The organism is Salsuginibacillus kocurii DSM 18087 (assembly GCF_000377705.1).
In the GTDB taxonomy this organism is placed as follows: domain Bacteria; phylum Bacillota; class Bacilli; order Bacillales; family Marinococcaceae; genus Salsuginibacillus; species Salsuginibacillus kocurii.
Genome location: NZ_KB898624.1, coordinates 289,530 through 404,872 on the forward strand (window position 1 = coordinate 289,530; position 115,343 = coordinate 404,872).

The following is a 115,343-nucleotide window of genomic DNA, read 5'->3' on the forward strand; positions in this document are numbered from 1 at the left end:
GAGCATATTTGCATAAATAGTAGCAACTGTAGTTTTTCCTGTGCCAGGCTCCCCAACAAATAGCGTATTCAACGTAAGAGGGGCAGCTTCCAACCCCTGCCGCCTCCGTTCATTTTGTACGCGGACAAAAGCCTCTAATTTTTTCATATCTTCTTTAACTGGATGCAGTCCAATCAATTGCTCTAATGAAACCTGAGACGAGGATGAAGAAGCAATCTGCTCTTCACCTTTTAGATCCTCTTCGGTTATAAGTGCATAATCATCCATATCTTCTGCCAGCTCTCCGCCAACTCTAGCACCTTTTTGAAAAATGGCTTCTTGAATGATATTTTTCACCGTTCTTGCGTTACCGAACGTATCATCGACTTGAGCTTGTTCTAACCGTTTCCTCAACATCTTTAACGCATTATCGGTCAAGTAAAAATCGTTATCAGCCGCTATCTTTTCACCAATCTCCAGCATCTCTGCCATTGAATAATCAGGCAGATGAAAAATATTGCTTTCTGGGATGCGGCTGCGAAGACCAGGGTTTGCATCAAGCATTTGTCGCATTTCATCAGGATAACCAGCTAATAATAAAGCAAACTTTCCAGCATAGTCTTCACTAGTCATCGCAGATACGAGCGTATCAATTGCTGTTTGTCCATAATCATTTCCGCTAGCTCCTGCTCGTTTCAAGCTGTAGGCCTCATCAATAAATAAAATTCCGCCGACTGCTTCTTGAATTTTATTCATCGTTTTTTCTTCCGTTTGGCCAAGGTAAGCGCCTACCAGCTGAGAACGGTCTGCCTCTACGACATGCGCATTAGGCAAGAGACCAATTTCATGATAAAGGTCAGCTAACAGACGGGCCATCATCGTCTTCCCGGTTCCTGGTCTGCCCATTAAAATCATATCCAATGGCAACGCTTCTTCAAATGAAAACCCTTGTGCTTCTCTTGTTTTTTCATACATTAAGTAAGAATGAAATTTGTGCACTCGCTGCTTCACTTCTTTTAAGCCAATCAGTCGATCCAACTTTTGTAACGGCTTCTGTATTTCGCTTTCTTCATGGTGGCCTAACACTTCAAACATGCGCGGCAGCAATTCATTCAAACGCTCAACTTCTGTTTGCAGCTGCCTCAATTGTTCACGGGAATAAAAATCACCCGTTATCGAAGCCAAAAATCCATCAGCAGCTTCTTCTGCTGCAGGTATGGCTTCCAACAGTTCCCCACAAAGAGTTAATCCCTGTGATATGACTTGCTGATGAAATGAATCGAGCTGGTCTTTGCCATGCTCAATTTCCTGAAGTTTCGTTTGCAAAGATTCTATGGAAGCTGTGGTAGCAGCAGCTAGCTGTCCAATTTCTTTAGCTTTGTTTTTACGAGCACTTTTTTGATCTGATTCTCGGACGACTGGAAAATGAGCCGGGATCTGCATATGATGCATCTCAGCAATAATTTCCTCTACTCTTAAATATAATAGATCTGGATGAAGCGGAGCAACTGATAGCCCCTGTTCTATCCATTCCTTAATTAATGGATCAATTCGTTTCAAATGGTGCCATCGTTTTAATCCAAGTAGTGCATAGAGGTCTGGCAAAAATTCATGTTCCTCAGAAGCATCAGCTTGAAGCTGATGTACATATTGCCTTGCTCGTTCCGGGTCAAACAACTCAGGTTCTGCCTTCCAAGTAGTAACATCGCGCTCAATCTCTTTGAATGGAAATGAATTGGCTTCCATTTGACATCCTCCTATGAAGCAAGTGACTTTCTCCACCTTGTTAATTTAGCGGGCAATGAAGCTCCAGTTCCCAACAAAACTCCACTGATTACGAGAACTGCCCCCAAAAAATAAGCCAGATAAAACGGTTCTCCTAATAGTACGACAGCCAACACCGTAGCAGATACGGGCATAATATTAATAAACAATCCTGCCTTTGCTGCTCCGATTTGACGGATGCCTTCATAATATAAAACAAAGCTTACAACTGTCACTAGCACACTCATATGTAGTAAAAGCAACCATGCTGAACCAGGGATCTCAAACCATGTAGCTGGTGACTGTTCCCACATCGCAATAGGAAATAAAAAAATGGACCCATAAATAACGGCAAAGGCAGTGACAACGATAGGCGAATGCTTTTGCAGCACCACTTTACCAAGTACACTATACAGAGCCCAAGTAACCACTGCTATACATAAGACCAAATCAATCCATTGCAAGCTGAGAGCAGCAATTGAAAAAATCTGTCCTTCTGTAATAATAAGAAAAGCTCCACTAAAGGCAAGCATCATCCCGACAGCCTGTTTTTTCCCCACTGGTTCTTTCAAGAAGAAAGCTGACAACACCATAATAAGAATGGGATTTGTAGCTATAAAGAGAGAACTTTTCACTACCGGGGCGTAAGACGTAGCCAAAAAAAAGCAAATGTTATACAAACAAATGCCCGTAACCCCTAGCAGCATAAACATGAGATGATCTTTTATCTTGAGCTTTGGTATGCCTTTATTTATATACAACATTAGTGGAATAAGCAGTACAGCCGCTACTGCAAACCGTAAAAAAGCTACTGTTACTGCTCCAAGATAGTCGGTGACATATGCACCTGCCACAAAAGCACTCCCCCATAGAGAGGTGACAAATATAAGCATGATATATACCAACCATTGTTTAGAACGTTGCATCTCATCTGCTCCTCCTTTTTTTAAACGGGAAAAAACAAAGAAGAGCAAATAACGCACCTATCCCTGCCCCCAGACTATTTAAAATTACATCATCAATGTTAGCCACCCGGTACGTAAACAAAAATTGATTTACTTCAATAAAAATGGACAAGAAACAGCCCATACCAATGGAACTGAGCAGGGGATGTTTCCTCATACGTAACAAAGAGAGTAAAAATCCAAACGGAATAAACAAAAGAATGTTTCCAAATAGAATTCGGAGTGGATCCACCCAATCGGGGCTAAAAACCAAGATTCGGTAAATACTTAAAAATGGAACGAGGTTGTAATTTCTTCCCCCGGGCCCTGCCGGCCCAAAAGAAGAGCCGTAATTCCAGGCAAAAAGCGTAACATATAACATTAACCCTATATATAAAAACAGTAGGAGGAACACAATACTTTTCACTACGTGCTTCGACCTTCTTAGCTTGTCATAATTAATCATGAACACGTCCTATCGTTTACAACTATCCACGTTCCATTATCTTCTCAGGACGGTGTTTTGACAAGGACTTTCTTTTTTATGTAGCAAATGAGTAACGAATGGAGGCGTTTTACTAGGCCCCCAAACCGATCCACAGTCATCCTTTATACATAGTAGAATGATACGTTGGTCGCATGCACTACCTAGTATCTTTTCAATCCTTTAGTTACCTATGTATGAAATACGGAAGGGAAGCTGGTTCGTCCGCATATGTAACCAATACGAGAGGATTTTTAAACAACATACAAAAAAATGAATAGGTGAATCTAATTGGCAATTCACCCTATCACTGGCTACCAGCTGCTGCACACTCTGTCCTACAAGCTGCTTTTCTCACCTCGGTCCAAAACATTTTTAAAACGCCGAAGCTACGATTGAGCTCGGCGTTTTTCCCACTTCTCATCTAATTTTTGCAGAAGCTTTTCGTCTTTTAAAATTTCTTTTCTGTTCCATTCAATTAATTCAGCCATTCGTTTTGCCTTTCGCATGAGTGATCACCTTTTTTCTTTGTAGTGTGACCGAAATATAAGTATTTCAAACCATCAATTGGATATTTTTTCACTTACATACCATTCATTTTTTTCATTAACTGTTAACAGAAATATACTTTTTACATTCTGATATCCTTTACGATTTAATTGCTCTAAAAAGTCTTCCACCTTCATTTTTTTCGTTATATTTGCCGTGATTAAATGGCCGTCTTCAATCCATACACTCGGAAACCCTTTATCATCTGCATGCTGTTTTTGATCAGCAAGCGTAACCGGTTCAAAACGAGATTTTTTGATTACACTAATCGAGCCGGCCGGTTCCAAAATGGCATAATCTATTTCATTCAAATCTGAGGCGCCTTGATTTCTTAAGTCCATGAGCAGGGATTCCATCGTCATTTTAGCTTTTCTCATCTCATCATGGAGGATTTGACCTTTTTCAATAATCATAAGAGGCTCATCTTCAACGATCCGTCGAAATCGAGGCATGTGTAACGACAATACAGATAACGACCAGTGTGCAGCACCGATTAATGTAGCAGCAGCCAGAGGGCCCCCTAAAGGTAAATCTCCGCTTGATAATGGTTCACCTACAACATCCCCGATAATAACACCAAAAATAAAATCAAGTGGATCAATAGACCCCATCGATCGCTGTCCTAGAACCTTTACGAGAAAAAAGATATACACATATACGATAATCGCTCTGACCACGTATCCCCAAACAGCTAGCTCCTCAGCTCCTTGCCAAAATTCCACGTGCCCCACCTCATTTTAATTGAGATATGATTTAGTGTTTCTTGTTTTTTTATGATTATGTATAATACGGTGCGTGAAATTTTTTAAACGCATCAAAAAGCAGCTGGACATAAACTATTGTCCAGCTGCCATTCGTACGTATAAAGCTGTTATTTTACGGCAGGGTCTTCTGCAAGCTTATTGCGAAGTACCATTTGTAAAATGCCACCATGGCGGTAGTAGTCAATTTCCACTTCACTATCAAAACGTACAAGTGCTTCGAATTCAGTGACTTTACCATTTTCATCAGTTGCTTTAACTGTGACGTGGTCATGTGGTTTGACGTTATTGTCAATCTGTACATCAAATTCTTCTTTGCCTGTAAGTCCTAAGGAATCTGCGCTTTCACCTTCTTTAAACTGAAGCGGCAACACTCCCATCAAAGCAAGGTTACTGCGGTGGATACGCTCAAAGCTTTGGGCAATAACTGTTTTAATACCTAGTAGGGTGGTACCTTTTGCCGCCCAGTCTCTGGAACTTCCCATACCATAATCATGGCCGGCCATAACTAGAAGACCCGTGTTGTCTTCTTTGTATTTCATAGCCGCGTCATAGATGGACGTTACTTCACCGCTTGGCCAATACGTGGTATAGCCGCCTTCTGTGCCAGGGGCAAGTTCATTTTTGATGCGGATGTTAGCAAATGTACCACGCATCATAACTTCATGGTTACCACGACGTGAGCCGTAAGAGTTAAACTGAGATGGCTTTAACCCTTTTGACATCAAATATTCGCCAGCTGGACTATTTTTCGCAATCGATCCTGCCGGTGAAATGTGGTCAGTAGTGACAGAGTCACCAAATTTACCAATCGCCCGTAATCCATCAAGTTTAGAAATATCCTGTGGATCTTTGGAAAGATTCTCAAAGAACGGAGGATTTTGAATATAGGTGGACTCTTCATCCCAGTCATAAAGAGCTGCGTTTTCTTCAGATTGAAGGCTGTTCCAGCGGTCATTGCTATCAAAGACTTGATCGTATTCTTTCTTAAACAGCTCTGGAGAGACATTCTCTTCCATAAAACGCTGAATTTCAGTAGATGTTGGCCAGAGATCATTGAAGTAAACATCATTTCCGTCCTGATCCTTGCCGAAGGAATCATTTTCCATATCAAAGTTCACCGTGCCTGCTAAAGCATAAGCCACTACAAGCGGAGGTGAAGCAAGATAGTTCGCTTTCACAAGCGGATGAATGCGTCCTTCAAAGTTTCGGTTCCCACTTAGCACAGAAGAAACAAGCATATCATTATCAGAAATAGCTTCTTCTACTTCAATTGGGAGCGGACCGCTGTTACCGATACAAGTAGTACAGCCATAACCAACTAGATTAAAACCAAGCTGGTCAAGGTACGGCATAAGACCGGAATCTTCAAGATAACGAGTAACTACTTTTGATCCTGGCGCCAGCGATGTTTTTACGTACTCTGGTACATCCAAACCTTTTTCAACTGCTTTTTTAGCAATCAAGCCGGCACCCAGCATAACGGATGGGTTTGACGTGTTTGTACAGCTTGTAATGGCCGCGATCGTCACTGCTCCTGTTTTAAGTTCAGAAGTCTCCCCATTTGGATGCTTCACTTGTACTGATTTGTTGATATCATCAGCGGAAAGTCCAAAGCCTTGATTTCCTACCGGTGCAGACAGCGACTTGTTGAATTCATCGTGCAATTCTTTCATCGGAATAAGGTCTTGCGGACGCTTAGGACCAGAAAGTGAAGGTTCCACTTGGGAAAGGTCAAGCTCAATGACTTGCGTGAATTCTGGGTCTTCACTATCAGGAGTATAGAATAAGTTGTTCGCTTTACAATATTCTTCAACAAGTTTGATTTGCTCTTCATCACGGCCGGTTAGGCGCAAGTAGTTAAGCGATTCCTCATCAATTGGGAAAAACCCGCATGTAGCTCCGTATTCAGGAGCCATATTGGAAATCGTAGCCCGGTCTGCAAGCGACATGTCCTGTAAACCAGGGCCAAAGAATTCTACGAATTTGCCAACCACATTTTGTGCACGCAACATCTGCGTTACTTTTAAGGCAAGATCAGTAGCCGTTGCTCCATTTGGCAGTTTGCCGGTGAATTTCATACCTACTACTTCTGGTGCAGGGAAATAAGAAGGCTGCTGCAGCATGCCAGCTTCTGCTTCAATGCCGCCGACACCCCAGCCAAGAACACCAATACCATTAATCATAGTCGTATGAGAGTCTGTGCCGACAAGCGTGTCTGGATAAGCTACTTTTTCTCCATTTTCGTCTGCTTTTGCATGAACAACGTTCGCCAAGTATTCAAGGTTTACTTGGTGAACAATTCCTGTGGCTGGAGGAACCGCACTATAATTTTCAAATGCTTTTGTCGCCCAGCTTAAGAGCTTGTAACGCTCTTCGTTACGCTCAAATTCGAGGTCCATGTTGCGTTTTAATGAATCGCTTGTACCAAAAGCATCTACTTGGACAGAATGGTCCACGACAAGGTCGGCTGGAATCGCCGGGTCAATATTATCCGGGTCTCCCCCCATATCTGCCATCGCTTTTCGGAGTGAAGCCAAGTCAACAACTGCAGGCACCCCAGTGAAATCCTGCAAAATAACGCGCGAAGGTTTAAACGGAACGTCCTGAGAAGCTCCTTCTTTTTTCCCCCACTTTGCTAAACTTTCCACGTGTTCCTTTTTAATCACACGTCCATCAAGCTGTCTGAGAACAGACTCTAATAAAACTTTGATGGAATAAGGCAGCTTGTTTACATTGGCGAGCCCATGCTCTTCTAATGCTTTAAGATCATAATAGTGGTACGTTTCGCCGTTTACTTGAAACGACTTTCGTGCATTAAAAACATCATTTGTAGTCATATGTACTCCCTCCCTTTAAATCTATCATATAACAACTTGGCAAAGTTGTCGAAGGAGACGTCCTACTATGTATGCGCTTTAAGTAGTAACGCGCCCTTCTTAATCACTCCCTAAGAATAGCAAACCTTTTCATAAATATAAATGCTTTTTTAAAGAAAAGCACAGCTTCACGCAAAGATAACTGACTTATCCGACTTCGTTCGTTTTGCTCGTTTCCCGAGATTGCTAGTTTCAGGTTCCGCTAAAAAATTTACTATCAAACCAAGTTTACTAGTACAAGAACCAATTATTCAGCTTGATGGCGCAACTCATTTTCGTACGTTTGAAAACGTAAGATGATTTCTTCAATTTCTTCAACTGTTACAGTACGAAAATCTAAGCTTAACCCTTCTTCGTTCCTGCGTGTAATAATACAAGGCTCTCCCTTTTTTCGAAGCCAGGTAGAGAACTTTTCGATTTTTTGATCAGGAGGTATGACTTGGACAAGTTTGGTAGGAAGGCTTACTTCCGGCATCGTTCCTCCTCCTACTTGAGAAAACCCGTCCAGCAGTTCCATTTTCCACTTAGTTGAGAAATGTTTCATGAAATACGCAGCTTTACGTTCAATATCTTCAACTGAAGCCACGACATCCCTCACTACCGGAAGTTGTTCAATTAGCTCCTTGCTGCCAGCATACATTTTTAAGGTGGCATCGAGTGCTGCTAACGTCATCTTATCGACCCGGAGAACACGTGCCAGCTGGTGTTTTTTTAATTGGTCAATCCATTTTTTCTTGCCAGCTATAATACCAGCCTGCGGTCCTCCCAATAATTTATCACCTGAAAAAGTAACCAGGTCGACACCTGGAGCTAATGCATCAGGAACAGTAGGCTCCTTGCCGATTCCTTCATCGGAAAAATCAAATAAAACCCCACTGCCTAGATCTTCATAAATAATGAGTCCCTCATCCTGCTCCTTTAATGACGCCAGCTCTTGGCTATCCACAGTCGCAGTAAATCCTGAAATTACAAAATTGCTTGTATGAACTTTCATGATCATCTGCGCCCCGTTTTCCACTGCCTGTTTATAATCATAGAGATGCGTCTTATTTGTGGTCCCCACTTCCACTAATGAAGCTCCGCTTTCTTCCATGATGGAGGAAACACGGAACGAACCGCCAATCTCTACAAGTTCTCCTCTAGAAACAGCCACAGCTTTATCCTGAGCCAGCGCTTTCAATACTAAATAAACAGCGGCAGCGTTATTATTTACTACCATTGCAGCCTCAGCACCAGTCACTTCTTTCACTCGTTCTTCAATAATTTGATGGCGGGAACCTCTTTCTCCTGTTTCGATATCATACTCAAGGTCCGTGTAATGTTTGGCTGCTTTCGTTACTGCATGGACAGCTGACTCACTCAAGCGCGCTCTCCCCAGGTTGGTATGGAGCACCGTGCCCGTCGCATTAATCACTTTATGTATATGCGGGCTTAACCAGGCGGCTACCCGCTCTTCTAGTTTCGTTAAGATCACGTCGGTAAAATGAGCCCGGTCCTTTTTAAACGTGTTTGGATGTTCGCGCACTTGCTGACGCAAGCTTTCTAACTCTGCTCGCGTCCACTCGGTTAAACGTGCCGATGTTACATCGCCAGTTTGCAGTGCTTTAAACCGTGAATGGGCTTGAAGGTCATGCACGGGAGGTAACAGCTTAAAGATTTCACTCATAAAATAACCACCTTTACCAGCAGCCCTGCATTTGTCGCTTCCTTTTAGAACTGGCAAAACCTTCTCCCCTTGGCTGCCTGTTTATATATATGCTCTATGTATGAAAGAGCCCGCTGCCAAGAGAAAGCACCTGAGAACATCAGGTGCTTTTTAGTTCGTATGTGTCACCAATTTCTTTAACAAGCTGGTCATAATCAGGAAATTCGCCTTTTTCCAACTTCGAATAAACCTTATTATCATTAACGGAAACTTCAAATGCTCCACCTGAACTGGCTACTAAATTTAAGTTTCTAATTTGGCCTCGGTACGCATCAAATAGCTTGTCCGTGAAACTCACGGCTTTAGGTGCGTAGTTTCACTGCATGCAAAATTCTACTGTGATGTTTACTTCATTCATGGATAAGGCACCTTCCTTTTCATTTATTCTACTCTTATTGTAGAATACGGAAGGGAGAGACGCAAATAATTAATGCTTGTTTTATTACCACCTGGGAGGTGCTTGATAGATGAAAAACCGTGAAGAAGTCAGACTAACAGCCATGTCGTCTAAAGCTGGCTGAGGATGTAAAATCGGTCCCGAGGACCTGGCGCAGGTACTGCGTCATTTACCAGAACGAACACCTGATCCAAATCTGCTCGTCGGCACAGATACATCAGATGATGGCGGGGTATACAAATTGACTGAGGAAATCGCGCTTGTTCAAAGTGTAGATTATTTCACTCCTATTGTAGACGACCCGTATATGTTCGGCCAAATTGCTGCAGCCAACGCATTAAGTGATATATACGCGATGGGAGGCACGCCAAAAACAGCTTTAAATATTGTCGGATTTCCTATTAAAGAGCTGCCGGACGAACTATTAGCCGGCATGATGAAAGGGATGTCAGATAAAGTAGCTGAAGCAGGAGCTACCATTGTAGGGGGCCACTCCATTGATGACAATGAACCAAAACTTGGTCTGGCAGCCACGGGAGTTGTACACCCTGAACGTATTTTCAAAAATGCTGGAGCACGTATCGGCGACAAACTTGTGTTAACAAAACCGATCGGTGCCGGGGTATTAACGACGGCGCTCAAACGGGATAAAACCTCACCCGAAGAAGAGCAGCAAGTTACAGAAATGATGGCTGCCTTAAACAAAACCGCTGCCGAAACACTGGTAGATTATTCACCATCTGCTGTGACTGATGTTACTGGATTTGGCTTATTGGGACATGCTTACGAAATGACAGGTAGTGATGAGATCACACTCTCTTTCCAATCTTCTAAAGTTCCACGTCTGCCTGGTGCAAAAGAACACGCAGAGGCAGGAATGGTCCCTGGCGGTTCTAAAGCGAACGCGCGCTGGCTTGAGTCCTTTATTAGCTGGGAGGAAGACGTAGATGAAGTAAGCAAAACCCTTCTTACCGATGCAATTACATCCGGCGGCTTATTAGTCAGCCTGCCAGCTCAAGAAGCAGAAAGCTATGTGAACGACCTGCACGAAAAAGGCTTAATCGAAGCACGTATCATAGGGGATGTAGTCGAGCGTGAAAGCACTCCGCTCACCGTTTATTAACATTCTCGATTCAATATCATCAAAAAAGCTCGCCTCAACCTTTGAGGACGAGCTTTTTTATTTAACTTATGAACAGTGCAAACGGTTAGCTTCAACACGTAGAAGGACTCCAGAGGGAGAAGGTGCCGCAGGGCGGCTTTCCCAAGGAGGCTCACGGTTCGCCCACAAGAAAGGAAGGTCAAAGACGGAGTGTCAACATTACACCGCTCCATAAGTAGTCTTCTGCAAAAAAACACGAAAATTTTGTTTTTAGCGTAAGGCGGCGACTTCCTCAACAGGAATGCTCCAACGGGATGAGCTCGAGGCGAAACCCCCGCAGGCAGTACATTTTGCTGCCAAGGAGGTTGTAGCCAAACCCGTGGAAAGCGTCCGCCTGAAGCGAAAAAACGAATGAAAACCAATGATTTATATATTGTTCGTTTAAAAAAGCAGGGAGTTGAATTATATGAAATTCCTTCTATGCGTTAACAATTTTTTATTAAAAACGAGTACCTTTTTAAAAACCTAAACCATGGAAACGTGTTCTCCGTAGATCACTTGGTAGTTAGCTTCGTCCAACTCTTGTGGAGTCCCATCAAACACAAGCTCTCCTTCTTTAAGGCCGATAATGCGCGTCGCGTAATTTTTGGCAAGCTGCAAATCATGAACATTAATGATAGTAAGCAGGTTTTGTTTTTCATGCAAGTCCCACAAAATCCGGAACACCTCATCAGAGGTACTAGGGTCAAGGCTTGCTACTGGTTCATCGCCAAGAAAAATCTCCGGCCGCTGCATAAGCGCGCGAGAAATGCCGACCCGCTGTTTTTGTCCTCCACTTAACGCTTCTACCCTTCGGTCCTTTAACTCGTGAATCCCCGTTAACCGAAGCGCTTCTTCAGCACCTTGTTTTTCTCTAGCAGTGAAACGCCCCAGCAGGTTATCAAGTGGAGATTTTTTCCCGAACCGCCCCGTCAACACATTGTGAAATACTGTCATTCGTGGAACGAGCGAAAAATGTTGAAAAATCATGCCTATTTTTGCTCTCACATTCCGTATATCTTCATGATTTAATTGATGAATATTTTGTCCTTCCACAAAAACTTTACCATCACTTACCGGCTGCAGAGCGTTGATTGTACGAATTAAAGTTGATTTCCCTGCCCCGCTCCTACCTAACACACAGACAAACTCGCCGCGGCCGATTTCCAGGTTAAAGTTTGAAAGAGCGGGAGAGTCAGTATGTGGATATTGGACGGTTACATTTTCAAACGTTAACACGTAAACATCTCCTTTACTTGCCTGACCATTAAATAACTCGCTTTCGGATCAATGACCCTAGCAAGTCAACGAGCCAAACGAGTACCATCACGTAAATAATGGCCACAGTCATAGCTGAATAATTGAAGCTTTGCATTTGATTAAACATATACTGGCCGATGCCGCCTCCGCCAATAATTCCTAAAATCAACGAGGTGCGGATGGCCACTTCAAAGCGGTAAAAATAATGGGATAATACGTTAGGCCAAATTTGCGGCAATATCGAAAATAAATTCGATATCCGCCTCGTGGCACCTGTAGCTTTCACCGCTTCTTGCGGCCCCGGGTCAGCTGCTTCAATCAATTCCGATATTAGTTTGCCAAGTACCCCAATATTATGGAGAATGATGGCAATGACTGCTGGAAATGGGCCTAATCCTAATGAGACAACAAGAATCAAGCCGAACACAACGTCTGGCACCGAGCGTAAAAATGTTAGAAACGTACGAACGCTATAAAAGAGAAATGAACTGTTACTCGTGTTTCTGGCTGCAGCAAAACTAAGCGGGACAGCAATCAAAAGCGCAATCAATGTCCCTAAAAAAGCCATACCAAGCGTAACAAGTGACAATTCCAGCATAAGACCAGGCTCACCGAAATCTTCTAAGCCAGGAAGGAGCCGGTCCCAAATGAAAACAAGAGCGTCTGGAAGAGCAGTCAAACCTTGAAAAGTAAATTCTGTTATTCGCATGCTCAATATGATCAAAACAGCTATAAAAAGCGCATAGCCAAGATACCGTTTTCTAAACCAAAACATAAGTCCTCTTGTCACCTTCTAATATTTAGTCTTCAACTACATCCATATCAAGCATATCGAAGTCTCTGGCTGCTTCTAATACATCTTCATATTGGCTGTCATCAGCTTCAACGAAGGAAGAAGCTCCACCGAAAATAGACAGCACTTCTTCATCTTCAATCGAGGTAAAGATCTCTTGAAGCTCTTCAATTTGTTCTTCCTCCATGTCATGAGGAACTACCCATGGATACTGGTACAACTCCTCTGATTCCCAAATGATGCGGAAATTATCTTCGTCAACTTCGCCTGCATTGACGAGTTCATTGAAAATGGCAGAGTCCACCGCCCCTGCATCTACATTTTGACTTTCAATTTGTTGAGCAGAAACATCATGAGAGTCCGTATACTGAACGGAAGCAAATTGGTGGTCATTTTCAGATTCAAATACCCCACGGTCTCTTAGCTCTGTGCCTGGTATAAGCGAGCCTGAAGTAGAAGAAATACTAGCAAAAGCAAAGTCTACTTCTTCCCGGTCTTCAATTAAGTCATCCAGTGACTCCCACGGGTTATCAACATGTGTCATAATGTAGGAATGGTAGTAAGGGTCGCCATCAATATTTTGTGTTAAAATGGCCTCAGCGCCACTTTCTTCATGAGCGATTAAATATGTGAGCGGCCCTAAATAGGCTAAATCGATATGGCTTTGATTAATCGCTTCGACAACTGCGTTATAACTTGGGTAATGCTCAACTTCTACTTCTTGCCCGGTCTCTTCCTCAAGAATTTCTCCCAGCCGGTCAAGCCCTTGTTCCATTTCCCCAATTGATTGAGCAGGGATGACGGCTACTTCTAGTACTTCATCATCTGCTTCACCTTCAGGTTCGGTTTGTCCATTTTCTTCATCTCCACAAGCTGTTAACAAACAAACAGTTGTAAGGGAGAAAATAAAAGTAGATGTTTTTATAGATTTCAAACGAATCTCCTGCCTTTCTTTCGGTCTGCGAAAAATAGTAGTTATAAGGGTTATAACAATATGGAATAGCGCGATCTTAACCTATCATGAGAAATATAGATTGTAAAGAATAAAGCTTGAACAAGGAGGATTCGACATGGATTTTAAACGACTGCGAACATTTGTTACTGTCGTCGAGGTAGGAAGTGTCTCCAAGGCTTCTGACCTTCTTCAAATTACCCAACCTGCAGTCAGCAAACAAATAAAAACGTTAGAACAGACGATTGGCTCTTCTCTTCTAGACCGAACGACTCTTCAACTTACACAAGAAGGAGAACTTGTTTATGAAAAGGCGGTGGAATTACTACGGGAATGGGATGGGCTTTTAAAAGAGGCTGGTAACCAGGAAACGGCTTGGCGGCGACCGTTTCGGTTGGGAGCGAGTTCTATTCCCGGGACCTATGTACTTCCTGGTGTATGTAAATCTTTACATGACCAATTTCCGCATAGCTGGCTCGACCTTCAAGTCGGCAGCTCTAAAGAAATCGACCAAAAACTACTTGCAAATGAAATTGATGCAGCCATGATTGGGACAAAACCTGAAAGTGAAACCGTTCAATCTGTTGAACTCTGGTCAGACCGTATCGCTATCATCGGCCCGCGCTCTACTAAAGAACCAGCAGTGAGCTCTTTCGAAGATTTGCAAGGCCTCCCTTTTATTAAACGGGATGAGCATTCTGGGACCGCAGGGGCAGCAAGTACCGGTTTAGCAGAATGGAACGGTTCCATCAACGATCTGGAAACGATCGCTACGGTCCCTTCAACTTCTGCTGCTATTTCATTAGTAGAAGCGGGAGTTGGCTATACACTTGTCTCTGAAACGGCTGTACTTGCGGACACTAATCGATTGTATTATGTAGCTGGCTGGCTGCCAGCTACGCGTACATTTTATCTTGCTTATCATGCTAAACATCAGTATCACCCAGCAATGGAACATTTATTTGTATTAATTGAACAAGGCGACATTGCCCGGCTCCGGTTTGGTTAATGTTTTACCGATCTACCAAACATTCCAAATATAAGCGTTCGTAGGACCTTGCCTCTTGCATAGGTGCATGACTGCCTGAAATTGTTGCACGTGCGCCACTGATCAATGTTTCTGCCGAGATCTCCCCTTCTAACAAGCTGCGGACACTGTCTTCAAACTGCATCGGTGTGTCAAAAAGAATACCGTTGTATTGATCCACTACAATGCTGTTATTGCCAACAACATTACGGGCAAACACGAGGCGTTCAAGGCTCATCGCTTCGAGCAGCGCCACGGGCTGCCCTTCTGAAGTAGAGGAATTAACCACGGCATCACTCCATTTGTATAAAGAGTGCATAGCTTCAAGCGACACGGGTGGTTTATAGTGCAGCCAGTTTCTCTTCTTCTCTTCTGCTTGTAAGCGTTGAAACACCTCTACTTCGATGACTTCACCAATTACAAGAACGTTCAAATCCGGATAGGTCTTCCACAGTCTGTCAAAGGCAGAAAGGAGATAAAATATATCTTTTACTTCTCTTAAACCGGCCGGAAAAAGAAAGTTTGGATAACCTGCCGGCAGCTCCAGCTTTTCTCTTTCTGCTGCTCGTTCCGGAAGATAAACCCCCTGCGGAATCACCCTCGTATTCTCAGCCATTTCAGGCAGGCGGGCCAAGACCCGCTGTTTGGCCTCCTCGGAAAAAAGCACCAGCGCTTGGGCTTCTTTTAAATACTTTCGTAGTAGCTGTCTTTTACTAGCATCTTCCAGATCAATGTTAATGTCCGTACCGCCCGATGTATAAATGAGAGGGACATTGATTTTAAGATCATGGGTTTCCAGCCATTCTATAAAGCGGCGAACATGCAGTACATGAACAAGGGCAGCTTTATTTAGTATTTCTTTTCCTTTTCCTACAGATTCTTCTTCATAGGCAAATAAATCCACTTCCCAGCCTAGATCCTCCAAAGATGAAGTAATGCGGCGGGCTGTAGTAGAATTTCCCCGATCGGCTTCTATATATGGCGTAAAAAAAGCAATCCGTTTCATATTAGCGCCACACCCGCTGGTTATCTTCTCGTCTTGTGAGCCCTTTTTCATCTAAGGTTTCAAGCAGGGGAACAAGCAGCTTCCTAGTTAAGCCGAGAATGTCTTTTGCCTCTTGAAGCGTAAACGCCGTACCTGTTTGCGCCTTTAGACGTTCCACACTTTCGGTAAACGCCTCTATGCTAAGCAAATGTTTTTCGTCAAGGAGGACAGCTTGATTTGTTTCTACTAAATAATGCCTGAATTCAGGCTGCAATTCTTCCGGAATGCTTTCTTTTTCCATCATTTCAATAAATGGAGGGACCTGTCTGCCTGCATCACGCAATGCGTTTGTCACTCGTTCCATTCTTTTCCCATAGCCGCGCGGGTAGTAAGGCTCAAAAGAAGCAAGGCTTACAAGCGGCCCTTTCTTTTTAAGAAGCGCTTCTTCCTCTGCCCAGTCGACATAAATTTCTGAGAGCTTTCTCGGATAAGCTGGCGTTAATTCTTGCAGGAGCTCATTTTTGTTCATACCTTGGCGAAGTGGACTTTTTTCATGGTAGGAATGCAAAAGCTCCTCGACGCGTTCTTTAAACAACTGGTACGTCTCTCGCAACGTAAACGTCCCGGAAGGAAGCTTGTAAACATCTCCTTGCTCGACTAGTTGATCGATTTCCTCTTCACCTACTTCCTTGGTCACACTGGCCTGTTTGACCCAGTCATGAAATGAAAGAACTTTATCGACTTTTAATTCATGAAGCAAACGGTCAGCTGTGGTCCCTTCCTTTAACTTGGCTAAATAGTCTACCGTTTCCTGGCCGAATCGATATTTGCCAGCAGACGGCTCAATTATCACACCTCCGCCAATGGTCTCCACCGGGGTCGGCCGTCTTAAAATAAAACGGTCCCCTCTTTTGGTTACAACTTCTTCGTCTAACCGAAGCTGGCATAAAACTTCAGCTCCCTGCTCTGTTAATTGATTGCGATCAAAAAATACAATTTTTCCATACACTTCTGCCGTACCGAGATGAAGTTTAATATACCCCCGCTGTTTCAGCGGATGGGTAAGAGCATCAACGGTCGTTAAAGCAATATCAATCACTTTTGTGGTTGTATAATGCTCAGCCGCAACAAGTACATCCCCCCGCTTCAGCTTTTCTTTATCGATGCCTCCCACATTAATGGCAAGACGCTGGCCCGCTTGAGCAGTTTCAACTGCTTGATGGTGAACCTGCAAGGAACGCCCCCTGACCCTCTCTTTGGAGGGCAGTAAAGTTAACGTTTCCCCTTCTTGAATACTTCCCTCATAAACCGTTCCACGCACTACTGTGCCCTGACCATGCACGGTGAAGACCTGGTCAATCGGCAGCCGAAACGCCCCACGCACGTCCCGGGGGGGAACGTGTGCTAAAACGGATTGAATGGAAGCTTTTATATCTTCAATGCCCGTTTTCGAAACACTATCAGCTAACACAACCGGAGCATCCTGAAAGCCTGTCCCGCTTATCGCTTCTTCTACGTCAAGCTGGACAATTTCGAGCAGCTCTTCTTCTACTAGATCAATTTTCGAAATAACAATGAGAGCATGTTCAATCCCTAGCAAATGGAGAATATCCATATGTTCTCTTGTTTGCGGCATCACACCCTCATCTGCTGCAATAACGAGCATTACCATATCAATCCCGGCCACGCCGGCAATCATTTGGCGGATAAAGCGTTCATGCCCTGGAACATCGATGAGAGAGACATGCATCCCTTCAGCAACATCAAGTTTCGCAAACCCCGGTTCAATTGAAATGTTGCGTTCCTTTTCTTCTTTTAATCGGTCGGTCTCCATATTTGTCATCGCTTTAACAAGCGTTGTTTTGCCGTGGTCAATATGCCCGGCTACTCCTACTGTATATGTACGTTCATTTCCCACCTGACTCACCTTCTTCTCTCATAACCTTTTACTTATGCCATCGTACTACATTCTGAAAAAAAGCAACAGAAATCCAATATAATAACTTATTGTTGCAAAGAAGTCTTTTGCTCGTTATAATATGAGTCGTTCCTAACATGGGGCCGGATGCGAAACTGGTGTTCGCCTGAGTCTTCAAAACTCTTGAGAGGCGCGTGCCGTCTCTGGTAGGTTCGATTCCTACACGGTCCCGCCAATTCATTATAGTATAACTCACGTTTCACATATTACATAGCAATGGAGCTGTCCCAAATAGGGGCAGCTCCATGTCGTTTAAACGTTAGCTAACAATTCTTCATACAGAGATAAAAAATCAAAATCTTCGTTTTTATCGTGTTCTGAGAGTAATGTCTTCCCTTCTTGCAATAAAGGCTCCCCACCGAGCAGCTTTAGCCAGAACATTTTTCCTTGAATACGCTCTTGCGTCAAGTCGATGACGCCGACCTTTGAATGATTATCCTTCTCTGCCTCTTTTACATCTCTTTCTAGTTTACGGTATTCCATCAGATCATCAGCTAAATCTCGCATTAAGTCGTTCACATTTACTTCATATGCCATATTCTAACCTCCCCTTCATTCATTCACAGTGGGGTATTCCTCCTCTAAGCAGGGTTCAAACATAGCATCCTTCTGTTCTTCCCCCTCTTAAGAAATAACACCATCAAGCCATGGAAAGAATTTGACAGCGAACATAGTAAAAATTAAGAGAGACAATATTAAACTGTTTCGAAACGAATCAGTTTGTGATTTTTCAACTGCATTGCTGTGTTCAAGGCGGAGTGCTTTGGCTGTAAGTCCTAAAAATGCACTAATCGCGAGCCACAGAATAAAAACAGTAATCATCCACGCTGATAAAAAGGTTTCTGTTATAAACAAGCCAGTAATTAATGATCCAATGACTCCTAAGTGGGCCAAATGAATGATTATTCGGTATGTTTTCAGCAACCAAGTACGGTACACATCAGTTGCTCCTTTTAACAAAAAGGGGAGTGGCAAAAGCAAAAAGAAAAATAATGCCATCAACCAATGCAGCGCATAGCTTATTATGTATAGCCACATTTACTTTTCTCCTTTCGTTGTTTAGAATCTACAATCATATGATACAATAAAATCAATCATTTTTCGTGGAGGGACACTAGATGCCTTCGGATTTATTTATGTGGTTTATGCTACTCTGGTCAGTTCTCATTACTGGCTTTATGTTTATTGGCGGCTTTTTTATGTTTCGTAAATTTTTAAAGCGATTCCCAAAAGAAGATGGCAATTCGATTCTCGATTGGCAGGATTATTATATTCAGGAAACACTTCATTTGTGGGGCGAAGAAGAAAAAAAGCTTTTAAATGAACTGGTCGAGCCTGTGCCTGAATTATTCCGGGATGTGGCAAAAGAAAAAATTGCCGGCAAAATCGGCCAGCTCGCACTTGAAGAAAAAGCGAATGAAATAGACAGAGATTTAATTATCCGCGGCTACATCATCGCTACACCAAAACGCGACCACAAATTTCTTCGCAAGAAACTGAATGAAAAACGTATCGATCTGAACCCATATGAACATTTATTTCAATAAGCTTTGCAAAGATAGGTCTGCTTATAGGCAAGTCGGTATGACCTATCTTTTTTTAGCTGATAGCCCCTCCCTACATACATGGGCCTAACATGAAAAACGTACACTTCATCATCCTAAGAAATGTACGTTTTCTTTGCTAGTAGCTGCCTTTACGTTTGCTCTTGTGACGCAGACTGTTTATCATCCGTCTTTCATGATTGTGGTTAAACTTAACGAGTGCAGCTTACTAGCGTCACAAATGTATCCACAAGAAGAAGTGCTGAGAAACATGCCTTCCTGGTTTCGTTTATTTAGCGGCTGCATCCACTCCCTTTTCGCAGGCGAACCACTTGTCCTCCTCGAACTCGAGGTCAAACGAAGTGAAGACCAAGCCGATGTCGCGCTTGTACCTGTGGTGAAAGCGTCTGCCTGGAGCGAAAAACTGAACCCCTATAAATGTTTACATTACGATCGTAGAACCTATGGATCGTTTTGCAACGCTAAGGAGTGCAGCTCCAGTGTTAAGATGAACCCCCTCAATCCTGCTTGTGAAACCGGATCCGCACTTTTATAACGTCGGCTTCATAATTGGCTTTTCTTTTTTTCGTTCATTTTGAATCCGCTGTTTATCCATGCGTTTAAAACCTATAAGCATCGCAATTCGCCATGGGATTATCATTCCATACGCTAAAATGAAAAACATGCCGCCCAGTTCAGCAATGTGTATGCTGTCGCCGACTATAAGTTTAAACACAATGCGAGCCACCAGTAATCCAATTAATATAAAAGGAAAGGCCTTGGAACGCTGCAAATAAACATGGCCGCCCCGTATTTCAAATTTAGATGTTTTAATTAATATAATTGAAAAAAGCAACCCAACGGCTAAAGCTTCCATTACCTGCCATCCAGTTAATTGAGCAGGTTCATATAAAAACATTAAAAATCCGGTGGACATAAATAACGGAGGCAATATAATCTTTTTCACAGAGGCCGGACGCTTCGTGGCTTTCATACGTATAATGAATGCCACTGTGCCCATGACGATGGCTCCGACCGTTGTTAATATCACCATCGGACTCACTGAACTTCCTCCTCCCTCCCCTTCAACCTCGCGGGAATCCTTTTTGCTCGTCCATTCTATCATATTTCAACCTGTGGTGCGCCATGCTTCTTGCAACAAACTATAAAGTTGTTTCTTGCGCTAATTAAGCTGGAACTGGGGCAGAATTTTCAAGTCGGTGACTCTAGCGAAAAAAGACAGCTGAAGTCTCCTGATTCACGTAACATTCAACATGATTTACATAACATTCACGGCGAACACATAACATTTGCACTCGAATACGTAACATTCCTCTATTCAAAAGGGAACTAAATGAAAACCAATGTTGCACTTGCACCCGTGGTGCACGCGTCTTACCAAAACTCATAAAGAAAACTTGGCAAAGCCAAGCCTACGGCGTAGGCTGAGCTTTAGTTGTTCTTATGCCGTTTCTTTCAACTATGTATATATTCTTACGGTGCAAAAAAGGGCCGGATATGCCCCGGCCCCCTCTCGATCTATTGCTTCACGTCAAACCCGACATCCTCAATTTCTTCTGCTACCTTGGCAAGGTCAACCTTTTGGTCATTAAATGCGATCGTCACTTGATTATTATCGACATCGGCAGTTACTGTCTCTACCCCTTCAAGTTTCCCTACAGCTTCTTCTACCGAGGATTTACAATGACCGCATGTCATTCCCTCTACTGAAATGGTATCTTTTCGCATGGCATATCGCTCCTTTTTATTAATACTGTAGCTGGTTAATTTTTAAACTGTCAACTCGACGAAGAGGATATCATTTGTTGGTTCATTCCCTGTTGCAGCAGGTACATATTGTAATACAAGCCGCCATTAGCCAACAGGTTGTCATGAGTGCCGTCTTCCACAATCTTTCCTTGATGCAGGACGAGAATACGGTTTGCATTTTTAATCGTAGACAGACGGTGAGCAATGGCAACCGTCGTGCGCCCTTCTTTCATTTGTTCAAGCGCGCGTTGAATCACTTCTTCAGTTTCCGTATCAACATTGGCTGTTGCTTCATCCAATACTAAAATATCAGGCTGCATCACCATCGTCCGGGCAAACGCAATTAACTGCCGTTCACCGCTAGAAAACGTACCTCCCCGTTCACCTACCGGGTGGTCGTACCCCCCGGGCAAGTTTTTAATAAAACGGTTTGCATCTACAAATTGAGCAGCTTGATACACTTCTTCGTCTGTAATTTTATCATTATACATGCGAATGTTTGACTTTACATCACCAGAAAACATAAACGGGTCCTGGAGGACGAGGCCTAGCCTCGTTCGTAATTCTTCATCATCAAACTTACCAAGTGGTTCGCCATCAATACGGATTTCTCCCTTGTCTGGTTCATAAAATCTCATTAAAAGGTTAATAATTGAACTTTTCCCACTCCCCGTATGACCGACGAGTGCAAGTGTTTCACCCGGGCTCACCGAAAAGGAAATGTCCGTTAAGACATTGGTTTCCCCGTCATATGAAAAGGTCACGCCGTCAAACTCAACCTGGCCTCGTTCAATGGTGGGGTTACCTGCTAGGCTTTTCGATGGAGCAGGCTCCTCATGGTCGAGCAGTTTAAACACTCTTCCGGCTGATACAATCGCTTGCTGAAAGATCGAAAGCCGCGACATAATTTGGTTGACTGGCTCGAAGAAACGGTCTAAATAATTAACAAATGCATATAAAACACCGATTTCTACTGGACTTGTAAAAGATAAGAGCCCAAAGAACGCCAAAACAAGCATTAAAGCAAGAATGGAAAGGAAATCCACAGCGGGACGTAACAGCAGTCCATCCAACTTCATTCCTTTCATCCAGGCAGAATGATGTTCCTGGTTGAGCTCCGAAAATTCTTTGCGCATGCGCCGCTCTTGTCGAAAAATTTGTATAATTGACATACCTTGTATTGATTCATTTAAACGAGCGTTTAATTCCGACAATTTTCCGCTCATTGTGCCATAATACTTCGCACTGAATTTGCGGTAAACATACATCAAAGCATAGACAAGTGGCAGTAAAAATAAACAGAAAAAAGCGAGCTGAGGATTCAGATAAAACATCGCGATAAAAATCCCGACAAGAAAGACAAGGTCTTGGACAAGCAGGCTAAGCACATTGACATATAATTCTTTTACGCGCTCGGTATCATTTGTTAACCGGGAAATGATACCTCCAGTTGCTGTACGATCAAAGAAAGAGAGCCCTAAGTGTTCAACGTGGCTGAAAACTTGAATCCGCATCCTTCGTACAATTTCTAACGCAATTTTGTGAAACCAATAGCCTTGAAAATAGTTAAAAAAGACCGAACTGACATGTAAAACGATATAAGCTGTAGCTAATGCCGTTAATGCATCCACTGGAAAATTACGTGGCGTTAAAAAATCGTCAATGAAGGTCTGAATTAAGAGAGGTCCAATCAATTCGGCTGCAGTCCCCAACATTAAGAAAAGAAAAGCAACGCTAAGCAGCTTCTTGTGCGGAAGGGCATAACCTAGCAGCCGTTTTAATATAGCGGTCTGCTCTTTTGGAGTGAGCTGTCTATCCTCGTGTTCCATCCATCCCGCCCCCCTTCTCAACGTATGACTCAAGCTGCTGTTGTTTGTACATTTGGCTGTACCAGCCGCGCCGTTTCATTAACGATTGATGGTCACCTTGTTCTGCAATATCTCCGTCAGCCAGAATAAGAATCAAGTCTGCATGCTTGATAGCGCTCAATCGGTGAGCGGTTATGATGGTTGTTTTCCCATCACGCTCCGTGCGAAGTGTCTCCAAAATGCTTTCTTCGGTCTGGGCGTCCACTGCTGAGAGCGAGTCATCAAAAATTAAAATTTCGGGATCAAGCAGCAAGGCTCGCGCAATCGCAATCCGCTGTTTCTGCCCGCCGGACAGGGTTACACCCCGCTCGCCGACCACCGTGTCATAGCCTTCTTTAAACCCGATAATATCGTGATGGACATGAGCCATTTTAGCCACTTTCATAATGTCTGCCATCGAGGCCTCCGGCTTTGGAAATGCAATATTATCAGCAATCGTTGCAGAGAAAAGAAATTGGTCTTGTGGCACGTAACTAATACTTGCGCGCAAGGCATCGAGCGTATATTCCTGCAAGGGTTTGCTATCCATCTTCACATGGCCAGTTACCCCTTCTTCTTCTCGCATTAATAGTTTCATCAACGTTGTTTTACCGCTTCCCGTCCGACCGGCAACTCCCAATGTTTCGCCACGCTTTACTGTAAAGTCAATATTACGCAAGGCCGGTGGGTCGTCTGAATTGTAATGGTACGAATTAATCCAGACATCAATTTCTCCTTGCGGGGGTTCACTTTGTGTAGCTTCTTCATCCGTAATATCTGCTTTTTCGGCTAACAATTCTGAAATCCGGCCGTAAGAAGCGCGCCCGCGTTCCACAATGTTAAACAACCAACCAAACGCTAAGAGTGGCCAAATTAATAGACCTAAGTAAATAGTAAAGCTTGTTAACTCCCCGAGCGTAATCGTCCCATTAATCACATAGCCTGCACCAAAGAAGATAGCGAGAAAGTAAGAAATACCAATAATTAGAGAGATGGTCGGGTCAAACAACGCATCAACACGTGCAACGCGCAAGTTCTTTTTCACCACATCGTCCGACTCTTCCTTAAAAGATTCAATATCTTCTTGTTCCTGCCCAAACGTTTTGGTTACCCGAATGCCTGACACACTTTCTTGTACCTTATCATTTAATGAAGAAAAAGCAGCCTGGGCCTTTCTAAAACGTTTATGAAGGAGCGACCCGTAATAGCTTGTTAAAAGAGCCATAAAAGGCATCGGGATCAAACTGATTAACGTAAGTTCCCAACTGATCGTCACCGCCATTGTAACGATTACGAAACCACCCATGGTAAGAGAATCTACCAGCGTAAGCACACCCGCGCCTGCGGTCTGCTGCACCGCCCGAATGTCGTTCGTCGCATGAGCCATTAAATCGCCTGTTTTATAGCGTTGATAAAAACTAGCAGACATGTTGGTAAAATGCTCATACAACCAATTTCTAAGCAGACGTGCCAACCGAATAGAAGCTCCAAAAATCATAATACGCCAAACATAGCGCAACATGTAGCAGGCAATGCCTATCAGAAACAACAGCCCCAGCCAGCCCATAAGTATCTCGAGCGTAAGGGTTTCTTCAACAATTGCATCAACCACTACCCCAACTACATAGGGCGGAGCCAAAGAAAGGATGGATACTAAAATAAGCATAAGGATGCCAAGAAGATAGCTTCGTTTTTCGCGTTTAAAAAACCACCAGAGATCAATAAATACCCGCATCGAACCAACGCCTTTCTCACCGTCACCCAGCGATCATTCAATTCTTCGATTGTCGAATCATTTATCTATTCTATCAAAGGACATCCCCCACTGACATCTTTTTTTCAAATTATCGTAAACTTTTACCATTTTTTCTATATAAATGCGGCAATCAAACAATTAAAAACTGCTTTCACCTGTTGGGAAAGCAGTCTCATGTTTATTTTTTGTTTTTCTTTGCGCCTTTTTTATTAGAAGTTTCTTGCTGGTTCTGCATCGCTTTCATCATTTGGTTAATTTTCTTCTGTGATGGGTTTTGTCCCATCTGCATCATCATTACCCGAAGCATTTGTTCGTTGATCGGTGGATTCTTCTTCATGTAGTTCATCATCGTTTTTCGAGCAATAAAAAAACCAATAGCCAGTCCGCCAAGCAGGCACAAGAAACCGACTAGTACATACCAGAGCCAATCCATGGAAATAGTTCCTCCTTCATTTGCGCTAGCGTTCAATGTAAGTTGTCACGTCGTTCAACCTTGTACATTATAACGCAATCATTTCACAATGAAAAGAGAAGTTCTTTTCTTCACTGGCTTTACACTTGGACTTTCATCGGTTTCAGCCACCCATATTTCCCAGACTTCTCTTCGTAAGCAAAGAAACACGTGTCAATTTGTTGCAATTGGCTAAAAACATCCCATTCTGCGCCAATGCGAGAGGAGGCTTCTACAATAAGACGCCGCTTATACAAGTGGAGAGCGATTTCTTCATCGAATCGATACGCACATTTATTAGACTTTTCAGTGGGCTTGAGGCGGAGTTCAGATATTAAGCTGGCAATTGGCATTTCTTTTGTTAATGCTTCTTCTTCCGTATGAACAAACCCAGATTCCTTACTTTTTCGTTCACTTTCAAGCAGCATAAAAAACTGATACAGCGTTTCTTCTTGTCTATAATAGGCCTCACGGATTTCAGGCTTCAGTAAATAAATGACATATCGCTTCATGACAACGCTCCTTTCGTCTATCTCTTATAAGTATAGCGAAAAAAAAATGCAAGACATGTCACAATATTGGAGCGGAGTGCGTCAAAGTACGACATGCCCCTTACTCCCTTATTCTCCAGAAACCACTATGTCTCCTGCTCTGTTTTATACAAAAATTCCCTTTTAGCCTACTCTTTTTGACTATATGTTAGTACCGCCCCCTATCCATAGGCCACATGCTTCTATTTTCTTCATGAGCTCGAATTGAGTGATAAGTTAGCACAATAAAAAAGAAAGACTGCCCAGACGGACAGTCTTTCTCTATATTAAAGGTTAAGCATCGCTTTTGCTTTGGCTGTTACGTGATCTACAGTGAAGCCAAATTCTTTCATGATCACATCTCCAGGTGCGCTCGCCCCGAAACGATCAATCGCAAGCACATCTCCTGCACGGCCAATATAGCGGTCCCAGCCGAGTGAAGCACCCATTTCAATAGCTAAACGGGCTTCCACCGTTGAAGGAATAACTTCCTCCTTATATGCATCAGATTGTTGTTCAAAGCGATCCCAACTTGGCATACTCACGACACGGGCATGAATGCCTTCCTTTTCAAGAGCAGCTTGAGCTTCCACAGCCAAGGAGACTTCAGAACCAGTAGCAAGCAAAAGGAGGTCCGGATTTTGTTTAGCTTCGCGAACAACGTATGCTCCTTTTTTCACGCCTTCATATGCATGGTCTGCTGTCCCTTCAAGAGTTGGAAGTCCTTGGCGAGTTAACACAAGAGCTGTTGGCTGATCGCTTGATTCCATTGCAACCCGCCATGCCGCTGACGTTTCATTACCATCTGCTGGACGAATCAACGATAGGTTTGGCATCGCCCGCAGTGAAGCAACCTGCTCAATTGGTTCATGGGTCGGGCCGTCTTCACCTACAGCTATACTGTCATGGGTGAACACGAAGGTGGATGGCACCTTCATCAGGGCTGCCAGACGCACTGCAGGACGAAGGTAATCAGAGAAGACCAGGAAGGTAGCGCCGTACGGACGAACCCCGCCGTGCAAAGCCATTCCGTTTACTGCAGACGCCATCGCAAACTCCCGTACGCCAAACCACACATTTCTACCCGCGTAGTTGTCGCGAGAGAAATCTTCTTCTTCATCCATCATGGTTTTATTAGAAGAAGCCAAGTCAGCTGCGCCTCCAAATAGTTCAGGCAGCGTAGAAGCTACATTTTGAATCGCTTTACCGGAAGCTGCTCGAGTCGCTACTTTATCTTTACCGCTTTCAAAGACAGGCAAGTCTTTGCTCCAATTTTCCGGGAGTTCTCCGCGGAGCGCTCTTGTAAGTGAAGCAGCTGCTTCCGGGTGAGCTTGTTCATAAGCCTTGTATTGTTCAAGCCATTTATTTTCTTGTTCTTCGCCTTCTTTTTTGCGTTCAGCAAAATAAGCACGAACTTCTTCGGGCACATGGAACGGTTCATGCGACCATTCGTAAGCTTCTTTTGCCAGCTGTACTTCGTCTTCTCCTAATGGAGCTCCGTGTGCATCTTTCTTTCCGCCTTTATTTGGCGCACCAAAGCCAATTGTCGTTTTAACTTCGATGAAACTTGGGCGCTCATCTTCTCTAGCCCGCTGGATCGCTGCTTCGATCGCTTCGCAATCGTTTCCATCTTCGATATACTCTGTATGCCAACCGTACGCTTCGTATCTTTTAATGACATCTTCCGAAAACGATTTATTTAAATCGCCATCAAGAGAAATGTCGTTGGAATCATACAGCACGATTAAACGGCCTAGTTTCAAATGCCCTGCTAAAGAAGCAGTTTCTTGAGAAACCCCTTCCATTAAATCGCCATCGCCACATAAGGCATACGTATAATGATCGATGACATTGTGGCCTTCGCGATTATAAATGGCAGCTAAGTGACGTTCAGCCATCGCCATTCCTGTAGCCATCGCTAACCCTTGTCCAAGCGGTCCAGTAGTTGCATCTACCCCTGGAGTCTCTCCAAATTCAGGATGACCTGGTGTTTTACTCTCCAATTGGCGAAAGTTTTTCAAATCTTCAATGGAGACGTCATATCCGCTTAAATGAAGAAGACTATATAAAAGCATAGAACCATGTCCGGCTGAAAGTACAAACCGGTCTCTATCTGCCCATCCAGGACTGCTTGGGTTATGCTTCATAAATTTGGTCCAAAGGGTGAAAGCCATAGGAGCGGCGCCCATCGGCAAACCCGGATGGCCTGAATTTGCTCGTTCAATGCTGTCAATAGACAACGTACGAATGGTATTAATCGCTTGCTGTTCGACCGTAGTCGTGCTTGTCATCGCTTATGTCATCCTTTCTTCCTCATCGTTATGTAGTTCAACATCCATGATATAATCTTTTGCTACTTTTCACAAGCCATATCCCTGATAATCTGCCTATTTAACAAAAAAACAACCCTAACAGATGTAGGATTGTTTGACGTAGCTTTCCTTTATAGAGCGGCTCTTTAGTGGCCTCTGTTATTTTCACCTTTGACTCGCTTCAGCTTTGCTGGTGTGACATCTTGGCCTTCAGGGTCAACAACGCGGACCCCTTCCATTTGGCTTTTAAAAGAAGAACGGAATTTTTGCAAATATTCCTGCCGCAGATTCTGCTGCTCTTCTGCTTCTTCATCACTTAAGCCTTTGGTTTTAGAACGTCTTGAAAGCTCATTAATGCGCTCAATCTTTTCTTGCGAAAGCATGGATAATACAACCTCCTTTAAAGTTGCCATCCGTAGAAGCACGATACTTCACACGTTAACTTTAACCTACTTTATTTACATATACAAATGAGTTGAGGAAGGCTCATTCTCGAAATATCGTGATCGCACTCTATAGGCTTTAATCAGCTACGAGTTGCTTCATAATTTTATTATCTTCAAATCCCTCGCTCTATCTCCTGCATAACTGCTGTATCCTTGGCATTTATAACATGAACATTTTTGTCTGTTAATACTCCAACAAAAACGTAGTAGACCTGTTTCGTATCATCGTATGAAATAAAAAGTAATAAGTTCATAGCTAAAGGCTAGTCGTAATTCGCCATCACGTCAACTTCTGGTGAACGCAGCAGCTAACGTCTAATGTCAGCGAACTTTTCTTCTGATCTTATGAGAACAGGAAACACAATACGGTTACCCGTCAATATGCACTAGTGAACCCTTGTCTTCTTCCAAAATATAGTCTTTCTCTACAGGCTCTTCTTCATACACATGTTCAGGTGAGAAGATATTGACCATTATCATCATCCAAACGATCGCCAATATAAACAATAATAGAAAGCCGGCCTCTTTCCTGGCTTGTTTATTTTTCAGCAATTGCATGTTCATCACCTCAAAATGGGAATGTTTGTTCTTGTTAAAGTCTACTAAGAACTTATGTTCGTGTCAATAAAAATTAGAACGGGTGTTTGCCTCCATATCTTTCCTTTGATATACTGAGAGTAAATCATTAAGAAAACAAAGAGGTGCTGTTATGAAAAAGTTGTCCAAGCGCCAACAACAAATCTTGGAATATATTAAACATGAAGTAAAAGAAAAAGGTTATCCTCCTTCTGTGCGAGAAATCGGCGAAGCCGTCGGACTAGCTTCAAGTTCAACTGTCCATGGACACTTGTCCCGACTCGAAAAAAAAGGACTTATTCGCCGTGATCCCACGAAACCAAGAGCGATGGAAGTGCTAGAACTTGAAGATGAACAAAGTCAAGCAGCACCGACCATTTCTGAAGGCCGGGCGGCTTATGTTCCTGTCATCGGTAAAGTTACTGCCGGCCAGCCTATAACGGCTGTTGAGAATATTGAAGAGTATGTGCCGCTACCTGATCATATGGTTGGCGACGACCAAGTATACATGTTAACTATTGAAGGAGACAGCATGATTGAAGCAGGCATCTTTGACGGGGACCAAGTGATTGTGCGTTACCAGCAAAATGCGGATAATGGAGACATTATTGTGGCAATGACTGAAGAAGAAGAAGCTACTGTTAAGCGTTTCTTTAAAGAAGCAGATCATATTCGCCTCCAGCCAGAGAATTCTTCTCTTGAACCGATCATTTTGGAAACATGTACAGTGCTTGGCAAAGTAACCGGCGTCTTTCGAAACATTCATTAAAATGCCCTCTCTAACTGGAACATGAACAGCGGGTGAAGCACCTGTAACACGCGGTTGCGGCTTTATAGAAGACTGAATCATCGCCTGCAGTCAAGAAGCCATGGCGCGTCAGTCAACGTCATCATAGGAAGCCGATTCGCCCGGGCGCCTGTGCTGAAAGCAAGCATTTCAGACCCTTTTGCCGAAAACGGACTTATGGGACAAACCTTAAAAAGCTCACTCCTTTATCATCAAGGAGTGAGCTTTTTACTGACAGCATCTACGAAAAGCCACGGAACAAAACAGCCTTCTACAATTGTTTATTCGTCCTCAACAATTGTAGCTGCAAACAAGCCGCATAGAAAAAAGAGATGCCACGATTCGTTAGCCAACTCCTCTTTCATTACTTTTATGAGATTTTTTTGGATGATCCCATTTTGGAATAAAATCATTTTCTTCAAGTTTTCTATAGTATTCTTCGTGCTTGTCCGTAATTTTCTCTGCTTTTTCATCAGTGATGACGCCATATTCAACATAAAGGTTCAGGAGCTTTTTCTGAAGCTCCAGGTTTTCTTGATGCATTTTTGCTAATTCTTCGATCTGATGGTCCATCAAGTCTACATCTTGAATGCCGGCCTCTCCGTGGGCCTCTGCTTCATTTGCAAGCGGCACACACACCATAATCAAAACGCCCAGGCTAACTAACGCTTTTCGCATGTTCTCGCCCTCCTTCTTAAGATTTCCTTTTATTGTTAGCGGCACGGAGAGAAATATGCATTGAAAAACCTGAAATCAAACCAATCGTTTGATTCCAGGCCTCCCTTCTTTTTATTCAATTTGTTCTGCAGGTTGGGACGTTAATATAAGTGGACCGTCTTTTGTGATCGCAAGCGTATGTTCATATTGAGCCGACCACTCTCCATCTGTCGTGCGAGCAGTCCAGCCATTTTCATCTAATTTAGCGGACCATTTCCCTTTATTCACCATCGGTTCGATTGTAAGAACCATCCCTTCTTTTAATTTCACCCCTTTTCCCTTCTGCCCAAAATGAGGGATTTGAGGTGGTTCATGAATAGTTGGCCCAATTCCATGCCCGGTGAAATCACGGACCACCGAGAAACCTTCTGCTTCTACATACGATTGAATCGCCCAGCCAATATCCCCGCTGCGCTGTCCTTCCTGCGCTTGCTCTATCCCTTTATACAGAGCCGCTTCAGTCACTTCTAATAACCGTCTCACATCCGGAGTTGCTTTACCTACTGCATACGACCACGCAGAATCGGCGAGACCTCCATTTAAATTAACGACCATATCTATCGTTACAATATCGCCCGTTTGAAGCGGTGTTTTTCTTGGGAAACCGTGACAAATTTCATCATTAATAGAAGCACAAGTGGCATAAGGATAACCCTTGTAGCCTTTTTGTTCCGCTGTCGCCCCATTTTCCTTTAAGAACTGTTCTACAAACTGATCAATTTCAAGCGTTGTTATCCCTGGTACAACCAACTTGGATATCTCCTGATGACAACGAGCTAGCAGTTGACCTGCTTGCTGCATCAAAGCAAGTTCCCGCTTAGATTTTAACGCGACCATCGAATTCCCCTCTCCTTCCAGGCTTGTGTGTTAATCCATCTTAAAAATCAACAAAACATGTAAGAAGTGTATCGTTCAAAAAACCCTTGCCCATTCCCCCCTCTTTAGTTTAAGGCAAACGACTGATTGCATGTTTTACCTGCCTGCGGACAAACTAACGTCTATACTCCCACACATTGAGGTGAGAATATGGCAGGCAAAAATGAAAAATATACTGATTTCGCAAATGTTGAGACGCAGCGCAAATTTTTAACAGCTGAAGAACACCCAGAAGGAGCTTACGGGGCAGCAGAAGGAGCCAACGAGCCTGTAGAGAATAAAGAAACTCCCTGGGAAGAAGGACAGCAATTTTACAGCAATTTTGCATATGAAAACCGAAACCTACATGAAGGCCTGCCCCGCCAATTTCCGGAAGCTCATCCCACCCACGATGAAAAAAGCAAAAAAACAGAGCCACCTTACACAGACGCCGCTAATCACAACGACAGTTAATTGGTATGAATCTCCTCGCTTCACAGACGCCCAAGCTACAGTGCGGGCGTTTTTACATGAAGAGCCTCCTATCCCTTTTCATCCTTCTGATATTCTGCACGAGCATGAACCTGCACTGCCGGCAAGCAGGAAATCCCCATAAACTCTGCTAAGTTAACGACAATGCATACTCCGGTTCTTTGAAAGGCAGTGATCTCTTTATCCGGGAAAAAGCAAGATTCTGCCTTGTCATTTACAACATCCGAACGCAGAACCTCCCCATTTTTAGTCACCGGACAAAGCAGTTCCAGCTGAGCCCAACAGTTATTATCAGCGTGTTGGACACGAAAGACCGGCGACTCCATTCCAGTGAAAAGTGAGTCTCGATGTTTATGTTCAGCTATCCCTTTTCCTATAAATAATCTTCCGTCTTTTCCAAATAACATGAAAGGAACGGTATCTTTATCTACTTGTTGGAATTTATGTCCCATCTTCATTTTTGTCAGCACGTTTTCCCTAGTAAAAGAAGAGGTTCGCTCAGCTATAATTCGTTGACTGTCATCAATGTCTTTAACGATTTGGCAGAGGCAATCTTCACTTCGTGTTTTTTGAACATGATGTTCTGTCCCCATGCTACCTCCATCCTTTCTGGGCAGATTACCATAGTTTATGAAACACCAGCTTTTCTGTTACAGCTACAACAAGCTTTTTTGGAAACCATTACAAAAGAGCGTTCCCCATAACGTTGAGGAACGCCCCTCTCCACAATTATATATATCATTTAATAAATAACAGAAATAACCAAAATAAAAGGGTTTTATACGAACGTACATTCTCATATAATGAACAGAAAGGGGAGATACTAATGTGGATTATGGATAAGGAAACGCATTTACTCATCACCGACTATATTGTCGCCCATTACACCATCCGAACACTAGAGGTAGACCGCGAAGGCTTCCAGCGTTTAAAAATGGGGATGGTGTATGAGGAGGAACTTAACCAGGCCATTTTATCAATCCGCGAACGCCTGCGTATTATCAAACAAGAATTTAAACAACGCGACATTCGCGTGTATAAAAAAGAAAGCGATGAGTATTCCGTATCGTATGAAGCTGTATGCAATCAGTATGTGAGACAGTTTCAGTTCATGAACGAACAACTCCGCATGCTCGTCACTCAAGATATCCAAAAATACCTCTTTCGCCACGGCGAACGAAATCTTCGCGTATAGCTCTTCTATGAATTAAAATAGTTAGTGGCCAATTTTCGGGCGGTATGCCCAGAGGTAATACCGATAAGCGACATGAAAGGGAATCAAATAGGTGAAAAAGGTCTTGTTCAAGTCCCAGCCGTTCCCGTAAACCGCTCGTTTTGCCAGCACAAACATAAATTCGAGTACCGTCGTAAAACAGGTAAACCCCATAATCCAAGAAAAGGGACCAATGTTCCTGCTTTGTTGTACACAATATACTAGCAGGCTTGCAAGCAAAGGAAACAACCCTAGGTTAAAAGGCATCACCGTCAAAAACTGGCCACGCTTTACTTTCGGATAAACGAGCCAATACCTTCTGCAGTCCCCCCAAAAATTCAACACAAAAGAGAGCAACACCCCGAAAGGGACCATTTTACATATGAGCTGCTTGTCTTTTCTTACCAACCAGCTGCCGATTAATAGCCAAGGCAGCAAAAAGCCCGATAGTATATTAAGCTTCATCAGCCATCACCTTTACAAGAAGAGTTAAACTTAGTCTTTGTAAAAGATGCCTGATTATTCACAGAAAAATGAAACAACGCACCACCACTAAGACAGCCAGCGAACCACCCATCTGGATCCCTTCCTGTCAGGCATAAGCCTTTTTTTCTTTTCCTTTTGAAAAATGAAAGCCATTCTCCTGCGCAACAACCCCTTCTCTTCCTCTTGTTAACCAATTCCCCCTGTAGTTCTAAGCCTGTCCGGCCCCCTGCCTTGTTATCCATCTTCTTATTAGCTATTTTTTAACGGCTATTGCTATATACAGGCTCACCTTGATGAGCATAGTTTATAGCAATGAGAGGAGGAATAGACCATGTCCGGACGCAGAAATTTTGATAACTTTGCCTTCGTTGTTGTCCTTTTTATTTTGCTAGTCATTGTTGGCACGGCCTTTGGAGACCGCCGCTGCTAAGTACTACACCTTACGAGCGTGTATACTTACGCGCTCGTACGTTTTCTGTACCAATTAAATTGATTCATCAGCTTCTTCACTAACCTCGTAAGGAATAACCCGACTGCCTCCACGTTGTCACCAAATAAAACCCTCTACATAAGCTCGTTCTTCCATAAGTTAATATTCTATACAAACAGAAATATATGGAATAAGTAAGTTGACCTTTTAAGAGAACATTTGTTTGCATATAATGTTTAGAGGAGGTGTTTTTTTATGAAAGAAAATAAATTAACTCCAGGCACCAATTTACGTTGGGAAAGTATGCGAATGATCTTGCCGGAGCACCGAGAAATGATGTTAAAACGACGAGAGGAAGATAAGAAATCGGCTCCCCCTTCTGTCGATGATCAACAATGGGAGGAATTCGGATGGACGCTCGAGGAAGCACTGGTGGAGACGAAACCCTTAGAAGTTACTTATTGGAATGGTGGGTATTATGTTGACGTTCAAGGTTATTGTCACTATGTTAATTACAACCAAAAAAAGCTGCACGTTGTGACCTTTAAGGATGAAGTTGAATACCTCCACTTCGAGTTCATTTCGGACATAAAAATCATCTAATGAAATCCCTTGAATCAATTTCATACTGCTGTTTTATGAGCAATAAAACGATTAATATCTATTTTTTTATTTACTACACGGAATTTCAAAAGTAACTGAGACGTAAGAAGGCGACTCCCAAAGGATAAAGCGCAGTCTGAAGATCCACTTTTTTGATGGGAATACCATCGGAAAAGTTAGCTGCAGCCAAGCCCTCGGGAAAGCGTCCGTCTGAAGTGAAGGTCACACTCATGATTCGGGTGTTCACATCTTATTTTGAATGATGAAATTGATTCCCCTGTTATTAAAATGCTCTCCCTTACCTTGGGCAAAGAAGCTATATTTATGATGCCTACGATTTGAAATGACCGCCTGTCTGACCAGTTGAAACAGAGGAACCTGCGAGAGCTTCAAAAAATCAAACGATAAGTATAATGGAACCGTCGCCGAAGAAGGATAATAATATGATCCAAGGCCGAGTGGAGAATGCGTATTGAAAAGTTGAACCAAGCGCTGTTACACACGGCCAAACTGTGCTCCAGCGAGCCGACTGTCGTAAAAGTTGGCAAGTGAAGATATGAGCGGTAACGCTGGCAGACACCCACCATGTTCTTTAAAGCAGGCTCAGGGTATGCTAAAGATGTACCAGCTACACACCCTCACCGAAGGAGAGTGACAGCATGGGACGTCGAAATAAGCTTGTTGTACCGGAAGCAGAACGTGCGCTTGATCAAATGAAAGAAGAAATTGCCCAAGAATTCGGGGTTAATCCGGGAGCGGATACCCTTGCCCGCCGAAACGGTTCGATCGGCGGAGAAATGACGAAGCGGTTGGTGGAACAAGCTGAGAACCAGCTAAAGCAGTAGATTGACATGCTCGTTGCACGTATTATGTTTGGCTTAAACGCGCTGGAGCTCATGATTTGTATTGGGATTATCGCCTTTAATGACGCATGAATAGTACCATTCACCAAAAATATCAATACCTGCTCCTGCTACTAAGGGGTTTGAGCCGCAAGAAGTTTCACTAGCTTCTTGCGGTTTTTTCTTTTCCAAATACTTGGTAGCAAGTGGTGCCTTTGTATGTATATTTGATCTACCTGATCGGTAAGCTATAAGCTATATTTTCCCATGATATATCTATTGGCCAGCACAACAGCACTATCATGCTTAATCTACCCCGTTTCTTCAAAACCAAATGAGTGTTTAATATCCAAAAACTGTATATTAGTTTTGTTATGTTCCGAGAGACTAGAGGGAAGCTTTGGTAAACGTCGTGCATCAATTTCCTTCGCACTGGTCTTCCCATCGAAAATTTTTTCAAAAAGTTTGCCCAGGGGATTTACCACCAGACTAATAAACCACGTTGTTAGGAATGGATGATTATATATGAACTCCATGTTCTACCTCCTTCAGACATAAAAAAAACACTACTTGAATTGGTAGTGCTTTAACTTAATTTCCTTTAGTAATGTAATACACTTCACCTATTAGCTCTTCACCTCTGACAGCATTGTTTAAATCAATGTTTTCTTCTTTCACTATTATCACTACATCTTTTCTAAGGGAAGGATCGACATTTTCCTCCTCCTTTGTTCCTCTTGAAATTGTAGCTTTAAACACCTTACGTCCCGAAAAAAAGAAAAGCGGGCAAACACTAATAGCATCAGTTTTCACATAAATACCAATAACAAATATTATTACAATCAATGAAATCGCAAGGTTTATTACAGATGAGTGATCTAGTGAAATCAAAGGTAGCAAAAGCGTTAACAAAAAGAAAGAATAATCGTTTGCGCTTAGCTTTTCTAATCCTCTCAAGTAATAATCTTTTCCGTGTTTACCTGGTTTTAACTTTTCATCATATTTACTTAAATAGTATTGGATAGTGCAATAATAAATCACCACTGTAATAAACAATGTAAACAGAATAAAATAAATCTCCATCGCAACCGGTGTTTTTAAAAAATTACTACCATCGAAAATAGTCTTTTTGAAAGATTCTAATTGAAAAAAATCATTACTAGACACAAACCTGAAAATCATAATGATTACTAAAGGCGAATACGTGCTTGACCATATAATAGCTTGATCTGTTTTATTCCACATTTACCCACCTTTTTCTGTTATTTATTTTACTCATCACCTATGATCTGTTTGCTCAAAAACGTTTCATAAATACGATCTGAAAAGAATTGAAGTAATGGATTAACTGCTTCATCAGTATTAAATCTGATTTTCCTACTCTCAAAATCTATATGTTTAAAAAGTGGCCATATAGAAGAGTACCTTTCAATATAGTCTTCCTGTTCTTTGCCTGCATCGTTAGGCATACCCTCCTTTATTTGCTTTAATTCTTCACATCTATCGGCAAAATTCCGTTCCAGATGATTTAAAGTCTCTTCTTCAATTGCAGCCAACCCTCTTGAAAGAATATACTGACTTGACTTTTCAACAAATGCTTCTGTATTAGAAAAGCTATCAAAAAAACTCATATTAGTTATAGACGTGAGATTTTTATCTCTCATTTTCTTAATGTGATCGTCGTAATCAAATGTAAATTCTAATGTCCTAGGGTTATTAACATAAATGGTATTTTCAATAATAAACATTTCTATACTTCCGCCTAGTTCGATAATTTCGTGATCGTGTGTAGTAAGATGACCCCTGTGCTTGATAGTAGGTCTCTTATTTACGTTTTTCCTTTCAGTAGCTGGCCTTTTTACACTCCGATAATAAACAAAGTTCACTTTAGAATTTCCAATTGAAGCTCTAACAACTTGAAATTTAGATTCTGTATCTTGAAAAAAATTGTTGTTCTGGTTTAAAGCGTTAAGAAGTTTATTTTTCGGCCCTCTCAAATCATGACCATCTTTCAAAAAAAGTTTTGCTATATAGTCATTTTTTGTGAGCCTATAATTATAATCTTGGACCGGGAAATATTTTATTCCATTGGAATCAGTTGTTTTTATTTTGTTGAGTTGGTATCTTATATTCTTCTTTAGCCAATCCCTTAGATCATCTATTAGTTGTTCTTCTTTTGCGTTGTACAAATCATCTGTTTCTTGGGCTTTTTCGACTAAGTAAACATCAATATCAAGCGAGTTAATTGTTTCATCTGACATATTACTTATTCTGTTTACAATATTATCTCTTTCATTTATATCCATTTCATATCAACCTCCTCCCCGACACTTTTCGTCAGAAAGAAGTGAATCCCTGCATAAAATTACAAAAAAATGAAACGAATGTCTAAGTTACCTCGTAATCTACCAGTAAGAAAGGAGGTGCTTGTTTATGGCTAAACAAAACAAACCTGGAAAAGAAACTCGAAAAACTGGTGAACATGAACAAATTGGTCCACGAGGAGGAAAGACCGGAAAAACTGCTGACCTAAAACAAGGTAAACCTTATCCTCCCACGGATAAGTCTGATCGAACTTGGAGAAAGAAATAATAGTAAAGTACCCATCCGAATTAGGAGGGTGCTTTTGATACATTTTAACTTACTAACTTCTTAACACTTTGCAAGTGTCTTGTAACTGAACTTTTTGTGCCGGAAACTCCAGCCAATCTTTTGCTTTCATGCTAATGCAATGCAGATATCACTGATTTTTTCACGAATTCGTTCTTCGGGTCCTTCTCGTAAATCCCAGGGATAGACAATATGGCGGTTTGGATACTGGCGTCTGGGGTTACATGGTCACTTCAGTAAAAAGGTTGAAAAAGGTAATATGAATCTTTATAAAGCTCATATGAAAAATATATTGAAGTGATGTTTTTTGTGGGCGCTTGGTGGGCAGCGGTGGGCAAACACAAAAACCCCCGAACCGTAATGGCTCGGGGTTAATTGTTTTAGTAAGTCTGCATGTACTGCTCGCGCTCCCAAGGGTGAACTTGGGTACGGAACATGTCCCATTCGATTTCTTTTGCTTCGATGAGATGTTGGATTGCGTGTTCGCCGATAGCGTTTACGAGAACTTCGTTTTGCTTTAGGCTGTCGATCGCTTCTTTAAGCGTTGCCGGCAAGGCTTTAATGCCTTCCTCCTGGCGCTCTTCTTCGCTCATTACATAGATGTTACGATCTGTTGCTTCTGGTGCAGCTTTCTTGTTTTTAATCCCGTCAAGACCTGCTGCAAGCATTGCTGCCATTGCAAGGTACGGATTAGCTGCAGGGTCTGGGCTGCGAGCTTCAATACGCGTACTCAAGCCACGGGAGTTTGGAACACGCACTAGTGGGCTGCGGTTTTTAAGGGACCATGCTACATAAACGGGAGCTTCATAGCCTGGAACAAGGCGCTTATAAGAGTTCACAATTGGGTTTGTGATCGCTGTGAACGCGTCCGCGTGCTCAAGAATACCTGCCATAAATTGCATCGCTGTTTCACTCAACTGCGTTTCTGTACTTTCATCGTAAAATGCATTTTGCTTTTCACCTTCGAACAAGGACATGTTGCAGTGCATACCGGAACCGTTAACGCCAAAGAGTGGCTTCGGCATAAAGGTTGCGTGCAATCCGTGCTTACGTGCGATCGTTTTGACCGCTAGCTTAAACGTTTGAATGTTATCACACGCTGTAATAGCATCAGCGTATTCAAAATCGATCTCGTGCTGTCCAGGTGCTACTTCGTGGTGAGAAGCTTCAATTTCAAAGCCCATGTCTTCAAGTTCAAGCACGATATCGCGACGGCAATTTTCACCAAGGTCTGTTGGTGCAAGGTCAAAGTAACCGCCTTTATCGTTTAATTCCAACGTTGGTTCGCCTTTTTCGTCGTTTTTAAAGAGGAAAAATTCTGGTTCAGGACCAATGTTAAAAGCGGTGTACCCCATTTCTTCAGCCTGCTTTAACACTCTTTTCAAGATGCCGCGAGGGTCGCCGGCGAATGGTGTTGGTTCGCCACCTGGCTTTTCGGATGGCTTGTACACGTCACAAATAAGACGCGCCACTTTCCCTTTCTCAGGGGTCCATGGGAAGATAACCCACGTATCCAAATCTGGATATAAGTACATGTCTGATTCTTCGATGCGAACAAACCCTTCAATCGAAGATCCATCAAACATCATTTGATTGTCTAATGCTTTTGTTAGTTGGTCTACTGGAATTTCAACATTTTTGATGATCCCTTGAAGATCTGTGAATTGAAGACGGATAAATTTAACATCTTCTTCATCTGCCAAGCGTAAAATGTCTTCTCTTGAATACTTGCTTGTCATTTAATAGGTCCTCCCCTAGATCTCTAATGGAATATGTGAACTCCAGGCCCTGCTGCATACAGGCAGGCCGGAGTTGGCACCGAATCTACCGATAAAATCTGGATAACTGGCCTTGAATCATCGATGGCTTTCCTTGCTTGGTGCCCATCATTACTTCCTGCCGGAGCAGACGGCGCAGTTCATGATCTGACAAATCCTGTTTTACAGGCTGTTCTGCTGGCACTTGTTCCTTCATATTGAATATTTCTTTAATTCCTGCCATGTTAACCCCATCCTCGATTAATCGCTTAATCTCAAGCAGACGGTCCACATCACGAAATGAAAACAAGCGCTGATTCCCTTCAGTACGAGCTGGTTCGATCAACCCATGCTCTTCGTAATAACGAATTTGTCGAGGTGACAATTCTGTCAGCTTTTTCACAATGCTAATTGGAAATAATGGCATGTTACGACGTTCTGCATCGTTCATAGCCATGCCCTCCTCTATCTATCTTGTAACCTACTTTACAACATGTAAGCTTTTCAGTCAATAGATGTTAACTTTGTTTACATGAATTATTTTTAGTTTTTCGACAAAATGCGTTCAAGCTATAATATAACTCTTTATTACTGCTTTAATTTAGGTCGTTGGAGGCGTTCCCTTATGGAGGTACGTAATAAGGTGATGTTCGTTTCCCCGTACTACTTGCTGCGCGCACACGAAATACCTCGTACACTGAGCCTGCGCAAGTTTGCTTTTCATAGAGAAATCCCACTTCGAGAGTTGCTCTGCAGGGTCTTGCCCTGACTTCATTTTCCCCAGGAACCCTCACTTGTTCCGGTTTCATCAAGTATTTCTGACAATGCAATTAACGGTGAATGGCCTTTTCAGCAGACTTCTCTCGCCTTCCGCTCCATTCAACATTGCCCTTTTACAGCCTCTTTAAATAAAAGGGCCTATTTGGTTGTATTTTCCCCAAGAAGTAAATAAAAAACCGCTAGCAGCTAGCGGCTTTTTATTTGCCAAATGGCATCAAGTGCAGATAATACAGCGATTTTCACATGGCTGTACGTTAATCCGCCCTGTACATAAGCGCTAAATGGTGGGCGCACTGGTCCATCTGCGCTTAATTCAATGCTTGCTCCTTGTATAAATGTTCCTGCTGCCATAATAACCTCGTCTTCATAACCAGGCATGGGCGAAGGAAGTGGTGAAACCGTCGAATCAATCGGGGAGTAGCGCTGAATTTGCTGGCAGAATGTAACCATTTGGTCTTGGCTATGAAAATGTACGGCTTGGATTAAATCTGTGCGTTCGGTCTGCCAATGAGGCGTTGTTTCAAAACCAGCTTCAGAAAGCAAAGCTGCAGTAAAAATAGCTCCCTTCAGCGCTTCCCCCACAACATGTGGAGCCATAAACAATCCTTGATACATTAGCGGTAATTCAGCTAATGTAGCGCCTCCTTCCCGGCCAAGGCCAGGAGCTGCCAATATGTCTGCTGCTTCATCGACCAGCTCTTTATTCCCCGCTATGTACCCGCCTGTCCGGGCCAAACCGCCACCCGGGTTTTTAATCAACGAACCTGCCACAAGATCAGCGCCCACGTGGCCAGGTTCTTTTTCTTCTACAAACTCTCCGTAACAATTATCTACAAACGTAAGTACATCAGGCGCTGCTTGTTTGACAGTCGTTATGACTTGTTCTATCTCTTGAATAGAAAAAGAAGGGCGGCTATCATACCCTCGCGAGCGTTGAATAGCCACTGCTTTCGTTTGCGGGCTGATCACTCTCTCCAGCATTTCTAGGTCGGGATAACCGGTGCTTGTAAGCGGAAGGACAGTTACTTTAACTCCGAGTTTGCGCAGCGACCGTTTTTCTTCCCCGCTTAAGCCAAGCACGGTCTGGAGCGTATCATAAGGCGTGCCTGTTGCACAGATGATCTCATCACCCGGCTGGACTAACGCGTGGAGGGCCGTTGAAATCGCATGAGTGCCAGAAATAAATTGTGAGCGCACGATTGCATCCTCTTGGCCAAAGAGACTGGCATAAATAGCATCAAGTGCTTCACGCCCTATGTCATCATAGCCGTAGCCAGTCGTTCCCTGCAGATGATGTGTCGCTATCTGCTCGTGCCGGAATGCTCGCAGTACAGCAGCTTGATTCGTCTCTACCGTAGCTTGAATACGGGTGAACCGCTCATGCAGTTGCTCATCCACCTTATCTGCGAGCTGTTTAATATCTGTACTATACGTTAGGTCATTGATCCACATAATAGACTCCTTCTACGCCTGCATATACTGTTGAATTTGTCCCCAAAGGGCATGATCAGAATATACGTAGCCTTTCACATCATAAACTTCACGTTCTTCATTAAACTCAAAATCTTCGACAAGCGTTTCATTGCGCAACCGGTAGTACAGCTTGCCTTCCTCTGCCGGCAGCTGCACGTGATAATAAATCATTTCTTCTTTTACGAGCCGTTCCATTTCTTCTTTTAAGCGGACAACGTCCTGTTGATCATAAGCGCTCACAGCAAGAACATGCTCACGTGGCAGGAACGGAGCAGCTTGTTCATCTGTGAGCTGGTCCGTTTTATTTAAAACAGTAAGCGTTGGCAGGTGATCCACTTGTAGTTCTGTGAGTAGCTTTTCTACCGTTTTCATGTGTTCATCCATCCGTTCATCGGTAGCATCAACGACATGAATGAGTACATTTGCGTACGTAAGCTCGTCCAATGTGGCACGAAAAGCTGCGACAAGGGTGGTAGGCAAATCTTGAATAAACCCTACCGTATCACTAAGGAGGGCCTGATAGCCTGAAGGCAGCTGCACACTTCTTGTCAGCGGATCTAATGTAGCAAATAATTGATCTTCAGCATGGGAGTCTGCTTCAGTTAACTGATTTAACAACGTAGATTTTCCGGCGTTTGTATACCCTACTAAGGCAAATTGAGCCAGGTTCTGCTTTTGCCGTTCATCATGGTAGATGGTACGTCGCTTTTTTACATCTTCTAATTGTTTTTTTAACTCTGTCATGCGGCGATGAATATGACGGCGATCCGTCTCTAATTTTGTTTCACCAGGACCGCGGGTTCCGATGCCGCCCCCTAGTCTGGAAAGTGCTTCCCCCTGCCCAATAAGCCGGGGAAGCATATAGTTTAACTGCGCCAGTTCCACTTGAATTTTGCCTTCTTTTGTCCGTGCCCTGCTGGCAAAAATATCAAGAATCACTTGGGTGCGATCGATCACCGGCAGCTTCGTCTGCGATTGAATGCTTTGCACCTGGCCCGGAGAGAGTTCATCGTTAAAAACTAACAGGTCAAGTTCATTGGCTTCTGCTTCCTCTGCAATTTCAGCAATTTTTCCTTTACCGATATAGGTAGAAGGATGAATCTGATCTCGCTCTTGATAACGCACAAACTCTACTGTCCCTCTGGCTGCCTCTGTCAAAGCCCGCAATTCTTCGAGTGATGATTCAAAGGAAGAACGGTTTTCGCCTTTCAAGAAACAGCCCACAATCATAATTCGTTCCACTCTATATCATCCATCCTTTCCCATCTGTTTCTGCATCTGCAACATCTTCTTTTTCAATACGCTTTAACGTGAGTTCATCATATTTTTTTCCCGTTTCAAGTAATCGAATCGCTTGAGAACGTATCATTCGCTCTACAGCGTGGCGAACAAATCGACCATTACTGAATGTGCGGGGGTTTCGGTACCGTTCTTTCTGGATGAGCTTTGTCAGCTGCTCTCTTGCCTGGTCTGTCAAATAAAAATCCCGGCTCCGCAAAATTCCATCAGCAATTTTTAGAAGTTCAGCCACTGAATAAGATGGGAAATCAACAACGATTGGGAACCGGGAAGGCAGACCGGAATTCATTGAAAAAAACCGTTCCATTTCTTCTGGGTATCCTGCCAATACAGCAATAAATTGTTTATGGCGGTCTTCCATAGCTTTCACTATCGTTCTTTTACCCCCTCTGCATGGCAAGGAAACCGAAGCGTAACCATCCACTGCCCTTGGTCTTGCAAACAAACCGTTTCTACAAATTGTTCCACAAGCTCTGCTTTTTGATCTGAAAGGATAACAGCTGGCCATTCAGAGACTGAGACGGAGCTGGGATCTGCTGTTGAACTCTTGCGTTTGCTTTCTTCTAATTCTTTTTCCAAGGTTTGAAAAGAGATGAGCCCTTGTTCGTAAAGCTTTTGTACACGAGCTCGCTCAAGTTTGGCTTGCTGATAAATGGCATCATCAATAAATATGTCGGCAACGGGAGGCAGGTCTTCCAAATATAAGGCATAAAGTTCTCTTTCTACTATTTCCCACAAGGCTTGTTCTACCCGTTCGACCTGTTGGTAAGCCATCTTACAATCCTTTGTTGCTATACGACGCTTACAAATATAGTACAAGCGCCCTTTTCCTTTGTTCACCAAATGAAAAGGAGCCCCGCACTTACAACACAGCAAACCGGCAAACAGCCCCTTTTTTGCAGGCCGGGAAGAGCCTCTTTGTCTTTGTCTCATCAGCTGTTGGACCTGTTCAAACGTCTCTTCATCCACCAAAGCAGGGATCGGAAGCGGAAACTGTTCTTCTTTTGGCCTCGTACGCTTATAACCACTGTGATAATCGCATTTGTATGCCCAATACGTTCCTGTATAAGACGAATTCTGCAAAATCCGTCGAATCGTAGTGTCATACCAGATTAAGCCTCTTGGTGCTGGCAGCTTATGCTCTTCCAATCGTTTGCGGATTGCCTGGATGGAAAGGCCCTTGCTTGCTTCTTGAAATAACCATTGAACCACTGGCGCTGTACGTTTACAGCGCACCAGCCGATCTTCCTTCGTATCAAACCTATAACCATAGATCCGGGGGTCCATGCTTAGTTTGCCCGTTTTTTTTATTTTATCGAGCCGGCCCCGAATCGTGCGTTCGCGGATCTTTTCACGCTCATACTGGGCAAACATGCCGCGAAGCTGGTAATAAAGCATGCCTTCAGGTGAATCTTTCCATTCAAAATGAATGAAAACAAGTTCCACTTGCTGGCTCCGCCATTCATCGGTTAAAAGTAATTGATGAGTTAGATTTCTCGCCAAACGGTCCGGGTCCGTAACGAGAATGTAAGCTGGCTTTTTCCCCTTTACATCATCCCGTAATTTCAAGAGGCCCGGACGTTCGAGGGTGGATCCGCTTTTTTCATCTGTATATACAACGACGTCTGAGCGGCTATAACCAAGCTCAACTGCTTTATTTATTGTTGCTTCTATCTGCCCTTGCAGACTGTAGCCTTTTTGGGCCTGTTCTTCAGTTGAGACGCGGGCGTAAATAAAAGCAGGCCCTTTCATAAGGTCTTTTCCTTATCTTGAATGCCTTGCAGCCATTCTTCAAGCCGGCGTTTAGCTTCCGCTCTTGAAAACATATCGGAGCCTTTTACTTTTATCATCGGTTGCTTATGATCATTTTCCGTTACCTCGGGCACCGATATCCACCTCCTTACAGACACGTATGTAAGGAAGGGATTGTCTCATCACTAATCATCTTTACTCTTCATTTAAAGGTCGCCAAAACCGTTCGATAAAACGATTGGGATATTCTTTTGGCAAAGCACTTACTTGCTCCAACCGTTCCATTTGTTCTTCTGATAAACGCCAGCCGATCGCGCCGATATTTTCATCATACTGTTCGAGCGTTCTACAACCAACGATAGGGGCAGTGACTTCAGGTTTTGCCAACTGCCAATTTAATGCTACTTGGGCAGGCGTTTTTCCAATTTCAGCTGCAATCTCTTCTACAACCGCCAAAATTTCAAAGTTTCGTGCCGAGCCTTTTGCTTCCCAGTTGTATTCACCTGGCTTATCGTTTGCCAACCGGCCTTCCATTGGACGTTCAGCTGCATTATACTTCCCGGTTAAAAAGCCCCCTCCTAATGGTGCCCACGGAATAAAACCTAGTTCTTCCTCTTTTACGAGCGATAATAATTCACGGTCCATTTCCCGGTGAACTAAACTATATTGAGGTTGCACGGAAATGAACGGCACATAATGACGGCGGTCACTAATGGATAATCCCTTCATAATCTGCCAAGCCAAAAAATTGGAACAGCCAACATAACGAACTTTCCCAGAGCGGACGAGATCGTCTAATGTGCGAAGCACTTCTTCCAATGGCGTTAAATGATCCCACACGTGCAGTTGGTATAAATCGATATAATCTGTTTGCAAACGGCGCAAGCTTTGGTCCACACCATCCATTAAACGTTTCCGAGAGTAACCTACGTCGTTAACCCCTTCTCCTGTACGCATGCGCGCTTTTGTGGCCAGCACTACTTGATCACGCTTTTCCTTAATTGCTTTTCCGACAATTTCCTCAGAAGTTCCGTCTACATAAACATCAGCAGTATCAATAAAATTCCCGCCATCAGCTAAGAATCGGTCCATCATATGTATAGCTTCATCCTCTGGTGTAGCTCGTCCAAATGTCATCGTACCTAAACATAGCTCAGAAACAGCAAGTCCTGATTTTCCTAAGGTTGTATAGCGCATGCTTATTCCTCTCCTTTACTATCGATAGTTTAACATCATGCGGTCAATTAAATTTGGCAAAACACAGCAAATTTATCCGTACATATTGTAGCATGTTCCTCTCCTTTCCATCACCTCTTAGGTGGTTTGCAAACGATAGTCTTCACTAAAGTATCAACCGCTTCCTTGCCAAAATCTTGTTCTCCTCCCCGGGACAGAGCATACGCTTCATCAATAAACAGCAGTCCGCCTTCTGCCTTTTTGATAAGGTCCCGGGTTTTTTGCGCTGTTTGTCCAATATACTCCCCAACCAAGTCGGCCCGCTCTGCTTCCACTAAATGCCCTTTTTCTAACACGCCAATTTCTTGAAATAATTCTGCCATTAACCTGGCTGCCGTTGTTTTTCCCGTTCCAGGTTCTCCGGTGAATACCATATGCAATGCATGTTGTTCATGGTTAAGACCTGCTTGACGGCGTTTATCACTAATATAAATCCAGGCATAGACTTCTCGTAAAATACGTTTCCATTCCGTAAGTCCAATTAAGTCAGAGGCTTTTTGTTCTATTTTATATAAGGCAGTATGTTCTTCAGGACGGAATCTCTCTTTCTTTTCAGGTAATGGCTCTGTCATTTGTACCCGAATGCTAGCTTCTCTTACTCGCTCACGATTCACCTTATAATCCCTCCTCGCAACGACTACTTCATCTTACGCAATTGCATGAGAAGGTGTGACAATCGCCTGGATGCCTATGCTATAATGGCGAAAACAGGCGAGATAAGAAAGGGGAGCTGCTATGTATCCGCGTTCTGAGTATTTACCAGCTTCAGCCATCGCTTTTTTAAAACAACTGGAAGCTAACGATAAACAGCCCGGTACGATCCGCAGGTATGCTTATGACCTGGCCGATTTCTATCACTTTCTTGATTCTGCTAGTTATAAAGAAGCAGAAAACTCCCCGAAGCTGCTTGATGGACGAGAAACGGAACATTTTTTCACCCATATAAAAAACGTCCGTTCCTATGAACTTCGGACGTTGAAACGAATTCATACAGTACTGAACCAATACTTCCTTTTTTTGAAAACACGAAATGAACTTTCCACCGACCCGCTCCAAGAAATTGCCTTGGATGAATCGGTCTGGAACACGATAAAAGAAAGCGACCTCCTTACTGACAGAGAGACGAAGCGCTTGTTTGACTCTATTAAAGATGACGCTGGCTTAAATGAACGCCAGCAAGCTGTGCGGCCGCTTTTGGCACCAAGAAATCAGATCATCCTCCGTTTATTTCGTTATTACGGCTTTAGTCTGCAGGAAGTAAGTACATTACAGCGCCAGGACGTGAATCTTGGTCAAAAAACCGTACACCTGCACCGGACCCAGACGCCGGAACGAACCATTCAGCTTAGCAAAACACATAACGCAGAACTAAATGATTACTTAACTCGAATTCCAGAACCAGTACGGCCCCGGCCTGATCGAGAGGACCCTTTATTTGTCGCTTTTGATTTTCAACGCCAGACGTACCGCTGGTCTTATGAAAATGATATGCCGAAACAATTAAGTGAAGTAGCTATTCAAAAGATGATCCGCCAAGAGATGAAACGTGCCACTATCAGAAAGGGGCTTACCGCCAAACATTTAAGACACACTTATATTGTTGAAGCTCTGTTAAAAGGGGAAGACCCTGAACAAGTAAAAGACAATGTTGGTATGACTTCAATGCTTGCGATGGAGCGTTATTTCACCTATTTAGAAGAACACTAAAAGGAGCTTCCCCATTAAGGAGAGCTCCTCGTTTTTTTCTTTACTTTCATCTCAGCAGGCTCTACGTTCGCCAGTATCCCTACTAAGTACTACCCCTTCGTAACAATCCGACCGCATGAATACATCTGCTTTAAAAAGCGATTTTTCTGTTTCCCTTTGTGGTAACGTTATGACTCCTGTTCGCCATCGATCTGAAGTGGCACATTCCGTTGCGGAGAAAACGTAGAAATAGCGTGTTTATACAGCATTTGCTGCTTTCCATCTGTATCAAGCACAACCGTAAAGTTATCAAATGCCTTCACATAACCTCGCAGCTGAAAGCCGTTTAATAAAAAGACTGTAATCGGGATATTTTCTTTGCGGAGAGTGTTCAAATACTGGTCTTGAATGTTAACAGATTGTTTCATGACATGGCCCCCTCATTGATCTACTATATGTTTATATTCGACGATTCTTTGCTGTTTCCCTTCACATAATCAGTGATTTTTTGAAGGGTATTTTCGTAAGTATCATTCGTTCTATCAAACCATTCCACATTTTCTTTATTCCGAAACCAAGTTAATTGGCGCTTCGCAAAGCGTCTGGAATTTTGCTTCAATTGTAAAATGGCATCATCTAGAGATTGTTCTCCGGCAAAGTAAGGGAAGAATTCTTTATAACCGATTGCTTTGGCAGCTTGAGATTGTTCTAAGCGGCTGGTATATAACTGTCTAGCTTCTTCCACCAGTCCTTGCTCTACCATCTGGTCAACCCGCAGGTTTATACGCTCATACAGTTTAGAACGTTCCATAGTCAGACCGATGAGCAGCGTCTGGTATGAAGGCTCTTCTTCAACATCTGCACCAAATTCTGTCAGCGTGCTCCCTGTCGTTTCCACAATTTCGATCGCTCTAATTAGTTTCTTGCCATTGTTCCAATGGATCGACTCAGCACTTTTCGGATCTTGTTGTTTTAAGCGTTGATGCAAGGCCGCTGGACCTTCAGCAGCTAGAATGTCCTCCAATTCAGCGCGAAGTCCTTCATCAGGGTCTGTATCATGAAAGGAAAGGTTTTTCGTCAGACCTTTGATGTAAAGCCCTGTGCCACCTACCACAATCGGCAGGCGTTCGTTTAGAAACAACTGATCAATGAGTTGAAAAGCCTCGCGTTGAAATGAGGAGGCCGAAAACGCCTCTCCTGGAGACAACGTATCTATAAGATGATGAGGCACTCCTTTCCTTTCTTCACTGGTCACTTTGGCTGTACCGATATCAAGCCCTTTATACACTTGCATGGAATCGCCGCTAATAACTTCGCCGCCAAATGTTAAAGCGAGGTCCACCCCAATTGCTGTTTTGCCAACTGCCGTCGGACCTACGATAAATAAAACCGTCTTCATCACTTGTTCATCCTTTTTTTAAATCAATCACTCCATAATGAATGTGGGCGTGTTTGCGGAGGAGGCGGGTGAATCCTAACACCTCAAAGCGGTCACTGCTACGATGATCTTTTAAAACGACTCTTCTCTTCGCTACCCGGCATGCTTCCTCGACTGTAGCAGCACTCACTTCTTCTGTATTGGCAAATGCGCGCAACGGGCCAATTGAGCTTGAACCCTGAACTTCTTTTTGAAACATTGGATCAAAATAAATAACATCCGCGCTGTCTTCCTCCATAGTGACAAGCCACTCATAATGGTCGCCTGCATTCACAGCCACCCGACTCAGCTCATCATGTAAGGTAGCATGGGTTAACGCCAGCTGCTTCATTCCCTCAGCAACAAGATAAGCAACGACTGGATGAGATTCAATGCCATATACCCTCCCCGTTTTTCCGACAACATAACTAGCGACAAGGCTGTCAGAGCCAAGTCCCATTGTAGCATCAATAAACGTATCACCTGCTTGTAAGCTGCAAGCTTCTACCATTCGGTCGTTTTCTCCTCGGGCCAAGGCTTTAATACGCAATTCAGCCATGGAAGGATGAAAAAAGAAAGGATCGTCTTCCTGCCCGGGAAAATGAAGGGTCAGTTTTGTGGTGCCAACGACAAGCACAGGGGCTTCGTACGTTGCTGTTAAGTATGGCAGTGAAGTTTTTTCTCGCTGGATAAAAGAAATGTGAAATTCTTGTGCTAAAGCTTGTGCATGGTTTTGCAGCTTCTCCTGATTTTTTCGGGTTGTTGTCACGATCACACCCATCACCTGCCACTTTCCATTATAGCATAGCCGCTTCATCGAAAAACCAAACCAATACTTGATTTTGCAATAATTCTTGAGCTTTTGACATAAGCAAAAGAAAAACTGAGCCTGTTGGGAGCATTCTCTCCCACAAGCTCAGTTTATTAAACAGCAATCGAAGCGCTCTACCTTGCTGCAATCTACACTTATCGATTATCTGATTGGGATTGTTTGAGAAGGTAAATGGCCATAACCATACTGAGTCCAATCGCAAAGAAAGAAATTCCTAGGATAGATAGAATTTCAAGTCCTGTCATAACTGATCACTCCCCCTGATCCACATTTGTCCATCTATTTTAACATGGTGTACTTTTCCTTTACCTCAACTTAACCGAATTAAATGTGACGATTGCTCGACAATTATGAACGAATTGCTTCCTAGTTCATAATTCGTTTAAACATTTTTTCCATATCTTTCGTTGAGAAATGAATAATAATTGGACGGCCGTGCGGGCAAGTATACGGATCTTCACTTTGCTGCAAACGATAAAGTAGTTGTTCCATTTCGTCTTTTCGCAAATAGCGGTTGGCTTTTATAGCTGCTTTGCATGCCATAAGAATAGCTGAATTTTCCCGCAATGCTTTCAGTTTTATTGAACGCTCATGCAGCACTTCATCGACAATTTCCCGCACCATCTCCTCTTCACTTCCGGCAGGCATCCATTTTGGATAAGAAGTTACTCGGTACGTGGTCGTTCCAAACGGTTCAACCGCAATGCCGAGGTTCTGTAAGTCGTCCAGCCGTTGTTCTAAGAGAATGGCTTCATCGGTTGATACTTCCAAGGTAAATGGGAATAGTAATTCTTGGGCCTGATTACTCTCTTCACCCACTTTTTCCCGGAAATATTCATATTGAAGCCGCTCTTCCGCGGCGTGTTGGTCAATCATATAAAGCCCCTCATCGTTTTGGGCAAAAATATACGTCCCGTGCATTTGACCGATTACTTCCATATCAGGCACGCCTAGAGATGTTTTTTGTTGCGTATGGGTAGCTGCTGCCTTCGTCTCATACGGCGGCAAGCTCTGCTCATAAGCTAGCCCTTCACTCTGTTCCTCCTGAACAGGCGGTGTGCTTGCTAACCGTACTTCTGGCTCTTCTCGTTCTTTTGTTTCTTTGATCAATTCTTGGGAAGAAGCAGCTTCTTGTTGGGCTGGTGACGTCTTCACTGGTTCTTTCGGGAACGAAAATGGCAGCTGTTCACTCGGAGCGGCCGCTTTTTTAGCAGCTTCTTCTCCACCCGTGTTAGGAATTAACGTTTCATTTTGCAAAGTCTGGCGTATAGCCTGGTAAACTGCTTTATTCAGCTCTTCTTCTTTACTTAACCTCACTTCAAGCTTAGCGGGGTGAACATTTACGTCAATTAAAGATGGATGCATCGTAATATGAAGGATGGCAATCGGAAAACGGCCAATCGGAAGCAAGGTATGATATCCTTTTTCAATCGCTTTAAAGATGGGGAAATGCTTAATATATCTTCCATTAATAATCGTCGACGTATACGACCTGGAGGCGCGATTTACTTCCGGCAAACCAACATATCCTTCCACTTTAAAATCCGGCGTTTCCACCTCCACGGCCCGCATCTTTTTGGCTGTCTGCCTTCCGTAAATAGAAGCAGCTACCGCTCTTACGTCGTTATTTCCCGAAGTAAATAGCATGTCCCGTTCATTATGCACGAGCCGGAATGAAATCTCCGGATGAGCCAGCGCCTGGCGATTGACCACATCGGTAATTCTCCCTAATTCTGTACTTACCGTTTTCATATGCTTAAGCCGCGCGGGCGTATTAAAGAACAAATCAGTCACTTCAATATCCGTACCTTGGCGCTGCTTCGTTTGCGATTCGGCAATTAAATGTCCGCCCTGGTAACGCAGCAGGGTTCCCGGACCTTCGCCTGTGCCCGTTTCAATAGAAAGCTGGCTGACAGCAGCAATACTCGGCAGTGCTTCACCTCGAAAACCTAATGTTGCAATCGTGAACAAGTCTTCTTCTGTCTGGATCTTACTGGTGGCATGGCGGGAGAAAGCTCGTTTTGCATCTTCAGCAGTTAGTCCTTCACCATCATCCAACACCCGAATTCGTTCGATGCCACCTTCAGAGACGTCAATCTCAATACGAGTACTATGGGCGTCCACTGCATTTTCAACAAGTTCTTTGACAACAGAAGCTGGCCGCTCTACCACTTCTCCAGCGGCGATCTTGTTTGCTAAATGCGTTTCTAATTGAACGACACGTCCCATGTAGACGCCTCCTTTCTACTTTTTGTTATTCTGCTTTAATTGATGCTGCCAATCATTTATAATTTGCAGCGCTTCAAATGGGGTCATATTGAGAACGTCCATACATTCGACTTCTGCTATAATTTTTTGTTTTTCTGGCGATAGCTCCTCGGCTTCACCACTAGAAGCAGCTGCCTCTTCAGAAATGGTAAACAATGGGAGCTGCTCAGCTTCTTGAGAAGATGAAGGTGCCACGTCTGAACCTTTAGCTGTTTCAAGTTCCTCTAGTACTGTCTGTGCCCGGTATAACACGTCCGTAGGGAGCTGGGCTAATTTAGCGACGTGAATGCCATAACTTTTATCTGCCCGTCCTTCTTGAACTTCATGGAGAAACACAACTTCTTCATTTTCTTCAGAGGCTGCCACATGCACGTTTTGCGCTGCTGGGAGCTCATCAGCAAGGGCGGTCAATTCATGATAATGCGTAGAGAACAAGGTTTTTGCTCCGATCGTATTATGAATATACTCTAAAATGGATTGCGCTAAGGCCATGCCATCATACGTGGAAGTACCTCTTCCAATTTCATCAAGTAAAAGTAAACTGCGGTTCGTAGCATTCATGAGCGCATGTTTCGTTTCCACCATTTCCACCATAAACGTACTCTGTCCTGAAGCTAAATCATCAGCAGCACCAATCCGGGTAAAAATTTGATCAAAGACTGGAAGCTCTGCTTCTTTAGCAGGTACAAAGCAGCCAATTTGAGCCATAATTGCTGTTAACGCGACTTGGCGCATATAGGTACTTTTCCCTGACATATTCGGCCCTGTAATGATCAGCAGTTCACGTTCCTCATCCATATACACGTTATTGGCCACATACTCCCCGGAGCCAAGTGTTTGTTCGACTACCGGGTGCCGGCTTGCTGTCAGTGTTAATGTCCGTCCTGCAGTAAATGTAGGCTTATGATAATCATTTACATCACTTACTTTCGCAAATCCTTGCAAGACGTCGACCTCGCTAATAAGGATCGATAATTCCTGCAGCGTAGAGATTTCTTCTTTTACCCTCTCTCTTAATTCAACAAAAAGTTCATGCTCGAGCGTGCCAATTTCAGTTTCAGCTTCTAAAATCAGTCGTTCTTTTTCTTTAAGTTCAGGCGTCACAAACCGCTCCGCATTCGTAAGCGTCTGTTTTCTTTCATAACGGTCTTGGGGTAACTGTGCAATATTTGGTTTAGTTACTTCAATATAATAGCCAAATACTTTATTGTAACCGACCTTAAGAGACTTAACCCCTGTCACCTGCCGTTCTTCCTGCTCTAAGTTAGAGATCCATGTTTTCCCGTTTTGGCTTGCTTCTCTATATTCATCGAGCTTTGCATGATATCCTGTCCGAATCATTCCGCCCTCTAAAATCGAAACAGGAGGATGACTGACAAGCGCCCGATCAAGCAGCTCTTTTAATTCATCACATGTTTTCATTTGCCTGCTAAGACGATCAGCATGTTCATGGTCCGTCTCTTCCACCAGAGCTTTAATAGCAGGAATACTCTCCAGCGTACTGCGAAGCTGGACAAGGTCGCGGGCATTGACTGTTTGGTAAGCCACCTTCCCAACTAAACGCTCGAGATCATAAACGCCGGTCAATGCTTCACGTAAATCTTCTCGTAAAATCATATCTTGTTTCCACGCTTCAACTAAACCTTGACGGCGTTCGATTTTTGTTTGATCTAATAAGGGCCGCTCCAGCCAGCGCTTTAACAGACGGCCTCCCATCGCCGTAGCTGTTTGATCTACTTCCGCCAGCAACGATCCTTGTCTCGTTTTATCTCGAAGCGTTTCAAGAAGTTCAAGATTTTTCTTAGCGTGAACGTCCAACAACAAAAAGTCTGTGGTCTCTTCGACTTGAATCGCTTGCAGGTGGTCAAGAGAGCGCTTTTGCGTTCGGTGCAAGTAATGAAGCAAACGAACAGCTGCTTGCCGCAACGTTACATTACTGATTTGTACAAGCTTGTCTTCCCAGCCAGCCAATGGTTCAATCTCTTCTTCAACCGATTCAATTAAGCCGTGTTCTTGAATTTGCTGTTTAACTTTCTCATCAATTTCTTCAGCTATAACCACTTCGCGCAAGCCACTAATGGATAATTCTCGTCCAATTGCTAAATCGTCCGGAGAAAGAAGGCTGGCAGAAATTTCACCCGTCGTAAGATCTGCTTTAACCCAGGCCGCCTGTTCTCCTGGTGTGACATCCAAAGCGCCGATATATTGATTATCTTTTGCTTCCAAAGCTTTGCCTTCCATTACTGTCCCCGGCGTAATAATCCGCACCACTTCTCGTTTGACTACGCCTTTTGCTGTTTGCGGGTCTTCCACTTGCTCGCAAATCGCGATTTTATATCCTTGTCCGATCAATTCACTTATGTAACTCTCGGCGCTGTGATACGGAACCCCGCACATCGGAATAGCCTCTTCGCCCGTGCCTCTTTTCGTTAAGGTGATTTCAAGCAGTTTAGCGGCTTTAACAGCATCCTCAAAAAAAAGCTCGTAAAAGTCACCGAGCCTAAAAAAGAGAAATGTCTCTTCATATTGAGCTTTAATTTCTTTATATTGTTTCATCATTGGCGTTTCTTTCGTCACAGTGATACCTCCAACTGCTCTCTTCTCACCGGCCATTATACCATAGAACTTAAAATAAGAGATAGACAGCATACCTGAGATCGTTCTGATTCTCTAGTGGCCATTCCACCTCATAAAAAAGAACCGGGGCCCCGGTTCTTTTACTCATCTGACTCTTCTTCATCCTCAGCTTGAAGGAAATTCGGTTCAATCGATTTCAGTTCATCATCAGCAACTTGTTCATCCCAGTTTACATCTCGATAATTCATATCTTCCTGGTCGGGGTGCATTTGGACGGTCATTTTTGTTTCTCCCACCATTTCACAGGCAAATGAACGTTCGACTTCGACCACAACTTGTTCCTTATCTTCGCTGATCGATGCTTCCAGTGTATTAGGTTGTTTGACTGCTCGAGCAATAACATCGGTTTGTTCAGACATAATTGGTTCATCACTCATCGTAAGCGGCACCGTTTCTTCATAAGAGACAGTCTTTGTAAACACATCGGTTTTCGTGTTGTCTTCGTAAGAATACCAGATGTTAACATCATATTGGCCAAAGACAAGAATGCTGTCTTCTTGTTTAGCCGCATCATACTCATGATTAATAATCCAACAGCCTAAAATACTAGTTGGCTTCTCATTTGGCCGAAATTGATGTGTTACCGTGGATTCTTTTTTTCCTTTTCCGCATACGGCTTTCGTGACAATTTCGCGATAAGATGGATCTGGACTCAAGGTATACCCCTCCTGTCTAATCTCAGTTCAGTCGATCATCGACAACGATGCCGTTATTGTATAAGCCATGACCGTCCTTTTTCGATACTATGCCGTAAGGGACCGTCCCATGCCATCAATTCAAAAAGTCATCAAGAAAGACAGATACTAAAAGGAGGTGTACATACAAGGAGCAGCCCCGTGAAAGGCAGCTTTTGCAAACGTAGTTGTGTACCATACCCACGAAGAAGCAGAAGGTGCGACTCTGGCGGGAAACTAAAGAGAACCCCGGAAAAGCTGCTTATAATTTAAAAGATCGTGTAGTTACAAGTAGAGAATCGTGGCCAAAAACCGTTGATATGCGGGGAAGGCCCGACACTTCTACGGGTCAAGCTAGCCTGGTGAGACCCTGCAAGGCGGCAGCCTGAGGAGGATCGCGGTTCGCCTGCGGAAAGGGAGGCTCTGGACGAAATTTCAATCCCTTTCTTTAACTATCTCTGCCGCTATCGCTTTGTTAAACTGTGGTGAAAACGTTCGTCTCGAGCGCATGCAAAAGCCATGACTATTAGCAAATAGCCAATAAAAAAAGCTCCCTATGTACAAAAATAGTTGCACATGAGGGAGCTTATTTATTAAGACTTGTTACGAATTTCTTGGAACGGATTTCTTCCGGTAGTGCCTTTCAATTTATCGCCGCCCGTATCTTCAATGATCTGATTGGTCACTGACCTTGAGATCGTATTAGAAACAAGCTGTAACAGTTCATTAACTTCAGTTTGGCTCTGCTTAAATTCTTGCACGAGTGGAATTTGGTCAATCTCTTCATGCAATTCATCAATTTCTTTTTCCTTTGCCTTTAACGCTTCACCTTTTTGGTAATGCTGCAAATTCACTGCTTCTTTTTGTTTATCTTTAATTTGCTTTATTAACTGCTGCACTTTCAAATTTTGATTGATTTTTTCTTCAGCTTGTTTAAAAAATGCTACTTCTTCAGTATCAGCCATCATTTGGCCTAGTTTTTTTGCTTCATTTAATACATCTTTTCGGCTATAATTTGCTTCACTCATGTCGTTACCTCCGCATATTCAAGCATTTCACCATCTAAAGACCACGTTTTTGCTTCTGTAATCTTAACATTTACAAGCTCACCAATTGCCTCGTTTGGCCCACGAAAATTAACGAGTCGATTACGGCGTGTTCGGCCAGCCAATACTTCATCATTTTTCTTGCTGGTTCCTTCAACTAGTACTTCAACTACTTGACCTTCATGTTCTTTATTTTTGCGAGCAGAAATACTGTTTACTAGTGCATTTAAACGAGCCAGCCGCTCTTTCTTTACTTCCATTGGTACATTGTCTTCCATCTTGGCTGCAGGTGTACCGTCACGTGGAGAATAAATGTAGGTAAAGGCGCTGTCATAATCCATTTCCTCCACTAATGTCAACATCTCCTGAAACTGTTCTTCCGTTTCATTTGGAAAACCGACGATTAAATCGGTGGTAAACGAAGCATGTGGCATCGCTTCTTTAATCTTGTGGGCAAGCTCAACATATTGCTCACGCGTATATTTTCGAGCCATTAGCTTAAGAATCTGATTGTTGCCATGTTGGACAGGCAAATGGATATGCTCAAGCAGATTCCCGCCTTTTGCCAATACTTCAATTAAGTGATCATCAAAATCACGCGGATGGCTGGTCGTAAATCGAACGCGAGGAATGTCTACTTTACGGATCTCATCCATCAAATCGCCAAGCCCTACACCTTCTTCAAGGTCTTTACCATAAGCGTTTACGTTTTGACCAAGCAGGGTAATTTCTTTATATCCCTGTCTGGCCAAGTCTCGAACCTCCATAATAATATCCTCTGGACGTCGGCTTCTTTCTTTGCCCCGCGTATATGGTACGATGCAATAAGTACAGAACTTATCACAGCCATACATAATATTTACCCATGCTTGGGTTTTACCTTCTCGTTTACGCGGCATGTTTTCTACGACATCGCCTTCTTTCGTCCATACTTCCACGACCATTTCTTTGCCAAGAATTGCGTCGTGCATCAATGAAGGCAAGCGGTGAATATTATGAGTGCCAAAGACAAGGTCAATATGCTGGTGCTTTTCCAAAATGCGGTTAATAACAGATTCTTCCTGCGACATGCAGCCGCAAACGCCGATGACAAGCTCCGGCTTTTCTTTTTTAAGCGGCTTTAAATTTCCAATTTCACCAAACACTTTATTTTCAGCGTTTTCGCGAATCGCACACGTATTCAAAAGAATGGTATCAGCTTCATACACATCATCTGTAGCTTCAAAGCCCATTTCTTCTAAAATCCCAGCCATGTTTTCCGTATCATGAACATTCATTTGACAACCGTAGGTACGGATCAAATATTTCTTCCCGTGGCCGATTCCTTTCATTTGTTCCGGAATCTCAAAATCATAATGAACTTCTACATCTTCTTTCCCACGACGTTTTCCTTTTTTATAATCGGGCTGGTCGTGAATTAAGATTTCACGGCCGCCAATTTTCATAAATGTTTTTCCTTCTTCATTTTCCTGAAATTCAGCTTTAGTAAAATCAAAGTATTTGCTATAATCTTTATCCTTTTTAAGCGACGAATCAGCGTCGGATTTTAAGTCCTGGCTCGAAACGTGCTCTTCATTTTTTCTATACTTATTTTCACTCATTGTTATACTCCTTTCAAACTGCCACGTTCGGTTTCATTATAAATTGTTCCGAGGCAGGTTACAATGACTTGACCCTCTTCTACCTTTAATTTCTTAAAATCGTAAGAAAAAGACTAGTCCCTGACTTAGCTACAGCCCGTTTTCTAGAAGTGCCCTGTTTTGAATAGTATGTAGACACACTACTTCGAAGCAAGGGCTATTAGCAGTGTTCGGCTGCCCAAAAAACCGCCGCATATAAAGCGGCGGTTCATCCTACTATGACTGTTTCATATTTAATGTGCGCATACGATTAATAGCAGCAGCCACTTCATAACGTCGTGGAAGTGCTAAATCACCAGGGTGTTTCCCTTTAAACGGAGAAATAACTTCAAGCCCTTTTTTCTCAACATCAGCCTCATAAGCATCTAACACCTGATTTAACGTGAGAGAACCATCAAAATAGTGCTTAGCTAAATACCGAATTGCTTCAGCTATGGCACGGGTTTGGCTTGGGTCGGTCAACTGTTCGATAAACGAAAGGTCAATATCTGTAGTACCATAGATAATTTTATGTTTACCCTTACTGTCCACTTTTTCTTTCTTCCCTTTCGTAGCATTAAAGCTATCAGGTGTAATGTTTCTAGAAGGAAGGCTTCCGAAAGTAGCGCCTGCTTCTTTTTGCCGCTCTTCGCCAAAGGAGTTCGCAATACGTTTTGCTTCTTCAGTTACATAATAAGGCTGATAGGCATCCATCATAATCACATGGTCAGCTACATCAAAATAATCACCAGCACCACCCACTACTAGCACAGTGGAAACGCCATGTTCATCATAAAGCGCTCTGACCTTATCAATGAAAGGTGTAATCGGCTCTTTATTTTTAGCTACGAGTGCCTGCATTCTTGCATCACGAATCATAAAGTTGGTGGCACTAGTATCTTCATCAATTAACAAGACAGATGAACCCACCTCTAATTGTTCTACAATATTGGCAGCTTGGGACGTACTACCACTTGCATTTTCAGAGGTGAAAGCCTGGGTATCTTTATTGTTTGGCAGATTCGAAATAAACGGAGAAATGTTGACCCCAGTTACACTACGCCCATCTTCTGCTCTTACTTTCGCTGCTGATTCTGCGCTTACTACGAATTCTCTCCCATCTCCGGCAATGTGGTCATATACACTGCGCTCTAATGCTTCTAGAAGTGTACTCTTTCCATGGTAGCCGCCGCCTACGATAATCGTTACCCCGGCTTGAATCAGCATTCCCGTGACCGTTTTTCCGTGAGGTAAGTCTACTGTTTCTTCTAATTCTGTTGGAGCAGTAAAGGTAGTAACGTCTGCATGAGAAAGAGGGCGGTCACTTATCCCGCTCTCACGTGGCAACACAGAGCCGTTAGCGACAAAGCCGATAGCCCCTCGGTCATGTACAAACTGACGCAAAGCTTCCTGCTGGTCTGCGAGTTGTAACTGTTGCTCTCTTTTTTCTGCGCTGTGCTTTAGTAGTCCTTGTTCAATGGCACGCGGGAGATCTTTTGTTAAGCGGTTAGCTGCCTGCCGCCCTAAAATCGTACGTCCACGCGCAGGCAAATGAAGGGACAATCGAACTTCTGTCTTATGTGCATCGACCACGACTGCCGTGCGCTCCAATATTTCCTGCCCCGGCCGGTCAATCATGATTCCCTTCTGAAGGTTTTCGTTGCGCAGGCTTTGATAAATAGAGCGGGCCAAAAAATCTGTTAGAGCCGTACGTCTAGCTGGTGTAGACACCCATTCTTTCTGCAGGCCAAGCTCGTCATTTGATACTTCAATGCGCATGCGAGAAGGACTCGCGTAGGGGTCAGCTTGGATATGATCAATATGTAAAATAAAGTTAGAGGCCTGATAGGTCCCCAACGTGTCTTTGTATGCTTTGTACCCTTTTCCATCGATTCGTGTTAATGTTTGCTGCAATTGTTTCATCGTCTGTTCTCACCTCTGCCTTTCTCGGTCGCTGTCTTCATTTTAATAAACCGTAGTTAACATATAAAGGATGGGATCTATTTCTTTTTCAAACTACCTCAACGTATAAATTGCTCAATGGCCAACGAAATAGGTTTTGAATAAGCTTACATAAAAAAGCTGCCCAAGCAGCGCGTTACATTTACGCTTGCTGGACAGCCTGCTAAGTGAACGTGCCACTTCAAGCTTTGTCTTCACCTACCTGGGTTCTACAATTAATTTAATCGCTGTCCGTTCTTCACCATCGATTTCAATATCTGTAAACGCTGGAATACAAACGAGGTCAATTCCACTTGGAGCTACAAAGCCCCGAGCTATGGCAATCGCTTTAATGGACTGATTGAGAGCTCCGGCACCAATAGCTTGAATTTCCGCTGCGCCTCTTTCACGAATCACACCTGCCAATGCTCCTGCAACTGAATTAGGGGTGGATTTAGCTGATACTTTTAATACTTCCATTCTTAGTACCTCCTTATATGGATGATGCCCTCATCTACTATATTCACTAAGATTATGCATATTCCTGTTAACAGTTGAAATCTTTTTTAAATAAGGCTGAGTAATGTTGATATTTCTTCCATGGTCTAGAGCCTAAACTAAATATAGAATAACTAATCTATGAGGTTCCATCAGCTTTAGCTGATGACCCTTACTCATAAAATGGATGATCTTCATTAATGAGGAGGCGTTCTATTTTTTTTGCTTTTTTTGTTTTCGGATCCAATTCAAGATAGACTCCACTTAATTGTTCCCTTCCTGTGTCAACTTCAAACCTTGCTGGCAAACCTGTTTTAAATTTTTGTATAATGGTCTCTCGTTCCATCCCAAGAATGCCATCATACGGGCCCGTCATCCCCACATCGCTTAGATAAGCTGTCCCGTTAGGTAAAATTCGTTCATCCCCAGTCTGTACATGGGTATGGGTACCGATCACCGCAGAAACCCTGCCATCTAAATACCAGCCCATAGCCTGTTTTTCACTTGTGGCCTCGCCATGAAAATCTACAAAAATACAGTCCGAGCGGTCTTCAATCTCAGCTAGTATCTGATCCACTTTTTGAAACGGACAATCAAGCGGCGGCATGAACGTCCGTCCCATCAAATTAATTAAACCAAGCTTAACCCCATTAATATCAAGGATTTTATAACCATTACCAGGCGTTCCTTCCGGGAAATTCGCCGGGCGGATCAGGTTAGGCGCTTCTTCAATAAATTCAAAGATTTCTTTTTTATCCCAGGCATGATTGCCGAGTGTAATCGCTTGAGCGCCGGCATTTAACAATTGTTTATATATTTTTTCTGTAATTCCTTTCCCATGGGCAGCATTCTCTCCGTTAATAACTACCATGGACGGACGGTACTTTTTCTTCAGTTTTGGTACATACTCTTCTACCATCTTTCGACCTGGAGACCCTACAACATCTCCAATAAACATCAATTTCATTTTTGCATTTTCCTTTCGTTAAAGCACTTTATGGACCTCAATAATGTTAATATTTGCCCTTAAAGATGAGTTGAAAGCTGCTTCATTACCGTTTCTGCTTCTACCCTACACGTTTTTTATCTTTTTTAAAACCCTAACGGGAATAAAGAAATCCGGAGAAAGCTCTAGCTCCTTGAGGCAAATGATCAATCGTTCTTATTTACTGTTGCTTTGGAAATTGCTAGAGATACAACTCCCCTTCATTTCCAGGACTCAAGACATAGAAAAAGCGACACACGAAGTGCCGCTTATTTAGATATTATTTTGCGTATTCAACTGCCCTTGTTTCTCGAATTACGGTTACTCGAATATGGCCTGGATAATCCAGTTCACTTTCGATTTGCTTCGTAATGTTTTGTGCTAATCGATGCGCAAGTGCATCATCAACGACATCTGGTTTTACCATGATGCGTACTTCTCTTCCTGCCTGAATGGCATACGTTTTTTCAACACCCTCAAATGATTCTGCAATCTCCTCCAGCTTTTCTAACCGACGAATATAGGTTTCTAATGTCTCACGACGAGCACCTGGACGGGCTGCGGATAAAGCATCTGCAGCAGCTACGATCGTGGCAATCACCGAAGTTGCTTCGGTGTCTCCATGGTGAGAAGCAACACTGTTAATAACTACTGGATGTTCTTTATACTTCGTCGTAAGTTCGACACCAATTTCTACGTGCGAACCTTCCACTTCATGATCAATTGCTTTCCCGATATCATGCAAAAGCCCAGCCCGGCGAGCAAGTTGTTCATCCTCACCCAGTTCTGCTGCCATAAGACCGGACAAATAAGCAACTTCTGTCGAATGTTTCAGCACATTTTGTCCATAGCTTGTACGGAATCTCAAACGACCAAGAATTTTGATCAGGTCTGGATTTAAAGCATGAATGCCAACTTCAAATGTCGTTTGTTCCCCGTACTCTCGAATCATTTCATCGACTTCGCGTCTTGCTTTATCAACCGTCTCTTCTATTCGTGCCGGATGAATCCGACCATCCTGGACGAGGCGTTCAAGAGCTGTACGTGCGATTTCTCTTCGAATTGGATCAAATCCTGATAAAATGACCGCTTCTGGTGTATCATCAATGATTAGGTCGATTCCAGTCAATGTTTCTAGTGCCCGGATATTTCGACCTTCACGCCCGATAATTCGACCTTTCATTTCATCATTCGGAAGATTGACTACAGAGACTGTTGTCTCAGCTACGTGGTCAGCTGCACAGCGCTGAACGGCGGTCGATAGAACTTCTTTTGCTTTTTTGTTGGCCGTTTCTTTAGCTTCGTCGGTCCGCTCTTTAACCATGATGGCAAGCTCATGTTCCAATTCTTGCTCCGTCTCTTTTCGAATAGTCTGTCTTGCCTCTTCCCGAGACATATTGGAAACACGCTCTAATTCATAATACTGCTTTTCTAACAGCTCCTCCACTTTGCTATTCATCTCATCAATTTGTTGCTGTTTCTCAGCCAAAGTGCTCTCTCTCGTTTCCAATGATTCTTCTTTTTTATCGAGAGTTTCACTTTTTCGGTCTAGAGTTTCTTCTTTATGAAGCAAGCGGTTTTCCTGTTTTTGAATTTCATTTCTTCGTTCGCGAAGATCCTGTTCAGCTTCCGAGCGAATCTGATGTGCTTCATCTTTTGCTTCAAGAATCACTTCTTTATGAGCTGCATCAGCATTTCGTTCAGCTTCTTCCCGAATTTGTTTTGCAGCTTCTTCGGCGCTCGAAATCTTTGCTTCTGCTAAGGATTTGCGTACGATATAACCGATAACCCCGCTTAAAGCAGCAACGACAATCAGCAAAATGGAGATGAGAAAGATGTTGTCCATGTCTTTTCACCTCCCGTTGCTACGTCATCATTCGTTTCAGTCAATTTCAAACATAAATACTAGTAAGATGTTGCTTCCTGCGGGTTTTAAACTTTAACGGAGATAGCAGACATTCCACCGATTACGATCAATCGGTTTTAATTGGTGTTGAATGTTCGTTTTTCAGCAATACTTACATCCATCAAAATTCTTGCAAAAACGTATATTATAGAAAAATATGAATGAAAAGGATGATTCTCATTCTACACAATTGTATCTTTCAATATAGGGAGTGTCAAGATTACGACACATCCTGGATGCAGAAGAAAAAAACACAGCACGTATACTACGTGCTGTGTAACGAAACGTTACGCTTCTTCTGAAGATTCATCAGCAGTCGAAGAGCTTTCAACCTGATTATTATTTAATTGATGATGCTCTCGTATTCTTCCTTCAATATCAGTAGCAACAAGCGGATTTTCAGTTAAATACTGCTTGGCATTTTCCCGGCCCTGCCCCAGGCGTTCTCCTTCAAAGGAATACCAAGCTCCGCTTTTTTGAACAATATCAAGATCACTGGCGAGGTCAAGAATAGAACCTTCACGCGAGATTCCTTCCCCATACATAATATCAACTTCTGCCTGTTTAAAGGGGGGAGCTACTTTGTTCTTCACAACCTTAAGTCGTGTTTTGTTTCCTACCATTTCATTTCCTTGTTTCAATGTTTCAGCCCGACGCACTTCCAGACGCACAGAAGAATAGAATTTTAAGGCTCGTCCGCCCGGGGTAGTCTCAGGGCTTCCAAACATAACTCCTACTTTCTCACGAATTTGGTTAATAAATACGGCAATGGAATTGGTTTTGCTAATCGCTCCGGAAAGCTTACGCAAGGCTTGGGACATTAAGCGAGCCTGCAAACCAACGTGACTATCTCCCATTTCCCCTTCAATCTCTGCCTTAGGAACAAGAGCAGCTACAGAGTCAACGACAATAATATCGACAGCTCCGCTTCGTACAAGTGCCTCAGCAATCTCTAATGCTTGTTCCCCTGTATCAGGCTGAGAAAGAAGCAATTCATCAACATCTACCCCTAAATGCCGGGCGTAGACAGGGTCAAGAGCATGCTCAGCATCAATAAAAGCAGCTTGGCCGCCATTGCGCTGCGTTTCTGCGATGGCATGCAGAGCGACCGTAGTCTTACCAGAGGATTCCGGTCCATATACTTCCACAATTCGTCCTCTTGGGTATCCACCGACGCCTAAAGCAATGTCCAGGGCAAGAGCTCCACTGGAAACAGTAGCAATGCGATCTTCCCCCTGTTCTCCCAATTTCATGATTGAGCCTTTGCCGAATTGCTTTTCAATGTTTCGTAGTGCTTGATCCAAAGCAGCTTTACGATCGCTCATAATCTATACTCTCCTTCTATATCTGGCCATAATCCACACTTGGGGTGGAGACCTTAATAATCAATATCTAATATATATCATACCTTGTTTTGCTTCATTTGCCAACAAAAAAGGGAACATTTATTCGCTTATGTGATAAATCAATTGCAGAATAATGTCAGGGAGAGAGATAAAGAAAAGAAGGGAGTCACCCTAAATAAGGGCAACTCCTAAATTGGTTCGCACAAACAACAAACCTGAAATTTGCTTGTTTTTAAGCACCAGGATTATTTGCGCTTTTTAGGGCGGGGTTTGGCTGGTTCAAGGTTCACTTTCGCTCCATTAACTCTGGAATTACGAAGCCCTTCATAAAGGAAAGGAGCTGTGTCTTGTGGAACTTCGACAAAGGTGAAATTCTCAAAAATATCAATTCGCCCAATTGCTTTTGCAGAGAGACCCACTGTGTTCGAAATTTCTTGGACAAGAATTTTAGGGGTAAGGTTGACGTTTTTACCAACATTAATGAAAAAGCGCACCATGCCCTCGGACGCACCAGTTTCCCCAAAATCATATCCTTCAGAGCTATTTGATGAAGTAGCATCCGATTGAAAATTCATCTTCATTAGTGCTTGGACTAATACTTTTGGTTCATACTTCTCCAAGAGCTCGTCAGAAATGGTATCAAATAGCGAAACATCTACACCATTGTCAATGACAGCAGACACTTGTTGCTTCCAAGTCTCCTGCTGTTTCTCAACAACTTCTTCAATACTTGGTACAGCCTGCGCTGGAATACTAGCTTTAAGCTCACGTTCAATGGAACGAAGGTGTTTCATTTCACGCGGCGTAACCAACGTAAGGGCCTGCCCAGTATTTCCTGCCCGCCCTGTGCGGCCAATACGGTGTACATAACTTTCCGGGTCCTGTGGAATATCATAATTTATAACATGAGTAACGTTATTTACATCCAAGCCACGTGCAGCCACGTCAGTTGCAACTAAAAACTCTACTGCTCCGTCACGGAACTTTTTCATAACTGCATCCCGCTGTGACTGTGTAAGGTCACCATGTAATCCATCAGCCAAATAGCCTCTTGCCTGCAGAGCTTCTGTTAATTCAGCCACTCCTTTTTTGGTGCGGCAGAAAACAATAGCAAGATCTGGGTCGCGGCTGTCAACAACCCGGCAGAGTGAATCTAATTTATTACGTTCAAGCACCTTATAATAAATTTGTTCAATCGATGGCGCTGCCACTTCCCCTTTACTAATCGATACCGTTTTAGGCTCCTGCATATAACGTTTTGAAAGTTTCTGAATCGGAGGGGGCATGGTTGCTGAGAAAAGCAATGTCTGCCGTTCTGTGTTCACTTGCTTCAAAATGGTCTCGATATCTTCAATAAAGCCCATATCAAGCATTTCATCTGCTTCATCAAGCACCATAGTACTCACTTGGTCAAGCTTTAGTGTCTTGCGGCGCAAATGGTCTTGGACCCGGCCTGGTGTTCCAATTACGACATCGACACCTTTTTTTAGTGCTTTAATCTGATGCCCGATCGACTGGCCCCCATATACCGGAAGCGTGCGTACGCCAATATGCTTAGCCAGCTTCTGTAGCTCACCTGAAACTTGAATAGCAAGTTCACGGGTTGGAGTTAATACAAGAGCCTGTACATGCTTTGTCTTTTTTATTTCATTAACGATCGGAATCCCAAAGGCAGCTGTTTTTCCTGTACCAGTTTGAGCCTGTCCGATCAGATCGCTTCCCTCTAATATGACAGGAATTGCTTTATCTTGTATCGGAGATGGCTCTTCAAATCCCATTTCTTTGATTGCTTTTTTTAGTTCGTCTTTAATTTCTGGACTTTCGAATACATTCATTTGTTCATCACCTTTTCTATCATTTCAGTAAGAGGTGAGAAGCATGTTTTTTGGCCATTAAGCGGACTCGCTCACGCGAACCCGGTAAATAAAATGCTTCTGTCACCGTTTGATCTGCTGTAGCTATACCGATTATAAACGTTCCTGGCGGCTGCCCTTCCTGGTCAGCCGGCCCAGCAACACCGGTTAAGCTAACGCCTACATCTGCTTGAAATTTTTGCTTAACTTCTTCTGCCATTACCTGAGCACAGCCCCGACTGATCACGCCTTCTTTATCAATAACTTCATTTGCTGATAACATACTCTCTTTAACAGAGGTCGCGTAAGAAACAACACCGCCCCTTACGACTTGTGAGGAACCGGGCAAAGCTGTAAATTCTTCCATCAGCCCGCCCCCTGTCAGGCTTTCAGCAAAAGCAAGCATTTTTCCTTCTTTTTTGTAGCGTTCTAACACTTTAGAAACGAGCGTATCTTTATCCTTTCCATAAAGATACGACCCGAACCGTTCGCTTATTATTGTTTCCATTTCATCTAATAAGCGGTGACGCTCCGTTTTTGTACCAGCTTTTGCCGTCAAACGGATCATCACTTCCCCTTCCGAGGCAAGTGGGGCAATGGTAGGGTTAGTTTGGCTGGAGATTAAATCTTGTAAGCCGTCAGCTAAATCGGATTCTCCAATACCAAAAAATCGGAGTTCTCTTGATTCAATAGCTTCTAATCCATGAAGTTCCCTTATAAGATAAGGTCTGATTTTTTCATTAAAAACAGCAAAACATTCCCGTGGTGGCCCTGGTATTAAAATAAACAGCGTTTCTTCGGACTGAAAGGTCATACCGCACGCTAACCCAGCAGGATTGAGGAAGGGTTGGCCTCCTTGTAAATATAATGCTTGTTTTTTGTTTGCTTCACTCACTTTTTTTCCGCGCGCAGCCATCCAACTCGTTAACTGCTGCATTGATTCTTCATGCGTGGCAAGGTCGGTCTTTATATAACGGGCGACTGTCTCTCTTGTAAGATCATCTTCTGTCGGCCCAAGTCCTCCCGTCAGCAATACAATATCAGCACGCTTGTCTGCAGCTTCTACTGCTTCGTAGAGGCGAGAGTCATTGTCCCCTACCACCGTGTGGAAAAACACATCAATGCCTAGCTCCGCCAATTCTTGAGAGAGCTTTTGACCATTAGTGTTTGCAATTTGGCCGAGTAACAATTCTGAACCTACTGCAATAATTTCTGCATTCATTAATTTCAGCCCCTGCTTAGACGTCTAGAACATGTCGATTTTTATAGAAATAATCCCAGCCAGAAATAATAGTCAAGATAACCGCCACCCACATGAACAGCATACCCAGAGGAAACCCTTCCAAACCAAATGGGGTATTGTGCAAAAGTAATATGGCGAGTCCTGCCATTTGAAACACTGTTTTCCATTTCCCGAGGGGGCTGGCAGCGATTACTTGCCCATCAGCTGCCGCTAACAAGCGCATACCTGTTACAGCAAATTCTCGACTCAAAATGACCACTGCCATCCAGGCGGGCAGCAAGCCAATTTCGACCAAAGAGACTAAAGCTGCGGTTACTAAAAGTTTATCTGCCAAAGGGTCAAGGAACTTACCCAAGTTAGTTACAAGTCCTTCTTTTCGTGCCAAGTAACCGTCCAGCCAATCTGTGGTGGCAGCAATAATAAAGATAAAAGCAGCAATCAAATGGTGGGTTGGAATCGCACTTGCTCCAAGCTGTACATCGCCCCAATCAAAAGGGACGAGCAGGAAAATCATAAAAATGGGAATTAAAGCAATTCGTATGAGTGTAATTTGATTTGGGAGATTCACGTTAAACCACCTAAAAATAAAGGTTGTAAAAGAAAGGAAGAACCTTTCACTTCCCTCTTCATGAATAAAACCTGAATGAAGCACACGCAAGGAAAATGGAGAGAATGAGCAGTTACATATTTCCCCTTCTTATTATATTTGTAACATAATTAGACTAAGTTAAAAACATAAGGAGAACCGGTACCCAACAAGAGAGTGCCGGCTAAGGCCTATTCAAGAACAAAGGTAATGTTTTGCAAGTCTTGTTGGCCAGGATCAATATCATACTCATATTCCTCGCCATTTAACACAATGGTTAAATTCGGCGAATAACCAGTTCGTACGGTTACTTCACTTTGGTCCGTAAAAGAATGTGTTTCTTCTGATTCTCCGCCATTTTCTGTGCTTGAGATTGTTGCACCAGCTTCATTTCTGAATTCGGTCCACGCCTCACCGTCAAAGAACAGTTCGAATTCTAATTCATCGGCACCGCTGACTTCAACCACCGTTTGTTCGCCTTCAGCTGAAACAGTTTCAAAAGAAATATCTCCTTCTTCGTCTTCTTCATCTTCTTCGGCTTCTGCATTCTCAGCGTCTTCCTCAGCGGCCTCATCTTCCTCATCTTCTTCCTCATCATTCCCGCCATTTTCACTTTCAAACGCAGGCTCCTCATCTGGTGGTAAACCTTCTGTGCTTTCATCGTCGCCCATGCTAAACATCCAGATGGCCACGGAAAGGACGAGAACGAGAGCAAGCATTGTAACTGCAGATATTATAGAAGCCAGCTTCGGTTTTTTCTTTTCTACCCGTGGCTTACTTCTTTCTGCGCGTGATGGAAGTTCCACAGGTTTTTGTTTTGGTTTCGGAAGCTCAGAAGCATACTCTTCAAAGATTTCTTCAGAGTTTAAGCGCAGAGCTTCAGCGTAGCTTTTCACAAAAGCCCTCGCATAAAAAGCTCCCGGCAAAGAGTCATAATCTCCCTCTTCAATAGCGATTAAATATCTGCGCTGGATTTTAGTACGCTCTTGAAGCTCATCCATACTCATGCCTTGTTCTTCTCTTGTTTCTTTTAAATACCGACCCAATTCAGACAATACTTAACACCTACCAACTAACTGATATCAAATGAGGAAAAGCCAGAATCAACCACTTCATATGTTATTTCCTCAGATTCATCATTTCTTAATTCAATAATACAATCAAAATCTTGTAAGGTGTATGGCGTTTCCCTAACAAATATATCAGGGTGTTCCACCACTTTCACAGCTGGAAGTCTAAGAATTTCATCGACAAGGATTTTGTGTTTTTCCGGTGCGCGCATCGTCGTCACGATTCCATCAATGATATAGATGAGGCCTGAACCCATCTCATCATCGGCTAATTGGTTTCGTACCGTCTGCCTTAATAACGTAGACGAAATAAAGGACCAATGTTTATTTGCACAAACGCTAGCGGCAACTACAGATTCCGTTTTACCTACACGAGGCATCCCTCGTATGCCTACTAAGTAATGGCGGTCCGTCTTGAAAAGCTCGGCCATGAAATCAACAAGCAGGCCCAGTTCATCTCGAACGAAACGAAATGTTTTTTTATCATCTGCATCTCGTTCAATATACCTTCCATGCATCACAGCTAACCGATCCCTCAGCTTGGGCTCTCGTAACTTTTTCACTGTAATATTTGAAATGGTTTCAAGGATGGCACGGAATCTTTTAACTTGATCATCACTTGAGCTACGTATAAGCATTCCACGACGTCGGTCTTCTACACCGTTAATCGTGACGATATTTATTGATAGCATGCCTAACAATGACGCAATATCCCCAAGAAGTCCCGGGCGATTTTCATGGATTTGGTACTCAAGATACCATTCTTTCATATCGTTAGCCGGCTCCTTTCATGCCAATAGAAAAAGGATACAGATTAATAAAACCTCCTTCTGGCGGGGGAACGTGTGCATACGGTTGTCATTTTACGCTATATTAGCCAATTTGAACAGTCTTTCCAAGCATATTCTTCCTCAGAGTGAAAAATATGAAGATGGTTGGAGAAGAAAGGCATCATTGCATAGTCATCATTTCTTAAAAGTGATAAAAGAGGGCTACTATAGTTTTCTTGGTGGGGATGAAATTTTTCTATTATAGAAAAAGGAGCCGCATATGCAGCTCCCCCCATTAATGCGTACCTTCATCTTGTACGAGTTTTACCATCATATTTGCAATGGCATGTTGTTCATTTTCATCTGCTACTTCCCACATATCACGGATTACCCGTTCTTGTTCATTTTTGGGTTCTACGTTTTCTGACAAATACTCTCCAACCTGATAGGCTACATCTGACACGACTTCCTGGTTCATTCCTTCATCCTGACCTTGATGAAGGCGGTCGCCCAGAAAATCTTTCCACTGTTCCCATTGATCAAGTACAGACATCTTAATCCTCCTTTGAATGAGAGTCACACGTAGTGTACCCTCGAAATAAGAATCTATCCTTGAACATTGGATAAAATCTGTTAAATCCATGCTCCATTTATATTTAATATATGCCCATTGACATAGCCGGCCTGCTCTGATGCTAAAAAGGAGACTGCTGCCGCTACTTCGTCCGGAGCGGCAAAGCGTCCGGCTGGAATTTCGCTCTTTAAGGCTTCTTTCTCCTCTGTAGAAAATCGTTCCATCATGGGAGTGTCCACAGCCCCAGGAGCTACTCCATTGACGGTAATACCGGTAGGCGCTACTTCTTTGCCAAGAGAGCGCACAAATGAATTCAACCCGCCTTTTACAGACGAATATATCACTTCACACGATGCTCCAATGTCTCCCCAGATCGAAGAAATGACAATAACCCGCCCCGCCTGCTCCCGAATCATAGAAGGCAAAAGCTGCTGGGTAAGCCGCATTGGGCTAATCAAATGAAGCTGTAAGGTCTTTTGGAACTCTTCTGCGGACACGTCCGTAAACAAACCATAAGGGCTTGTACCACCGGTATGTACCACCGTATGGACGTTAACATGTATTTCTTCCAAGAGTTTTTCCAACCCTCTCTCGCTGCTTAAGTCTGCCTGAATCGGTAGAGCTTCCACGCCCATTGCCTTGCATTCATCTAGCAAGAAACGAACTTTCTTCTCATTTTGATTGTAATGGAGCAGTAATGAGTTGCCTTCTTTTGCAAAAGTCCTGGCCACAGCTTGCCCTACCCCGCCACTGGCCCCTGTGACCAAAACCCATTTAACTTTATTGCCCAAGTTTAAGCATCCACTTTCACTTTTGGCTTAATATAGTGAACGGATTGCTGAGTAGGTTCAAAATGTTCGTTTAAAGCTTTGTTTACATCTGTATGAGTTAAGTCTTCCAAAGTTGGAACGACATCAAACAAATCCATTCCGTTTTCTTCATACCGGGTAAATTGGGTCGCAATAAATTCCGGGCTGTTTAACTGTTTCAAAAATGTACCAATTCGCTTTTTGCGGACTCGCTGAAACAACTCATCAGATATTTCATTATTGCGAAAGCTGCTCAACACCTTTTCAATTCTAGCCACCAGTTCTTCAGGGTCTTTGGAATCGCCTCCGATTAGCGAGAAAGCAAAGGTCTTTTCGGCGGTAAAATCTACAGAAAATGAATCGTCTATTAACCCTTCTTCATACATTTCTTCATATGCTTCTGAACCAGGGCCAAACATCGCGTCTAACGCAAGCTGGATCGATAGTTCATATCTTAACAGCTCTTCACCTTGCCTATTTGGATTTTTATCTTTAAACCCCATTAAACATTTCGGTGTGGAAACACTCATTTCCGTTTGCTTTTCCTGGGACTTTGGTTCGGCCGGCTCATCTGGAAAGATTCGTTCGATCTCTTCCGGCGGATCGAATGATTTTTCTGCTTGATTGTTGCGAATTTCTTCAATCATCTTCTCAGGGTCAAACGGGCCGACAATAAAGAGGGTCATATTAACCGGATGATAAAAGGTGTTATAACACGTATATAAATCATCTTTAGTAATTTCTTGAATCGACTCTTCTGTACCGGCGATATCGGTCGCCACTGGATGCTTTTGATACATTTCGCTTAATAAGCCAAAAAGAATTTGAAAGTCGGCATTATCCTTATACATTCTTATTTCTTGTTCGATAATTCCTTTTTCTTTTTCCACACTATCTTCTGTAAAGTAAGGGTGCTGGACAAAGTCCAAAAGAGTATGGACATTTTTTATAACTTGTTCGGTACTAGAAAACAAGTAAGCCGTCCTCGTAAACGTAGTAAAAGCGTTTGCCTGGGCACCGCGCTCGCCAAAGGTTTGAAACACATCCCCTTCTTCATCTTCAAACATTTTATGTTCAAGAAAATGAGCGATCCCATCAGGCACTTTTACTGCTTCTTCACCCTTTAAAGGTACAAAATGATCATCTACAGAACCATAATTCGTCGTAAATGTCGCAAAGGTCTTGTTTAAAGAATCCTTTGGAAGTAGAAAGACCGAAAGGCCGTTGTCTAATTTTTCTTGGTAAAGGGTTTCTTTTAAGGTCGGAAAATCTTTTTTCTCTAACATGTTATGCTTCCTCCCCGTGCAGAAAATAAACAGTGTCCAACCGTACTTTAGCGGCACAATCAATCACATCTTGTTTCGTCACTTGTTCTAACTGTTGGATCCAGTCAGCAATGTTACGCTCCACTCCAGAAACGACGGCATGATATGAAAGTTCAATCAAGCCCCGGGAAGTGTCAGATTGTTCTAGCAGCTGATTCTTCTGCATTCGAATCGTTTGTTGAAGTTCTTCCTCACTAAAGTCACCATTTACAAGTGCTTCTAGCTGCTCCACCATAATCGATCTGGTTTTATCGTACTCTTTCGGATCAATGCCGGCCAGAGCGAGCACCAGTCCTTTATGGCTTTCGTACCGCGAAGCAGCATAGTAAGCCAAGCTTTCTTTTTCTCTAACATTCACAAACAATTTAGAATGAGGAAAACCACCGAACAGACCATTGCAAATTTGCATTGCCGCAAATTCTGCATCAGAAAAACGAACAGGGGTGCGGAAGCCAAGGTGCAGTTTACTCTGTTGGATATCCTCAGTTTCTTCATGAGTACTAACTTCTTCCGGCAGGTTATTTTTAGACTGCGTAGTTGATTCGTTGATGTTAACCTTTCTCTCAGGCAAAGCAGCTAATACATCCTCTTCTGTCATCACCCCAACTGCATATAAGTCGAATTGATCTTCACTTAAAAGCTTGTTATACGCTTCTTTCAAGTCGTCAGCTGTTAGTTGGTCAATCGCTTCAATGCTTCCATAAGGATGAAGGCCGAACGGTTCATTCTTACACATTTCTTCAAGCAAACGTACATTTGCGTAACGGGTTTTGTCATCTTTAATACTAGTTATTCGCTGCTTTAATGCTTGTTTCTCGGTATTAATCACCCGCTCATCAAAGCTCCCTGCTTCAGTCAAGAAAGGATTAAAAATGACTTCAACTAGAAAAGCAAGTGCCTTTTCTGCTAAAGGAACATCTGCTTTTAAATATCGTTCGTTCGCTACTTCCACCCGAATGGCCATCACATGGTGCTCTCCCTTTTTGGTCACTTCTATGCCAAACGTAGCGCCATATAATTCATCCAAATGAGCACGAATATCTTTTCGGCTTGGAAACTGCTCCGTTGCGCTTTTTAGGACGTTGGCCAGCAACGCCCGGGCAGCTACTGTTTCTTTTTCAAGCGGAGCTTTAATCTGTAGCACAAAGGTATTTGTTTTAAATGCGTCACTGGGAAGCAAATGGACATGAAACCCTTTTACATGTTCGGTTTTTTCTTTTATCACGACGTAGATCTCCTTTCATCAGAACGCTCTAAGTAATCGACACTCCCGATTAAGACATCACGGGGTTTCTTCCCTTCATAAGGCCCTACTACACCCCTAGCTTCCATTTCATCAACTAATCTTGCTGCTCGTGTATAACCAATTCGAAAACGGCGTTGAAGCATGGATACTGAAGCTGACTGTTTGTTGACAATAAATTCGACCGCTTCGGGATAAAGCTCGTCTTCCACATCTTTTGTCTCTTCAGGCTCTTCACTTGGGATCATATCTTCTTGATAAACAGCTTTTTGTTGCTCAACGATCGCTTCTACAACTTGCTCTACTTCCTCATCTGAGAGAAATGCCCCTTGAACACGCGTGGACTTATTTGATCCTACCGGCATATACAGCATATCTCCTTTACCCAGCAGTTTTTCCGCACCACCTGCGTCCAGAATAGTGCGCGAATCGGTTTGGCTGGAAACACCGAAGGCAATACGTGAAGGAATATTGGCTTTAATAACCCCGGTAATAACATCTACTGACGGGCGCTGAGTAGCCAGAATCATATGAATCCCGGCAGCCCTTGCCATCTGAGCGAGGCGTGTAATCGCATCTTCCACTTCGCCTGATGCTACCATCATTAAGTCTGCTAATTCATCCACGATCACGACAATATAGGGGAGTTCGGCCTGTTTTTCCTCCTTCGTATCATTGTGCTTCTTTACATAGTCATTATACCCTTCAATATTCCGAGTGCCTGAATGAGAAAATAGGTCATAGCGTCTTTCCATCTCAGCTACCACTTTTTTCAAAGCCTGGGCTGCTTTTTTCGGCTCTGTCACAACAGGCGATAACAGATGCGGCACACCGTTATAAACATTGAGCTCTACCATTTTCGGGTCAATCATCATCAGTTTCACTTCATGTGGTTTAGCTTTTAATAATATACTCGTTACAATCCCATTGATACACACACTTTTTCCGCTTCCGGTCGCCCCGGCAACGAGCAAATGCGGCATTTTGTTCAAAGAAGCCATAATCGGCTTACCGGAAATATCACGCCCTAAAGCGACTGATAAGATGTGGTCTTCACTTTCACTTTCTAACACTTCGCGCAATGTTACCATCGAGACAGCTTGATTAGGTACTTCAATACCGACAGCCGCTTTTCCAGGGATTGGAGCTTCAATCCGAATATCCTTAGCGGCAAGCGCGAGTGCAATATCATCGGCCAAGTTAACAATTTTACTAACCTTTACGCCCGTGCTCGGCTGGATTTCATACTTCGTGACTGCTGGACCGACATGGACTTCAATCACCTTGGCCTGGACCCCAAAGCTTTGCAGGGTGTCTTCTAAGATTTTTGCATTTGAAGAAATTTGGGATCGCTCGTACGTTTGGTTTTCCTTGGCTGGTGTTTGCAGCAAATTCATACTTGGCAGTTCATATGCTTCATTTTCCGTTTCTGCTTGCAACAGCGACACCGGTGGTTGTTCTTCCTCTGCCTCGTTTGCCGGTTTCACAGCTGCCGCTTCCTTTTTCTTTTTTGGTTGGGCTTGATCTGTAAAACTATAAATGACCGGTTCCTCTACTTCGGCGCTATTTGCTGGCTCTGGAGCCGGCTTGTCCTGTTTTTCTTTTGTTTTTGTACTCGCTGGTTCCTGCTTTTGTGCTTTACTTTGTTGTCTCGCTTGCTGTTTGGTTTGAATCTTTTGTTTCAAAGTTAGGTAGATTTTTTTCAGGTTGTGCAGAAACTTTGTCCCTATCTCGTGGAACGAACGGTTCGTAATGAAAAGAAAAGCAATTAAGAAAAACAAAACAGCTACCACTCGTGTTCCTGCAGTATCAAATAAAAAGTGGCTCATAGCAAACAACAAAGCACCTAGCATGCCTCCGCCAATATCAGCAGAACTCATTTGGCCTGTGATCTCCATCCAATAAAGCATCCATGTATTTATGAGTACAGAGCCTTCAGAAAAGGGTCCTGATGCTCCTAACGCTTCAAATAACCTGACATGAGTTAATAATAAAAGGCCACCCATTAAAAAATAAAAACCCATCATTCGTTTTGTCACAAGCGGAGGAAATGAACGTTTAACCATCAAGTACCCTGACAAAAACATAAGAACAATTGTAATAATCATATGCCATTCGCCAACAAATAATCGGAATAATTGAATTAAGGTCCATCCGACTATGCCTAACCCGAATAAAGCAAACAAACTTAAAGCAAAAAGAGCCAAGGCGCCTAATTCATACCCAAACTGAGTTCGCCATGATTGTTTGCTCTGTTTTTTCTTTTTTTTCTTAGCCATCTTTATCCCTCCTCGTAAGGGGCTGAATTCTCGTGTTGCGGTGCTAATCATATGTATTATGTAAACAGAGGCTAGGTTCTTGAAGTTGGGTTCTCAAAGGAGAGGGCCTCATTACCTCCGTTGCATGCAGGGGCCTTACCACATTCATATGTACGCCATCGGCTCCTATTGTTCAATGGCGCCGTAGCCCTAGCTGATTATGGGTAAGTTCATGCAATCAAGGAGCAATTTTCCTCTCTTTGACAAAAAGGAAGCCGCTATAAGCGGCAGACTTCCAGAGTTCTATTGTATCATATTTTCCTTAGTTTCCCTATGGTTCTGAAGCATAGCAAGGGGAATAGAACTCCCCGGCGTTAAGCTTTCATCCAAATAATCTGCTGGATTGGTACTAACAACTCGCTCAACCGTCCAATCTGTCCCCTGCTTAGAAGCAATCATCCACCCATGCTTTAAGGGAATTTCCATGCTTTCTGGCTGTTCCTTATTATCAAAGGCTCCGATTTCTTCCATAGAAAGTGGTGTATAAAGCATCAATGAATCACTCCTTTTTGTTCGCGAATAAGAGCATTGAGCTTAGCAAGTGCGGGGCCGATCCCTCCAGTCTCATCAATTAATCCATGAGCTACCGCGTCTGTACCAACAACATTCGTGCCAATGTCACGCGTAAGATTTCCTTTTTCAAACATCAATTCCTTCATTTTTTCTTCACTTACTTGAGAATGCTGCGTCACAAAGGTAATAACCCGTTCTTGCATTTTATCCAAGTATTCAAACGTTTGCGGCACCCCTAAAATAAGCCCATTCAAACGAATAGGGTGAATCGTCATTGTCGCTGTCTCCGCTATAAAGGAATGATCAGCAGCCACGGCGATAGGAACCCCAATCGAATGGCCTCCACCCAATACGAGCGTTACTGTCGGTTTGCTCATGCTTGCTACCATTTCAGCCATAGCGAGGCCTGCTTCTACATCTCCACCTACAGTGTTCAGCACGAGCAAAAGCCCTTCTATTTTCTGGTTTTGCTCAGCAGCCACTAACTGGGGGATCATGTGTTCATATTTTGTTGTTTTGTTTTGAGGAGGCAACTGCGTATGGCCTTCAATTTGCCCGACGATGGTCATGCAATGAATGTTCGCCGGGTCCAATTCAGGTACTGTAGTTTGCCCCATCCGTTCAATGTTACTGGCCGTTGACGCTTCACGATTTTCTTGTTCTTCTGGTTTTGGTTTCGTTTGCTGATTTTCTTCGCTATTATTCAAAGAAGCACCTCCCAACAGGATCACTCCTAGTATGAGACAGGAGAGGGATGCTTCATTCGCCTAAAAAAGATTCTGTCTAGCCTTTTGATCTTAGTGGACGATAAAAAGCCGTTGAACAAAAGGATTGCTACCAACACCCTTAGCAGTGGGCCGATACGTATCAACTCGTTTGCCGGAGCCAAAAACAAACCCCCTCAGCAACAATCACTGAGGGGAGGAGCGTGTTACACTTCCATAATAATAGGCAAAATCATTGGACGTCGCTTTGTTTTTTCATAGAGAAAACGGCTTAATATGTCACGAATGTTACTTTTCAATGATGACCATTCACTAATGTTTTCGTCCATGCATTTTTTTAAAGTATCATTTACTTTTTGGTTCGCTTCTTCCAATAGCTTTTCCGATTCGCGAACATATACGAATCCACGTGAAATAATGTCTGGGCCTGAAACAATTACGCCGGTCTTTTTTTGTAAGGTGACGACCACAACGAGAATACCATCTTCAGATAGAAGCCTGCGATCTCTTAACACAATGTTTCCTACATCACCAATTCCCAGGCCATCAATCAGGACATTTCCTGAAGGGACTTTCCCACTCCGACTCGCTTGTTGTTTGGAAAATTCGACGACTTCCCCTTTATCAAGCAAAAAGATGTTATCACGGTCTACCCCCGTCCGCTCAGCCAATTCTTGATGGGCGTACTGCATGCGGAATTCACCGTGTACAGGAATGAAATGCTTTGGTTGCAATAAGTTTAACATGAGCATTAATTCTTCTTGGCTTGCGTGCCCAGACACGTGAACACGATCTGAATAAATCACTTCTGCGCCTATTTTGTAAATGTGGTCCATAATCCGGCTGACGGATTTCTCAGAGCCAGGTGTCGGGGTAGCTGCGATCACTACTGTATCACTTGGTTGAATGGAAAGCTCCCGGTCAGCTCCCTTTGCCATTTGTGTTAATCCTGACATCGGTTCACCCTGATTGCCAGAACAAAGCACGGTAAGCTGTTGGTCACTGTACCCATGAATATCTTCGGGTTTTACAAAAATTTGTTTCGGGGTTTTTAAATACCCGAGCCTTCTAGCCATCTGCACGGTTTTATTCATTGATTGACCAAAAATAGTCACTTTGCGTTTCGTTTTCGCTGCTGCGTCAATCACTTGCTGAATACGATGTAAATTTGAAGCGAACGTCGTTACTACGACGCGTCCTTGCGCTTCTTGAAAAACATCATTAATACCTTCAGCGGTAGATTGTTCAGACGGAGTGGTCCCTGGACGCTCCGCGTTGGTGCTGTCTGACAATAGGCAGAGCACACCTTTCTTACCGATGCGCGTGAGCTTATCCATCTCGGTGAATTTTCCATCAACCGGCATTTGATCAAATTTAAAATCACCTGTGTAGACGATTAACCCTTGTTCTGTTTCGATACTTACCCCAATGCAGTCGGGCATACTATGGTTCGTTCGAAAAAAGGAAACAGGAACATTTCCGATTTTTTCTTTAGAATCTGCATGGATAACACGCAAATCAGATTTTTTGTGCATTCCATTTGCTTTTAATTGTTCTTCTAATAAACCAAGAGTCAGTTTCGTACCGTAAACTGGCACATTAATCTTTTGCAGTACGTATGGCAGTGCTCCTGCATGATCTTCATGGCCGTGAGAAACAACAATCCCTTTCACGCGTTCCTTGTTTTGCACGAGATAAGACACATCGGGTATAACAACATCTACACCGAGCATGTCATCTTCTGGAAACATCAAGCCTGCTTCAAGCACAATAATATCTTCATTCACTTCGACAACGAACATGTTTTTGCCCACTTCTCCTATACCGCCCAGGGCATACACACGTATCTTATCTGCATTTGACTTTGACAATGTTTTGTTCCTCCTAAATTATTCAATTCTACTATGTTGTGTATGGCATTAAACCTCAGGTTGTTGATCCACCATTTTTCTATTGCTCTGTCAGCTAATAGCGTATAAGCTGTAATTTTCCGGCGAGAAGGTTGTCCCAGCTAAAAGCCTAGTTACCGTTTTTACTTCAGCTTAAACCAGCCCATCCCCCATATTATCAACATCGTTTCAACAAGCTACCCGAACACTCACTTGCATGTAGTATAACTTACCAGTAAAAGAGAAAACAAGCCTTGCTATTTTTCCTTTGATCTTGTAAGACCTTCTCTTTACCGCAAAGTCCAATCCAAACACGTCCCCAAATCCCTGGAGGAAATAAGGATACGCCTTTTTTGTCTCTATATTATGTTTCGTTTAACCATATAAATTTTCAAGAAAAAATTTCCCTCCGGCCTTACACCGAAGGGAAGATATTATCCAAAGCTTGGGCCTTTTCAATAGGCATGGGTAAAAGCGGAAGTCGAGTTGATGCTTCAATAATCCCTCTAACCTTCATCACACCTTTTACGGCGGATGGGTTAGGCGCAGAAAAGCAAGCCTGCATGGCTGGTAAACATTCGCGGTGGAGCTGAGCTGCTCGTTGCACTTCTCCCTTGAAAAATGAGTCGATCATCTGCTCCATTTTCGTGCCAATTAAATGGGCTGCGACAGAGACAACGCCATCACCGCCAATTGATAACAATGGCAGCGTCATAGAATCGTCGCCGCTGTACACTTTAAAATCTTCTCCAGTATGTGCAATAATGTGCGCGCAGTTTTCAAGGTTTCCACTTGCCTCTTTTACGGAAGTAATATTTTCAATGGAGGCCAGTTCTATAATTGTATCAGGTAATAAATTAACCACACATCTTCCGGGAATATTATAGATCATCACTGGGAGAGACGTGGAGGCTGCAATCGCTTTAAAATGTTCAAACATACCTTCCTGCGAGGGCTTATTATAATACGGGGTGACCGCCATAATACCATCCACACCGGTTTTTTCCAGCTCTTTTGTAGCTGAGACACTGCCTGCAGTTGCATTTGTTCCTGTGCCTGCATAAATGGGCACACGTCCATTTGTATGGCGTACAACTGCCTTTGCCAATTCAATTTTTTCATCTAGTGAGAGAGTTGGAGCTTCCCCAGTGGTCCCTGCAATCACAAATGCTTCGCTGCCGGTTTCTATTAAATGATCGACAAGCTTTGGCAAACGATCAAAATCAATCTCTCCAATTTCTGTAAAAGGCGTTACCATGGCTGTGAAGAGACGCTTTTCATTCATAAGCCTCCCCCTTTTTATCAGGAATTGTTACATATCATTGATATAGTTCAAGCGGGGATACCTCCCCGCCTGACCATTCCCGATATTCTATGCGACTACACCTTTTCCTGTTCTTGGTCCAAGGTAGTAGGTTGATCTAACCCAAAGATTTGATGCAAGGCATTTATGGCTTGCTCCATATGTATACCTTCCACCAATACCCAAATTGTTGTGTGTGAATCCGCAGCTTGCAATATCGGTATTTCTTTTTCCGTTAAAGCGGTAGTGATCTTGGAGGCAACACCTGGAAGTCCAGTCATTCCTGCCCCAACAGCAGAGACCTTTGCACACCCACTTATTACATCAATTTTGTATCCTTTTGCTTCTAGTTTTTCAATGGCTTCGTCTTTTAGTTCATCTGGAACTGTATACACGACTCCGGAAGGGCTAATATTAATAAAATCAACACTAATGCCTGCTTCCGCCATCGTTTTAAAAACAATTGACTGAAGGGAAGGGTCATATGTCTTAGCATGCACATGGATCTGCGTCAATTTTGCCATATGGGCAATCCCTGTCACCATGCGATCCTCCGTATCTCGAACTGTCGAGCCTTCTTCAGCCGAAGAGGTAATTAATGTTCCCGCGGACTCTGAACGAGTGGAACGAATCCGAATCGGAACTTTTGCCTGCATGGCTATTTCAACTGCGCGCGGGTGAATGACTTTTGCTCCTTGATACGCCATATTACAAATTTCATTATAAGTGACTGTTTTTAACGGTCTTGCTTTTTGCACAAAACGGGGATCTGCTGTCATAACCCCTTCTACGTCTGTAAAAATATCTACCCAAGAAGCATCCATAGCAGCTCCTAGGGCTGTTGCAGACGTATCACTGCCTCCTCGCCCCAATGTCGTTATTTCTCCAGTAGGAGATTGACCTTGAAAGCCTGCTACGACGACGACGTCAACTTCTTTTAACTTTTGCTCTACTTTGCCTGTAGACATTTCGGTTATTTTAGCTTCTCCAAACTCTTCATCGGTTTGAAAGCCAGCTTGACTTCCGGTCATAGCAACAGCAGTCAACCCAAGTTCTGCTAGTTTTTCCGAGAAGACGACAGCTGATATAACTTCGCCGCAGGAGGTTAGTAAATCTTTTTCACGTTTTCCTACACGCGATTTGTGATCCCCCACCAACGAAAGAAGTGTATCGGTAGCGTAAGGATCGCCGTTTCGACCCATGGCCGAAACGACCACGACCACTTTGTACCCTTCTTCTACAGCATGTTTAACCCTGGCTGCAGCATAACTTCTCGTTTCCTCATTTCGAACAGAAGTACCTCCGAATTTCTGCACAATGACGTTCATAAGTCACCTCTTCACCTTATTTAAGAATGCCGAGCTTGACCAAGCTTTCTGCAATCTGCACGGAATTGTATGCTGCTCCTTTTACTAGATTATCTGATACAACCCAAAGGTGATAACCGTTTTCTTGGTCAAGGTCTTCACGAATGCGGCCGACAAAAACATCAGGCAAGCCAACACTATCTACCGCCATTGGATACAGTTGTTCACTTGGATCATCTTGTAAAGTAATTCCTTCTCCATCAGCCATGGTTTTTTTGAATTCTTCAAGGCTTGCTGCTTTCTTTTCAGTTTCCACATATACAGACTCGGAATGGCCTGTTTCTACAGGAAGGCGCACACAAGTAGCTGCAACGGCTAATGAAGAATCTTCTAAAATTTTCTTCGTTTCATTAATCATTTTCATTTCTTCAAAAGTATAGCCGTTTTCTTGAAAGACGTCGATTTGCGGCACAGCGTTGTAAGCAATTTGATAATGCTTTTTGTCACTTCCGACTGGCAGCACTTCAGGATTTGCCGGCTTGCCGTCCAAAATGTCGCGCGACTGCTGCCTCATTTCGTCCACCGCTTCTAAGCCAGCTCCTGACACAGCCTGGTACGTGGAAACGATCACTTTTTTCAGTCCGTATCTTTCACGCAGCGGCTGAAGAGCAACTACCATCTGGATTGTAGAACAATTAGGGTTTGCAATAATTCCTTTATGCTCGTGCAGAGCTTCTTCATTTACTTCCGGCACGATAAGAGGCACTTCTTCATCCATGCGAAATGCACTCGTGTTATCCACGACAAGCGCTCCACGTTTTACAGCTTCGGGAGCTAATTTCTTTGATACACTTCCACCTGCTGAAAAAAGAGCGAGCTGGACATTTTCAAAGCTCTCTGGAGTTGCTTCTTCAACGACGACTTCTTCTCCTTTAAACGTCAGTTTTTTGCCGGCTGAACGTTTTGAAGAAAGTAGCTTAAGCGAATCAATTGGAAAGTCCTTCTCTTCTAGCGTTTTAAGCATCTGTTCACCAACAGCCCCAGTTGCACCGACGACCGCTACGTTAAATCCATTTTCAGTTGCCATGTTGAAATACTCCCTTTCTTATATGTCAGCTTAGTGTTTCTAAAAGAATGCCTGTTACTTTTTGCATCTTTTATTAACATATAAGATGTTGGAAGATTTGACAACAGTGGTTTTTCTCTAATCTATTACTTTTTGCACGAGAACAGGCTGAATTTGCTGACCATCTAGAGCTTTATTAATTGTAGCCGGTATTTCTTTCATTTCAGCTACCAATGAGTTTGGCTTTTTTTCAGGATGGTCCTGCCCAAATGGTACAAAATAAATATTTTTTGCTTGCATAAGTTTCATTAAATTTGAACCGTTAAGTCCCAGCGCATCATTTGTGGAAATGGCCAAAACGACTGGCCCCTGATTCCTAAGAGTAGCTTTTGCTGCCATTAAAACGGCTGAATCTGTAAGGGCGTTTGCCATTTTAGCTAAGGAATTGCCAGTGAGCGGTGCGATAACCATTACATCAAGCGGTGTTTTAGGTCCAAAGGGTTCCGCATCGACAATTGTTGTAATAGGTTCTTTGTCTGTCGCTTCAATAACTGCTTGCTTCCATTTCTCACTGGCACCGAATTTCGTATCGGTTTTTAATACGGTAGGTGTTAAAAATGGATAAACTGTATTGCCCGCTTCTTTTAATTCTTTCATCACTGGAAGTACTTCTTCCAATGTACAATGAGAGCCCGTTACGCCAAAACCTATTTTTTTCCCCGAGACAGTCATATCCAACCTTGCCCCTTTCTATAATTGATTCAAATCAAATAAAACTGTTTCAGCTAACATTTGCCCTGCCCGCTTTGGCGCCAGCCAACCTGGTAGCCCTGGGGCGAGCATTGCTTTTAACCCTCTTTCTTTGGCGTACTCAAAGTCAGTGCCTCCTTCTCCAGAAGCTACATCTAAAATAAACAATTGAGGTTTGGCTTCTCGCAATAAACTTTTTGTTAAAACAAGAGCTGGAATCGTGTTAACGACCATATCAGCTGACGGCATCATGTCCGGTAACTTTTCTAATGGACCATTTTTAATTTGCATCGTTTTCAACCGTGCCCGTTCATATGGATCATTCGAGATTGAAGTGACATGCGCCCCCATAGCTTGCAACGTATTGGCAACAGTAAGGCCTACCCTGCCCGCTCCTAGTACGACAATGTCCGCACCGTGAATAGTGATATCGGTATGTTTAATTAGCAAATAGACGATTCCCTCCGCTGTCGGAATGCCATTTAAAATCGCCACATCATCTCGTTCTAATAAAGGATGCAGCTTTCGTTTCATGCCCTTTTCAAGTGCTTTGCCTCCTGTGCCTTTTATTCCCGTATACCACTTACAAGCAGAGGACGTTTTTTGCAATTGTTCCCGATCGATAACAAGGGGTTGTGACGAAAATACAGCCTCTACTGTATCTTGTTCTTTGATCCCTGAAACAGGGAACAAAAGTGCCTCTATTTGCTGCCACGGCACCTCTTGGAACGTGGCTTTCAACCCATGATGCAGCTGAACATGATCAAAACCTAAAGCATAGGTGCGGATGTTTTCATCAGCAAAGGTCCGCATCATTTCAATTTGTCTGGCATCCCCTCCTATAATCGCAATGCTTCTCATTAGTCCCCGCTTCCTTTCTATATAGGAATCATTTACTGTACCTTATGTAGGGAGGATTCCTAGTGTGTGCGCATCTACCTAATAAGCGCCGCCTTTATAAATTAAGGCGGCGCTTATAAACGTCTTATTGTTTTTCAATGATAATCATGTCTTCTCCCATCGTTTTCAATTCGTTCCACGTAATCTCTATATGAGAGGTGTCTTTTTGAAACATATGTTTCCTCGCTGTCGGAAATAAAAAAGAATGAATGTATCCGCTGCTTGGGTCAAACCAGGCATCTACTTTACCCGGCACCCCAAGCCTTCCTCCTTCGGTAAAATCAACTATTTCCTTCGACCCAATCTCACTTAATCGCATGTTGACCTCCTTTCGGTTTTCCTGCTGTCTTTCTCCTTAGCTAACGAGCAGCAAGAGCTACTTGTACGTTTAAACGTGCTGGTCAGTTAGCCTGCTCACGATTATTCTATGACTCGATTCATATATACTTTCATAAAATTAAAACACTTTTACCGCTTACACGTTAGGCGTGACATCTCACTGCCTCAATTGGTTTATGCCTTTAAGCTCGAGCGTAACAAACATATGCCGCACAGGAACCAGCAGAGAAACTAAAAGGACCTGCCCCCCTCAGGGAACAGGTCCTTTTAGTTTAAATCGATGTCGGCAACTGTCCCTCTTTACTAATTAATGAGAGACTGTAATCGTTGGAAAATGTAGCCTTAGCTACTTCTGATAAATCAGCTACACTCACCTCTTGAATTAAAGCTAATACATCGTCTAGGCTTCGGTGATGGCCAAGCATTAATTCATTTTTTCCATTTCGGCTCATGCGACTGTTCGTACTTTCCAAACTTAACATGATATTTCCTTTTAGCTGTTCTTTGCCATTTTCCAAGTCTTTCGACGTTATCCCTTGCTGTTTTACTTCAGTAAGAGTAGAAATCGTTGCTTCAAACAATTCATCTAATTGATCTTCTGCCGTGCCTGCATAAATTGTAAACATGCCTGTGTCCTGAAAGGCCGAATGATACGAAAAGACAGCATAAGCCAAACCGCGTTTTTCGCGAATTTCCTGAAACAGCTTGCTGCTCATGCTCCCACCTATGTAATTATTAAGTAAAATCATCGTGTACATGCGGTCACTGCCGATTTCAAGGCCTGGGAAGCCAAGACAAAGATGGGCCTGTTCCGTTCGTTTTTGATAGGTTCGTTTATCTTGATAAAAACGAGGGGGTGTCAATGCTCGCTGTTCTTTTTTGGCTGGCACTTCAGCAAAGCGTGCCTTTGTTTCTTCACGAATCGACTCTGTCACATTGCCAGCAAGGGAAATGACTACATTTTCCGCTGAATAATGTTTGTCCATATATTCCTGCAAGGTGTTACGGTCAAACTGTTCTAGCGTATCTTCAGTGCCAAGAATCGGCCTTCCGATTGGATGGTTATGGTATGAAGCTTCACCTAAATAATCATGGACAATATCATCCGGCGTATCATCAACCATTTTAATCTCTTCTAAAACGACACTTTTTTCTCTTTCTACTTCCTCTTCTTGAAAAGTTGATGAAAAGAACATGTCCGCTAAAATGTCAATCGCCCGACTAGCATGCTCATCTAATACTTTTGCATAAAAACATGTGTATTCTTTTGATGTAAATGCATTCACATGACCGCCAATCTGATCGAATGCTTCAGCAATCTCGGCCGCTGTCCGGTTTTCTGTCCCTTTGAATAACATGTGCTCTAAAAAATGAGAGATCCCATTTTCAGCAGCGTTCTCATAACGTGAACCTGTTCCAATCCAAATCCCGATCGAAACCGATCTGACATGCGGCATATGTTCTGTGACTATACGTAATCCATTTGGTAGTTGGTCTCGTTCTATCAACTGAACGCCTCCTTTACCCTGTTTATCTTTTTGCGGGAAGCCGTTTTTCTGAGGTGAGCTGAGATAGCGTCCCTACATGCAATCCTTCATCATGAGCTCCCTCGATGAGCCGCTCTAACGAACGAGAAGTAGCTTCAGTAGGATGCATTAAAACAGTGGCTCCTGGATGCAGCTTGCTTAACACACGATTAGTTAACTGTTCAGGGCTCGGTTTTTGCCAATCAATTGTGTCAACAGTCCACATAACCGTCCGCATTCCTCGTTCATCTGCAAGCTCAACGACCTCATCGCGGTAGCTTCCTGAAGGAGGAGCGAACCAAGTAGGGGTCGTATTTGTTGTTGCCTCGATAATCCGCTGGGTCTGTTCGAGTTCTTGTACAACTTTTTGAGCCGGCAATTGCGCCATATCTGGATGTGAATATGCATGGTTGCCTATTTCATGGCCCTCTTCTTTAATCATTCTAGCTAATGACGGATGCTTTCTCACCCATGAACCATCAAGAAAGAAAGTTGCCTTAACATTGTTGTCTTGAAGAGTCTGCAGCATATCAGGAATATACTCTTCTCCCCAGGCAACATTTATTAAAAAAGCAGTAGCGTTTTTATTTGGATGCCCTCTATACAACGGGGCCGCAGGCAAATCTTCCAGGTGAACTGAAGGTGACGTTTCCCGGAGAACAAGTTTATTTTTATCAAATGTACCTGCTTCTTTCATATTTTCATAGGAGGCTTCTATATCAACTTCAATCCCGGAATAGCCGGGCGTTGCCCGCCACACACTATCATCTTCTGCATTTTCAGCAGGTTCATTTATTGCTTCAGCAGCTTTTTCGATTTCGTACGTAAGCTGCAATGAATCAAATGTAGCTGAAGAAACTACTTCTACCTGCTCTTGTTGCTCACTGATCGAAAAATCGAATGAGAAAAAAACAAGGTATATAAGAACACACATACTTGCTCCCATGATAAAAAACTTAAACATCCAAACCCCTCCCCGCTCAATCGTATGTAGGAAAAAGCAGAGAAAGAACTGCTTTAATAAGGGAGAGAGGGGATGGATGAATCCTTTTACAAGCAGGAAGCTTGGCCTGCTGCCCTCCAGCTAGACCTAAACTTTCTTCTAAAAGTGTAAAAAGAACTTGGCTCAAGGCCAAGCCTTTTCTTATTGATTGAAATGATTATCCTTTCGACGGTGCTTCGGTTTGTTCTTTATTTTTCTCTTCATTTAGTATCGCTTTGCGGGAAAGATTGACGCGGCCCTGATTATCGATTTCTGTCACTTTGACCTCGATTTCGTCGCCGATTTTCACAACATCTTCAACTTTTTCGACACGCTCTTGCGCCAATTGAGATATATGAACAAGTCCATCTTTTCCTTTAAAGAGTTCTACAAATGCTCCGAATTTCTCAATTCGTTTGACTTTCCCTGTGTAACGTTCGCCAACTTCTACTTCACGGACAATATCTTCGATCGTCTTTTTCGCTTGCAGGTTGGCTTGTTGGTCAGCAGAAGAAATATAAACCGTGCCGTCCTGTTCAATATCCACTTTCACGCCATTATCATCAATAATTTGATTAATGGTCTTTCCACTTGGACCAATGACATCACGAATTTTTTCCGCTTTAATATGCATGGTAAGAATCTTAGGTGCGTATTCCGAAAGCTCTGTCCGGGACTCGCTGATTGCTTCGAGCATATTATTAAGCACTTTTAAGCGGGCGTGGTGAGCTTTTTCCAGGGCATGCTCCAGAATCTCGCGGTTAATCCCTTCAATCTTAATATCCATTTGCAGCGCTGTTACACCTTCTTTAGTACCAGCTACTTTAAAGTCCATATCCCCTAAAGCATCTTCCATTCCCTGAATATCGGTCAACACAGCAACATCATCATTTTCTTTAACGAGCCCCATTGCGATACCAGCTACTGGTGCTTTAATTGGGACACCAGCGTCCATCATCGCCAATGTGCTGGCACAGATACTCGCCTGAGAGGTGGACCCATTTGATTCCAACACTTCAGAAACGAGGCGAATCGTGTATGGAAAAGCTTTTTCGTCAGGAATCACTGCTTCTAAAGCACGCTCCCCTAATGCTCCGTGACCGATTTCGCGCCGGCCCGGTCCTCGAATTGGCCCTGTTTCCCCTACACTAAAGGAAGGGAAGTTGTAGTGGTGCATGAAACGTTTCGATTCTTCAAGGTCGAGTCCATCTAAAATTTGCACATCACCAAGGGCTCCTAACGTACAAACGCTGAGTGCCTGCGTTTGGCCGCGCGTGAAGAGTCCTGACCCATGTGTCCGTGGTAGTAATTTTACCTGAGAAGCTAAATCCCGAATTTCCTCCGGCTGTCGGCCATCAGGACGAATACCTTCTTTGGTAATGGAACGGCGAAACTCTTCTTTCACCAGGTCTCCAAGAATCTCTCCAACTTCGCCTTGCTGTTCTTCATCAAAATGCTCAAGAACTTCAGCTTTTACTGCTTCAGTTGCTTCATCACGCGCATGCTTTTCTTTAACAAGGACCGCTTCGTGCAGGCGGTTTCCTGTTTTTTCTTTGACCTTCGACACCAAGTCTTGATCAGGCAGTTTTAATTCGACTTCCATCTTTTCTTTGCCAACTTCTGCCACGATTTTCTCTTGAAAAGCGACAAGGCGCTTAATCTCTTCGTGCCCGTACATGATAGCCTGCAGCATGGTTTCTTCAGGCACTTCCAAAGCACCGGCTTCTACCATGTTAATCGCGTCTTTTGTACCGGCAACAATCAAGTCAAGATCGCTTTTTTCCATTTGTTCATTTGTTGGGTTCGTAATAAATTCCCCTTTGACTCTGCCGATTTGCACACCAGCAATCGGTCCGCCAAATGGAATGTCAGACACAGCAAGAGCAAGTGAGGATCCCAGCATTGCTGCCATTTCCGTAGAACAATCCTGATCTACGCTCATCACGGTGCTGATCACTTGCAAATCATTTCGGAATCCATCTGGAAATAGTGGACGGATCGGCCGGTCGATTAAACGACTCGTAAGAGTAGCCTTTTCACTCGGGCGTCCTTCCCGCTTAATAAATCCACCAGGGATTTTACCAGCTGCATAGAGCCGTTCTTCATAATTGACAGTTAACGGGAAAAAAGGCAGGTCTTTTGGTTCTTTTGATGCAGTAGCTGTAGTTAAAACGGCAGAATCTCCATAACGAATTAAAACCGCTCCATTTGCCTGTTTGGCAAGCTGGCCGACTTCAACCGTTACTTCACGCCCTGCCCACTCTAGGGTGAAGATTTGCGGTGTATTTTCTGAATTCAATTCATATTCCTCCTGTATCTCATCAATCGCTTCAACATGGAAAGCCTTTCGATTTTAGCCAGTCATGATGAAGCTGCCGCCCCTTGAAAGGCTTATACTAGAGAAACGATGATATTAATAAGGGTTTTTAGTATAGGTATACCCTTTTAAAGCATGTCCATCCGTGCATTCTCTCATAAGAAAAACGTTCCATCTGCTGCATAGCAGCATTATTGATTGTTCCTGATCCATTCATTTTTTAACAAGATTTAACATGATCTAACTGTAACAAAAAAGCGGGAAATCTCCCGCTTTTTGTGGTTATCGACGCAGCCCAAGGCTTCGAATAAGATCGCGATAACGCGTGATATCTTTATTACGAAGATACGTTAGCAAATTACGACGACGACCTACCATTTTTAGCAGACCGCGGCGTGAATGATGGTCTTTTTTGTGCGTACGAAGATGCTCGTTTAGATCCTTGATTTGCTCAGTAAGGATTGCAACTTGTACTTCTGGAGACCCCGTATCATTTTCATGCGTTTTGTACTGCTCGACGATTTCCTGTTTGCGTTCTTGGGTAAGTGCCATACCCAAACACCTCCTTAAATTATTACCGCCTACTCCCTAGCCGATCGTCGGAGGAACGAATTGGCCAAGAAAAGGCTGAATGTCATACAGTTCATAGAATACCTTTTTTCGAGCTAGAATGCAATAGTAAAGGTGAAGGAGCTTTTGGCAAATTACAAAAGTGTTTCCTTCATGTAAGACAAAGCACCCTCTTTGTATTTTAGCACCTTTTTAAGCTAACCATACCTATCCTAGCTAGAAAAATAGGAACGTGCTGCTGCTCTATCTTTTCCAATTTGCTCTTTCAATTCGTCAATCGAAGAGAATTTAACTTCTCCTCTTAGCCGCTCATGCCAAACAACCGTTGCTTTTTTCCCGTACAAATCTCCCTCAAAATCCAGCAGATGAACTTCAACAGTAGGATCATCCTCACTGATTGTATGAAATGTTGGCTTATACCCTACGTTAGCTACCCCGTGAATGGTCTCTCCCTCTACGATGAAAGATACCGTATAAACACCTGTTGCCGGCAGCATAAATGGCTCCTCACACTGAACATTTGCTGTGGGAAAACCGATCGTCCGCCCACGCCTCTCACCCGTTACAACTTTTCCAACAATGGAAAATTCACGGCCTAGCCAGACGTTCACCTCCTGCATGTCCCCTGCTTGAATTAATTCACGAATTTTTGTAGAGCTGACTTTTTCACTTTCTAACACATAAGGGCTTACTGTCGTCTGTTCAAAACAGCCCCGCGCATGAAAGGGCAGGGTCTCCATTGTGCCTTTTCCAAGCTGACCGTATGTATAATCAAACCCAGCCACTACATGTACAGCTCCAAGATCAATTAAATAATGATCCACGAAGGCCTGAGGAATGAGTTTAGAAAACGTAGCGTCAAATGAGACAATTAAGAGCCGATCGCAGCCGAGCGCTTCGATGGTTTTTTCTTTTTCAGGCAAGGGGGTAATGTAACGCATATCTTCTTCATTCACATCCGCTGACAGTACAGCTTTTGGGTGGGGATGGAAAGTCATTACCACACATTCTACATTACGTTCCTCTGCTTTTTGCTTTGCGGTTCTAATAACTTCTTGATGCCCAAGGTGAACACCATCAAAATAACCGAGCGCAAACACTGCAGGAGATCGTTCTTCTCTATGCCACCGATGTGGGTGATAGATATACTCTGTAATCATCACGTGCCACCTACTTCATTTAAGTCTAGTTATGAGGGGAGTTCGAGCGCAAGCATAGCTTGTGGTTTTAGCGCGTTCATTCGTTTAACATCTTCCATATACAAAGCTAGCGGCTGCCCTTTATAAAGAAAGAGTACCGGGCTGCTTTCTAAACCTGCAAAGCGCTCGAGCACAGCTCCATGCATAATTTTTTGTGCAGTGCCTTGGTCCACCTCAACGTGAGCTATATCCGGCAGAGCTTCTTGGATGGTAAAAAGATGCGTATATGCTTCCTCTGCTCGTTGTAACTCTTCCATTTTATCATAAGATATACAATCAGAAGTGGTAAATGGTCCTGCAGCTGTGCGAACGAGGGCAGACATATGGGCCGGATATCCGAGCTTCGCTCCAATATCGACAGCCACAGTGCGGACGTAAGTGCCTTTGCTACAATGAATATCGATATCAAAGCTTGCGGTGCCGTTATCCGCAAAGGAAAGCTCAGACGTTCTTTCACAAGTAAAAATAGTGACCTCACGCTCTGGCCGTTCCACCTCCAGGCCTTCTCTCGCATATTCGTATAATCGTTTCCCTTTTACTTTAACCGCCGAATAATAAGGGGGGACCTGAGTAATGGTACCTTGAAATGCGACCAACGCCGAATCGACTTGATCATGATTTAACGTTTTATCTACTTTTTCCTCTTGCACGATTTCCCCGCTTGCATCTTCTGTAGTGGTGGCTGTGCCAATCGTCACTGTCGCTGAATATTTTTTTTCAAGGCCGCTGATCATATTGGCCACCTTAGTAGCACGTCCAATACATAACGGCAGCACCCCAGTTACATCAGGGTCAAGGGTCCCTGTATGCCCGACTTGTTTTGTTTTAAACCAGCGCCGAGCTTTCATGACACAGTCATGGGAAGTCATTCCTTTTGGTTTATATAATGGTAAAACCCCAAGAGGCTTCATTTGCTCTCACCTGCTTTTGGATAGGTATATGTATTTAATTAAACCGGTGGTATTCTTGCTAATCACATGCTAAACCGTGCTTTATCGCTTTAAAGAAAACTAAGTAAAGCCAAGGCTACGGCGTAGGCTGAGCCTTAGTAGCGCTTATACCGTTTCCTTCACCTATTTAAACGTTCTTACGGTGTAAAAAAGCGAACGGTCTCCCGTCCGCTTATTCCTCTTTATGCAGGTCCTGGATTAATTTTTCGATGCGATTGCCATAATCAATCGAAGGATCAAACTCAAATTGCAGTTCCGGTGTTTTCCGGAGCTGAATTCGTTTCCCTATCTCTGAGCGAATAAATCCTTTCGCTTTACGCAGAGCGGTTAACGTTTCTTCTTGGGTTTGATCTTCGCCAAGGACAGTGATAAATACTTTTGCCTGTTGAAGATCTCCTGTCACCTCAACATCAGTAACTGTTACAAACTGGACACGCGGGTCTTTAATTTGGCGTTGAAAAATATCAGCCAATTCTTTTTTCATTTGTTCACCTACGCGCTCTGCTCGAACATTACTCATAGCGCAGCTCTCCTTTCTAAACTACAGCCATTCAAATTCCGTCAGTGTGCGCTCTGCTTCAACAAAGGAATCAATGATCTCAAGTGCTCGATCAAGTTCCTTTTCTAAGGGTGCCCGATTTGAGTTAACACTAACAATTGTAAGTGCTGTACGCTGCCATACATTTTGATGGTCCACTTCAGCTACTGCTACATTCAGCCGGTTCATCAAGCGATGACGCATGCTTTGAAGAACGGCTCGCTTCTCTTTAAGCGAGCCGGATTCATAAATATAACACTCTACATGGACAACACCGATCATGTCGGTTTAACTTCCTCCATGATATAAGCTTCAATGATATCTCCTTCGCGAATATCATTGTAATCTTTAATGGTGACCCCGCACTCATAGCCGGAGGCCACTTCACGAACGTCATCTTTGAATCGTTTCAAAGCATTGACTTCGCCTTCATGGACGACAACGCCATCACGGATTAAGCGCACATTTGAATCTCTCGTTACTTTCCCCTCCATTACATAGCTCCCGGCGATGGTGCCAATTCGAGAAACTTTAATAAGCTGGCGCACTTCTACCTGACCAATTACTTTTTCTTGATAGACTGGGTCAAGCATCCCTTTCATTGCAGCTTCAATTTCTTCGATCGCTGTATAAATGACGCGATGAAGACGAATGTCCACTTTTTCTGCTTCGGCTGTACGTTTGGCGTTAATATCTGGACGCACATTGAAGCCAATTACGATAGCATTCGAAGCTGCCGCAAGGATAATGTCAGATTCAGCAATGCCGCCGACACCTGTGTGAATAATATTGATATTCACGCCTTCAACATTAATTTTTTCCAACGAACCTTTAACCGCTTCAACTGAGCCTTGAACATCAGCTTTAACGATTAAATTTAATTCTTTCATTTCCCCTTGCTGAATTTGTTCAAACAGATCATCAAGCGAAACTGTTGATGTTTGTTTTCTTTCGGCTTCACGAGCACGTACTGAGCGAGCTTCTCCAATTTGGCGAGCTTTCTTTTCATCTTCAAAGACGACGAATTGATCCCCTGCTTTTGGCACATCACTAAGACCTGTGATTTCAACAGGAGTAGAAGGTGCTGCTGTCTCTACACGCTGGCCGAGGTCATTCACCATCGCACGAATCCGACCAAACGTATCGCCAACAACCACTGGATCTCCTATTTTCATAGTACCCGATTGCACGAGCAATGTAGCTACAGGACCTTTGCCGCGGTCAAGCTCTGCTTCTACCACAGACCCTCGTGCCCGTTTGTCCGGGTTGGCCTTCAACTCTTCAACTTCAGATACAAGCAGAATCATTTCAAGTAATTCGTCAATACCTTCGCTCTTAATGGCTGAAACATTTACGAAAATGGTGTCGCCACCCCACGCTTCAGGTACGAGTCCATGCTCAGTAAGCTCTTGCATGACACGGTCGGGGTTAGCTCCTTCGCGGTCCATTTTATTGACAGCTACAATAATAGGTACTTCCGCTGCTTTAGCGTGGTTGATTGCTTCTTCCGTCTGCGGCATAACACCATCATCTGCAGCTACTACAAGGATGGTTATATCCGTGACTTGGGCACCTCTTGCCCGCATGGTTGTAAATGCTGCGTGTCCCGGTGTATCTAAGAACGTAACTTTTTTATCGTTCTCTTCCACTTGATAAGCGCCGATATGCTGTGTGATTCCACCTGCTTCTTCAGCAGTTACTTTGGTATGGCGAATCGCATCCAAAAGCGTGGTTTTACCATGGTCGACGTGGCCCATGATCGTAACAATTGGCGGGCGTTCTTCCAACGTTTCCGGATCATCCTCTTCTACGTACAGGTCAATATCAAGCGTATCAATTTCGATTTCTTCTTCAGCTTCTACCCCATATTCAGCAACGATCAATTCAATCGTATCTTTATCTAATTCTTCATTTTTAGTCGCCATAACACCTAAGCCCATGAGCTTTTTAATGATCTCGGCCGACTCTTTGCCGAGCTTTTCAGCCAATTCAGCAACACTCAAACTGTCAGAAAAGGTGATTTTATCTGGAAGGGGCTTCGCATGCCTTTCAGCCTTTCTTCCTTTACCACCGCGGCCGCCTTTGCGCTGTTTTGGATTATTTTTAAAGGCACCTTTTTGCTTTTGCTGTGGGCGCTGTTGATTTTTTTGTTGTGTTTGGCCGCCTTTTTTATCATTCTTAGGAGCTGAATTCACATTTTGAGCTGTCTTTTTCCCTTGTTCATTCGAAGAGTGCTCGCTTTTAGTAGAGGTTTCTTGCTGCTTATTTTTTTGGTCAAGCTTAGCAATTACTCCCTCTTCTATCATCGCCATGTGATTTGAAACTTCTTCGCCTAAGTCTTTTAACTGACCTAGAATCTCTTTACTTGATTTATTTACTGTCTTTGCATATTCGTGCACTCGCATTTTGCGCATAAGCAAAACCTCCAACCTCTATTCTTCCAGCATCGCTATTAACTTTTTAGCAAAACCTTTATCCGTTATACCTATAATCACCCGTGTTTCTTTGCCAATCGCTTGTCCTAATTCTTCACGCGTAGCAAATTCAAAGCAAGGTGTGTGGTACGTACGACTTTTATCAATTGCCTTTTTTTTGATATTACCTGAGCCATCTGTACTTACTAAAACGAGATGCAGCTCTTCATTTCTGAGCGCTTGAACGACAAGGTCCTCTCCACTTATCACCTTGCCAGCACGCATGGCCAATCCTAAAAAGTCTAGTATTTGTTTCATTTCGTTATGAGCTCCTCACGTTCTTTCATGAGACGCAAGTAATCCTCTTCAGTGACGTTCACTTTTAAGTGCCTGGAGAGCAAATCTTTCTTTTGAGCAGCTAAAAATACCTCTTCATTATTTGAAAGATAGGCACCGCGCCCATTCTTCTTGCCAGTAGGATCAAGAAAGATATCCCCTTCGGGTGAACGTACGACACGAATCAATTCTGATTTCTGTTTCATTTCATTGGTTACGATACATTTACGAAGTGGGATTTTTTTCTTTTTCATTCTCACTCAGTCCTTATGGTGTTTCGTTTGAAGAGTCAGTCGGTTCTTCATCCATTTCGACTTCCTCATCGTCAGGCCATGTATCTTCCTCCAGGTCTTCCTCAACTTCCTCTGCATCTGGGCTCTCTAGTTCTTCAGTAAACATTTCAAGGTCATGAGGTTCACCTGGTACGTTTGCCGTTTCGGGATCATAGATACCTAGTTCCTCTGCCTCTGATTGACTTTTGATATCAATTTTCCAGCCGGTAAGCTTTGCAGCAAGACGTGCGTTTTGCCCTCTTTTACCGATGGCAAGTGAAAGCTGATAGTCCGGCACGACTACTAGCGTGCTGCGTTCAGCTACATCCACTTGCACGTCAAGAACTTTTGAAGGGCTTAACGCATTACCCACATAATCTATCGGGTCTTCAGAGTAATGAACAATATCAATCTTTTCCCCTTTTAATTCATCCACTATCGTTTGCACACGTTGTCCTTTAGGACCAACACAGGAACCGACTGGATCGATCTCAGGGTCTTCAGCATGGACAGATATTTTAGAACGGTCTCCGGCTTCACGAGCAACCGAACGAATTTCTACTGTCCCGTCATATATCTCTGGTACTTCTAGTTCAAACAAACGTTTTAATAAACCCGGATGCGTCCTGGAAATCATGATCTGCGGCCCTTTTGTTGTTTTTTCAACTTTGGTGATATAGGCCTTTAAACGATCATTATGCTTATACGTTTCCGAAGGCATTTGTTCACTTTGCGGGAGCAAGGCTTCTACTTTGCCAAGGTCCACATAAATAAAGCGATGGTCCTGCCGTTGAACAATTCCTGTCATAATGTCTTCTTCCCGGTCTATAAAGTCTGCGTATATAATACCGCGTTCTGCTTCTCTTACCCGTTGTGTCACAACTTGCTTTGCGGTTTGGGCGGCAATTCTGCCAAAATCTTTCGGCGTGACTTCAATTTCTACCACGTCATCAAGCGAATATGCCGGGCTGATTTCATGCGCCGCTTCCAGCGAGATTTCCATACGTGGGTCAAAAACTTCCTCTACGACTTGCTTTTGGGCAAACACACGGATAAGTCCGTTGTCACGATTAATGTCAACCCGAACATTGTGTGCTTGATTAAAATTACGCTTATAAGCAGAAATAAGCGCCGATTCAATTGCTTCTAAGACAAGTTCTTTGTCAATTCCTTTATCCGTTTCCAGTGATGTCAATGCATCCATAAAATCGTTGTTCATGGATGAACATTCCCCCTTTCATCAGTTAATTAACCAGACTTAAAATATGATCGCCAAACGTGCATGCGCGACATTGTCATACTCTACAGTGAGCTCTCGCTTTTTCTGCTTTTCTTTTACTTCCAAGGTTAGCACCTCTCCGTCGAAATCAGAAAGCTTTCCTTCGAGTACATTTTCGCCTTCTACAGGGTGTTTGGTCTTCACGTGAACATTTTTTCCCACAGCCCGGGTTATTGCCTCTTTGCCTTTAAGCGGCCGTTCCGCCCCAGGGGAAGACACTTCCAAATAATAAGCTGTTTTAACAGGGTCTAGTTCATCTAATTGTTCGCTTAAGCGTTCGCTAATTTTGCTGCAATCATCAATATCTACTCCGTCATCACTATCAATGAATACGCGGAGGAACCAATTCTTTCCTTCTTGTTTATATTCTACATCAACAACTTCAAACCCGAGTTCAGCAGCAATTGGCTTAGCAAGCCGCTCTGTCAATTCAATAATTTGCTGACTCATGTGTTCCCTCCTTTCAGGCTGTTATGGCAAATCACCCAAAGCCATTTCTTTTTCTGCTTCACTCATCACATTTCCTTTTTTAATGGATAAAACACGTTTAGTTGATGTCTTTTCTTGACCAGAGCCTATACACTCCTTAACTGTCAGCTAGCGTTGGCTATAGCCTGCCCAAAGAAGACATTATCAACAATATCGATTACTAACGTCATTTCTTTCCATACGTTTTATAAAGACACAATGTACAAACGAAAGAGTGGGGAATCCCCACTCTTCTCCACACATTTCTTTATTTAACCATTATTAAATTTATCACAGAGCTTCGTTGTTTGCAACCGCGCTTAGAAGAGAGAGAGTTGATTTGAATCGGGCAGTCCATCAAGGCAGCCGTGGAGGTCAAGGTGTTCAATAACCGTCTTGGTCGCGCGGCTTCTTTGCTGCAGATCTTCCTTTGACAGAAACTCCCCGTCCTCTCGTGCCTTCACAATATTGATCGCTGCATTTGTCCCTACCCCGTCCAGGGCATTAAATGGAGGGATCAGCTGCTCACCATCGACAACAAATTCTTCTGCTTTTGAACGGTATAAATCCACTTTAGTAAACGAGTAGTTTCTTTCTGTCATTTCAAGTGCAAGCTCCAACACTGTGACAAGGCTTTTCTCTTTCGGGCTTGCATCAAATCCTTTTGCTTGAATATCTTCAATTCTCTGCCTAATCGAGGTTGGGCCTTTAATCATCGTGTCAAGCTCAAAGTCATCCGCTCGTACCGTAAAATATGAAGCATAAAACATAATAGGATGATGAACTTTAAAGTAAGCAATTCGAACCGCCATCAAGACATATGCGGCCGCGTGTGCTTTCGGGAACATATATTTAATCTTTAAGCACGAATCAATATACCAATCTGGCACACCATTATTTTTCATTTCTTCAATCCAGCTCTCATCGAGTCCGCGTCCTTTACGAACGAACTCCATAATTTTAAAGGCCAGTGAGTGTTCTACACCTTTGTAAATTAAATATACCATGATGTCATCACGACAGCCGATAACATCTTTCAACTCACAAGTGCCATTGCGGATCAACTCTTCTGCATTGCCGACCCAAACGTCAGCACCATGGGAAAGACCAGAGATCTGAACCAATTCCGAAAAAGTGGTTGGCTTTGTTTCTTCTAGCATCTGCCGAACAAAGCGGGTCCCAAACTCGGGGATGCCGTAAGTACCCGTTTTGCACATGATTTGTTCTGCAGTAACCCCAAGCACTTCTGGACCGCTGAAGATTTTCATCACTTCTGGATCATCAATTGGAATCTTTTTGGGGTCCATTCCACTTAGGTCTTGAAGCATACGAATGACAGTTGGATCATCGTGCCCCAAAATATCCAGCTTCAATAAATTATCGTGAATGGAATGAAAATCAAAATGTGTTGTTTTCCATTCTGACGTCTTATCATCCGCTGGATACTGCACTGGACAAAAATCATGGATGTCATACTCTTCCGGTACAACAATAATACCGCCCGGATGCTGTCCGGTAGTTCGCTTCACCCCCGTGCAGCCAGACACGAGCCGGTCAATTTCTGCCCCGCGATAATATAAGTCATGATCACTTTGAAATCCGCGTACAAAACCATAAGCTGTCTTCTCTGCTACAGTGCCTATAGTACCAGCTCGGTAGACGTTTTCTTCTCCGAATAAATCTTTCGTATAATGGTGAGCAACCGGCTGGTAAGCGCCAGAAAAATTCAAATCGATATCAGGTACTTTATCACCTTTAAAGCCGAGAAACGTTTCAAACGGAATATCATGCCCATCGGCAATATAGGTAGTGCCACACTTCACACACGCTTTATCCTCCAAATCGAAACCAGAACCGACCGTTCCATCATTAAAAAACTCTGAATGATGGCAAGACGGGCAAACGTAGTGAGGGGGAAGCGGATTAACTTCTGTGATTTCTGTCATCGTCGCCACAAAGGACGAACCGACTGAACCACGCGAACCAACGAGATAACCATCATCTAATGATTTCTTCACGAGTTTGTGTGAAATGAGATAAATGACGGCAAAGCCGTGACCAATTATACTTTCTAGTTCTCGTTCCAGCCTTTTTTCAACCAACTCTGGCAGAGGGTCGCCATAAATGCTTTTCGCACGATTATAACTCATCTCACGGACTTCCTGGTCTGCCCCTTCAATTGTGGGGGTGTACAAGTCATCCGGAATGGGCTGAATTTCCTCCACTTGCTCTGCAATGTCCCGCGTCGATTGGACTACTACTTCTTTTGCCTTTTCCTCTCCTAAAAAGCGGAACTCTTCAAGCATTTCAGCTGTCGTACGATAGTGTACAGGCGGCTGAGTCTGCTTATTTAATGGGTTGGCTCCGCCTTGAGAAGCGATCAAAATTTTGCGGTACACGTGGTCTTCCGGGTCTACGTAGTGGACATTGCCTGTCGCTGCAACTGGCTTGTCCAGCTCTTCGCCCATCTTTACCAAATTAGAAATGATTTCTTTTAATGCTTCTTCACTTCGAACAAGTTCTTTTTCAATTAGTGGTGCAAGGATAGAAGGGGGCTGAATTTCAATGTAATCATAAAAAGCCGCTACTTCTTTCGCCTCTTGATAGGATTTTTGCATCATCGTCTCAAACACTTCGCCTTTATCGCAGCCGGAACCTATAAGTAAGCCTTCTCGGTATTTTTGTAATTCAGACCGGGGGATCCGCGGTGTTCGGTAAAAATAATGAAGATGAGAGCGTGAAATTAATGTATATAAGTTTTTTAACCCCTGTTGTGAGGTAGCGATCACGGTACAATGCGTAGGGCGCACTTTATAAAAGTCACCAGAGCCCATTTGATCATTCAATGAGGCATGTTTTGTCATTCCTGCTTCAATCGCATCTTTAACCATTTTCCAAAGCAAGTAGCCAGTAGCTTCAGCATCATAAATAGCCCGGTGGTGGCTGACTAACTCGATATCAAATGCTTTACATAACGTGTTTAAGCGGTGATTTTTCATTTTAGGATAGAGAAGACGTCCCAACTCAAGGGTGTCAATTACCGGTTCTTCTGCAACAGACAAGTTCGCATGTTTATAACCTGCATTTAAAAAGCCCATATCAAAGCTTGCGTTATGCGCAACCAAAATGGAACCTTCTGTAAAAGCTTTAAAATCAGCAAGCACTTGCTCCACTTCAGGAGCATCTTTCACCATATCATCAGTAATGCCTGTTAAATCAATGATTGTGCTCGACAACTTTTCGTGCGGGTTAGCAAACGACTCGAATCGGTCGATAATTTCACCATCCCGCACTTTTACAGCTGCAAGCTCGATGATCGTGTCATATACGGCAGAAAGACCGGTCGTTTCCACGTCAAAAACGACATACGTTTCCTCGGCAAGATCTCGGTCGGCTTCATTATAAGCAACCGGCACCCCATCATCGACAAGATTTGCTTCAAGCCCGTAAAGCATTTTTATATCATGCTTTTTTGCTGCATTATATGCTTCAGGAAAAGCCTGGGCTACAGCATGGTCAGTGATTGCAACCGCTGGATGGCCCCATTCCTTTGCTTGTTTCACATATTTATCAATACTAGCCATACCGTCCATCTGGCTCATCGTAGAGTGCAGATGCAATTCCACCCGCGTGTCAGACTCTTCATGAGGTTCCGTCCGGGTAGCCACCTGAATTTCGTGCACATCATTGGCAATCATAACAAGGTCGCGAACAAAGGTGTCATTTTGAACACCGCCGCGTACTTTGAGCCACATCCCTGCTTTAATGGCTTCAAAATTCGGCACATCTTCTTTGTCGCGTGAGAACATTTTTACAAGAATGGAATCTTTGTAGTCCGTGATTTTAAATGTAAGTAGCGTTCTACCGCTGCGCAGCTCTCTTGTTTCTGCTTCAAACACATATCCTTGCACCGTCACCCTGCGTTCTTCTTCTACAATGGTATCAAGTGTTACTGGTTCTTCTTTGATTGGATAACCAATTGAGAGTGGCTGCTCTTTCACTTTCTTGTCAGCTTGCTGTTCTTGTTTTTCTTTCTCCATTAAGCTTTCTAATACTTTGGTTTGATCTTCTGCTTTTTTACGTTCTTCAAAATGCTGATGTTCTTCTTCACTTACATCGACTACCGTTGTATCGATTTTCATTGCTTGAAAGCCTAAGTCCTGCAAAACTTCTGCTAAAGGGTCTTTCACTTTTCGTAAGAGGGCCTCACTCTCTGCTTCATTTTTGCATTGAATAAGAAGCTGGCCGCCCTCTATTGCTGGAATTGATCCATTGAGCCGCTGTTTAGCATAAGGAGCGAGTCCTTGTAAACGGGCAGTTATAAAAGGCCAATACGATTCAATCTCTTCAGGCCCAAGCCCTTTGCCGTTATAGCGAATGCTAATATTCACTTGATTTACAATCGACGAAAATGCCTCATCCAATCGAGCTTTTAACAATTCATACATGGCAGCCGGGAGTAGATGCTCAAGTCGAAAGATAAAATGCCAGCTTTTTTTCTCTTTATCTATCGTTAATTTTTCAATTTGGCCGTCTGAAAAGTGGTTCTCTTTGACATCTTCTGGAATCCCGGCCTGCTCTAAAAGTAATGCAAACCGTTCTTTGCGAATGGCTGTTTCGCTCATCTTTTCCCTCCTCAACGCTCACACGCTTCGACTTCCTGAGCTTAAAAAGTATCATGTAAACAAAATGTAAAAGGAATCCTTCTCTTATAAGTTCGTTCAGTGAAATAGGAGAGAACTCCAGGAAAAGGGAAGGTACCTCGTCACTAGATGAGGTACCCGCGGCTTGTTACATACAAGTTTGATAAAGTTTTTCAAGATATTGTGGCAGCTCGCTTACGTCAACCTCTTCTACTTCCCCGGTTCGTCTCACTTTTACTTCAACTATATTTTCATTTGCCCGCTTTCCGCAAGCAATCCGAAGCGGAAGTCCATACAAGTCAGCATCTTTAAACTTAACGCCAGCTCTTTCTTTGCGGTCGTCAAATAAAACATCGTAGCCTTGGCTCGTTAATTCTTTATACAGCTGTTCGCCAAGCTCAAATTGTTCCTCGTTCTTTGGATTCAGTGTAAGCAAATGCAAATCAAAAGGAGCCACCGATTTCGGCCAAATAATGCCATCTTCGTCATGGTGCTGTTCGATGACAGCGGCAAGCGTGCGGCTGATGCCAATGCCGTAACAGCCCATAATAATCGGCTGAGCCTTTCCGTTCTCATCTAAGAACTGAGCGCCAAGTGCTTCGGAATATTTTGTCCCGAGCTTAAAGACATGCCCGACTTCAATTCCTTTTGCAAACTGAATTACGCCTTTTCCATCTGGAGAAGGGTCGCCTTCTTGAACAAAGCGGATGTCCGCAAAGGTAGCAGAAGGCAGGTCACGGTTTGGCTGAACTTGTTTGTAATGCGTTTCGTCTTCATTTGCCCCGCAGACAGCATCCGTCATTGCGCGCACAGCGTAGTCAGCAACTACTTCGATTTCTTCGCTGACTCCAAGCGGGCCAATATAGCCTGCCGAAGCAGCTAAATAAGTACGCACTTCTTCTTCTGTAGCTGTTTCAACTTGCACAGTCTTAAAAAGGTTGCCGATTTTCACGTCATTTATATCGTGGTCTCCCCGGCAAAGAGCAAGAACCGGCTTTCCTTCCACTATGAATAAAACTGATTTAATAATTTGATCAGGAGTAACGCTTAACCCTTCACTCACTTCACTGATCGTTTTCATATTTGGCGTTTGTATTTTTTCTGCAGCCGGCCCTTCTGTACTGCCTGCTTCATATAAATCAGGCAATTCAGCAATCTCCAGATTAGCTGCATAAGAAGAACTGTCTGAATACGCAATCGTGTCTTCCCCTATGTCAGAAAGAACCATAAACTCATGCGTATCTGTCCCGCCAATAGCACCTGAGTCTGCTACTACAGCGCGAAAGTCCAGACCGCAGCGTGAGAAAATATGCGAATACGCTTCGTACATTTTATTATAATTTTCATCCAACCCGTCTTTTGTAGCATCAAACGAATAGGCATCTTTCATAATGAACTCGCGTGAACGAAGAACGCCAAAACGTGGCCGTCGTTCATCCCGGTATTTTGTTTGAATTTGATATAAATTCATCGGGAGTTTCTTATATGAAGAAACGCCGTCGCGCACAAGGCTTGTAATAACTTCTTCATGGGTTGGGCCTAAAACAAAATCCCGTCCATGCCGGTCATTGAGACGAACAAGCTCAGGACCGTAATCCTCAAGGCGCCCCGACTCTTCCCAAAGTTCAGCCGGTTGAATGGCAGGCATGAGTAATTCCTGGCCCTCTTTTGCGTTCATTTCTTCCCGAACAATTGTTTCAATTTTTTCTAAAACACGGGCTCCAAGCGGTAAATATGAATAGATTCCCGCCGCAGTCTGCCGCATTAAGCCAGCACGCAGCATGAGCTGGTGACTGGCAATGTCAGCATCGGCTGGTACATCCCGCAATGTAGGAGCAAAAAGCCATTGTTGTCTCATTGTCTATTCCCCTTCACGTAAACAAGTTTTCTTCATCATAAAAATAAGCGATTAATGTCATTCCAAGTTACGGCTAAAACGAGCAACATTAATAAGGCAAAGCCGACAAAATGGACAAGTCCTTCTTTTTGCGGGTCAACCGGACGCCCCCGCACGGCTTCGAGTCCAATAAACAGCAGCCGTCCTCCGTCTAAAGCAGGAAGCGGCAAGAGGTTAATGATACCGAGATTTACGCTGAGCATCGCTGCCCATTCAAATAAAATGAGAAGCCCCATGTCTGCCACTTCACCTGTATAATTGTAAATCCCAACCGGTCCTGCTAAATAATCAAGAGAGAAGGAACCAGTCACGATCATACCGAGAACATCAAAAATAAGTACACTTACTTCATATACTTGGGTAGCCCCGTATTGAACAGCAAGAAGCGGAGACATTTCTGATGGCCTGTTCACCCCAATAAAGCCTTCATCCCGCTCGGTCATCTCATTATATCTAGAGTCCGTAGCTACGGTAACATCTTCCGTGCCATTCTCGCGTTCTACAGTAAACGTTAAATCTTCATCCGGGTATTCCTGAATCAAAAGTGTCATTTCTTCCCAGCTGTCCACAGGTTCTCCGTTTACCGCTTGAATTTCGTCTCCTTCATTCAAACCAGCTTCGTCAGCAGGCCCGCCTTCAATCGTTTCACCCATCACCGAATCATCAACTGGGACACCAGCAATTAAAGCGAAGGTCATAAATAAGACAAAAGCCAAAATAAAGTTCATCGCCGGCCCAGCAAAAATAGCGACTGCCTTTTGGCCAGGATTTTTGGACCCGAACTGCCGGTGCCAAGGAGCAATTTGTGACGCTTGCTCATCTACGATTAGTTTTGCTTTCTCATCAACTTTAAACGTTTCAAGCTCTGCTTCGTCATCAGAATAAGCTTCAATTTTTAATTGGTGCTCCAGGTCAACTCGTTCCACCGATACAAGTTTTGCTTCCGGGTGCTTGGACTTATTGTTGACGATGATTTCTTTTACACGTCTCTGGTCATTAAAGGTAAGTCCAACCTCATAGCCAGGTTTAATGGTTACCGATTCCGGATCTTCCCCCGCCATGCGAACAAAGCCACCTAATGGAAGAAGGCGGAACGTATAGACGGTTTCATTCCGTTCAAACGAAAACATTTTCGGTCCAAAACCAATTGCAAATTCCCGGCACAAAATGCCTGCCCGCTTCGCAAAAAACAAATGGCCCCATTCATGGACAGCAACCAACAGGCCAAATATTAAGATGACAGCTATCAAAGTCTGCACGTTATTCCCACCTTCATTTGATTTGAGACGCTACGTGTTCACGTGTTGTCTGATCAACCTCTATGATTTGTTCGAGTGTTGGAGATTGAATGTTCACATGTCTATTTAACATATCCTCAATATAATCCTCTATCTCCAAAAATTCAATTTGTTTCTTTAAAAAGGCAGCGACCGCTGTTTCATTGGCTGCATTTAATACAGTTGGATACGTCCCTCCAAGCTGTCCTGCTTCATAGGCAAATGAAAGACAACGGAAACGTTCCAGTTTCATTTCTTCAAAGTGCAGCGCACCTACTTCCCATAAGTTTAACTGCTTTTTCCCTTCGAATTCAAGCCTGTTCGGCCAAGACAATGCAAACTGAATAGGCGCTCTCATATCAGGATGTCCAAGTTCTGCCATCGTGTTACCATCTTTAAATTCAACAAAAGAATGAACAATGCTTTCACGATGCAAAACGACATCAATGTCTTGATAAGGGGTATTAAACAACCAATGAGCTTCAATCACTTCAAGCCCTTTGTTCATCATGGTGGCTGAATCAATAGTAATCTTTGCTCCCATTGACCAGTTTGGATGCTTTAATGCTTCATCTACAGTAACACCACGCAGCTGTTCGCGGGCTTTATCACGGAAGGTACCGCCTGAAGCTGTAAGTATTAAACGTTTAATATCGTCTGTGCTACACCCTTGTAAACACTGAAAAATAGCAGAGTGTTCGCTATCCACCGGCAATAGTGTAGCTCCGTATTTATCTGCGGCTTCCATAACCAAATGACCTGCTGTAACCAATGTTTCTTTGTTGGCTATGCCAATCGTTCTGCCTTTTTCTATGGCCCGTAATGTCGGTTGTAAGCCAATGCTTCCTAACACTGCATTCATTACAAAGGTAGCCTCAGGATGAGTGCTCACTGCTTCCATCCCTTTTTGGCCATACATGACTTCAATCGAAGCAGAAATTCGCTCTTTTATAAATGGGATATCTTCTTCCTCAGCTACTGAAACAAGGGCAGGCTGAAACTCGTTGATTTGTTCAGCAGCTAGAGCCACATTACGCCCCACAGACATAGCTACAAGTTCAAATTGCTCATTGTGGCTTCTAACTACATCCAGCGTTTGCGTTCCAATTGACCCTGTAGACCCAAGCAGCGCAATTTTTTTCATCGTGACGTCCTCATTTCTAAATGACCCTCTTAATAGTAGTTTGCTAACAGCTTGTTTTATCTAACTGCATACGTTTTTGAAACCTTGTCCACTTTCGACTCTGACTAGAGCTTGAGCCCTTTTGCCAGCTACCTTAAAAAAAGCCAAAGACATATAATATCGGCATGACAAATAGAAGACTGTCAAAACGATCTAAAATACCACCATGTCCAGGTAACAGCATGCCTGAATCCTTTATGTCATAGTGCCGTTTTAAGGCGGACTCGACCAGATCTCCAATTTGCCCAGCTAAAGCCGTAACAAGAACAAATAAGACAAAGACAAGTAACGAAGAAAAGACAGGTGCTGCCAAATGGAAGAGGCTTGCAAACACAAATGCAAAAGCCACCCCACCTAAAGAACCCTCAATTGTCTTTTTCGGGCTGATTGCTGGCCAGAGTTTGTGTCTTCCCCATTTACGACCAATAAAATAGGCTCCTGAATCCGTAGCCCAAATGGTAATCAGCGTTAGGAAAACAAACCAAGCTCCAGCTTCAGCCTCTATTCGGGCTAGCAAGAGAAAATGAAACCCTAGTCCAACATATAAAGCTCCAACCACGAGTAAGCCGGCATGATCAAAGGTGAATCGGTTTTTTGAAGTTACTGTCAGAATTAACAGGCCCCAAACAAAGACCAAATACAGGAGCTGTTCATTAACATACGTGTCCAGCCAAGCGCTGGGCATAAAGATAAGAACAGCTAAACTCACACCGATCAGACCAGGAACGGACAGAGGTTTAATCTTTTTCATTTTTACTACTTCACTCATCCCTACAATAACAAGAGCAGCCATCAGCAACGAAAAAATCCAGCCTCCGGCTATGACAGCACCTAAAAATACAATGCCCCCAAGAACCCCAGTAATAATGCGCTGTTTCATGTTTTCCTCCTAGACTCCGCCATACCTTCGTTTTCGACTTTTATACACTTCAATTGCTTCATCTAAATGTCCTTTTGTAAAGTCTGGCCATAAAACGTCTGCAAAATAAAACTCACTATAGGCTAGTTGCCATAGCATGAAATTGCTTAAGCGGATTTCACCGCTCGTGCGAATCAACAGATCGGGATCAGGAAGCGAATGACTCATCAGATGTTCGCTGAACAAGTAGTCATTAATATGATCTGTTGTTAATTCGCCTTTCTCTACCTTTGCTGAAATTTTCCGCACCGCTTCAATGATTTCAAAACGGCCTCCATAATTTAAAGCAAAATTTAAAACCAACCCATCATTTTGACTCGTTTTTTCCACTGCTTTCCTCACTGCTTGAATGGTATGTTTTGGGAGTTCTTCCGTCGTTCCCATGATTCTTACTTGAACATTGTTTTCATGTAACTTCGGCAGTTCTACATTTAAAAAACGTTCTGGCAGTCGCAGCAAAAAGTCAACCTCGCCTTTAGGGCGCTTCCAGTTTTCCGTAGAAAACGCATAAAGTGTTACATAGCCTACCCCATGCGCTTTAGCATGTTCAGCTATTTTATGAATAACTTTCATACCTTCGCGGTGTCCAGCCACTCGCGGCAACCCTTTATTTTTGGCCCAACGGCCATTTCCATCCATAATAATCGCAATATGAGAAGGCGTAGTCGCATTTGTTTCTGCTTCTTCAGTTTTAAGCGTCCACGCATTTTGATTTATGAATCGTTCAAACATAGTAGGCACCAGCCTTGTTATAGATTGGCTGCCTCTTCATTTGTTCCGTGAAAACAAAGGAAAGGATAGCCTTTGCTTCATCCATTCATGTGAACTTGGAACAAATCTATAGCGGCAGATTCATTGCGCTAAAAAAACCCCCTAGAATAGAGGGTTCTTCTACTGATACCATTTTACCTTGAAACGGCTTAAACTTCCATAATTTCTTCTTCTTTATTTTCAGCCGCTTCGTCTACTGATTTAATGTGTTTATCTGTAATTTTTTGAGTTTCATCTTGAAACTTGCGAGCTTCGTCTTCACTAAGATCGCCATTTTTCTCTTGCTTTTTCAGCTCATCATTTGCATCGCGGCGAACATTACGAACTGCTACCCGTGCATCTTCAGCATACTTTTTCACCAACTTAACAAGCTCTTTACGGCGTTCTTCTGTTAAAGCTGGAATACTGATACGAATGACGTCTCCGTCATTGTTTGGAGTTAAGCCGAGGTCTGCTTTTTGGATGCCTTTTTCAATATCTCCGATAGAAGATTTATCAAACGGGGCTATTACCAACATACGTGCTTCTGGAACTGAAATTGTCGCAAGTTGGTTCAAAGGGGTGTCCATCCCATAATAACTTACCATTACTTTATCGAGCATAGCAGGATTTGCTCGTCCTGCCCGAAGTGTTGCAAGCTCCTTGTGGAGAGCTTGTACTGCTTTTTCCATTCTGCTATTTGCGTCTTGAATGACATCTTTTGCCACTATTTATTCCCCCTTACAATAGTTCCTAGGTCTTCGCCCAGTACTGCCTTTTTAATGTTACCCTCTTCCATAATTGAAAAAACGAGCAATGGGATATCATTATCCATACATAACGTAGAGGCCGTAGAATCCATAACTCCTAATCCATCTCGCAAAACATCGAAATAAGACAGTTCATCATATTTCTTCGCATTTACATCAACCGACGGATCCGCGTCATACACACCATCCACATTATTTTTTGCCATTAATATAACATCTGCTTCAATCTCTGCAGCTCTTAGCGCCGCAGTAGTATCAGTGGAAAAATACGGGTTCCCGGTGCCTGCAGCAAACAATACGACACGTTTCTTTTCTAGATGCCGAATCGCTTTTCGACGTATGTAAGGCTCTGCAACCTGTCGCATTTCTATGGAAGTTTGGACTCTCGTCTCGACTTCATTGTGTTCCAATCGATCTTGCAAAGCTAATGAATTCATTACGGTAGCAAGCATTCCCATATAGTCGGCAGTCGCCCTGTCCATTCCTTTTGCGCTGCCAGCCATACCTCTCCAAATATTACCTCCGCCAACAACAACTGCCACTTCCGTCCCTAATTTTACTACATCTTTAATCTGGGCAGCAATTGACTGAATGACCTCAGGGTCAATACCGTAGCCCTGGTTCCCGGCAAGGGCCTCTCCGCTAAGTTTCAACACGATTCGCTTATATTTACTCATAGTTTACCTCCAACTTATAATCCGTCGCGCCGGAATGAAAAAAGAAAGCTACCTAATAATTCCTTAGTTTGACGTAAGCACAAATGGAGGGAAAACCTCCGAACGTGCAAAAAGAGGGAACACAGTGTGTCCCCTGCTTTCTTGTTACTTTTTCACTTGTGACATAACTTCATCAGCAAAGTTTTCGTCACGCTTTTCCATGCCTTCGCCTACTTCATAACGAACAAAAGATTTAACAGTTGCACCTTGGCTCTTCAAGTATTGTTCAACTGTTTGGTCACTATCTTTTACAAATTCTTGATCAAGTAGACATACTTGCTCAAAGAACTTTTTCAAACGGCCTTCCACCATTTTTTCAACAATGTTTTCTGGCTTGCCTTCATTAAGAGCTTGTTGCTTAAGCACTTCACGTTCTTGGTCTACTTGTTCTTTTGGAACTTCATCGCGAGTTACATATTGTGGGTTAATAGCAGCAACGTGCATCGCAACATCTTTTGCTACCGCTTCGTCTGTAGTTCCTTCAACATGAGTCAACACGCCAATTTGGCCACCCATGTGAAGGTAAGCGCCAAAGGCTTCGTTGTCACCTTTAGAAACTACTTCAAAACGGCGAAGCGAAATCTTTTCACCGATCTTAGCAATCTGGTCATTAATGAATGTTTCAAGCTGTACGCCATCTTCAGTTTCAAGTTGCAAAGCAGCTTCAACATCAGCTGGCTTATTTTTAAGGATTTCTTTCGCAATTGTAGACACGAGAGCTACAAAGTTTTCATTTTTAGCAACGAAATCTGTTTCTGCGTTCAATTCGATAATAACCGCATGCTCTCCGTCAGTTTCAACTGCCGTAAGACCTTCAGCTGCTACACGGTCAGCTTTTTTCTGCGCTTTGGCCATTCCTTTTTCACGCAAGAAATTAACTGCTTCCTCCATGTCACCGTTTGTTTCATTAAGGGCTTTTTTACAATCCATCATGCCAGCCCCTGTTTGTTCACGTAGCTCTTTTACCATGCTTGCTGTAATTGCCATCGTATTTCCTCCTTATAAATAGCTTTCTTATACCTTCTAGCAGAAGGCCAAAAATTTACACTCTTCCTCACGCAAGGAAAGTGTGATCAAGCTGTTTTCTATTATTTACCTTCACACTTTCTCTAAAGAAAAAGGCCATTAGTTTGTCAACATACGCTCGCTGCACTACCAATCATTCATAAAAGACAAAAGATACAAAGCTCACTTGCTTTCTTACCTTTTCCTTTCTAGTATGTTTTAAAACCGAGTGACTTAGTAAGAAAGGTAAGTCGTGCGTTTAAAAAGGGTGATAAAGGGTCAGCCCCTTCATCACCCTTTGAACGTTCTGCTAAATTTTCGCATTCATTTTCATTTAGGAGACCGGGGTTTCATCTTCTGCTTGCTCTTCTTCTGCAGCTTCGCTTTGTGTAGCTTCAATAACAGCGTCAGCCATTTTAGAAGTCAAAAGGCGAACCGCACGAATTGCGTCGTCGTTCCCCGGAATCACTTGATCAATTTCGTCAGGGTCGCAGTTTGTATCTACAATTCCGATTAGCGGAATACCAAGTTTATGCGCTTCAGCTACTGCAATACGCTCTTTACGTGGATCAATGATGAAGATTGCGTCTGGAAGGTCTTTCATTTCTTTGATTCCACCGAGAAACTTCTCAAGACGATCCATTTCCTTTTGAAGAAGAATAACTTCTTTCTTTGGAAGAACGTCAAACGTACCATCTTCTTGCATGCGCTCTAAGTCTTTAAGACGAGCAATACGCTTTCTGATCGTTTCAAAGTTCGTAAGCGTTCCACCTAACCAGCGCTGGTTAATGTAGTACATGCCACAGCGTTCTGCTTCTTCGCGCACAGAATCCTGCGCTTGTTTTTTAGTGCCGACAAAGAGGATTTTCCCTCCGTCTTCTGCGATACTGCGTACTCGCTTGTAAGCTTCTTCTACTTTCTTGACCGTCTTTTGCAGGTCAATAATGTAGATTCCGTTACGTTCAGTGAAAATGTAACGGCTCATTTTTGGGTTCCAACGGCGTGTTTGGTGACCGAAGTGAACACCTGCTTCAAGTAATTGTTTCATGGAAATTACAGCCATTTTAAAGGCCTCCTTTTGGTTTTTTTCCTCCGTCTGCTTCATCTTTGCGCAACACTGCCATTGGCAGCACCGGTTGCCCAAATCAGACAGACGTGTGTGCTAACACCGTGAAATACTATATCACAAGGCTTACAAGAAGACAAGGGGAAGAGATGAGATTATTGCCGGAATTTGAGAAACAAATCCACTTCTCCTTTACCGATTTGAAGTTTCTGGGCAATCTCATCTGGGGGCAACCCTTCTTCATAGAGAGCTATCACTTGTGCTTCAGTAGATTGCTCCACTTTATCCGTAACATCATCGACTGGCAGTTCATATAGATTATGCTCGTCTCTATCTTCTAGTGTATTATTATTCACTTTTTTATAAGACTGATTAGCTTGGACAGAGGCAAGTGTGGATTGGAAGGTGTTCACCTTTCCCCTTTTTTTAGCCGGGCCTGTCTTGTTTTCAGGTTCTTTGCTGCCGGCAGTGGTAGTGTCAGGAGATGGTGCTTCCTTCTGGCGGTGGTTTTGATCTTCTAACCGCTCTTCAGTATGGGTGGTTTGCAGTTTATTTAAAAGTTGCTCGTTTTCTGCTTTCATTTCTTCAGTGTGGGCAATGAGTAAATCTTCAATTTCTTTTTTTAATCGCTCCCCACCTGCGTCAACACCTTGTCTATGAAGTTTCTTGTAAAGAAGTATAATAAAAAAAATTGAAAAAACGTGGAGTCCAAAGCTTACGATCGCAAATAAAGTCAATCTGTCATCCCTCGATTATTGTTATTCGATGTTGAAACAAATGGTACCAAAAGTTTGAGGCTGCGGCGAGTTGTCTTATGCCTCCACTGCAAGATTTAGTATCCTAGCTGAGACGGTGCTCCATTATAATACAGAAGCAACACCTGCACTACCGAACAATGCCTCACGTTTCGTTTATAAAGAAGTAATTTTGATCTCGCTATCTTTTACGAAAAGTCTAACATATTGATGATTGGTCGTAATTTTACGCCGATACTTACCAAAGTTTACGTCTGTATTCGGATACATACATCCCTCTATTTTCACTTCCCCTGTCCCCTGATGTTCAAACAAATCATTAAGCTCCTGCAATTCTTCTTCAGCATTTTCTTTTTTCTCTCTGTTTAATACAAGCGAACTACGAATTCGAAGTTTCGTAATTCGTTCTTTTGAGGATAGAGGAGTACCCGCCTCTTCTTTTTGGGCAAAAGCACGTTGTAATGTTTCCAGCTTTTCAATTTCTTGCTTTGTTTCTTGTGCTATAGTGTTATAGTCGTTCTGTTGTTCTAGCAACTTTTGGTTGACCCCTAAATAAAGAGATGTCGGTGTGTTCATGTTATTGCCTACATCTTTAGCATGAATAAGCGCTCCAGCAGAAGCTTGGCCTCCCACAATGTTCCCTTTCCCTTCGTAACAGTAGATGCTACCTGTTGCTTCTACGTGGCTGTGTAGAAGGGCTTGTTTAACATATAAATCGCCATCTATATTCACATTGCCTTGATTCACATAAGTCGCATGTAAATCCTGCCCTGCTTTGATCAATCCTCCACCCTGGCCGACGATTCCCGCGCCGACATAGACCGAACCGCCAGCTTCAAGAACAGCAGCTTCGACAGTTCCACTCACTCGAATGTCACCTTTTGCTTTCACTTCAAACCCAGCCGGCACATTCCCTTTAATAGAGACATTGCCAACAAAATCGATGTTCCCAACCCGTAAGTCCAAATCCCCCTTCACTTCATATACGGGGTAAACATGGATCATTTTTTTGTCTATACTAACTTGTCCGTCAACCACAGCGTAAAGGCGCAACCCATCTTCAGAAATTCGTGTATTTTTCCCGGCTCTTAATTGAAAATCTTTACCGGGAATTGCGGACACATCTTCTCCATGAACATTTTTACCATTTGCCCCTTGGGTAGGAGGAATTTTCTCTCCAACAAAATCACCTTGTGCAACCATCGGAATATCGATGACTTGTTTGAGGTCAACATAATGCTGATCTCCTTCGGTCTCCGCATGATTAATTTCAGAGAATTGGGCAGGTTTTAGATAAGCAGGATCGCCATTTACCGGCTCTTTTCCTTCTGCAATGGTTAATGGGAAGGAAAGAGATTCAGGGTCCTCCGCAATGGCATCAAGCAACGATTCATTAACCCCATAAACCACCTTGTGCTTCTTATAAATAAACGCTTTCACTTCATCTAACGTAACTTCTGTCTCTTCCTCGTATTCTTTGAAACGGGAAAGTACGGCCATTAACTTATCTGGAGTAATTTTTAGTTCGAAGTAATCATCAAGGTTCACTGCCATTTTAATCACTTGCCTTTACTGAAATATAATGATTAAGCAGATTTTCTTAACGTTCATTAAAACGAGGAGCTAATACTTGTCTCATTTTATACAATGCTTTGGAATGAATTTGTGAAATCCGAGAGGTAGAGAGCTCTAAAACTTCTCCAATTTCAGTGAGGGTCAGCCCTTCATCATAAAATAAGCTAATGACTAGCTGTTCTCTGTCATTCAACTTCTCTATGACCGAACGAAGGTCTTCTTTTAGTGCATCTCTGTCTAATTGTTGTTCAGGAGTAGGTGTGTTGGGGTCTTCAATCGTGTTGCGGTAACTTTCTTCCCGTTCTGAATCGGCAGTTTCTTCATCAATAGAGAGCA

The 115,343-nt window shown here is 43.2% G+C and carries 107 protein-coding genes, 1 tRNA gene and 2 pseudogenes (2 of these 110 cut by a window edge); 12 read left to right on the top strand and 98 right to left on the bottom strand.

Features of this window, described 5'->3' with window-relative positions:
- The 8 genes and pseudogenes from D469_RS19760 to D469_RS22710 all read right to left on the bottom strand — a co-directional run.
- Positions 1-1,725, bottom strand: partial view of an AAA family ATPase gene (locus D469_RS19760; protein WP_018922416.1) — the 5' portion only. The gene continues 618 nt to the left of window position 1, outside the view; only the first 1,725 of its 2,343 coding nucleotides appear in the window; it begins with the start codon at positions 1,723-1,725; its stop codon lies beyond the left edge, outside the window.
- Positions 1,726-1,736: 11 nt separating this feature from the next.
- A complete protein-coding gene (locus D469_RS0105705; RefSeq protein ID WP_018922417.1) occupies positions 1,737-2,669 on the bottom strand; it encodes a DMT family transporter in 933 nt (310 codons plus the stop codon).
- A 1-nt stretch (position 2,670) separates the two neighbouring features.
- On the bottom strand, positions 2,671-3,153 hold the full coding sequence (locus D469_RS0105710) for a VanZ family protein (protein ID WP_018922418.1): 483 nt from the start codon (positions 3,151-3,153) through the stop codon (positions 2,671-2,673).
- Positions 3,154-3,560: 407 nt separating this feature from the next.
- Positions 3,561-3,680, bottom strand: coding sequence for an FbpB family small basic protein (locus D469_RS21985; RefSeq protein WP_018922419.1), 120 nt, complete (start codon positions 3,678-3,680; stop codon positions 3,561-3,563).
- Positions 3,681-3,734: 54 nt separating this feature from the next.
- On the bottom strand, positions 3,735-4,442 hold the full coding sequence (locus D469_RS0105720) for a DUF421 domain-containing protein (protein WP_018922420.1): 708 nt from the start codon (positions 4,440-4,442) through the stop codon (positions 3,735-3,737).
- A 149-nt stretch (positions 4,443-4,591) separates the two neighbouring features.
- Entirely contained in the window at positions 4,592-7,321 is a 2,730-nt protein-coding gene (gene acnA / locus D469_RS0105725; protein WP_018922421.1) for an aconitate hydratase AcnA, read from the bottom strand.
- A 286-nt stretch (positions 7,322-7,607) separates the two neighbouring features.
- Positions 7,608-9,026: an L-seryl-tRNA(Sec) selenium transferase gene (gene selA / locus D469_RS0105730; RefSeq protein ID WP_018922422.1), complete on the bottom strand. Its 1,419-nt coding sequence runs from the start codon at positions 9,024-9,026 to the stop codon at positions 7,608-7,610.
- A 139-nt stretch (positions 9,027-9,165) separates the two neighbouring features.
- Positions 9,166-9,369: pseudogene (locus tag D469_RS22710) on the bottom strand (Rdx family protein); the annotation flags it as partial.
- 163 nt (positions 9,370-9,532) lie between these two features.
- On the opposite strand from D469_RS22710, the gene selD reads away from it, so the two are divergent.
- The gene (gene selD, locus D469_RS0105740; RefSeq protein WP_083910732.1) at positions 9,533-10,585 is read left to right on the top strand and encodes a selenide, water dikinase SelD; all 1,053 of its coding nucleotides are present in this window, start codon (positions 9,533-9,535) and stop codon (positions 10,583-10,585) included.
- A 504-nt stretch (positions 10,586-11,089) separates the two neighbouring features.
- Here the strand turns inward: selD and phnC are convergent.
- From phnC to phnD, 3 genes are read right to left on the bottom strand one after another with little or no spacing between them, the layout of a single operon-like run.
- Complete coding sequence (gene phnC, locus D469_RS0105750) at positions 11,090-11,842, bottom strand: phosphonate ABC transporter ATP-binding protein (RefSeq protein WP_018922426.1); 753 nt, start codon at positions 11,840-11,842, stop codon at positions 11,090-11,092.
- 28 nt (positions 11,843-11,870) lie between these two features.
- Positions 11,871-12,638: a phosphonate ABC transporter, permease protein PhnE gene (phnE, locus tag D469_RS0105755; RefSeq protein ID WP_018922427.1), complete on the bottom strand. Its 768-nt coding sequence runs from the start codon at positions 12,636-12,638 to the stop codon at positions 11,871-11,873.
- A gap of 25 nt (positions 12,639-12,663) precedes the next feature.
- On the bottom strand, positions 12,664-13,590 hold the full coding sequence (gene phnD, locus D469_RS0105760; protein ID WP_018922428.1) for a phosphate/phosphite/phosphonate ABC transporter substrate-binding protein: 927 nt from the start codon (positions 13,588-13,590) through the stop codon (positions 12,664-12,666).
- Between the two features lie 136 nt (positions 13,591-13,726).
- Here phnD and D469_RS19765 point away from each other — a divergent pair, with 136 nt between their 5' ends.
- Positions 13,727-14,617 carry a selenium metabolism-associated LysR family transcriptional regulator gene (locus D469_RS19765; RefSeq protein WP_018922429.1) on the top strand — a complete coding sequence of 297 codons (891 nt, stop codon included), beginning with the start codon at positions 13,727-13,729 and terminating at the stop codon, positions 14,615-14,617.
- A gap of 4 nt (positions 14,618-14,621) precedes the next feature.
- On the opposite strand, the gene D469_RS0105770 is transcribed toward D469_RS19765, so the two are convergent.
- The gene (locus D469_RS0105770) at positions 14,622-15,641 is read right to left on the bottom strand and encodes a glycosyltransferase family 4 protein (RefSeq protein ID WP_018922430.1); all 1,020 of its coding nucleotides are present in this window, start codon (positions 15,639-15,641) and stop codon (positions 14,622-14,624) included.
- 1 nt (position 15,642) lies between these two features.
- Complete coding sequence (selB, locus tag D469_RS0105775) at positions 15,643-17,538, bottom strand: selenocysteine-specific translation elongation factor (protein ID WP_018922431.1); 1,896 nt, start codon at positions 17,536-17,538, stop codon at positions 15,643-15,645.
- A 139-nt stretch (positions 17,539-17,677) separates the two neighbouring features.
- Between selB and D469_RS0105780 the strand changes: the two genes are divergently transcribed.
- A tRNA-Sec gene (locus D469_RS0105780) sits at positions 17,678-17,773 on the top strand.
- 77 nt (positions 17,774-17,850) lie between these two features.
- Here D469_RS0105780 and D469_RS0105785 read toward each other — a convergent pair.
- A complete protein-coding gene (locus D469_RS0105785; protein ID WP_018922432.1) occupies positions 17,851-18,135 on the bottom strand; it encodes a hypothetical protein in 285 nt (94 codons plus the stop codon).
- A gap of 87 nt (positions 18,136-18,222) precedes the next feature.
- The gene (locus D469_RS0105790) at positions 18,223-18,636 is read right to left on the bottom strand and encodes a hypothetical protein (RefSeq protein WP_018922433.1); all 414 of its coding nucleotides are present in this window, start codon (positions 18,634-18,636) and stop codon (positions 18,223-18,225) included.
- A gap of 80 nt (positions 18,637-18,716) precedes the next feature.
- On the opposite strand from D469_RS0105790, the gene D469_RS0105795 reads away from it, so the two are divergent.
- Positions 18,717-19,145 carry a DUF2621 family protein gene (locus D469_RS0105795; RefSeq protein WP_018922434.1) on the top strand — a complete coding sequence of 143 codons (429 nt, stop codon included), beginning with the start codon at positions 18,717-18,719 and terminating at the stop codon, positions 19,143-19,145.
- A gap of 547 nt (positions 19,146-19,692) precedes the next feature.
- Here D469_RS0105795 and D469_RS0105805 read toward each other — a convergent pair.
- The 9 genes from D469_RS0105805 to D469_RS0105845 form a co-directional block, all read right to left on the bottom strand.
- On the bottom strand, positions 19,693-20,196 hold the full coding sequence (locus tag D469_RS0105805; RefSeq protein WP_040606606.1) for a CcdC family protein: 504 nt from the start codon (positions 20,194-20,196) through the stop codon (positions 19,693-19,695).
- A gap of 485 nt (positions 20,197-20,681) precedes the next feature.
- Positions 20,682-20,891 carry a copper ion binding protein gene (locus D469_RS0105810; RefSeq protein ID WP_018922437.1) on the bottom strand — a complete coding sequence of 70 codons (210 nt, stop codon included), beginning with the start codon at positions 20,889-20,891 and terminating at the stop codon, positions 20,682-20,684.
- A 50-nt stretch (positions 20,892-20,941) separates the two neighbouring features.
- Positions 20,942-22,741 (bottom strand): ABC transporter ATP-binding protein, encoded by a 1,800-nt coding sequence (locus D469_RS0105815; RefSeq protein WP_018922438.1) that lies wholly within the window; start codon positions 22,739-22,741, stop codon positions 20,942-20,944.
- On the bottom strand, positions 22,725-24,494 hold the full coding sequence (locus D469_RS0105820) for an ABC transporter transmembrane domain-containing protein (RefSeq protein WP_018922439.1): 1,770 nt from the start codon (positions 24,492-24,494) through the stop codon (positions 22,725-22,727). Before D469_RS0105820 ends, D469_RS0105815 begins: the two co-directional genes overlap by 17 nt.
- A 199-nt stretch (positions 24,495-24,693) precedes the next feature.
- The gene (locus D469_RS0105825) at positions 24,694-24,948 is read right to left on the bottom strand and encodes a YneF family protein (RefSeq protein ID WP_018922440.1); all 255 of its coding nucleotides are present in this window, start codon (positions 24,946-24,948) and stop codon (positions 24,694-24,696) included.
- Positions 24,949-25,067: 119 nt separating this feature from the next.
- Positions 25,068-25,478: a sporulation inhibitor of replication protein SirA gene (sirA, locus tag D469_RS0105830; RefSeq protein WP_018922441.1), complete on the bottom strand. Its 411-nt coding sequence runs from the start codon at positions 25,476-25,478 to the stop codon at positions 25,068-25,070.
- 305 nt (positions 25,479-25,783) lie between these two features.
- Positions 25,784-27,787, bottom strand: a complete 2,004-nt coding sequence (tkt, locus tag D469_RS0105835) for a transketolase (protein WP_018922442.1) — start codon at positions 27,785-27,787, stop codon at positions 25,784-25,786.
- 167 nt (positions 27,788-27,954) lie between these two features.
- Entirely contained in the window at positions 27,955-28,191 is a 237-nt protein-coding gene (locus tag D469_RS0105840) for a DUF896 domain-containing protein (protein ID WP_018922443.1), read from the bottom strand.
- Between the two features lie 432 nt (positions 28,192-28,623).
- On the bottom strand, positions 28,624-28,812 hold the full coding sequence (locus tag D469_RS0105845) for a hypothetical protein (protein ID WP_018922444.1): 189 nt from the start codon (positions 28,810-28,812) through the stop codon (positions 28,624-28,626).
- Positions 28,813-28,963: 151 nt separating this feature from the next.
- On the opposite strand from D469_RS0105845, the gene lexA reads away from it, so the two are divergent.
- Positions 28,964-29,599 carry a transcriptional repressor LexA gene (lexA, locus tag D469_RS0105850; RefSeq protein WP_018922445.1) on the top strand — a complete coding sequence of 212 codons (636 nt, stop codon included), beginning with the start codon at positions 28,964-28,966 and terminating at the stop codon, positions 29,597-29,599.
- A 363-nt stretch (positions 29,600-29,962) separates the two neighbouring features.
- On the opposite strand, the gene D469_RS0105855 is transcribed toward lexA, so the two are convergent.
- On the bottom strand, positions 29,963-30,295 hold the full coding sequence (locus D469_RS0105855; protein ID WP_018922446.1) for a DUF2680 domain-containing protein: 333 nt from the start codon (positions 30,293-30,295) through the stop codon (positions 29,963-29,965).
- Positions 30,296-30,406: 111 nt separating this feature from the next.
- On the bottom strand, positions 30,407-31,171 hold the full coding sequence (gene map, locus D469_RS0105860; protein WP_018922447.1) for a type I methionyl aminopeptidase: 765 nt from the start codon (positions 31,169-31,171) through the stop codon (positions 30,407-30,409).
- Between the two features lie 189 nt (positions 31,172-31,360).
- Between map and D469_RS0105865 the strand changes: the two genes are divergently transcribed.
- Complete coding sequence (locus D469_RS0105865; protein ID WP_018922448.1) at positions 31,361-31,663, top strand: hypothetical protein; 303 nt, start codon at positions 31,361-31,363, stop codon at positions 31,661-31,663.
- Between the two features lie 68 nt (positions 31,664-31,731).
- Here D469_RS0105865 and D469_RS0105870 read toward each other — a convergent pair whose 3' ends face one another.
- A complete protein-coding gene (locus D469_RS0105870) occupies positions 31,732-32,274 on the bottom strand; it encodes a CotY/CotZ family spore coat protein (RefSeq protein ID WP_018922449.1) in 543 nt (180 codons plus the stop codon).
- Positions 32,275-32,507: 233 nt separating this feature from the next.
- Between D469_RS0105870 and D469_RS0105875 the strand changes: the two genes are divergently transcribed.
- Positions 32,508-32,876 carry a YhjD family protein gene (locus D469_RS0105875; protein WP_018922450.1) on the top strand — a complete coding sequence of 123 codons (369 nt, stop codon included), beginning with the start codon at positions 32,508-32,510 and terminating at the stop codon, positions 32,874-32,876.
- Positions 32,877-32,897: 21 nt separating this feature from the next.
- Here the strand turns inward: D469_RS0105875 and D469_RS19770 are convergent, their stop codons facing one another.
- Complete coding sequence (locus tag D469_RS19770; RefSeq protein ID WP_018922451.1) at positions 32,898-33,359, bottom strand: hypothetical protein; 462 nt, start codon at positions 33,357-33,359, stop codon at positions 32,898-32,900.
- Positions 33,360-33,711: 352 nt separating this feature from the next.
- Between D469_RS19770 and D469_RS21510 the strand changes: the two genes are divergently transcribed.
- From D469_RS21510 to D469_RS0105900, 3 genes are all read left to right on the top strand, one after another.
- A complete protein-coding gene (locus D469_RS21510) occupies positions 33,712-33,810 on the top strand; it encodes a YjcZ family sporulation protein (RefSeq protein ID WP_018922453.1) in 99 nt (32 codons plus the stop codon).
- A gap of 255 nt (positions 33,811-34,065) precedes the next feature.
- Complete coding sequence (locus D469_RS0105895) at positions 34,066-34,413, top strand: YolD-like family protein (protein WP_018922454.1); 348 nt, start codon at positions 34,066-34,068, stop codon at positions 34,411-34,413.
- Between the two features lie 659 nt (positions 34,414-35,072).
- Positions 35,073-35,258 (top strand): alpha/beta-type small acid-soluble spore protein, encoded by a 186-nt coding sequence (locus tag D469_RS0105900; RefSeq protein ID WP_018922455.1) that lies wholly within the window; start codon positions 35,073-35,075, stop codon positions 35,256-35,258.
- Between the two features lie 308 nt (positions 35,259-35,566).
- On the opposite strand, the gene D469_RS0105905 is transcribed toward D469_RS0105900, so the two are convergent.
- The 3 genes from D469_RS0105905 to D469_RS0105915 are packed head-to-tail and all read right to left on the bottom strand — an operon-like array spanning position 35,567 to position 37,561.
- A complete protein-coding gene (locus D469_RS0105905) occupies positions 35,567-35,791 on the bottom strand; it encodes a hypothetical protein (RefSeq protein ID WP_018922456.1) in 225 nt (74 codons plus the stop codon).
- Positions 35,792-35,846: 55 nt separating this feature from the next.
- Positions 35,847-36,500 carry a hypothetical protein gene (locus tag D469_RS0105910; RefSeq protein ID WP_018922457.1) on the bottom strand — a complete coding sequence of 218 codons (654 nt, stop codon included), beginning with the start codon at positions 36,498-36,500 and terminating at the stop codon, positions 35,847-35,849.
- A gap of 26 nt (positions 36,501-36,526) precedes the next feature.
- Positions 36,527-37,561 carry a Kiwa anti-phage protein KwaB-like domain-containing protein gene (locus D469_RS0105915; RefSeq protein WP_018922458.1) on the bottom strand — a complete coding sequence of 345 codons (1,035 nt, stop codon included), beginning with the start codon at positions 37,559-37,561 and terminating at the stop codon, positions 36,527-36,529.
- A 127-nt stretch (positions 37,562-37,688) separates the two neighbouring features.
- On the opposite strand from D469_RS0105915, the gene D469_RS22300 reads away from it, so the two are divergent.
- Complete coding sequence (locus D469_RS22300; RefSeq protein WP_018922459.1) at positions 37,689-37,847, top strand: hypothetical protein; 159 nt, start codon at positions 37,689-37,691, stop codon at positions 37,845-37,847.
- A gap of 398 nt (positions 37,848-38,245) precedes the next feature.
- Here the strand turns inward: D469_RS22300 and glnA are convergent, their stop codons facing one another.
- From glnA to D469_RS19780, 9 genes and pseudogenes are all read right to left on the bottom strand, one after another.
- A complete protein-coding gene (glnA, locus tag D469_RS0105925) occupies positions 38,246-39,604 on the bottom strand; it encodes a type I glutamate--ammonia ligase (RefSeq protein ID WP_018922460.1) in 1,359 nt (452 codons plus the stop codon).
- Between the two features lie 85 nt (positions 39,605-39,689).
- Positions 39,690-40,073: a MerR family transcriptional regulator gene (locus D469_RS0105930; protein WP_018922461.1), complete on the bottom strand. Its 384-nt coding sequence runs from the start codon at positions 40,071-40,073 to the stop codon at positions 39,690-39,692.
- Positions 40,074-40,588: 515 nt separating this feature from the next.
- The gene (locus D469_RS0105935) at positions 40,589-41,854 is read right to left on the bottom strand and encodes a methionine gamma-lyase family protein (RefSeq protein ID WP_018922462.1); all 1,266 of its coding nucleotides are present in this window, start codon (positions 41,852-41,854) and stop codon (positions 40,589-40,591) included.
- Positions 41,855-41,866: 12 nt separating this feature from the next.
- Entirely contained in the window at positions 41,867-43,117 is a 1,251-nt protein-coding gene (gene hflX / locus D469_RS0105940; RefSeq protein WP_018922463.1) for a GTPase HflX, read from the bottom strand.
- A gap of 1 nt (position 43,118) precedes the next feature.
- The gene (locus D469_RS19775) at positions 43,119-43,535 is read right to left on the bottom strand and encodes a P-loop NTPase family protein (RefSeq protein WP_240473316.1); all 417 of its coding nucleotides are present in this window, start codon (positions 43,533-43,535) and stop codon (positions 43,119-43,121) included.
- Between the two features lie 8 nt (positions 43,536-43,543).
- The gene (locus D469_RS0105950) at positions 43,544-44,926 is read right to left on the bottom strand and encodes a recombinase family protein (RefSeq protein WP_018922465.1); all 1,383 of its coding nucleotides are present in this window, start codon (positions 44,924-44,926) and stop codon (positions 43,544-43,546) included.
- Complete coding sequence (locus tag D469_RS21990; protein WP_018922466.1) at positions 44,923-45,060, bottom strand: hypothetical protein; 138 nt, start codon at positions 45,058-45,060, stop codon at positions 44,923-44,925. Before D469_RS21990 ends, D469_RS0105950 begins: the two co-directional genes overlap by 4 nt.
- Before the next feature lie 61 nt (positions 45,061-45,121).
- Positions 45,122-46,123, bottom strand: coding sequence for an aldo/keto reductase (locus D469_RS0105960; RefSeq protein WP_018922467.1), 1,002 nt, complete (start codon positions 46,121-46,123; stop codon positions 45,122-45,124).
- A 140-nt stretch (positions 46,124-46,263) separates the two neighbouring features.
- Positions 46,264-46,746, bottom strand: a pseudogene (locus tag D469_RS19780) (AAA family ATPase); the annotation flags it as partial.
- A gap of 151 nt (positions 46,747-46,897) precedes the next feature.
- On the opposite strand from D469_RS19780, the gene D469_RS0105970 reads away from it, so the two are divergent.
- Entirely contained in the window at positions 46,898-47,869 is a 972-nt protein-coding gene (locus D469_RS0105970; RefSeq protein ID WP_018922469.1) for a tyrosine-type recombinase/integrase, read from the top strand.
- Between the two features lie 167 nt (positions 47,870-48,036).
- Here the strand turns inward: D469_RS0105970 and hfq are convergent, their stop codons facing one another.
- The 58 genes from hfq to D469_RS0106275 form a co-directional block, all read right to left on the bottom strand.
- A complete protein-coding gene (gene hfq / locus D469_RS0105975; protein WP_018922470.1) occupies positions 48,037-48,276 on the bottom strand; it encodes an RNA chaperone Hfq in 240 nt (79 codons plus the stop codon).
- A gap of 23 nt (positions 48,277-48,299) precedes the next feature.
- On the bottom strand, positions 48,300-49,250 hold the full coding sequence (gene miaA / locus D469_RS0105980) for a tRNA (adenosine(37)-N6)-dimethylallyltransferase MiaA (protein WP_026286123.1): 951 nt from the start codon (positions 49,248-49,250) through the stop codon (positions 48,300-48,302).
- Between the two features lie 4 nt (positions 49,251-49,254).
- Positions 49,255-50,046, bottom strand: coding sequence for a class I SAM-dependent methyltransferase (locus D469_RS0105985; RefSeq protein WP_018922472.1), 792 nt, complete (start codon positions 50,044-50,046; stop codon positions 49,255-49,257).
- 417 nt (positions 50,047-50,463) lie between these two features.
- A complete protein-coding gene (gene mutL / locus D469_RS0106000; RefSeq protein WP_018922475.1) occupies positions 50,464-52,326 on the bottom strand; it encodes a DNA mismatch repair endonuclease MutL in 1,863 nt (620 codons plus the stop codon).
- A gap of 15 nt (positions 52,327-52,341) precedes the next feature.
- Positions 52,342-54,942 carry a DNA mismatch repair protein MutS gene (gene mutS / locus D469_RS0106005; RefSeq protein ID WP_018922476.1) on the bottom strand — a complete coding sequence of 867 codons (2,601 nt, stop codon included), beginning with the start codon at positions 54,940-54,942 and terminating at the stop codon, positions 52,342-52,344.
- A 140-nt stretch (positions 54,943-55,082) separates the two neighbouring features.
- A complete protein-coding gene (gene cotE / locus D469_RS0106010; RefSeq protein ID WP_018922477.1) occupies positions 55,083-55,658 on the bottom strand; it encodes an outer spore coat protein CotE in 576 nt (191 codons plus the stop codon).
- A 611-nt stretch (positions 55,659-56,269) separates the two neighbouring features.
- Positions 56,270-56,704, bottom strand: coding sequence for a YlbF/YmcA family competence regulator (locus D469_RS0106015; RefSeq protein WP_018922478.1), 435 nt, complete (start codon positions 56,702-56,704; stop codon positions 56,270-56,272).
- Positions 56,701-58,323, bottom strand: a complete 1,623-nt coding sequence (gene miaB / locus D469_RS0106020; protein WP_018922479.1) for a tRNA (N6-isopentenyl adenosine(37)-C2)-methylthiotransferase MiaB — start codon at positions 58,321-58,323, stop codon at positions 56,701-56,703. The genes D469_RS0106015 and miaB overlap by 4 nt, the downstream gene beginning before the upstream one ends.
- A 255-nt stretch (positions 58,324-58,578) precedes the next feature.
- Positions 58,579-60,264 (bottom strand): ABC-ATPase domain-containing protein, encoded by a 1,686-nt coding sequence (locus tag D469_RS0106025; protein ID WP_018922480.1) that lies wholly within the window; start codon positions 60,262-60,264, stop codon positions 58,579-58,581.
- A gap of 237 nt (positions 60,265-60,501) precedes the next feature.
- Complete coding sequence (locus D469_RS0106030) at positions 60,502-60,762, bottom strand: stage V sporulation protein S (protein WP_010898529.1); 261 nt, start codon at positions 60,760-60,762, stop codon at positions 60,502-60,504.
- 190 nt (positions 60,763-60,952) lie between these two features.
- Complete coding sequence (locus D469_RS0106035) at positions 60,953-61,747, bottom strand: TIGR00282 family metallophosphoesterase (RefSeq protein WP_018922481.1); 795 nt, start codon at positions 61,745-61,747, stop codon at positions 60,953-60,955.
- 298 nt (positions 61,748-62,045) lie between these two features.
- Positions 62,046-63,611 (bottom strand): ribonuclease Y, encoded by a 1,566-nt coding sequence (gene rny / locus D469_RS0106040; protein ID WP_018922482.1) that lies wholly within the window; start codon positions 63,609-63,611, stop codon positions 62,046-62,048.
- A gap of 347 nt (positions 63,612-63,958) precedes the next feature.
- Positions 63,959-64,996 carry a recombinase RecA gene (gene recA / locus D469_RS0106045; protein WP_018922483.1) on the bottom strand — a complete coding sequence of 346 codons (1,038 nt, stop codon included), beginning with the start codon at positions 64,994-64,996 and terminating at the stop codon, positions 63,959-63,961.
- Between the two features lie 266 nt (positions 64,997-65,262).
- A complete protein-coding gene (locus D469_RS0106050) occupies positions 65,263-66,852 on the bottom strand; it encodes a DEAD/DEAH box helicase (RefSeq protein ID WP_018922484.1) in 1,590 nt (529 codons plus the stop codon).
- 19 nt (positions 66,853-66,871) lie between these two features.
- A complete protein-coding gene (locus tag D469_RS0106055; RefSeq protein ID WP_018922485.1) occupies positions 66,872-68,092 on the bottom strand; it encodes a competence/damage-inducible protein A in 1,221 nt (406 codons plus the stop codon).
- A gap of 16 nt (positions 68,093-68,108) precedes the next feature.
- Positions 68,109-68,681, bottom strand: a complete 573-nt coding sequence (pgsA, locus tag D469_RS0106060; RefSeq protein ID WP_018922486.1) for a CDP-diacylglycerol--glycerol-3-phosphate 3-phosphatidyltransferase — start codon at positions 68,679-68,681, stop codon at positions 68,109-68,111.
- A gap of 209 nt (positions 68,682-68,890) precedes the next feature.
- Positions 68,891-69,754, bottom strand: a complete 864-nt coding sequence (locus D469_RS0106065) for a helix-turn-helix domain-containing protein (RefSeq protein ID WP_018922487.1) — start codon at positions 69,752-69,754, stop codon at positions 68,891-68,893.
- A gap of 17 nt (positions 69,755-69,771) precedes the next feature.
- Positions 69,772-70,539, bottom strand: a complete 768-nt coding sequence (locus tag D469_RS0106070) for a DUF3388 domain-containing protein (protein ID WP_018922488.1) — start codon at positions 70,537-70,539, stop codon at positions 69,772-69,774.
- A gap of 295 nt (positions 70,540-70,834) precedes the next feature.
- Entirely contained in the window at positions 70,835-71,092 is a 258-nt protein-coding gene (locus tag D469_RS0106080; protein ID WP_018922490.1) for a DUF3243 domain-containing protein, read from the bottom strand.
- Between the two features lie 80 nt (positions 71,093-71,172).
- Positions 71,173-71,904: an elongation factor P 5-aminopentanone reductase gene (ymfI, locus tag D469_RS0106085; RefSeq protein WP_018922491.1), complete on the bottom strand. Its 732-nt coding sequence runs from the start codon at positions 71,902-71,904 to the stop codon at positions 71,173-71,175.
- Positions 71,905-71,906: 2 nt separating this feature from the next.
- The gene (yfmH, locus tag D469_RS0106090) at positions 71,907-73,208 is read right to left on the bottom strand and encodes an EF-P 5-aminopentanol modification-associated protein YfmH (RefSeq protein ID WP_018922492.1); all 1,302 of its coding nucleotides are present in this window, start codon (positions 73,206-73,208) and stop codon (positions 71,907-71,909) included.
- Position 73,209: 1 nt separating this feature from the next.
- Positions 73,210-74,472: an EF-P 5-aminopentanol modification-associated protein YfmF gene (gene yfmF, locus D469_RS0106095; protein WP_018922493.1), complete on the bottom strand. Its 1,263-nt coding sequence runs from the start codon at positions 74,470-74,472 to the stop codon at positions 73,210-73,212.
- Positions 74,469-76,769 carry an FtsK/SpoIIIE family DNA translocase gene (locus tag D469_RS0106100; RefSeq protein ID WP_018922494.1) on the bottom strand — a complete coding sequence of 767 codons (2,301 nt, stop codon included), beginning with the start codon at positions 76,767-76,769 and terminating at the stop codon, positions 74,469-74,471. Before D469_RS0106100 ends, yfmF begins: the two co-directional genes overlap by 4 nt.
- Before the next feature lie 282 nt (positions 76,770-77,051).
- Positions 77,052-77,300, bottom strand: a complete 249-nt coding sequence (locus D469_RS0106105) for a YlzJ-like family protein (protein ID WP_018922495.1) — start codon at positions 77,298-77,300, stop codon at positions 77,052-77,054.
- The gene (locus D469_RS0106110; protein WP_026286125.1) at positions 77,300-78,028 is read right to left on the bottom strand and encodes a ClpP family protease; all 729 of its coding nucleotides are present in this window, start codon (positions 78,026-78,028) and stop codon (positions 77,300-77,302) included. The genes D469_RS0106105 and D469_RS0106110 overlap by 1 nt, the downstream gene beginning before the upstream one ends.
- Positions 78,029-78,252: 224 nt before the next feature.
- Positions 78,253-79,917 carry a ribonuclease J gene (locus D469_RS0106115; RefSeq protein WP_018922497.1) on the bottom strand — a complete coding sequence of 555 codons (1,665 nt, stop codon included), beginning with the start codon at positions 79,915-79,917 and terminating at the stop codon, positions 78,253-78,255.
- Between the two features lie 433 nt (positions 79,918-80,350).
- A complete protein-coding gene (gene dapA / locus D469_RS0106120; protein WP_018922498.1) occupies positions 80,351-81,220 on the bottom strand; it encodes a 4-hydroxy-tetrahydrodipicolinate synthase in 870 nt (289 codons plus the stop codon).
- Between the two features lie 95 nt (positions 81,221-81,315).
- Complete coding sequence (dapG, locus tag D469_RS0106125; protein WP_018922499.1) at positions 81,316-82,566, bottom strand: aspartate kinase; 1,251 nt, start codon at positions 82,564-82,566, stop codon at positions 81,316-81,318.
- Between the two features lie 16 nt (positions 82,567-82,582).
- On the bottom strand, positions 82,583-83,632 hold the full coding sequence (locus D469_RS0106130) for an aspartate-semialdehyde dehydrogenase (protein ID WP_018922500.1): 1,050 nt from the start codon (positions 83,630-83,632) through the stop codon (positions 82,583-82,585).
- A gap of 117 nt (positions 83,633-83,749) precedes the next feature.
- Positions 83,750-84,343, bottom strand: coding sequence for a dipicolinate synthase subunit B (locus D469_RS0106135; protein WP_018922501.1), 594 nt, complete (start codon positions 84,341-84,343; stop codon positions 83,750-83,752).
- An 18-nt stretch (positions 84,344-84,361) separates the two neighbouring features.
- Positions 84,362-85,222, bottom strand: coding sequence for a dipicolinate synthase subunit DpsA (gene dpsA, locus D469_RS0106140; protein WP_018922502.1), 861 nt, complete (start codon positions 85,220-85,222; stop codon positions 84,362-84,364).
- A 124-nt stretch (positions 85,223-85,346) separates the two neighbouring features.
- Positions 85,347-85,580 carry a YlmC/YmxH family sporulation protein gene (locus tag D469_RS0106145; RefSeq protein ID WP_018922503.1) on the bottom strand — a complete coding sequence of 78 codons (234 nt, stop codon included), beginning with the start codon at positions 85,578-85,580 and terminating at the stop codon, positions 85,347-85,349.
- Positions 85,581-85,872: 292 nt separating this feature from the next.
- The gene (locus D469_RS0106150; RefSeq protein WP_018922504.1) at positions 85,873-87,108 is read right to left on the bottom strand and encodes a M16 family metallopeptidase; all 1,236 of its coding nucleotides are present in this window, start codon (positions 87,106-87,108) and stop codon (positions 85,873-85,875) included.
- 22 nt (positions 87,109-87,130) lie between these two features.
- Entirely contained in the window at positions 87,131-88,090 is a 960-nt protein-coding gene (locus tag D469_RS0106155; protein WP_018922505.1) for a polysaccharide deacetylase family protein, read from the bottom strand.
- 196 nt (positions 88,091-88,286) lie between these two features.
- Positions 88,287-90,407 (bottom strand): polyribonucleotide nucleotidyltransferase, encoded by a 2,121-nt coding sequence (locus tag D469_RS0106160; protein ID WP_018922506.1) that lies wholly within the window; start codon positions 90,405-90,407, stop codon positions 88,287-88,289.
- A gap of 300 nt (positions 90,408-90,707) precedes the next feature.
- Positions 90,708-90,977 (bottom strand): 30S ribosomal protein S15, encoded by a 270-nt coding sequence (rpsO, locus tag D469_RS0106165; RefSeq protein ID WP_018922507.1) that lies wholly within the window; start codon positions 90,975-90,977, stop codon positions 90,708-90,710.
- A gap of 230 nt (positions 90,978-91,207) precedes the next feature.
- On the bottom strand, positions 91,208-92,155 hold the full coding sequence (locus D469_RS0106170) for a bifunctional riboflavin kinase/FAD synthetase (protein WP_018922508.1): 948 nt from the start codon (positions 92,153-92,155) through the stop codon (positions 91,208-91,210).
- 29 nt (positions 92,156-92,184) lie between these two features.
- Entirely contained in the window at positions 92,185-93,105 is a 921-nt protein-coding gene (gene truB / locus D469_RS0106175) for a tRNA pseudouridine(55) synthase TruB (RefSeq protein WP_018922509.1), read from the bottom strand.
- Positions 93,106-93,316: 211 nt separating this feature from the next.
- Entirely contained in the window at positions 93,317-93,664 is a 348-nt protein-coding gene (rbfA, locus tag D469_RS0106180) for a 30S ribosome-binding factor RbfA (RefSeq protein ID WP_018922510.1), read from the bottom strand.
- A 21-nt stretch (positions 93,665-93,685) separates the two neighbouring features.
- The gene (locus D469_RS0106185; RefSeq protein WP_018922511.1) at positions 93,686-93,964 is read right to left on the bottom strand and encodes a DUF503 domain-containing protein; all 279 of its coding nucleotides are present in this window, start codon (positions 93,962-93,964) and stop codon (positions 93,686-93,688) included.
- Positions 93,961-96,096, bottom strand: coding sequence for a translation initiation factor IF-2 (infB, locus tag D469_RS0106190; RefSeq protein WP_018922512.1), 2,136 nt, complete (start codon positions 96,094-96,096; stop codon positions 93,961-93,963). The genes D469_RS0106185 and infB overlap by 4 nt, the downstream gene beginning before the upstream one ends.
- An 18-nt stretch (positions 96,097-96,114) precedes the next feature.
- On the bottom strand, positions 96,115-96,414 hold the full coding sequence (locus tag D469_RS0106195; protein WP_018922513.1) for a L7Ae/L30e/S12e/Gadd45 family ribosomal protein: 300 nt from the start codon (positions 96,412-96,414) through the stop codon (positions 96,115-96,117).
- On the bottom strand, positions 96,411-96,686 hold the full coding sequence (gene rnpM, locus D469_RS0106200) for an RNase P modulator RnpM (RefSeq protein ID WP_018922514.1): 276 nt from the start codon (positions 96,684-96,686) through the stop codon (positions 96,411-96,413). Before rnpM ends, D469_RS0106195 begins: the two co-directional genes overlap by 4 nt.
- A gap of 13 nt (positions 96,687-96,699) precedes the next feature.
- Entirely contained in the window at positions 96,700-97,923 is a 1,224-nt protein-coding gene (gene nusA / locus D469_RS0106205) for a transcription termination factor NusA (protein WP_018922515.1), read from the bottom strand.
- 39 nt (positions 97,924-97,962) lie between these two features.
- Positions 97,963-98,433 carry a ribosome maturation factor RimP gene (gene rimP, locus D469_RS0106210; protein WP_018922516.1) on the bottom strand — a complete coding sequence of 157 codons (471 nt, stop codon included), beginning with the start codon at positions 98,431-98,433 and terminating at the stop codon, positions 97,963-97,965.
- Positions 98,434-98,771: 338 nt separating this feature from the next.
- Positions 98,772-103,076, bottom strand: a complete 4,305-nt coding sequence (locus D469_RS0106215) for a PolC-type DNA polymerase III (RefSeq protein WP_018922517.1) — start codon at positions 103,074-103,076, stop codon at positions 98,772-98,774.
- A gap of 166 nt (positions 103,077-103,242) precedes the next feature.
- Positions 103,243-104,952 carry a proline--tRNA ligase gene (locus D469_RS0106220; RefSeq protein ID WP_018922518.1) on the bottom strand — a complete coding sequence of 570 codons (1,710 nt, stop codon included), beginning with the start codon at positions 104,950-104,952 and terminating at the stop codon, positions 103,243-103,245.
- Positions 104,953-104,987: 35 nt separating this feature from the next.
- Positions 104,988-106,250: an RIP metalloprotease RseP gene (rseP, locus tag D469_RS0106225; RefSeq protein WP_018922519.1), complete on the bottom strand. Its 1,263-nt coding sequence runs from the start codon at positions 106,248-106,250 to the stop codon at positions 104,988-104,990.
- A 13-nt stretch (positions 106,251-106,263) separates the two neighbouring features.
- The gene (gene dxr, locus D469_RS0106230) at positions 106,264-107,412 is read right to left on the bottom strand and encodes a 1-deoxy-D-xylulose-5-phosphate reductoisomerase (protein ID WP_018922520.1); all 1,149 of its coding nucleotides are present in this window, start codon (positions 107,410-107,412) and stop codon (positions 106,264-106,266) included.
- A 133-nt stretch (positions 107,413-107,545) separates the two neighbouring features.
- Entirely contained in the window at positions 107,546-108,331 is a 786-nt protein-coding gene (locus tag D469_RS0106235; protein ID WP_018922521.1) for a phosphatidate cytidylyltransferase, read from the bottom strand.
- Between the two features lie 9 nt (positions 108,332-108,340).
- The gene (locus tag D469_RS0106240) at positions 108,341-109,102 is read right to left on the bottom strand and encodes an isoprenyl transferase (RefSeq protein ID WP_018922522.1); all 762 of its coding nucleotides are present in this window, start codon (positions 109,100-109,102) and stop codon (positions 108,341-108,343) included.
- Between the two features lie 188 nt (positions 109,103-109,290).
- Positions 109,291-109,812, bottom strand: a complete 522-nt coding sequence (gene frr, locus D469_RS0106245) for a ribosome recycling factor (RefSeq protein ID WP_240473317.1) — start codon at positions 109,810-109,812, stop codon at positions 109,291-109,293.
- A 35-nt stretch (positions 109,813-109,847) separates the two neighbouring features.
- On the bottom strand, positions 109,848-110,567 hold the full coding sequence (gene pyrH, locus D469_RS0106250; RefSeq protein WP_018922524.1) for a UMP kinase: 720 nt from the start codon (positions 110,565-110,567) through the stop codon (positions 109,848-109,850).
- A 144-nt stretch (positions 110,568-110,711) separates the two neighbouring features.
- Entirely contained in the window at positions 110,712-111,593 is an 882-nt protein-coding gene (gene tsf, locus D469_RS0106255) for a translation elongation factor Ts (protein ID WP_018922525.1), read from the bottom strand.
- A gap of 352 nt (positions 111,594-111,945) precedes the next feature.
- Positions 111,946-112,674, bottom strand: a complete 729-nt coding sequence (gene rpsB, locus D469_RS0106260) for a 30S ribosomal protein S2 (RefSeq protein ID WP_018922526.1) — start codon at positions 112,672-112,674, stop codon at positions 111,946-111,948.
- Between the two features lie 158 nt (positions 112,675-112,832).
- Positions 112,833-113,414: a DUF6115 domain-containing protein gene (locus D469_RS0106265; RefSeq protein ID WP_018922527.1), complete on the bottom strand. Its 582-nt coding sequence runs from the start codon at positions 113,412-113,414 to the stop codon at positions 112,833-112,835.
- A gap of 174 nt (positions 113,415-113,588) precedes the next feature.
- Positions 113,589-114,986 (bottom strand): DUF342 domain-containing protein, encoded by a 1,398-nt coding sequence (locus D469_RS0106270; protein WP_018922528.1) that lies wholly within the window; start codon positions 114,984-114,986, stop codon positions 113,589-113,591.
- Between the two features lie 46 nt (positions 114,987-115,032).
- Positions 115,033-115,343 carry the 3' portion of a FliA/WhiG family RNA polymerase sigma factor gene (locus D469_RS0106275; protein ID WP_026286128.1) on the bottom strand. 454 nt of this gene lie beyond the right edge of the window, so 311 of the gene's 765 nt are visible here — the last part of the coding sequence; its start codon lies beyond the right edge, outside the window — the gene reads right to left on this strand; it ends in the stop codon at positions 115,033-115,035.

Bases quoted from the DNA above. Each gene is read 5' to 3' on its own strand.
- D469_RS0105705 (WP_018922417.1), bottom strand. From the start codon at position 2,669: ATGCAACGTTCTAAACAATGGTTGGTATATATCATGCTTATATTTGTC.
- D469_RS0105710 (WP_018922418.1), bottom strand. From the start codon at position 3,153: ATGATTAATTATGACAAGCTAAGAAGGTCGAAGCACGTAGTGAAAAGT.
- D469_RS21985 (WP_018922419.1), bottom strand. From the start codon at position 3,680: ATGCGAAAGGCAAAACGAATGGCTGAATTAATTGAATGGAACAGAAAA.
- acnA (WP_018922421.1), bottom strand. From the start codon at position 7,321: ATGACTACAAATGATGTTTTTAATGCACGAAAGTCGTTTCAAGTAAAC.
- selA (WP_018922422.1), bottom strand. From the start codon at position 9,026: ATGAGTGAAATCTTTAAGCTGTTACCTCCCGTGCATGACCTTCAAGCC.
- phnE (WP_018922427.1), bottom strand. From the start codon at position 12,638: ATGTTTTGGTTTAGAAAACGGTATCTTGGCTATGCGCTTTTTATAGCT.
- D469_RS19765 (WP_018922429.1), top strand. From the start codon at position 13,727: ATGGATTTTAAACGACTGCGAACATTTGTTACTGTCGTCGAGGTAGGA.
- D469_RS0105770 (WP_018922430.1), bottom strand. From the start codon at position 15,641: ATGAAACGGATTGCTTTTTTTACGCCATATATAGAAGCCGATCGGGGA.
- D469_RS0105785 (WP_018922432.1), bottom strand. From the start codon at position 18,135: ATGGCATATGAAGTAAATGTGAACGACTTAATGCGAGATTTAGCTGAT.
- D469_RS0105790 (WP_018922433.1), bottom strand. From the start codon at position 18,636: ATGTGGCTATACATAATAAGCTATGCGCTGCATTGGTTGATGGCATTA.
- D469_RS0105795 (WP_018922434.1), top strand. From the start codon at position 18,717: ATGCCTTCGGATTTATTTATGTGGTTTATGCTACTCTGGTCAGTTCTC.
- D469_RS0105805 (WP_040606606.1), bottom strand. From the start codon at position 20,196: ATGGTGATATTAACAACGGTCGGAGCCATCGTCATGGGCACAGTGGCA.
- D469_RS0105810 (WP_018922437.1), bottom strand. From the start codon at position 20,891: ATGCGAAAAGATACCATTTCAGTAGAGGGAATGACATGCGGTCATTGT.
- D469_RS0105815 (WP_018922438.1), bottom strand. From the start codon at position 22,741: ATGGAACACGAGGATAGACAGCTCACTCCAAAAGAGCAGACCGCTATA.
- D469_RS0105820 (WP_018922439.1), bottom strand. From the start codon at position 24,494: ATGCGGGTATTTATTGATCTCTGGTGGTTTTTTAAACGCGAAAAACGA.
- D469_RS0105825 (WP_018922440.1), bottom strand. From the start codon at position 24,948: ATGGATTGGCTCTGGTATGTACTAGTCGGTTTCTTGTGCCTGCTTGGC.
- sirA (WP_018922441.1), bottom strand. From the start codon at position 25,478: ATGAAGCGATATGTCATTTATTTACTGAAGCCTGAAATCCGTGAGGCC.
- tkt (WP_018922442.1), bottom strand. From the start codon at position 27,787: ATGACAAGCACGACTACGGTCGAACAGCAAGCGATTAATACCATTCGT.
- D469_RS0105840 (WP_018922443.1), bottom strand. From the start codon at position 28,191: ATGCTTTCGCAAGAAAAGATTGAGCGCATTAATGAGCTTTCAAGACGT.
- D469_RS0105845 (WP_018922444.1), bottom strand. From the start codon at position 28,812: ATGCAATTGCTGAAAAATAAACAAGCCAGGAAAGAGGCCGGCTTTCTA.
- lexA (WP_018922445.1), top strand. From the start codon at position 28,964: ATGAAAAAGTTGTCCAAGCGCCAACAACAAATCTTGGAATATATTAAA.
- D469_RS0105855 (WP_018922446.1), bottom strand. From the start codon at position 30,295: ATGCGAAAAGCGTTAGTTAGCCTGGGCGTTTTGATTATGGTGTGTGTG.
- map (WP_018922447.1), bottom strand. From the start codon at position 31,171: ATGGTCGCGTTAAAATCTAAGCGGGAACTTGCTTTGATGCAGCAAGCA.
- D469_RS0105865 (WP_018922448.1), top strand. From the start codon at position 31,361: ATGGCAGGCAAAAATGAAAAATATACTGATTTCGCAAATGTTGAGACG.
- D469_RS0105870 (WP_018922449.1), bottom strand. From the start codon at position 32,274: ATGGGGACAGAACATCATGTTCAAAAAACACGAAGTGAAGATTGCCTC.
- D469_RS0105875 (WP_018922450.1), top strand. From the start codon at position 32,508: ATGTGGATTATGGATAAGGAAACGCATTTACTCATCACCGACTATATT.
- D469_RS19770 (WP_018922451.1), bottom strand. From the start codon at position 33,359: ATGAAGCTTAATATACTATCGGGCTTTTTGCTGCCTTGGCTATTAATC.
- D469_RS21510 (WP_018922453.1), top strand. From the start codon at position 33,712: ATGTCCGGACGCAGAAATTTTGATAACTTTGCCTTCGTTGTTGTCCTT.
- D469_RS0105895 (WP_018922454.1), top strand. From the start codon at position 34,066: ATGAAAGAAAATAAATTAACTCCAGGCACCAATTTACGTTGGGAAAGT.
- D469_RS0105900 (WP_018922455.1), top strand. From the start codon at position 35,073: ATGGGACGTCGAAATAAGCTTGTTGTACCGGAAGCAGAACGTGCGCTT.
- D469_RS0105905 (WP_018922456.1), bottom strand. From the start codon at position 35,791: ATGGAGTTCATATATAATCATCCATTCCTAACAACGTGGTTTATTAGT.
- D469_RS0105910 (WP_018922457.1), bottom strand. From the start codon at position 36,500: ATGTGGAATAAAACAGATCAAGCTATTATATGGTCAAGCACGTATTCG.
- D469_RS0105915 (WP_018922458.1), bottom strand. From the start codon at position 37,561: ATGGATATAAATGAAAGAGATAATATTGTAAACAGAATAAGTAATATG.
- D469_RS22300 (WP_018922459.1), top strand. From the start codon at position 37,689: ATGGCTAAACAAAACAAACCTGGAAAAGAAACTCGAAAAACTGGTGAA.
- glnA (WP_018922460.1), bottom strand. From the start codon at position 39,604: ATGACAAGCAAGTATTCAAGAGAAGACATTTTACGCTTGGCAGATGAA.
- D469_RS0105930 (WP_018922461.1), bottom strand. From the start codon at position 40,073: ATGAACGATGCAGAACGTCGTAACATGCCATTATTTCCAATTAGCATT.
- D469_RS0105935 (WP_018922462.1), bottom strand. From the start codon at position 41,854: ATGTGGATCAATGACCTAACGTATAGTACAGATATTAAACAGCTCGCA.
- D469_RS19775 (WP_240473316.1), bottom strand. From the start codon at position 43,535: ATGGAAGACCGCCATAAACAATTTATTGCTGTATTGGCAGGATACCCA.
- D469_RS0105950 (WP_018922465.1), bottom strand. From the start codon at position 44,926: ATGAAAGGGCCTGCTTTTATTTACGCCCGCGTCTCAACTGAAGAACAG.
- D469_RS0105960 (WP_018922467.1), bottom strand. From the start codon at position 46,123: ATGCGCTATACAACCTTAGGAAAATCAGGACTTGCTGTTTCTGAGCTA.
- D469_RS0105970 (WP_018922469.1), top strand. From the start codon at position 46,898: ATGTATCCGCGTTCTGAGTATTTACCAGCTTCAGCCATCGCTTTTTTA.
- hfq (WP_018922470.1), bottom strand. From the start codon at position 48,276: ATGAAACAATCTGTTAACATTCAAGACCAGTATTTGAACACTCTCCGC.
- D469_RS0105985 (WP_018922472.1), bottom strand. From the start codon at position 50,046: ATGGGTGTGATCGTGACAACAACCCGAAAAAATCAGGAGAAGCTGCAA.
- mutL (WP_018922475.1), bottom strand. From the start codon at position 52,326: ATGGGACGTGTCGTTCAATTAGAAACGCATTTAGCAAACAAGATCGCC.
- D469_RS0106015 (WP_018922478.1), bottom strand. From the start codon at position 56,704: ATGAGTGAAGCAAATTATAGCCGAAAAGATGTATTAAATGAAGCAAAA.
- miaB (WP_018922479.1), bottom strand. From the start codon at position 58,323: ATGAGTGAAAATAAGTATAGAAAAAATGAAGAGCACGTTTCGAGCCAG.
- D469_RS0106025 (WP_018922480.1), bottom strand. From the start codon at position 60,264: ATGAAACAATTGCAGCAAACATTAACACGAATCGATGGAAAAGGGTAC.
- D469_RS0106030 (WP_010898529.1), bottom strand. From the start codon at position 60,762: ATGGAAGTATTAAAAGTATCAGCTAAATCCACCCCTAATTCAGTTGCA.
- D469_RS0106035 (WP_018922481.1), bottom strand. From the start codon at position 61,747: ATGAAATTGATGTTTATTGGAGATGTTGTAGGGTCTCCAGGTCGAAAG.
- rny (WP_018922482.1), bottom strand. From the start codon at position 63,611: ATGGACAACATCTTTCTCATCTCCATTTTGCTGATTGTCGTTGCTGCT.
- recA (WP_018922483.1), bottom strand. From the start codon at position 64,996: ATGAGCGATCGTAAAGCTGCTTTGGATCAAGCACTACGAAACATTGAA.
- D469_RS0106050 (WP_018922484.1), bottom strand. From the start codon at position 66,852: ATGAATGTATTCGAAAGTCCAGAAATTAAAGACGAACTAAAAAAAGCA.
- D469_RS0106055 (WP_018922485.1), bottom strand. From the start codon at position 68,092: ATGAATGCAGAAATTATTGCAGTAGGTTCAGAATTGTTACTCGGCCAA.
- D469_RS0106070 (WP_018922488.1), bottom strand. From the start codon at position 70,539: ATGAAAGAATGGTATCTTGAGTACCAAATCCATGAAAATCGCCCGGGA.
- D469_RS0106080 (WP_018922490.1), bottom strand. From the start codon at position 71,092: ATGTCTGTACTTGATCAATGGGAACAGTGGAAAGATTTTCTGGGCGAC.
- yfmH (WP_018922492.1), bottom strand. From the start codon at position 73,208: ATGTTAGAGAAAAAAGATTTTCCGACCTTAAAAGAAACCCTTTACCAA.
- D469_RS0106100 (WP_018922494.1), bottom strand. From the start codon at position 76,769: ATGGCTAAGAAAAAAAAGAAAAAACAGAGCAAACAATCATGGCGAACT.
- D469_RS0106105 (WP_018922495.1), bottom strand. From the start codon at position 77,300: ATGCTTTATACACCACTTTCTATGGAAGAAATCGGAGCCTTTGATAAT.
- dapA (WP_018922498.1), bottom strand. From the start codon at position 81,220: ATGAATGAAAAGCGTCTCTTCACAGCCATGGTAACGCCTTTTACAGAA.
- dapG (WP_018922499.1), bottom strand. From the start codon at position 82,566: ATGAACGTCATTGTGCAGAAATTCGGAGGTACTTCTGTTCGAAATGAG.
- D469_RS0106130 (WP_018922500.1), bottom strand. From the start codon at position 83,632: ATGGCAACTGAAAATGGATTTAACGTAGCGGTCGTCGGTGCAACTGGG.
- D469_RS0106135 (WP_018922501.1), bottom strand. From the start codon at position 84,343: ATGACTGTCTCGGGGAAAAAAATAGGTTTTGGCGTAACGGGCTCTCAT.
- dpsA (WP_018922502.1), bottom strand. From the start codon at position 85,222: ATGAGAAGCATTGCGATTATAGGAGGGGATGCCAGACAAATTGAAATG.
- D469_RS0106145 (WP_018922503.1), bottom strand. From the start codon at position 85,580: ATGCGATTAAGTGAGATTGGGTCGAAGGAAATAGTTGATTTTACCGAA.
- D469_RS0106155 (WP_018922505.1), bottom strand. From the start codon at position 88,090: ATGTTTAAGTTTTTTATCATGGGAGCAAGTATGTGTGTTCTTATATAC.
- rpsO (WP_018922507.1), bottom strand. From the start codon at position 90,977: ATGGCACTTACCCAAGAACGCAAACAGGAAATCGTCGAGCAGTACAAA.
- D469_RS0106170 (WP_018922508.1), bottom strand. From the start codon at position 92,155: ATGATTACAGAGTATATCTATCACCCACATCGGTGGCATAGAGAAGAA.
- truB (WP_018922509.1), bottom strand. From the start codon at position 93,105: ATGAAGCCTCTTGGGGTTTTACCATTATATAAACCAAAAGGAATGACT.
- rbfA (WP_018922510.1), bottom strand. From the start codon at position 93,664: ATGAGTAATGTTCGAGCAGAGCGCGTAGGTGAACAAATGAAAAAAGAA.
- D469_RS0106185 (WP_018922511.1), bottom strand. From the start codon at position 93,964: ATGATCGGTGTTGTCCATGTAGAGTGTTATATTTATGAATCCGGCTCG.
- infB (WP_018922512.1), bottom strand. From the start codon at position 96,096: ATGCGCAAAATGCGAGTGCACGAATATGCAAAGACAGTAAATAAATCA.
- D469_RS0106195 (WP_018922513.1), bottom strand. From the start codon at position 96,414: ATGAAACAAATACTAGACTTTTTAGGATTGGCCATGCGTGCTGGCAAG.
- rnpM (WP_018922514.1), bottom strand. From the start codon at position 96,686: ATGAAAAAGAAAAAAATCCCACTTCGTAAATGTATCGTAACCAATGAA.
- nusA (WP_018922515.1), bottom strand. From the start codon at position 97,923: ATGAACAACGATTTTATGGATGCATTGACATCACTGGAAACGGATAAA.
- rimP (WP_018922516.1), bottom strand. From the start codon at position 98,433: ATGAGTCAGCAAATTATTGAATTGACAGAGCGGCTTGCTAAGCCAATT.
- D469_RS0106215 (WP_018922517.1), bottom strand. From the start codon at position 103,076: ATGAGCGAAACAGCCATTCGCAAAGAACGGTTTGCATTACTTTTAGAG.
- D469_RS0106220 (WP_018922518.1), bottom strand. From the start codon at position 104,952: ATGAGACAACAATGGCTTTTTGCTCCTACATTGCGGGATGTACCAGCC.
- dxr (WP_018922520.1), bottom strand. From the start codon at position 107,412: ATGAAAAAAATTGCGCTGCTTGGGTCTACAGGGTCAATTGGAACGCAA.
- D469_RS0106235 (WP_018922521.1), bottom strand. From the start codon at position 108,331: ATGAAACAGCGCATTATTACTGGGGTTCTTGGGGGCATTGTATTTTTA.
- D469_RS0106240 (WP_018922522.1), bottom strand. From the start codon at position 109,102: ATGTTTGAACGATTCATAAATCAAAATGCGTGGACGCTTAAAACTGAA.
- frr (WP_240473317.1), bottom strand. From the start codon at position 109,812: ATGGAAAAAGCAGTACAAGCTCTCCACAAGGAGCTTGCAACACTTCGG.
- pyrH (WP_018922524.1), bottom strand. From the start codon at position 110,567: ATGAGTAAATATAAGCGAATCGTGTTGAAACTTAGCGGAGAGGCCCTT.
- tsf (WP_018922525.1), bottom strand. From the start codon at position 111,593: ATGGCAATTACAGCAAGCATGGTAAAAGAGCTACGTGAACAAACAGGG.
- rpsB (WP_018922526.1), bottom strand. From the start codon at position 112,674: ATGGCTGTAATTTCCATGAAACAATTACTTGAAGCAGGTGTTCACTTC.
- D469_RS0106270 (WP_018922528.1), bottom strand. From the start codon at position 114,986: ATGGCAGTGAACCTTGATGATTACTTCGAACTAAAAATTACTCCAGAT.